General features: G+C 52.2%; 75 protein-coding genes, 1 tRNA gene and 1 rRNA gene (1 of these 77 only partly in view). 28 read left to right on the forward strand and 49 right to left on the reverse strand.

Features of this window, described 5'->3' with window-relative positions; translation table 11 throughout:
• On the reverse strand, positions 1–1,740 hold the 5' portion of the coding sequence (gene uvrB / locus ABD931_RS29275; RefSeq protein WP_370469333.1) for an excinuclease ABC subunit UvrB. 1,935 nt of this gene lie to the left of the window's left edge; the window shows 1,740 of its 3,675 coding nt (coding positions 1–1,740); the start codon lies at positions 1,738–1,740; its stop codon lies off the left edge, out of view.
• A 156-nt stretch (positions 1,741–1,896) separates the two neighbouring features.
• Here uvrB and ABD931_RS19045 point away from each other — a divergent pair, with 156 nt between their 5' ends.
• Positions 1,897–2,163, forward strand: coding sequence for a hypothetical protein (locus ABD931_RS19045; RefSeq protein ID WP_345269481.1), 267 nt, complete (start codon positions 1,897–1,899; stop codon positions 2,161–2,163).
• A gap of 80 nt (positions 2,164–2,243) precedes the next feature.
• Here the strand turns inward: ABD931_RS19045 and ABD931_RS19050 are convergent, their stop codons facing one another.
• The 3 genes from ABD931_RS19050 to ABD931_RS19060 all read right to left on the reverse strand — a co-directional run bounded on the left by ABD931_RS19050 (position 2,244) and on the right by ABD931_RS19060 (position 6,215).
• Positions 2,244–2,855 (reverse strand): cytochrome c oxidase subunit 3, encoded by a 612-nt coding sequence (locus ABD931_RS19050; protein ID WP_345269482.1) that lies wholly within the window; start codon positions 2,853–2,855, stop codon positions 2,244–2,246.
• 6 nt (positions 2,856–2,861) lie between these two features.
• The gene (gene ispE, locus ABD931_RS19055) at positions 2,862–3,668 is read right to left on the reverse strand and encodes a 4-(cytidine 5'-diphospho)-2-C-methyl-D-erythritol kinase (protein WP_345269483.1); all 807 of its coding nucleotides are present in this window, start codon (positions 3,666–3,668) and stop codon (positions 2,862–2,864) included.
• A gap of 72 nt (positions 3,669–3,740) precedes the next feature.
• Positions 3,741–6,215, reverse strand: coding sequence for an OmpA family protein (locus ABD931_RS19060; protein WP_345269484.1), 2,475 nt, complete (start codon positions 6,213–6,215; stop codon positions 3,741–3,743).
• 390 nt (positions 6,216–6,605) lie between these two features.
• Between ABD931_RS19060 and ABD931_RS19065 the strand changes: the two genes are divergently transcribed.
• The 4 genes from ABD931_RS19065 (at position 6,606) to ABD931_RS19080 (ending at position 9,926) form a co-directional block, all read left to right on the forward strand.
• Positions 6,606–7,850, forward strand: a complete 1,245-nt coding sequence (locus ABD931_RS19065) for an SGNH/GDSL hydrolase family protein (RefSeq protein WP_345269485.1) — start codon at positions 6,606–6,608, stop codon at positions 7,848–7,850.
• Positions 7,851–8,085: 235 nt separating this feature from the next.
• On the forward strand, positions 8,086–8,685 hold the full coding sequence (locus ABD931_RS19070; RefSeq protein WP_345269486.1) for an RNA polymerase sigma factor: 600 nt from the start codon (positions 8,086–8,088) through the stop codon (positions 8,683–8,685).
• Positions 8,678–9,121, forward strand: coding sequence for an anti-sigma factor family protein (locus ABD931_RS19075; protein WP_345269487.1), 444 nt, complete (start codon positions 8,678–8,680; stop codon positions 9,119–9,121). Before ABD931_RS19070 ends, ABD931_RS19075 begins: the two co-directional genes overlap by 8 nt.
• A gap of 166 nt (positions 9,122–9,287) precedes the next feature.
• Positions 9,288–9,926 (forward strand): porin family protein, encoded by a 639-nt coding sequence (locus ABD931_RS19080; RefSeq protein WP_345269488.1) that lies wholly within the window; start codon positions 9,288–9,290, stop codon positions 9,924–9,926.
• Between the two features lie 119 nt (positions 9,927–10,045).
• On the opposite strand, the gene ABD931_RS19085 is transcribed toward ABD931_RS19080, so the two are convergent.
• The 32 genes from ABD931_RS19085 to ABD931_RS19240 form a co-directional block, all read right to left on the reverse strand.
• Complete coding sequence (locus ABD931_RS19085) at positions 10,046–10,534, reverse strand: GyrI-like domain-containing protein (RefSeq protein ID WP_345269489.1); 489 nt, start codon at positions 10,532–10,534, stop codon at positions 10,046–10,048.
• A gap of 69 nt (positions 10,535–10,603) precedes the next feature.
• The gene (locus ABD931_RS19090; RefSeq protein ID WP_345269490.1) at positions 10,604–11,557 is read right to left on the reverse strand and encodes a helix-turn-helix transcriptional regulator; all 954 of its coding nucleotides are present in this window, start codon (positions 11,555–11,557) and stop codon (positions 10,604–10,606) included.
• 95 nt (positions 11,558–11,652) lie between these two features.
• The gene (locus ABD931_RS19095; protein ID WP_345269491.1) at positions 11,653–13,467 is read right to left on the reverse strand and encodes an acyl-CoA dehydrogenase FadE; all 1,815 of its coding nucleotides are present in this window, start codon (positions 13,465–13,467) and stop codon (positions 11,653–11,655) included.
• 184 nt (positions 13,468–13,651) lie between these two features.
• On the reverse strand, positions 13,652–14,830 hold the full coding sequence (locus ABD931_RS19100) for an acetyl-CoA C-acyltransferase (protein ID WP_345269492.1): 1,179 nt from the start codon (positions 14,828–14,830) through the stop codon (positions 13,652–13,654).
• Positions 14,831–15,030: 200 nt separating this feature from the next.
• Complete coding sequence (locus ABD931_RS19105) at positions 15,031–15,549, reverse strand: NADH-quinone oxidoreductase subunit J family protein (protein ID WP_345269493.1); 519 nt, start codon at positions 15,547–15,549, stop codon at positions 15,031–15,033.
• A 65-nt stretch (positions 15,550–15,614) separates the two neighbouring features.
• Positions 15,615–16,178 (reverse strand): NuoI/complex I 23 kDa subunit family protein, encoded by a 564-nt coding sequence (locus ABD931_RS19110; protein WP_345269494.1) that lies wholly within the window; start codon positions 16,176–16,178, stop codon positions 15,615–15,617.
• A 13-nt stretch (positions 16,179–16,191) separates the two neighbouring features.
• The gene (gene nuoH, locus ABD931_RS19115) at positions 16,192–17,352 is read right to left on the reverse strand and encodes an NADH-quinone oxidoreductase subunit NuoH (RefSeq protein WP_345269495.1); all 1,161 of its coding nucleotides are present in this window, start codon (positions 17,350–17,352) and stop codon (positions 16,192–16,194) included.
• A 14-nt stretch (positions 17,353–17,366) separates the two neighbouring features.
• Entirely contained in the window at positions 17,367–18,449 is a 1,083-nt protein-coding gene (locus ABD931_RS19120) for an NADH-quinone oxidoreductase subunit G (protein WP_345269496.1), read from the reverse strand.
• Positions 18,450–18,482: 33 nt separating this feature from the next.
• Positions 18,483–19,823, reverse strand: a complete 1,341-nt coding sequence (gene nuoF / locus ABD931_RS19125) for an NADH-quinone oxidoreductase subunit NuoF (protein WP_345269497.1) — start codon at positions 19,821–19,823, stop codon at positions 18,483–18,485.
• A 9-nt stretch (positions 19,824–19,832) separates the two neighbouring features.
• Positions 19,833–20,333, reverse strand: coding sequence for an NADH-quinone oxidoreductase subunit NuoE (nuoE, locus tag ABD931_RS19130; RefSeq protein WP_345269498.1), 501 nt, complete (start codon positions 20,331–20,333; stop codon positions 19,833–19,835).
• Positions 20,334–20,342: 9 nt separating this feature from the next.
• A complete protein-coding gene (locus tag ABD931_RS19135) occupies positions 20,343–20,534 on the reverse strand; it encodes a type II toxin-antitoxin system HicB family antitoxin (protein ID WP_345269499.1) in 192 nt (63 codons plus the stop codon).
• A 17-nt stretch (positions 20,535–20,551) separates the two neighbouring features.
• A complete protein-coding gene (locus tag ABD931_RS19140; RefSeq protein WP_345269500.1) occupies positions 20,552–20,749 on the reverse strand; it encodes a type II toxin-antitoxin system HicA family toxin in 198 nt (65 codons plus the stop codon).
• Positions 20,750–20,753: 4 nt separating this feature from the next.
• The gene (gene nuoD / locus ABD931_RS19145) at positions 20,754–21,989 is read right to left on the reverse strand and encodes an NADH dehydrogenase (quinone) subunit D (RefSeq protein ID WP_345269501.1); all 1,236 of its coding nucleotides are present in this window, start codon (positions 21,987–21,989) and stop codon (positions 20,754–20,756) included.
• Between the two features lie 12 nt (positions 21,990–22,001).
• Positions 22,002–22,502 carry an NADH-quinone oxidoreductase subunit C gene (locus ABD931_RS19150; protein ID WP_345269502.1) on the reverse strand — a complete coding sequence of 167 codons (501 nt, stop codon included), beginning with the start codon at positions 22,500–22,502 and terminating at the stop codon, positions 22,002–22,004.
• Positions 22,503–22,511: 9 nt separating this feature from the next.
• Positions 22,512–24,170 carry a DUF8728 domain-containing protein gene (locus tag ABD931_RS19155; RefSeq protein ID WP_345269503.1) on the reverse strand — a complete coding sequence of 553 codons (1,659 nt, stop codon included), beginning with the start codon at positions 24,168–24,170 and terminating at the stop codon, positions 22,512–22,514.
• A gap of 24 nt (positions 24,171–24,194) precedes the next feature.
• Positions 24,195–24,740, reverse strand: coding sequence for an NADH-quinone oxidoreductase subunit B (locus ABD931_RS19160; protein ID WP_345269504.1), 546 nt, complete (start codon positions 24,738–24,740; stop codon positions 24,195–24,197).
• A 58-nt stretch (positions 24,741–24,798) separates the two neighbouring features.
• Positions 24,799–25,173, reverse strand: a complete 375-nt coding sequence (locus ABD931_RS19165) for an NADH-quinone oxidoreductase subunit A (RefSeq protein WP_345269506.1) — start codon at positions 25,171–25,173, stop codon at positions 24,799–24,801.
• 210 nt (positions 25,174–25,383) lie between these two features.
• Positions 25,384–27,294 carry a sialate O-acetylesterase gene (locus ABD931_RS19170; protein WP_345269557.1) on the reverse strand — a complete coding sequence of 637 codons (1,911 nt, stop codon included), beginning with the start codon at positions 27,292–27,294 and terminating at the stop codon, positions 25,384–25,386.
• A 267-nt stretch (positions 27,295–27,561) separates the two neighbouring features.
• Positions 27,562–30,264 carry a sialate O-acetylesterase gene (locus ABD931_RS19175; RefSeq protein WP_345269507.1) on the reverse strand — a complete coding sequence of 901 codons (2,703 nt, stop codon included), beginning with the start codon at positions 30,262–30,264 and terminating at the stop codon, positions 27,562–27,564.
• Between the two features lie 43 nt (positions 30,265–30,307).
• Positions 30,308–31,324 (reverse strand): GTPase ObgE, encoded by a 1,017-nt coding sequence (gene obgE / locus ABD931_RS19180; RefSeq protein WP_345269508.1) that lies wholly within the window; start codon positions 31,322–31,324, stop codon positions 30,308–30,310.
• Positions 31,325–31,376: 52 nt separating this feature from the next.
• Positions 31,377–31,949, reverse strand: a complete 573-nt coding sequence (locus ABD931_RS19185) for an adenylate kinase (protein ID WP_345269509.1) — start codon at positions 31,947–31,949, stop codon at positions 31,377–31,379.
• Between the two features lie 172 nt (positions 31,950–32,121).
• Positions 32,122–33,852, reverse strand: a complete 1,731-nt coding sequence (locus tag ABD931_RS19190; protein ID WP_345269510.1) for a tetratricopeptide repeat protein — start codon at positions 33,850–33,852, stop codon at positions 32,122–32,124.
• 98 nt (positions 33,853–33,950) lie between these two features.
• Complete coding sequence (locus tag ABD931_RS19195; RefSeq protein WP_345269558.1) at positions 33,951–34,847, reverse strand: PstS family phosphate ABC transporter substrate-binding protein; 897 nt, start codon at positions 34,845–34,847, stop codon at positions 33,951–33,953.
• Between the two features lie 31 nt (positions 34,848–34,878).
• Positions 34,879–35,043, reverse strand: coding sequence for a hypothetical protein (locus ABD931_RS19200; RefSeq protein ID WP_345269511.1), 165 nt, complete (start codon positions 35,041–35,043; stop codon positions 34,879–34,881).
• Between the two features lie 55 nt (positions 35,044–35,098).
• Entirely contained in the window at positions 35,099–35,929 is an 831-nt protein-coding gene (locus ABD931_RS19205) for an energy transducer TonB (RefSeq protein ID WP_345269512.1), read from the reverse strand.
• Between the two features lie 5 nt (positions 35,930–35,934).
• Positions 35,935–36,471, reverse strand: coding sequence for an ExbD/TolR family protein (locus ABD931_RS19210; protein ID WP_345269513.1), 537 nt, complete (start codon positions 36,469–36,471; stop codon positions 35,935–35,937).
• A 60-nt stretch (positions 36,472–36,531) separates the two neighbouring features.
• The gene (locus ABD931_RS19215) at positions 36,532–37,158 is read right to left on the reverse strand and encodes a biopolymer transporter ExbD (protein WP_345269514.1); all 627 of its coding nucleotides are present in this window, start codon (positions 37,156–37,158) and stop codon (positions 36,532–36,534) included.
• Positions 37,159–37,204: 46 nt separating this feature from the next.
• Positions 37,205–38,041, reverse strand: coding sequence for a MotA/TolQ/ExbB proton channel family protein (locus ABD931_RS19220; RefSeq protein WP_345269515.1), 837 nt, complete (start codon positions 38,039–38,041; stop codon positions 37,205–37,207).
• Positions 38,042–38,817: 776 nt separating this feature from the next.
• On the reverse strand, positions 38,818–39,201 hold the full coding sequence (locus ABD931_RS19225) for a DUF3037 domain-containing protein (protein WP_345269516.1): 384 nt from the start codon (positions 39,199–39,201) through the stop codon (positions 38,818–38,820).
• Complete coding sequence (locus ABD931_RS19230) at positions 39,179–39,967, reverse strand: HipA family kinase (RefSeq protein ID WP_345269517.1); 789 nt, start codon at positions 39,965–39,967, stop codon at positions 39,179–39,181. The genes ABD931_RS19225 and ABD931_RS19230 overlap by 23 nt, the downstream gene beginning before the upstream one ends.
• 145 nt (positions 39,968–40,112) lie before the next feature.
• Positions 40,113–40,556, reverse strand: a complete 444-nt coding sequence (locus tag ABD931_RS19235; RefSeq protein WP_345269518.1) for a DoxX family protein — start codon at positions 40,554–40,556, stop codon at positions 40,113–40,115.
• A gap of 211 nt (positions 40,557–40,767) precedes the next feature.
• A tRNA-Gly gene (locus ABD931_RS19240) sits at positions 40,768–40,840 on the reverse strand.
• A gap of 150 nt (positions 40,841–40,990) precedes the next feature.
• Between ABD931_RS19240 and ABD931_RS19245 the strand changes: the two genes are divergently transcribed.
• From ABD931_RS19245 to ABD931_RS19265, 5 genes are read left to right on the forward strand one after another with little or no spacing between them, the layout of a single operon-like run.
• On the forward strand, positions 40,991–42,793 hold the full coding sequence (locus ABD931_RS19245) for a glycoside hydrolase family 9 protein (RefSeq protein ID WP_345269519.1): 1,803 nt from the start codon (positions 40,991–40,993) through the stop codon (positions 42,791–42,793).
• A gap of 47 nt (positions 42,794–42,840) precedes the next feature.
• Complete coding sequence (locus ABD931_RS19250) at positions 42,841–44,895, forward strand: OPT family oligopeptide transporter (protein ID WP_345269520.1); 2,055 nt, start codon at positions 42,841–42,843, stop codon at positions 44,893–44,895.
• 40 nt (positions 44,896–44,935) lie between these two features.
• Positions 44,936–45,160 (forward strand): DUF8507 family protein, encoded by a 225-nt coding sequence (locus ABD931_RS19255; protein WP_345269521.1) that lies wholly within the window; start codon positions 44,936–44,938, stop codon positions 45,158–45,160.
• Positions 45,160–45,399, forward strand: coding sequence for a PIN domain-containing protein (locus ABD931_RS19260; RefSeq protein WP_345269522.1), 240 nt, complete (start codon positions 45,160–45,162; stop codon positions 45,397–45,399). The genes ABD931_RS19255 and ABD931_RS19260 overlap by 1 nt, the downstream gene beginning before the upstream one ends.
• On the forward strand, positions 45,359–45,583 hold the full coding sequence (locus ABD931_RS19265; RefSeq protein ID WP_345269524.1) for a PIN domain-containing protein: 225 nt from the start codon (positions 45,359–45,361) through the stop codon (positions 45,581–45,583). The genes ABD931_RS19260 and ABD931_RS19265 overlap by 41 nt, the downstream gene beginning before the upstream one ends.
• Positions 45,584–45,633: 50 nt before the next feature.
• On the opposite strand, the gene ABD931_RS19270 is transcribed toward ABD931_RS19265, so the two are convergent.
• From ABD931_RS19270 to ABD931_RS19280, 3 genes are all read right to left on the reverse strand, one after another.
• Entirely contained in the window at positions 45,634–47,235 is a 1,602-nt protein-coding gene (locus ABD931_RS19270; RefSeq protein WP_345269525.1) for a serine hydrolase, read from the reverse strand.
• 133 nt (positions 47,236–47,368) lie between these two features.
• Positions 47,369–49,918 (reverse strand): FdhF/YdeP family oxidoreductase, encoded by a 2,550-nt coding sequence (locus tag ABD931_RS19275; RefSeq protein ID WP_345269526.1) that lies wholly within the window; start codon positions 49,916–49,918, stop codon positions 47,369–47,371.
• Between the two features lie 141 nt (positions 49,919–50,059).
• Positions 50,060–51,292, reverse strand: a complete 1,233-nt coding sequence (locus ABD931_RS19280) for a heparan-alpha-glucosaminide N-acetyltransferase domain-containing protein (protein ID WP_345269527.1) — start codon at positions 51,290–51,292, stop codon at positions 50,060–50,062.
• A gap of 162 nt (positions 51,293–51,454) precedes the next feature.
• Here ABD931_RS19280 and ABD931_RS19285 point away from each other — a divergent pair, with 162 nt between their 5' ends.
• Both ABD931_RS19285 and ABD931_RS19290 read left to right on the forward strand, forming a co-directional pair.
• Positions 51,455–53,089 (forward strand): AGE family epimerase/isomerase, encoded by a 1,635-nt coding sequence (locus ABD931_RS19285; protein ID WP_345269528.1) that lies wholly within the window; start codon positions 51,455–51,457, stop codon positions 53,087–53,089.
• 22 nt (positions 53,090–53,111) lie between these two features.
• Positions 53,112–53,714 carry a Fic/DOC family protein gene (locus tag ABD931_RS19290; protein ID WP_345269529.1) on the forward strand — a complete coding sequence of 201 codons (603 nt, stop codon included), beginning with the start codon at positions 53,112–53,114 and terminating at the stop codon, positions 53,712–53,714.
• Here ABD931_RS19290 and ABD931_RS19295 read toward each other — a convergent pair.
• Complete coding sequence (locus ABD931_RS19295; protein ID WP_345269530.1) at positions 53,689–53,850, reverse strand: hypothetical protein; 162 nt, start codon at positions 53,848–53,850, stop codon at positions 53,689–53,691. The genes ABD931_RS19290 and ABD931_RS19295 overlap by 26 nt on opposite strands.
• 14 nt (positions 53,851–53,864) lie before the next feature.
• Between ABD931_RS19295 and ABD931_RS19300 the strand changes: the two genes are divergently transcribed.
• The gene (locus tag ABD931_RS19300) at positions 53,865–55,658 is read left to right on the forward strand and encodes a PQQ-dependent sugar dehydrogenase (protein ID WP_345269531.1); all 1,794 of its coding nucleotides are present in this window, start codon (positions 53,865–53,867) and stop codon (positions 55,656–55,658) included.
• Positions 55,659–55,725: 67 nt separating this feature from the next.
• Here ABD931_RS19300 and ABD931_RS19305 read toward each other — a convergent pair whose 3' ends face one another.
• From ABD931_RS19305 to ABD931_RS19315, 3 genes are read right to left on the reverse strand one after another with little or no spacing between them, the layout of a single operon-like run.
• On the reverse strand, positions 55,726–56,340 hold the full coding sequence (locus ABD931_RS19305) for a hypothetical protein (protein ID WP_345269532.1): 615 nt from the start codon (positions 56,338–56,340) through the stop codon (positions 55,726–55,728).
• A gap of 21 nt (positions 56,341–56,361) precedes the next feature.
• Positions 56,362–57,948 (reverse strand): SusD/RagB family nutrient-binding outer membrane lipoprotein, encoded by a 1,587-nt coding sequence (locus ABD931_RS19310; RefSeq protein ID WP_345269533.1) that lies wholly within the window; start codon positions 57,946–57,948, stop codon positions 56,362–56,364.
• A 36-nt stretch (positions 57,949–57,984) separates the two neighbouring features.
• Positions 57,985–61,179 (reverse strand): SusC/RagA family TonB-linked outer membrane protein, encoded by a 3,195-nt coding sequence (locus ABD931_RS19315; protein WP_345269534.1) that lies wholly within the window; start codon positions 61,177–61,179, stop codon positions 57,985–57,987.
• A gap of 263 nt (positions 61,180–61,442) precedes the next feature.
• On the opposite strand from ABD931_RS19315, the gene ABD931_RS19320 reads away from it, so the two are divergent.
• A complete protein-coding gene (locus ABD931_RS19320; protein WP_345269536.1) occupies positions 61,443–62,846 on the forward strand; it encodes a DUF5723 family protein in 1,404 nt (467 codons plus the stop codon).
• An 82-nt stretch (positions 62,847–62,928) separates the two neighbouring features.
• On the opposite strand, the gene recF is transcribed toward ABD931_RS19320, so the two are convergent.
• Positions 62,929–64,017 (reverse strand): DNA replication/repair protein RecF, encoded by a 1,089-nt coding sequence (gene recF, locus ABD931_RS19325; protein ID WP_345269537.1) that lies wholly within the window; start codon positions 64,015–64,017, stop codon positions 62,929–62,931.
• Positions 64,018–64,170: 153 nt separating this feature from the next.
• On the opposite strand from recF, the gene pdhA reads away from it, so the two are divergent.
• The 8 genes from pdhA (at position 64,171) to serS (ending at position 70,409) form a co-directional block, all read left to right on the forward strand.
• A complete protein-coding gene (gene pdhA, locus ABD931_RS19330; RefSeq protein WP_345269538.1) occupies positions 64,171–65,214 on the forward strand; it encodes a pyruvate dehydrogenase (acetyl-transferring) E1 component subunit alpha in 1,044 nt (347 codons plus the stop codon).
• 118 nt (positions 65,215–65,332) lie between these two features.
• On the forward strand, positions 65,333–65,557 hold the full coding sequence (locus tag ABD931_RS19335) for a DUF4926 domain-containing protein (protein ID WP_345269539.1): 225 nt from the start codon (positions 65,333–65,335) through the stop codon (positions 65,555–65,557).
• Between the two features lie 83 nt (positions 65,558–65,640).
• A complete protein-coding gene (locus ABD931_RS19340; protein ID WP_345269540.1) occupies positions 65,641–66,333 on the forward strand; it encodes a tetratricopeptide repeat protein in 693 nt (230 codons plus the stop codon).
• Between the two features lie 160 nt (positions 66,334–66,493).
• Positions 66,494–66,991 carry a 6,7-dimethyl-8-ribityllumazine synthase gene (gene ribH / locus ABD931_RS19345; RefSeq protein WP_345269541.1) on the forward strand — a complete coding sequence of 166 codons (498 nt, stop codon included), beginning with the start codon at positions 66,494–66,496 and terminating at the stop codon, positions 66,989–66,991.
• A gap of 26 nt (positions 66,992–67,017) precedes the next feature.
• On the forward strand, positions 67,018–68,343 hold the full coding sequence (locus ABD931_RS19350; protein ID WP_345269542.1) for an aspartate kinase: 1,326 nt from the start codon (positions 67,018–67,020) through the stop codon (positions 68,341–68,343).
• Positions 68,344–68,429: 86 nt separating this feature from the next.
• Positions 68,430–68,747 (forward strand): nucleotidyltransferase domain-containing protein, encoded by a 318-nt coding sequence (locus ABD931_RS19355; RefSeq protein WP_345269543.1) that lies wholly within the window; start codon positions 68,430–68,432, stop codon positions 68,745–68,747.
• Positions 68,744–69,052 carry a HEPN domain-containing protein gene (locus ABD931_RS19360; RefSeq protein ID WP_345269544.1) on the forward strand — a complete coding sequence of 103 codons (309 nt, stop codon included), beginning with the start codon at positions 68,744–68,746 and terminating at the stop codon, positions 69,050–69,052. The genes ABD931_RS19355 and ABD931_RS19360 overlap by 4 nt, the downstream gene beginning before the upstream one ends.
• Positions 69,053–69,134: 82 nt before the next feature.
• Complete coding sequence (gene serS / locus ABD931_RS19365) at positions 69,135–70,409, forward strand: serine--tRNA ligase (RefSeq protein WP_345269545.1); 1,275 nt, start codon at positions 69,135–69,137, stop codon at positions 70,407–70,409.
• On the opposite strand, the gene ABD931_RS19370 is transcribed toward serS, so the two are convergent.
• Positions 70,406–70,681 carry a hypothetical protein gene (locus tag ABD931_RS19370; protein WP_345269546.1) on the reverse strand — a complete coding sequence of 92 codons (276 nt, stop codon included), beginning with the start codon at positions 70,679–70,681 and terminating at the stop codon, positions 70,406–70,408. The genes serS and ABD931_RS19370 overlap by 4 nt on opposite strands.
• Before the next feature lie 89 nt (positions 70,682–70,770).
• Entirely contained in the window at positions 70,771–72,048 is a 1,278-nt protein-coding gene (locus ABD931_RS19375; protein WP_345269547.1) for a DUF349 domain-containing protein, read from the reverse strand.
• A gap of 70 nt (positions 72,049–72,118) precedes the next feature.
• Here ABD931_RS19375 and ettA point away from each other — a divergent pair, with 70 nt between their 5' ends.
• Together ettA and ABD931_RS19385 are read left to right on the forward strand one after the other, a co-directional pair.
• Entirely contained in the window at positions 72,119–73,786 is a 1,668-nt protein-coding gene (ettA, locus tag ABD931_RS19380; RefSeq protein ID WP_345269548.1) for an energy-dependent translational throttle protein EttA, read from the forward strand.
• An 89-nt stretch (positions 73,787–73,875) separates the two neighbouring features.
• Positions 73,876–74,700: an aminotransferase class IV gene (locus ABD931_RS19385; RefSeq protein ID WP_345269549.1), complete on the forward strand. Its 825-nt coding sequence runs from the start codon at positions 73,876–73,878 to the stop codon at positions 74,698–74,700.
• 9 nt (positions 74,701–74,709) lie between these two features.
• Here ABD931_RS19385 and ABD931_RS19390 read toward each other — a convergent pair whose 3' ends face one another.
• Positions 74,710–75,234 carry a KdsC family phosphatase gene (locus tag ABD931_RS19390; RefSeq protein ID WP_345269551.1) on the reverse strand — a complete coding sequence of 175 codons (525 nt, stop codon included), beginning with the start codon at positions 75,232–75,234 and terminating at the stop codon, positions 74,710–74,712.
• Positions 75,235–75,363: 129 nt separating this feature from the next.
• On the opposite strand from ABD931_RS19390, the gene ABD931_RS19395 reads away from it, so the two are divergent.
• From ABD931_RS19395 to ABD931_RS19405, 3 genes are all read left to right on the forward strand, one after another.
• Entirely contained in the window at positions 75,364–76,737 is a 1,374-nt protein-coding gene (locus tag ABD931_RS19395; RefSeq protein WP_345269552.1) for a methyltransferase RsmF C-terminal domain-like protein, read from the forward strand.
• On the forward strand, positions 76,734–77,789 hold the full coding sequence (locus ABD931_RS19400) for an alpha/beta hydrolase (RefSeq protein WP_345269553.1): 1,056 nt from the start codon (positions 76,734–76,736) through the stop codon (positions 77,787–77,789). Before ABD931_RS19395 ends, ABD931_RS19400 begins: the two co-directional genes overlap by 4 nt.
• Before the next feature lie 132 nt (positions 77,790–77,921).
• Positions 77,922–78,749, forward strand: a complete 828-nt coding sequence (locus tag ABD931_RS19405) for an enoyl-ACP reductase FabI (RefSeq protein ID WP_345269559.1) — start codon at positions 77,922–77,924, stop codon at positions 78,747–78,749.
• 77 nt (positions 78,750–78,826) lie between these two features.
• Here ABD931_RS19405 and ABD931_RS19410 read toward each other — a convergent pair whose 3' ends face one another.
• Positions 78,827–81,904: an AAA family ATPase gene (locus tag ABD931_RS19410; protein WP_345269554.1), complete on the reverse strand. Its 3,078-nt coding sequence runs from the start codon at positions 81,902–81,904 to the stop codon at positions 78,827–78,829.
• A 6-nt stretch (positions 81,905–81,910) separates the two neighbouring features.
• Positions 81,911–83,128: an exonuclease SbcCD subunit D C-terminal domain-containing protein gene (locus tag ABD931_RS19415; RefSeq protein WP_345269555.1), complete on the reverse strand. Its 1,218-nt coding sequence runs from the start codon at positions 83,126–83,128 to the stop codon at positions 81,911–81,913.
• Positions 83,129–83,828: 700 nt separating this feature from the next.
• Here ABD931_RS19415 and ABD931_RS19420 point away from each other — a divergent pair.
• Positions 83,829–83,896, forward strand: a 16S ribosomal RNA gene (locus ABD931_RS19420); the annotation flags it as partial.

The raw sequence follows: 83,896 nt of genomic DNA on the forward strand, positions 1-83,896 counted from the left end.
AAACGTCTCGGGACCAGGCACCGTAAAATCGTATACGTACGGATGTTCGTAGGTGATGGGCTCGACGCGCTGCACGGGCGACCACCGAAGTTTACTGAGTGCGTGTAGCTTTTGCCAGACCTGCCACCATTGAGCCGAAACGGGTCGATTGGCAGCTTCTGCTTCCAAAGCGGTCAGAATAGCTTTCAGGCTGCTCCGCTGCGGCCGTCGCTGTCCGTACTCCATCAGATGAATGGCCGGGCGCGACAAACCAGCCAGACTGGCCAGTCGTTTCGCGGAAAGCCCAACGCCGGTGCGCAGCAGCGTCAGGTCACCGGGCGCTATGGGTACTACATCGACATTGGAGTTTGCCGGTTTATTGAGAAGCTCCGCCAGCCGCTCCTGCTTATAGTCGATGGAAAAACCTATATGTTGGTTAAACCGCTCCAGATCAGCCTGACCAGAGATACTCACCTGGTAATACCAGTTCCCGGCATGGGTGCTGTTGGTAGCCCGTTTCCAGCGCCGGTTAATGCGTCCCCAAATGCCGAACCGCAACAGGGCATACAGCAGATCGGAGGTCAACTGCCGGCTGGCTGTCATACAGTAGACTGCCCGGCCTTTTTCTACGTAGCCATCCCCGTCGAAATAGGCCCGGAGCAGTTGCCCCAGCCGGTTGTCGGCCAGGTCGGGCCAGAAAGGCGGTAGCTGTTTTGTGTACGATGTTTTACCGCACTGATCGCCCAATAACTCCGCCAGCAGGGCCGACGAAATCTGGTAATCAGACGAGGGGCGAACGGTAAACCACTGCCCCAACTGCCCTAAAATCTGCTCAATATCCTGCCGAATCTGTTCGTTCCGATTGGCAATAATCAGGTACCAGTCCTGACTATTCCCCTCAGCGATATAGTACCCCATCAGCCGCAGAAAATCAGGCGTAAGGGAGAGTTGGGCGGGTAAATTATTGTTCCCAGTCCGGTTGCGCAGCACATTTACCGATAAATCCTTCTGCGCCACCAGATGGTTATCCTGAAAAACGGATAATGATTGGCGCTCAAACGGATCGAGCAACGGTCTAGTAATGCGTTTTTGACCGGCTTCATCCGTTATGGTTCGCTGATGCAGCAGTTTGCGCACCCCTACCTGCCGCACTCCCGTTTCAACGAACAGGGAGCGGGTGGAAATACGACCCAACGTTTCAAGTGTGTTCAGGGTGTCAACGCTGTTTCCAGGGAACAGTTGTTCGGGGATGGGCATGTAATCGGTGGGCCGGGCATCGGCCGTTTTGATCAGGCACAATTCGCCATTCCGTAATACCCATAGGTTATGATCGGCGGTAAAGGTAGCTTCACGACCACAAGCCGTTTGGAGGGCATACATCGTCTGGGTAGGCGCATGACGGGTAAACGACCGTATAGGGTAAAGGGCGACCTGACCGGTTTGGGGGTCAAAGGCCTGGGTGTAATAGGTAGTCATTCCGGAAGCTACATTCAGTACTTCGTGGTCACCCTGACGCTCTGCCCGTCCCTCTTGCATGGCCGCGTCAATCAGCGGACCGATGGGTCGTATGCGGGTGGTAGTGGTGTGCCCGGTTGATTCAACAACGTGAACCAAATCGTTGTAGCCTAGGCTCTTGCCGGACCCGGTTACACCAAGTAACACTTGTGCCGGTTCGCCTTCCTGAATACCTTCGACCAGCTTGTTAATAGCCTGCGGCTGGTCGCCGGTGGGCTGAAATTCTGACGTTAATTTGAAGTTCATTGTATTTGGCGTGCAATCTGGCTAAGATACATAAATCCGGGCAGGATTACAAGTTGGCTTTAAAAACAGGCAGGTTGTCGATACCGGTAAGACGGCGAAAACTCTAATAAATTAGTAGAGTAAGAGGTTACGCCCTTGTAAATCAACCTCTTTATTATGGCAACAACACAGAATACGCCACTATCAGTAGTAAAAATAGGTATGGGAGCCCTGCTGCTGACCGTATGCCTGAGCTGCTCGGGTAACTCCAACGAGAATACAACCGGAACAACACCGCCCGTTATGGGTCGGAAGGGTGATACTACCATGTCTACTGTACCCGGCGATGCTCCGATTCAGGCACCGGCAGACAGTACATCCGCCCAGGGACGTACCCTGCTGAGGGTTGAGGTTACGCCTGATAATGCCAAACAGAGTAACTAGCGATAAAAGCTGGAACTAACCTATCAGGAGAGCCGCCATTGTTCAGGATAATACCTGCTCTTTATGGCTGGAGCGCTGCGCTACTCCAGATTCAGGGGAATGTTGATGCCGTGATGAACCAGCAGAAAGAGAAACAGGCCAATCCAGAGAACGTCGACAAAATGCCAGTAGAGGGTGATAAGCCTCAGCCGCAATTGATTGGGGGGATTAACACTATACACAAAGGAATCGATATAAGGCCGCCGGCGGAGCGCTTCGGCCAGGGCAATTACCAGAAAAACAAGCCCGATCAGAATGTGCAGCAGGTGCAGCCCCGAAAGCAGATAAATAAAACTGCCCGACGGATTGCCTTCCAGTACCACGCCGGAAACAAATAGTTGCCGCCAGCCCCAGGCCTGCAGCAGTATAAACAACGTACCCAGCGCCAGCGTAGTGCTCATATTGGTCCGGTAGTTGGCAAACCGCTCCTGTCGGAATGCCTGATTGGCGTTGTGCAACGTGAGGCTGCTCAGCAGAATAGCGAAGGTGCTGATCAGAAAAACATTGGGCAGCGGCACATCCGACCAGCCCGGACCCGTTCGCCGAACGATATACACCGCCAGCAAAACCGTAAAAATCAGAACGCTGCCGGCAATGCCTAGCCAGACCATAAAGCGGAACGGCTCCCTCCGTTTCGTAAAGATGTTGCTCACCGAATACTACAATTTACCTTGCCAAACGCTGTAATCCGGAAAATGGTTTTGGCCATCCGGCGGAGCCGCAAAAATCCCGTACACCGCAGATCCCGACCCACTCATACTGGCATACTCGGCTCCCAGATCGTATAACTGCTGTTTCAGACCGGCAAGCAGCGGATAAGCCGGAAAGAGATTATCTTCAAAATCATTGTGTACTGAATGCCGCCACTGCGCTACGGGGGCCATCAGCAACTCACGCAGGGGTATGTCCGGCTGCCGGGGTCGCACACCGGCATAGGCTTCCGCCGTAGAAATCGCCAGGTTCGGGTAAACCAGCAGGATGTAATAGCCGGACAGATCAACGCTGACCGGCTCAAAAACATCACCTTTTTCGAGGCAGTACAGGGGTTGGTTCCGGATAAAAAAAGCGCAGTCGCTGCCGAGCTGCCGGGCGTAAGTCTCCATCTGCTCCATTGGGAGGGCCAGGCCAAACCGCTCGTCGAGCAGCCGGATAGTAAAGGCGGCATCGGCGGAGCCGCCCCCCAGGCCTGCCCCAATGGGTATGATTTTGTGCAGGTGCAGGTGTACCGGCGGCAGTGCGTAATCGGCTTTCAACAAGTTATACGCCCTGACGCACAGATTTTGGGCCGGATCACCCGGAATTGGTATGCCACTGCTCGTAAACCGGAGGGTTTCGGCCGGGATTACTTCCAGCACATCCTGCCAGCCAACAGGGTAAAAGCAGGATTGCAGGTTATGAAAACCGTCGGGCCGTTTTTCGGTAATCTGTAAACCAATGTTGATTTTGCAATTCGGGAATGTCAGCATAGGTAGGCAAAGCCGCTCGATCGGGGTATCTGTCGTTGGAGCACACTGGCACCAATCACAAACTTACCGACTTTAGCGGATCGACAATACTTTAAATTCAGTTCGGCGGTTACGCTGGTATTCCGCTTCGGTACAAATTACTCCGTCGCGGCAATTGTTCAGCGGCATACTTTCGCCGTAGCCTTTGGCGGTTATGCGCTTCCGGCTGATGCCTTTAGACATCAGGTAGTCGGCAACGGCCCGCGCCCGCCGGTTCGATAGCTCCAGATTATACTGGGCATCCCCCTGACTGTCGGTATGGGAGCTAACCTCAATAGCCAGACCGGGGTACTTTAGCATAATGGCGACGAGTTTGTCCAGCTCGCCGGCGGCATTGGGTCGTAAACTATAGCTGTCGAGGTCGTAGTAAACATTGCCTACCGTTACCACATCTCCAACTCCCAGCATTCTGATATCGGCCGACAGGAATTTAGGGCCTGAGCGTCGGGGCGTTGTGGCCGCCCGCCGTACCCGATTGGCGTTTGTGCCAAAAGCTTCTTTACTGGCAACGAGAGTATACTCACAATCATCGCTCAGGTCGAAGGCATAGCGGCCGTCGGCCCCGGTAATGATCTCTACTGTACTCCCATCGCATTCGTTCCGTAATTGTACCGTAACGCCGGCCATAGGTTTACCATCCTTTTCACCCATAATAGTGCCGTGAATACGCGATCGCATGACGGGGGCCAGGCCAGCTTCTGTCAAGGTAGAATCGCTACCCTGAGCGGCCAGGGTATCCGACACCACCGAAAGCCGCAGGGGCATTTCCAGCCGCGACGGCTGATCATCGGTTATATATCGCGTAGAATAACCGATGGTGCTGCTGATATAGCCGTCCCGCAGGGCTGTAAAGGTAAAGGTACTGTTCGGCTCCAGGCAAAGCCGGATAAGACCGTCGGCATCGGCTTTTAGCGGCTGTACGGGCGGATCACCTCCTGTTCGCCTTACATATACGGTTACGCTGTCGAACGACTTATCGGTAGCGGCATCATACACCCGAATGGTTAGGGCCCGGCAGCCATTGATAGCCCCTTCCCGTACAAAGCGGTATATATCGTCGTTGCTGTTTCGCCGGTTGCTGCTGAAATACCCCGACCGCCGGTTGCCGTCGGTAATCAGGCCGAAGTCATCCTGCGGGGAGTTGATCGGATCATCCAGTCGTTCAACCGCCTGCACGGTGGAGCCCTGCATCAGGGCGTAAAAAATGTCAAGCCCGCCTAAGCCCCGCCGGCCGTCGGTGGAGAAATATAAGTTGCCGTGTTCGTCTACAAACGGAAACAGCTCGTTCCCTTTGGTATTAATCTCTTTGCCCAGATTTACCGGCTTCGACCACTGTCCGCCCTCCCAGCGACTGACGTATAGGTCGGTTCCGCCGAAGCCGCCAGGCATATCGGACGCAAAATAAAGCAGCTTATCGTCGTAGCTCAGTGTCGGGTGGCCAACCGAATACTCGTCACTATTAAACGGCAATTCCTGTACATTGGTCCAGCCCCCGTTTTGGTAATCGGCCGAGTAAAGCTTGAGTTTGCTTACGCCATCGGCGCTTTTCCTGGCCTTGCCATTGTTGTAGTTATTACGGGTAAAAATAATGCCTGATCCATCGTGGAAAAAAGTAGCCGGGCCCTCATGGTAGCGGGTATTCAATGTCTGGCTGAAACGCTGAACAGGATTAACCGGATTGGCACTGTAGCCAAGTCCGCGGCTGATATTGATCCCCGTTTCAAAATTGGGCACCGTACGGCTATCGTTGGCGGAGGTCCGGGTGTAAGCATCGGTACCTAACCGACGAGCCTCGGAGTTGGGTCTGCGTACCTGCTGGCTGGCTGTAGGTTTAGTTTCTGTTCCGTCCGGATTTACAATTCGGGTTATTTTGATCTGGCTGCGGTCCGGAATGTAAAACAGGTCGAGGTAGCCGGCACCTCCTCCGCTGCCTGTTGTTTCGATGGTAAAGCTGCCTTTTTTTCCCGCTACGTATACCAGGCCTTCTTTATAATAGGCAGGACTAAACTCTTCGTTGGGGGTATTGAACCCCAATGTTTCAAGCCGGTAGCGAGTAGGTTGCCGTTTGCCGGAGGTATTTACCGGAACCGCCTGTATGCTATTTGCATGATCCTTGATCCGAAGGTATCGTTCGTATTGCTGCTGTGCTTCCTGAAATTTGCCGTTGCCGGCCAGGGTTTGGGCATAAGCCAGCAGTTGCGCTGGGCTTTGGGCTTCCGGGGCGGTGCTGCTGAACCATTCCTGGTATAATCGCTCGGCTTTCTGAAAGTCGCCTGCCTGCCGGTAGGCATAAGCCAGATTCGACTGAACGGTAGCCAGTTGACTGGCAGAGAGCCGCTGTCTGTGCTGATTCAGAAGTTCGGAATAGACATCGATAGCCCGCCCGAAAACACGCCGGCTGAGCAAGCGGTCGGCCTGTTGCAGCAACGAATCCGGTTGTGCGTGTGTTACGGTATAGCCAAACAGCAGGAGTAATAAAAGGGGTATTACTTGACCGTATTGCCTCATAAATATTAACGTCAAAATAAATTGGCGCCAGCACAGCAGCATATTCAAACGTTTAGCAGTAGAAAGAGCCGCTTTGTTTTCTGATAAGATGCCATAAGCTCCTTCTAAACTACTCTACAAATAAATAAAAACGCAAAGAAACCGGTATAATTAAACCAACCGGCGATTATTGAAAAACTAACCAGCTCGTTCTCAGTCGCTAATACGGTTAGCTGTTTAATGTAACAAAAGCATTTTCCTTCTGTTTAAACAAAGACCCGGCATCCATTTATCCGCAAAGGTTTTCTGAACTTTCTGCTTTTTAGCGTGACTTTCGTTCGTTTATTTTGTTTTAAACTAGTCAGACGTTATGGCGGCAGGTAGTTCAGGCATCGGCACGATCAGTTCTTTATGCGAGTTAGTTTCTGGATCGGAGTACTCTTTGTTGGGTTGATTGGCTGTAAATCACGGTCAACCGAACCGGATCAGCCGCAACCCGGTGGGCAGCTCACATCGGGTACGGCCAATTTCAGCCGGTATCTGGCCGTGGGGAATTCCCTCACCGCCGGGTTTATGAATGGCGGACTGTACCGCGACAGTCAGCTGGCTTCGTATCCGAATCTGCTGGCACAACGGTTTCGGCTGGCCAACGGGGGTACTTTTGTGCAGCCTCTTTTTCCGGATGGGCAGCAAAATGGCACCGGCTACTATCGGCTCACCAATACTCTGACACCCGATGGGCAGCCAGTGGTTGAATACGTCACGAACAATACGGCGCTGCGCAGTGAGTCTCCGCTGCTGTTGACCAAATATACCGGAACGGCTCCCGATAATATGGGTATCCCGGGAATTCGGCTTGCCGATGTTCAGGATCAGAACTTATCCCAGCAGAACCCGTATTTTGAACGCCTGCTGACCAGCGGGCAGGAGAGAACAACGTATCTGGCCTATGTGAAGAGTCGCTCACATACCTTTTTTACCTGCTGGATGGGTAACAATGATATTCTGGGATTTGTTACCAGCGGTGGCCGGCTGCCGATTACCGGTCAGACTGCGTTTCGCGAAAATCTAAATGCGCTGCTGGATGCGCTCACTGCCAACAATGCCAAAGGCGTACTGGCTAATCTGACCGACTTAGCGGATATGCCTTACCTGACGGCCCGCACCGTTGCTCAGTTGGGTGGTGCCCAGAAGGCTACCATATACATCCGAACCGGTACAGGCCTGGTTCGGGTCGCTACCAATAATGACTACATCCTCTATAATGCCGACTCCATAGGAATAGCTAACCGAACGGGACTAAACAAAGGGTATTTTGCAGCCTACCCGCTCAACAATGAAGATGTACTGGATGCCGACGAGGCTAAACAGGCTCAGAATGCTACAGACGTGTTCAACAAAATTATTGCCGAAACCGCAGCCGCCCGGCAACTACCGGTTATGGATGTACAGGCCCTCATGCACCGGGTAAAAATAGGTTTTACAGAGGATAACGTGCTGTTTAACACTGTACTTCCGGCCGGCGAGACCTTTTCGCTGGATGGTATTCATCCCACCGCCAGAGGCTATGCGCTCCTGGCTAATGAATACCTGAAAACAATTAATGCTCATTACCAGACCCGGTTTCCGCTCTACAATCTGAGTACCCTCAAGTAAGGGTTTCTGAAGTGCGCCGTGCCGATTCGCGCAGGATAGATTCGGTATACTCACTTAATTGGGGCTTTTGCCTTTTAAGCGGGTCTGCCCACCAAAATAATAGGATTTTTCGCCCGGTTTGTGGAAAATCCGTTGCTCCGGCATCAAACAGGAGAAAGGCCTTTCCGGGTAGGGATAACGAATCCGGGTCGTTTTCCGTTAATTCTGTTGCCTGGTTTACTCTTGTTGTGTAGCTATGTTTTTTAAGCGGTTCAGAAGACAGCAGCCCACTACCGATGCGGAGTTTGTCGCAGCCTATAAGGCTACGGGTAATCTCGAATTACTGGGGGCGTTGTATGAGCGGCATATGGAGCTGGTCTACGCCGTGTGCTTCAAGTACCTGCGCGACGAAGAGGAGAGCAAAGATGCCGTTATGCAGTTGTTTGAGCAGTTAATCACCGATCTGCGCCGGCACGAGGTCCAGCATTTCCGAAGCTGGCTGCATAGCGTGGCCCGGAATTATTGCCTGATGCAACTCCGCAGCAGGCGGGTGTATTCAGAAGAAAGCCTGTCGGCTTCCAGCGATGATCCGGACAGTGAGGCAGCCTCTGCTCCCCGGCAATTGGTAGCGGACGACGACAATGAGCTGGATCTGGAGCACGATCTGAATTGTATGAGTGGTTGTCTGAACGCGCTGCCACCGGAACAGAAACGCTGTATTGAATTATTTTATCTTAAACAGAAAAGTTACGCCGACGTTGCCGATGAAACCGGCTTTGATCTGAAGCAGGTAAAGAGTTACCTGCAAAACGGACGGCGTAATTTGAAAATATGCATGGAAAAACACCATGACTAAACACGTGTACACCGATCAGTTAACGCTCAACGACCTTCAGGCGTATCTGGATGACCGGTTGAGCAGCCGGGCCCGGCACCGTGTAGAGCGGATTCTGCTGGAGCAACCGTTCTATGCCGACGCCCTCGACGGGTTAAAGGCCCTGCGGCAGAATGGGGCATCGGTAACCGAACAAACCACCAACCTGAAAGCCGCTCTCCAGGAGCGTATTCATGCATCGGCCAGCGAACGCCGGCTGCTGCCTCTCTGGCTGACGGCTGCTACCGCCTGTATTTTGCTGGTGCTGAGCGTTGCTATTTACCTAATCTTCTTTGTGCAGCCGCCTACTACCCGGCCCGCCCACCCAACCGGAACCAAAGTGGTTGAAGTAGAACTGACGCCGGTGGATAGTTTGAAGGGGGTAAGGGCGGAAAGGAGTAAGGAGAAAAGGCGATAAAGTTTCATATAAAGCCGGAATGGTTTAGTTTCGCCAAAAATTATTAACAAAAGAAACACCATTGGTTAACGGAACACTATCCATTTAGGCCTGATCCGGGTAGCTTCGGTAAACATTTACCGACAGAAGTACGTTAACCGGTCATTAATCACTTACTTAGTTCAACATGCACAAGCAGTCTTCTTTCCGCCTATTCACACTATTACTTGTAACAATTTTATGCGTTAATTCTGTCACTTTTGCGCAGCAGCGCTGGAGCGCCGGTCCCCGACTAGGGGTGAATTTCTCTAAGTTTACAGGAACCGGTAACGATACGCGGTATATTCCGGGAGCGGTAATTGGTGGATTCCTTATGTATAGTGATATCCGGCACTTTGGAGCATCAATGGATGTGCTTTTCTCCCAGAAAGGTGCCAAGCAGCCTGGCACCAATACCTTTACCCAACGCATTAACTACTTAGATATTCCCCTGGCTTTCCGGTACTTTCTGACGACATCCGGAAATTTTCGTCCTAATATCTTTGTCGGGCCTTCTTTTGGCTTTAAGCTTAACGCACAGGCTAAAAATCCGAATATGGCGGTGTCAGACAATAGTCAGGTTTTTGCCAATTCAGACATTGGCCTGCTGGCAGGCTTTCAGTTGAACTGGCGGGCCGGTAACCGGCAACGTTTTCTGATAGATACGCGGTATACATATGGCATGACCGACATATACATCGGACCCAACAGTGCAAACATTGATACCCACAATTCAGTGTTTACCGTTACAGTAGGCTATGGGTTCGGTATCGGCCGGAATTATTAAGCCATACAATTGTAAATAGGAGAGGCTCAGCTATGCCGTAGCGAATAGTTACGGCATAGCTGAGCCTCGTGATTTTGTGCGTCTACTGATTCGGGCAGGTTATAGGCTGGTAAAGCCGATCAGGCGAGGCTTACCTGAATTTCGGTGACGTTATTGGCCGGGGTGTCAAGATCCACAACAGTATAGATCTCACGCACGTGGCTGCCGTCCTGATAACCCAGCCGGTAAAACTCAGCAAAGAACGCATCATACACGGCCATAAGGTCACTCCAAGGACCAACATGGGTGTAGGACACGCACCGAAATGAGTCGAACTCCCGAAATGTAAACGATTCCGGCTCACCGGCGGCTTCACTGACCGGGAGGGCAATCTCTAACTGAAACTCCTTTTCCAGATCACCCGTAGCGCCGGTATACACCCATTGCACCGGTCCGGTTACTTCGAGGTTCAGTCGCTGGGCTTCCTGTCTCATCTGATTGGCGACAACGCCGTAGTATTGCGACAAATCCTTCAGTGTGGTGCGGGTGGTAAAACAAAGGGCGGTGAACGGTGGAACGACCTTTTCTGTCAGTTGGACGGTTGGGGTAGAATCGGTTTGTGTTGTCATGGTATTTGTTGTTTTAAGGGCCATGACAAAGGTAATCCGGGGTAGTGACAACCCTATGTCAGCAGGCTTTCAGGAAATATTCGGTAAATAATGGTCGCGGATTTCGGCTGCCAGCGAGCGCATCAGCGTCTTCAGCGACTCCGGCGATTCAACCGTTACCTCATCACCAAACATAAGTATCCAGCGGCTAAGCCCTTCCAGAAAGCGGGTCTTAAAATGCATTCGAACCCTGTCATCCAAGTTCTCCTCAGATTCGTAGCCATAGACGTACTTCTGCTCCTGCATGAAGCGGACTACGTGCTTGCGGAATACCAGCGTCACATCTGTTTGCGGCATGGCATCCGTCTCCCGCGACAGGTACTGCTGGAGCGACAATAGCCGCCGACTGGTAAACCGCTTGCCAGTATTGGTCAGCTGCCGTATTCGGTCGACGCGGAAGTCGCGGTAATCCTGGCGAAGCTGACAAAAGCCAATCAGGTGCCAGCCACGGCCGTAATGATACAGACCAATGGCTTCTACATCGCGCTGGGTAATCTGCTCATTGTAGTTGGAGAGGTATTCCATTGAAAGAACCTGCTGTTGGGCAATGGCTTCCTGAATTTCGTTTAAAAGCAGGTTGGAATAGGGGGTTGGCCGGGTTACTGCGTGGACGGCAATCTTTGGCTCCAGTTCCTCCAGGTATTCTTTCTCAGAGCCCTTCATCACCGCTTTAATCTTGTAGAGCGCCGATTGGAATGGCTCGGTAAGCGACTTATCCGCCAGTGTCTCCACAAACTTCCCGCCCACCAGCAACGCACTGGCTTCGGCATTGGTAAACATCACCGGCGGCAGGTTGTAGCCCTCCAGAAAGTACCCTATACCGGCTTCGGCCCCGATGGGTACGCCCGCTTCTTCCAGCGCCCGAATATCCCGGTAAACGGTTCGGAGGCTGATGGAAAAGCGGTCGGCCAGTTCCTGTGCTTTTACAACCTTTTTCGTTTGCAGGTGAATGAGTATAGCGGTCAGCCGGTCAATGCGGTTCATGGTAGAGGAAGTATTTGAAACCGCTATATAACAAGAAAGCCGGCCCTAAAACAAGGCCGGCTTATCGGTTTTCAGCTGTTGTGAATTGTATGATCTTAAAAGATGTACCGGTTTTCCGCAATCATCGCATCGGCAATCCGGCGACGAGCGTTTTTCAGGTTCATCGGTTCAATTTTGGTAAAGCGTTTCAGGCCCATCAGCATCACGCGCAGTTCGTCGCCTTCGGCAAATGACGTGATAGCGGCCCGTCCGGCATTGTTTACTTTCTCCACGGCTTCGTGCAGGTAGCAAAGCGCCATATCTTTCTGCAGTGAAACGGCTTCTTCGCCTTTGATGCCGATCAGCTTCTCAACCCGCAGCAGGACCGATTCGGCGGCATAAATTTCGATGCCCATGTCGGCGATGCTCATCAGGATTTCCTGTTCGTCCGATAGTTTCATCATGAACTTCTGCACGGCGGCACCAGATACCATCAGCACGGCTTTCTTCAGGTTCCGCAGGACCTTTTTCTCGGCAACAAAGAAACCCTCTTCCTCGTCGGCACCGAAGTCAGGGATAGACATAATCTCTTTTCCCACTGCCATTGCCGGACCCATCAGGTCGAGTTCGCCCTTCATGGCCCGCTTCAGCAGCATATCCACCATCAGCATCCGGTTGATTTCGTTGGTACCTTCAAAAATCCGGTTGATGCGGGCGTCGCGATAGCTGCGGTCCATCGGTGCATCGGCCGAGTAGCCCATACCACCGTATATCTGGACACCTTCATCCACCACGTAATCGAGCACTTCGGAACCATGTACTTTCATGATGGCGCACTCAATGGCAAATTGCTCCAGGGCCTTCAGCTTGGCATCAGCATCGCTCATGCCTTTACCTTTCAGGTCCTCAATCAGGTCGTCGATGTTCTGACCAGCCCGGTAGCTCGCCGATTCCGAGGCAAACACTTTCAAGGCCATTTCGCCCAGCTTGTGCTTGATAGCCCCGAAGTTGGCGATAGGTGTACCAAACTGTTTTCGCTCATTGGCGTAGCGAACAGCATTGGTAATTACTTCTTTCGAGCCACCAACAGCCGCCACACCAAGCTTGATACGCCCAATGTTCAGGATATTAACGGCAATCTTGAAGCCGTTGCCCCGCTCCGACAGCAGGTTCTCCACCGGAACTTTGACGTCGTTGAAGAACACCTGCCGGGTATCGGAGCCTTTGATACCCATTTTATGTTCCGGCTCATTCATTGTAATGCCCTCGTACGAGCGCTCGACGACAAAGGCCGATAAGTTTTTATCCGGCTGGCCGGACCCATCATCAATCTTGGCAAAGACGATATACACATCGGCGAAACCACCGTTGGTAATCCACATCTTTTGCCCGTTCAGGATGTAATATTGACCATCCTCAGACAGTTTGGCTTTCGTCTTGCCGGAGTTAGCATCCGAACCGGAATCCGGCTCCGTCAGACAGTAAGCGGCTTTCCACTCACCGGTTGCCAGTTTTGGCAGGTACTTGGCTTTCTGCTCGTCGTTACCGTAGTAGACAATCGGCAGCGTCCCAATACCCGTGTGGGCCGACAGGGCCACAGAAAACGAATGGCCGGCACCCGTAACTTCAGCTACCAGCATAGAGGTGTTGAAGTTCATGCCGAACCCGCCGTACTCTTCCGGCACCGATGTGCCCAGCAGACCCAGCTCGCCGGCTTTGTCCATCAGTGAGGATATCAGTTCCGGCGATTTGGCTTTATCAATTTCTTCCAGACGCGGCCAGATTTCCTTCTCCAGGAATTCCCGGCAGGTAGCGGCAATCATCCGCTGCTCTTCAGTGAACTCTTCGGGAATGAACACCTGCGAAGCGTCAGTCTCTTTAATCAAAAACTCACCGCCCTTGATAGAAGCTTTGTTGTCGGTTGCAATCATGGCTATAGATAAATGAGTTTATTTGTTATGCGTGCATACTAATATATCACAAAGGAATAGAAAAAAATAATAGTATGCAAGCATAATATTGTATTATTTTTCTGTTACGCAGCTACATGCCGAAATATGAAAAAGCCCTGTTCAAAGCAGATGAAACAGGGCTTTTTCATTTAACAGCCAACTATCAGTTTAGGACTTCGTAAATACCGGCTACGCCCTGACCACCGCCTACGCAAGCCGATACCATACCGTACTTCTGACTGTTCCGCTGCATTTCATCGATCAGCTGCACCGACAGTCGGGCACCGGTAGAGCCCAGCGCGTGACCCAGAGCAATGGCTCCGCCGTTCGGGTTAATCTTGCTGCGGTCCAGGTCCAACTCCTGAATTACCGCCAGCGATTGAGCCGCAAACGCTTCGTTCAGTTCAATCAGTTCAATATCATCCTGCTTCAGCCCGGCTTTCTGCAACGCCAGCGGAATAGCCGCTACCGGACCGATTCCCATGATACGGGGCTCCACCCCAGCCGTTGCGTACGACATCATCCGCGCCTTCGGCTTTAGACCAAGTTCGTTCACCAGCCGCTCCGACATGACAAGGACGAAAGCCGCCCCGTCGGACGTCTGCGACGAGTTACCGGCCGTTACAGAACCACCGGCGGCAAATACCGGTTTCAGTTTCGCTAGTGCTTCGGCGGTTGTATCGGCACGGGGACCTTCATCTTTAGCGACCGTCCATTCCCGGCTTTTCTTCTTACCGGCTTCATTATCAAAGTAGGTTTCCTTCACCGAAATGGGTACAATCTGGTCGTCAAACTTGCCGTTTTGCTGAGCGGCTAAGGCTTTCTGATGCGATTCATAGGCGAATTCATCCTGCGCGTCGCGGCTGATTTTGAACTGCTCAGCTACCTGCTCGGCTGTCAGACCCATCCCGATATAATAATCCGGGTGCTTCTGCGCGATTTCGTAGTTCAGGGCTGTTTTCCAGCCCATCACCGGCACCAGCGACATTGATTCGGTACCGCCGGCTATGATACAATCGGCCAGACCCGCGTGGATCTTTGCCGAAGCAATGGCAATAGCCTCCAGACCGGAGCCGCAGTAACGGTTAATAGTCATACCCGGCACACTGTTTGGCAATGACAGCAGCGAGATGTAACGGGCAATCTGCATACCCTGTTCAGCCTCGGGTACAGCATTACCCACAATCAGGTCTTCTACACGAGCGGGGTCAAGCTGCGGTACCTGCTGCAATAGATGTTTAATTACTTCAGCCGCCATGTCGTCGGGTCGGGTGAATCGTAACCCGCCCCGTGGGGCTTTGCCAACGGCTGTCCGATATCCGGCTACTACGTATGCATCCATATCTGGTTTAGTTGTTGGTATTGTCTGATTTTCTTACTGCAATAACAAAATTTTTCCGGGAAAAATCACACCGGTTGAGCAGAATATTATGCAAGCATACTATCGGAGTTGGGATTTGGTAGATTAAAAGGATTTACAGGATAAACGAAAAGAGGCTACCGGGTGATAGCCTCTTTAAGAATGTATGCTTAATTGTTTTTTCAGAAATGGCGTTCGCCGGCCTCTCGTTTGCCGAGCATAACGGCCCCGACCATAGCAACCAGGAACAGGACAGACGCTAATTCAAACGGCAGCAGATAATCGGTGTACAGCACTTTGCCAAGACTCTCAACCAGACCGACCTGCGAATTGTACTCCATAGGGTTGAACGTGTCTATCTGAGCCACGCGGAAAATAGCCAGCAAGAGGATCATCAGCACCCCGCCTACGACCACGGCCGCCATCTTGGTCATGTTTGTCTTTGATTCTTCATCATCTTTCCGAAGATTCAGAAACATAATCGTAAACAGGAAGAGTACCATAATGGCACCGGCGTACACAATGATATTAACGGCGGCCAGAAACTGCGCATTGAGCAGGATATAATGCCCGGACAGGCAGAAGAACGTGCCAATGAGTGCCAGTACGCTGTGAATGGGGTTGCGGGCCGTAACAACGGTAATGGCGCTTAGCAGCGTGATACCGGTCAGGACGTAAAATAGAATTTCGGTAGTTTTCATGCCAAAACGTATAAAGAAGAAAGCCTGACCCGCTCAGGGGCAGGTCAGGCAGGTCGGTAGCTCTACTAGGTAGCGGCTCGGGATAAAGTGGGCTCGGTTGGCGTGGCCTTTACGTCCGTATTGGTCCGGATGTATCGGTCGTCCAGTTGCTCTACCAGCTTATCTTTGCCGTAAATCACATCGTCGCGCTCAGTAAAAACCGGTACAAAGCGGTCGTGACGGAGGTAGATTGCCTGCTTGGGACAAGCCTCCTCGCACAAACCGCAAAAGATGCAGCGCAGCATATTAATTTCGTACACGGCTGCGTATTTCTCCTCCCGGTACAACTCTTCTTCCCCCTTCCGGCGTTCGGCGGCTACCATAGAGATGGCTTCGGCCGGGCAGGCTACGGCGCACAGGCCGCAGGCGGTACAGCGCTCCCGGCCTTCTTCATCGCGCTTCAGTACGTGATGGCCTCGAAACACCGGTCCCAGGTACCGCTTTACTTCCGGATACTGGATGGTCGGCTTCTTCTGGAAGAAGTGTTTTATGGTAATCGCCAGTCCTTGAGCAATGGCCGGCAGGTACATCCGCTCGGCCAATGTCATCTCTTTGTTACTGACGTGTTTTGATCTATTGGTTAACTGCATAGCTTTCCTTTTTTTAAGACCGCTGCGGACTTGTACTAACCTGCCGGCGCGGAGCTTTGATGGCGTTCGTAGCCGCCAGTACAACCATAACAATGACAATCAGCCAGGTTGCGTATTTGATGTTATACAGCAGTCCCAGGCCGGTAATCACGATATTCAGGATCGACAGCGGAATCAGGCTTTTCCAGCCCAGGTTCATCAACTGATCATAGCGGAACCGCGGAACCGTCCAGCGAATCCACATGAAAAAGAAGATGAAGAAGAATATCTTGGCAAATAAGGCGATGGTACCAATCAGCGTAGCCAGGTTATGCCCAACCACCGCGCCCAGCGAACCCGTCAGCGTTTCGCGAACCCAGTCCATACCTGGATAATGGAAACCACCAAAATATAGGGTAGCAATCACCGCCGACGATACAAACATATTGATGTACTCGGCAAACAGGTAAAAGCCCAGTTTCATGGAGCTGTACTCGGTGTGGTAACCACCCACCAGTTCAGTCTCACACTCCGGCAGGTCGAACGGGGTCCGGTTACACTCGGCAAAGGCACAGGTCAGGAAAATGATGAAGCCCAGGGGCTGCGTAAAAACATTCCACTCAAAGAAGCTGGCCTGCTCGCTGACAATATGCCGCAGTGACAGTGAACCCGTCATCATCAGAATGGCGATAATCGACATACCCAGGGCAATTTCGTAGCTGATGTTCTGCGAGGCTGCCCGAATGGCGCCCAGCAACGAAAATTTATTGTTGGAAGCCCAGCCACCCACCATGATGCCGTATACCCCCAGTGATACCACGCCAAAGATGTACAAAATACCAATGTTCACTTCGATTCCCTGCACCGGCACCAGGGTATCTTCATACCGGATACTCTCTCCGAAGGGAATTACCGCGCTTGACATCAGGGCGGTCAGCATGGCCAGACAGGGACCCAAAATAAACAGCCATTTGTTGGCCTTCGATGGAATGAAGTCTTCTTTGAAGAACATCTTACCGGCATCGGCCAGAGGCTGCAACAGGCCAAACGGACCCGCCCGGTTTGGACCCAGACGGTCCTGCAAAAAACCGGCAACCTTCCGCTCGGCGTAGGTCGAGTACATGGCAATCAGCAACGTCAGACCAAAGACGACGAGGATGATGATTGCCTTAATGATTAATTCCGTTAGGTTCATGATATAGGGTCGTCTTACGGTTCTGGTTCGTTGGCCGAGGGTAATTTGGCAAAGCGTTCGGCCGGCAACTGCCGAATGGCCAGTTGAGAAGTATCCCGCTTGTCGTCAACCTGCTTATACTGGCTGGCGGCCAGCTTGAGGCCAAAATCCGGCTTTTTCAGGTCACCCCGGTATTTGTTGGCTGAAATTACAGAGCCACGGGCAATTTTGGTTGGTCCTTCAATAACCCAGTCGCTCGTCTGCTTCTTTTCGAATCGGCAGGTGTTGCAGATGAATTCGGTAACCTCGTTCCACTCGTTCTTACGGGCCGTTACGCGGATTACCTCTTCGCCCCGATACCATAGCGTTACCTTACCTGAGCAGGTTGGGCAGTCGCGGTGCGCATCAACCGGTTTGGTAAACCATACCCGATTCTTGAAACGATACGTTTTGTCGGTCAAGGCACCTACCGGGCATACATCGATGACGTTGCCGGAGAAGTCGTTGTCTACGGCTTTCTCGATATAAGTGCTGATTTCGGCGGCATCACCCCGGCCTAATACACCGTGAACGCGCTTGTTGGTGATCTGGTCGGCAGTGTACACGCAACGGTAACACAGGATGCAGCGCGTCATGTGCAGTTGAATGTACGGACCAATATCGTGCTTCTCAAACGTCCGGCGATCCTCCTCATAGCGGGTAGTCGCCAAACCATGATTAAAGGCAAAATTTTGCAGGTCACACTCACCGGCCTGATCGCAGACCGGGCAGTCGAGCGGGTGGTTCAAGAGTAGAAACTCGACAATCCCTTTACGGGTATCCAGCACCTGCTGGTTGGATTTGTTTTCCACCACCATACCATCCTGCACGGGTGTGATGCACGAGGCCACCAGCTTCGGCATCGGGCGCGGATCTTTGGCCGACCCGGCAGCTACCTTCACCAGACAGGCCCGGCACTTACCCCCGCTGCCTTTCAGCGGCTGGTAATAACACATGGCCGGTGGGGCCACATCGCCACCGATTTTCCGGGCCGCCTGCAAAATGGTCGTACCCGGCTCCACCTCGACTTCAATGCCATCAATGGTGACTGTATATAGTTGCGGCTTATTTTCTTCCATTTTATTTTTCTCTGATAAAGCGTTTTTGCGGCTTTACACTAAGGCCATTTCGCCTTTATACACTGCACCGGGCTGAGTTGCTTCCTGCGGATGCGTAACGTGCCACTCAAACTCCTCGCGGAAGTGACGAATCGCGCTCGCTACCGGCCAGGCTGCTGCATCGCCTAGTGGGCAAATCGTATTTCCTTCAATTTTCCGGGCAACATCTACCAGCAGGTCAATGTCATGCATATGGCCGTGACCATGTTCAATCCGGTGGAGTACCTTCTCCATCCAGCCTGTTCCTTCCCGGCAGGGACTGCACTGACCACAAGACTCGTGGTGGTAGAACCGCGAGAAGTTCCAGGTATTCCGGACAATACAGGCTGTTTCGTCAAATACGATAAAGCCACCGGATCCCAGCATCGTTCCCGTCTGGAAACCGCCGTCGGACAGCGATTCGTAGGTCATCAGGCGCGGTTCGCCATTGGCCAGCTTCAGAATTAGGTTAGCCGGCAGAATGGGTACCGACGAGCCACCCGCTACTACCGCTTTCAGGTAGTGACCATCGCGGATACCGCCACACCACTCATCGGAATAGATGAACTCTTCAACTGGTACGCCCAATTCAATTTCGTATACCCCCGGCTTTTTGATATGGCCGGACGCTGAAATCAGCTTGGTACCTGTACTGCGGCCGATACCCACAGCGGCATATGCATCGCCACCGTTGTTGATAATCCAGGGTGTAGTCGCAATAGACTCTACGTTGTTTACCACCGTCGGAGACTGGTACAAACCCTTTACGGCCGGGAACGGCGGCTTATTCCGGGGGTTACCCCGCTTGCCTTCCAGCGATTCCAGCAGGGCTGTTTCTTCTCCGCAGATATAGGCCCCACCACCCGGTTGCACAATCAGTTCCAGATCGTAGCCGCTGCCGAGGATGTTCTTGCCTAAAAAACCTTTTGCTTTTGCTTCTTCAATCGCCCGCTCCAGGATGTGAATGACGTACATCAACTCCCCGCGAACGTAGATGAAGGATTTATTGGCCCCCAGCGCAAAGCTGGAAACAATCATGCCCTCAATAAGCAAATGCGGTATATGCTTCATCAGGTAGTGGTCCTTAAAGGTACCCGGCTCCGATTCGTCGGCGTTGCAGACGAGGTAGCGGGGTACACCTTCAGGCTTGGCCAGGAAGCTCCACTTCATCCCCATCGGGAAGCCGGCACCACCCCGACCACGCACACCTGATTTTTTTACTTCTTCAACCACCTCTTCGGGCGTCATAGTCTTAAGCGCCTTCTCAACGGCGGTGTAGCCCCCCTGCTTCCGGTAGCCATCAAAAGTCTCGATGCCGGGGACGTTGATATGTTCGAGCAGAATCTTTTTTCCCATTGTTACGGCTTATTTCGACAGGTCACTAATGATTTCGTCGACGCGCTCATTTGTCAGATGCGTGTAGTACTTCTCCCGAATCTGGAATACCGGCCCCATGCCACAGGCGGCCAGGCACTCAACCTCTTTCAGGGTGAACAGGCCATCGGCGGTCGTTTCACCGGCGTTGATACCCAGTTTTTGTTTTAAGTAGGCGTATACTTCTTCGCCACCCATCAGGCAGCAAGGCCCGGTGCGGCAGTATTCAATGACGTGTTTGCCCACCGGGTCCAGATGGAACATGGTATAGAAGGTAGCTACCTCATATACCTCAATCGGCTGGATGTCGAGCATCCGGGCAACGTAATCCATTACCTCCGGACTCAGCCAGCCCCATTGCTCCTGCGCCACGTGCAGCAACGGCAGCAGCGCCGATTTTTGCTTCCCTTCCGGGTAGCGGGCAATTATTTCTTTCGCTTTCGCCAGGCGTTCCGGCGTAAACTGTACGGTGTTTTGCGTTTCGGTTGTCATATAGACTAATTATGCAAATACCATCACCTCGGCCTCCGAACTCGGCGTCGGTATTGGTAGTCCTTCTTCCTGTAAGCCTTCAATATGGAATTGAATGGCCTCATATATTAACTGCTCGGCTTGTTCACGGGTAGCACCCGTGGCTACGCAGCCAGGCAGGTCAGGTACGTAAGCGCCATATCCTGAATCTGACTTTTCCAAGATTACCAGAAACTTTGTCATCGTTCAATCTGCGCTTGCTTGTAAATACTATTTAGGGTTCCCGGCGGTACAGTATCCGATAAGCTGTGATAAGTCACGGTTACCAAACCCTTCTTTTCGGGATGTTTATACTGTTTATGGCTTCCTTTCTGTCTTACCAGATGCCAGCCATCCTCCTCAAGAATTTTGATGACCTCCCGAAACTTGACCGCCATTTAATTAAGCGTCCAGTTCGCCGGCAATTACGTTCAGGCTACTCATGATCACAATGGCATCGGACAGTGTCGAACCTTTGCACATCTCCGGAAAAGCCTGGTAGTAAATAAAGCACGGCCGACGGAAGTGCAGGCGATACGGAGCCCGGCCGCCGTCGCTGATCAGGTAAAAGCCTAATTCGCCGTTACCGCCTTCAACTGCGTGGTACACTTCACCCGCCGGCGCATCAATTTCCCCCATCACAATCTTGAAGTGGTAAATCAACGCTTCCATGTTACGGTACACCTCCTGCTTCGGCGGCAGGTAGTATTCCGGTGCATCGGCGTAGTACGGTCCTTCGGGCAGGTTCTCCAGGGCCTGCTCAATAATGCGCAGGCTTTGCCACATCTCTTCGTTACGCACCATGAACCGGTCATAGGTGTCGCCGTTCTCGCCAACGGGAATATCAAACTCGAAGTCTTCGTAGGAGGAGTACGGATTCATCACCCGCACGTCGTAATCGACACCGGCAGCGCGGAGGTTTGGACCGGTAAAGCCGTAGCTCAGCGCCCGCTCAGCCGAAATCGCACCCACATCGATAACGCGGTCCATGAAAATGCGGTTCCGGTTGAAGAGGTTTTCAAACTCCTTGAGCACCTTCGGAAAACGCTTCACAAAGGCCCGGATCTTGCGAAGGGCTTCGGGCGAGAGGTCGCGCTCCATGCCGCCGATGCGGCCCATGTTGGTTGTCAGACGGGCACCGCACATCTCCTCATAGATTTCGTAGATGTTCTCGCGCTCCTCAAACAGATATAGGAAGCCCGTGAAAGCGCCTGTGTCTACCCCTAGAATACCGTTGCAGATGAGGTGGTCGGCAATACGCGCCAGCTCCATCATAATGACGCGGATATACTGCGCCCGCTTCGGCACCTGCACGCCCAGCAGTTTCTCCACCGTCATGTGCCAGCCCATGTTGTTGATCGGCGACGAACAGTAGTTCATTCGGTCGGTCAGGGTGGTAATCTGGTAGAACGGCCGGCGCTCGGCTATTTTTTCAAACGCCCGGTGGATATACCCGATGGTCTGCTCACCCGATATGATCTTCTCCCCATCCATTTGCAGGATGTTCTGGAAAATACCGTGAGTGGCCGGGTGGGTAGGGCCGAGGTTAAGGGTGGTTAGTTCGTTATCGTATTGTATCTGGCCACCGGCCTTGGCAGGTACGTCGGCCCGGTTGGCTACATCAAAGACTGTGTTCATTAGCTTGTTGCGTTAACGTCCGAAGAGCTCATCAATTTTATCCTGGCGGGTCTGATCTTCCAGCGGATACTCCTTCCGCATCGGGAAGTAATCCATTTCGTCGATGTTCAGGATCCGGACCAGATTCGGGTGCCCATCGAAGATGATACCAAAGAAGTCGTACGTTTCACGTTCCATCCAGTTGGCGCAGGCATACAGCACCGTAGCCGTCGGAATGTGCAGATCGGTTTCAGACAGAAACACCTTAAGGCGTATCCGGAAGTTCTGGGTCAGGCTGTGCGCGTGGTAGACCACACAAAACTCCCGGCCCGTATCATCAGGGTAATGAATACCCGTAATATCGGTCAGAAAGTTAATCTGATACGTCTTATGGTCTTTCAGGTATTGAAGCATCGGGATAAGCTGCTCACGCGTGGTCGACAGCGTCAGCAGCCCAAAAGGCTCTTCAAAATCATACACATCTTCCCCAAACTGGCGGATCAGATCTTCAGCTACTTCCTGGTTTGTCAGCATGAGTTACGGTTATAAAGAAGTAGTTAATTCGTTGCTTTTTGGTTGTTGCGACAAGGTAGTGCCCTCTTTTTTTCTTCGGAACACCCGAAATACAGCGTCCCACTCCATGTAAGACTTTCCGGGAACATCCATTGACTCGACTTTATCCCATACGGAGAACTCGCGGACCATCTCATACTCCTGGCTAAGTACCTGGCTTTTTGTAGAGATTACCCCATGCTCATACGGTCTCAGCACAACCCAATCGGGCTTCAACTGCTCAATAAGCGGGGCAAAGACAAAGGGATAGTCCATAGCTCCGATCTGCCGCCGGGCATTTACCACTTCAGACGATGACAGCCCCGGAAAATCATACATCGTCAGACCGGAGTAAAAGCCTATATAACCCAGGCATTCCAGAAAAACGGTTTCTTTAGGGGAGCCTGCCTGGCTCTTCAGCCACAAGCCGACCTGTTGCCGGTTGTTTTCGATCGTTGCCTGTTGCACCCGCATCTGATAGGCCATAGCACCCAGCAGCCCAATTTGAAACAACACAACGATCAGCATCAGACCATAGGTGATCTGGCGGGCAACGGTCAGGCGAAACCGTTCGATCAACTGATCAAAAAGAATAACGAGTGAACCGGAGCAGAGCAGCGTTGCCATGGGTATGTACCATGGGTAATTGGATTTGATCAGGCTCAGGTAGAGGCAGGAAATAAGGGCTCCAAACGAGATAATCCGTCCCCATTTTTTGGCCCCCGGCACAATCCAGTAAAAACAGGCTATCCAACCCAGTAGTTTACTAACCGTTGCCACCCAGGCGGGCCAGCCCCCCATAAATGAATAAGAAGGCGCGTATACCTGATACAGTCGTACGGCCGGATCGGTTAGTGAGACATACGGAAACAGAACTAATGTTTTAAGCAGCGCTTTAATATCCGTAGTGCTGTTGAGGCCTTTCGCCAGAACCGTATTAGGAACAGGCGTACCGTAATACCACCAGGCCCAGAGTATCCAGGGCAGGTAGAATAGCAATCCGAGCAGGGCAGCCTTTACCAACACCTGAAACCAGTCGGCCCGCGTGCGAACGGTACCATTGGCTGGTGCCCAGATCAGCAAGCCTATCGACAGACCTGACACGTGAATGAATCCGTCGGGCCGGGACCACATCAGCCCGGCAAAACCAAGCGCGAGTGGCAGAACCAGCCGCCGGGTACCACCGGTCATTACATACAGGCAGAACGTCAGAAAAAAGATCATCAGGGCCGTTTCCATACCGTTGATGCTGTTGTCGATCAGTTTACTGTCGAACAGAACAAGACCTAACAGCAAAACAAGCGGTAAGGAATGGCGCAGAACCTGTTTGCCAAATCGGTAAAGCAGTACGCCACTAAGCCCCAACAGTATACTATTACAAATCCGGTATAGCCACAGCACCAGATCATCTGAGTAATTTCCGGTTATCCAGGTCAGAAACGCAGGCAGCAACGTTCCTAAAGGCGATGTAAACGTATGCAGCCGCTCGCCTGGTCTGAACACTAACCCATTGCCTATAGCCAGGTTTTTACTGGACCGATACGTGATATACCAATCCTCCCAGGCATGTTGCGTGATGAGTGCGTACAGTATGGGGGTAATAAAAAATAAACAGAAAATTATCAGCTGATCACGACGCTGAGTTGTCATAATAGTAGAGTGAGAATTTACACATTACTGAATGTTGTACGATTCCAGTAAGGCCTGATACTCGGGCTGGTTGCGTCGACGTAATGACTCATTCTTAGCCAGCTCCTGAACCTGCATCAGTCCTTCAATGATCTGTTCCGGACGGGGTGGGCAGCCAGGTACGTATACATCAACCGGTATAACCCGGTCAATGCCCTGCAATACGCTGTATGTATCAAAGATACCCCCGCTGGAGGCACAGGCACCAATGGCAATCACCCACCGCGGTTCGGCCATTTGCAGATATACCTGCTTCAGAACCGGAGCCATTTTCTTGGCAATCGTTCCGGCTACCAGCAAAACATCGGCCTGCCGGGGCGAGAAGCTGGGGCGCTCTGCGCCAAAACGGGCAATATCATAATGGGCTCCCATCGTCGCCATAAATTCAATGCCACAACAGGAGGTTGCAAATGGCAAAGGCCAGAGCGAATTTGCCCGGGCCATCCCAATCAGTTTGTCCATCGACGTGGCAAAGAACCCTTCTCCGGCATGACCTTCGGGCGCTTCAACCATCTTTATGTTACTTGCCATATCTGTTTTCGTTGTGTCTGATATAAGAACGAATAAATATGTCTATCCGTTCGGTAGACTACTCCCATTTCAGGACTCCTTTTCGAATAATATAGTAGAAGCCCGCCAGCAGTAAGCCCATAAACAGAATCATTTCAATAAAGCCCAGCATGCCCAGACTTTTGAAGTTTACGGCCCAGGGATACAGAAAAATGACCTCTACGTCGAAGAGAACAAAGACAATAGCAATCAGGAAGTATTTGATAGAAATAGGTGTTCGGGCGTCTCCCTGCACCGGAATTCCGCTCTCAAACGGCTCATCTTTCTTTTCGCTGTGGCGCGTCGGCCCAATCAGGTGCGTGACAATCATAGTAACAACGATGAACGCCAGTGCCAGCCCTAATTGAATTACAATCGGCAAATAATCCGACGGTAGGTATGTTGTTGCTTCCATGTATTTCGAATTCTCGCTAAAAAGCGCTGCAAGTTAGCTATAAAATGTAAACAAAGGTTTTCTGCACCTTACATTCTGATTCGGCCTGAACCAACATCAAAAGTAACGAATTCTGGTTGCTTTACCAAGAAGGTCCCTATAGTGCCGGCCCTGCCTGAAACGTAAAAGCCCTCCATTGCTGAAGGGCCTGCGCAATAGATGAACAACTTATTACTGAAGAATCAGCACTCGTTTAGATACATTAAACCCGTCGGCTTTGACCCGGACAATATATTGCCCAAATGTCATGCCTGCTACATCAATGACCTTTCGCTCATCCAGGACCGGCACTTTCAGGGAAAAAACTTCCTGGCCGCTCAGTGTGAAAACCTGAATATGGGCATTCTGAAGGTTTTCCAGGGTTTCTACCGCGATTTTACCGTCCCGGGAGGGGTTGGGATAAACACTCAGCCCCAGATTATCTTCGTCTACAACAATATCTACGGGGCTGGAATAAGCCGAGAAACAGGTAATGTTGCTGTTCCCTATGGTGTAAACTGTTTTTGTTCGGGCGCTGTATCGGCCGCTGGAGGTAACCTTAGCTACCATTTTATTTTGGTTTAGCTGGTTGGTTCCCCGTCGCCAGTCAAATTGCTGATCCGGCAAGATTCCCGGGAATTTAGCTTCGATCGAGAAAGGCCCAACCTGCGCGATTGTGGGCACCGGCTGCCTGGGCCGCACCAACAGGTTGATCGGTGCCGAAATAGCCGAGCGGCATCCGTACACATTCATGGCCTGCACCGTGTAATTACCGGGCGTGGCAACGGCTACAGTCCGGTTTGTAATGTTATTGCTCCAGAGCAACTGGTTTGATACCGGAGAAATGCCGACCAGGCTAAGGGCTGAATCGGCACATACCTGCTGCTGCGCGGCCGCCGGTTCGTTGGGCCGGCTGGCCAGGGCAATGGCCGGCTGCGCCGGCTGAATGGGACCGGCAATTTCTACCGTTGGGGTCATGTAGGTATTCCCTACCGCATCTTTCAGCACGGCCCGGTACGTACCGGGTTGGGTAACAGTGATAGACCGGCTGTTCTGACCGGTTTGCCACTTATACGTACTGTAGAACTCCGGCAATGAAATGGTGATACCATTGTTGCTGCTGTTGCAGGTTACCGTTACCGTTGGGGAGGGGAGTGGCAATAGCGGCAGCGAGCTGGAAAAGAATACCGTGTTCATGCTTTCGTACCAGGCTTGTGCCAACTGGCGCAGACCTGGGCCTGAAAAGTGAACGCCGTCGGGCCTGGGTACCTGAATTACATCGGTATAAGGACCCGGATAAACGTTGTTGTTGTATGTATTGATTACGTCGTTCTGGGCCTGAATAATGTTTTGATTTGTCTGGCCTGCGCTAAACGAAGACCGTGCCAGAATCCAGGCGGGGTACCGCTCGGTATCGGCCCGGGTTTTGTTCACCAGGAACTGCATATACTCCCGGTACTGCGTTCGGCCCAGATTCAGCGGAATGTTATCCGTTTCGCCCTGCTGCCATAAAACAGCCCGTAAACCCTGAAGCGAACAGTAATAGCGTAAGGCAATAACCAGATTGCCGTATGGCATACCCGGCGCGTAATAATCATCAACCCAGATGCTTTTAGTGATGCCTGTTTTTGCACTTTCCACCCAGTTCTGGATGGCCGTTCCCGACCAGGCAGTGTTGATAAACAGCACCGGAACATTATACTGCTGCGCGATCAGATCACCCAGCATACCCCAGCACCAGGCACTCTGACCACGCGGACCGATCAGGGCACTGGCGCTTAGCTGCGTAAACGTGGGGGCCGGCGGGTCGGCAAGCGAATTGGTGACCGTGTTGTCATAGGCAATTGCATTGACCCGGTCATCGGCCGCCCCTGCCGCTCCATAATCCTGAAAACCCTGAGCATTAGACTGGCCCGTGATAATAAAGACCTCGCCAACGCCGACTTTCCGCACCACATCCTGCCCGATAACCGTTCCGCGGTACATAGCCCGTACTTCCAGCCGATACCAACCCCCAAACACCCTTAACGGCCCCTGGTAAACTCCGCCCTGGGGCCGGCGTTGTACGGTAATCCATTCCGTATTGATCCCCTGCCCAGGCATCTCGGCCAATACCCGGGCCTGAATGCTGTCTACCGGCTGAAAATAATTTCCGGAAATAAAAACGGTACTTACATTATCGTTACCACGCTGGAAAACAGCGCGACTTTGCGGGTACGTTATCCTTATAACCGTTCCGTCTCCATTTCCATTTTGAGCATGCCCACTCACCATGGAAAGAAACAAGCTCAGAAAAGTTAACCATCCACTATGTAATGAGCTTCTTCTCATAGTACTTTAAACATAGACAAGTTTGCGAACAGATTCAAGTTACCAGCCCAAAATTACCCGTTTGGCTACATTGAAACTGGCAGACCGCACCTGAATAATAAACGTTCCGGTTGGCAATGCCATCAGGTCAACCCGTTTGCGCTCATTGAACGTTTCGATGGGTGCGGAAAAGATTTCCTGACCCAATAACGTGTATACTGTTATTTGCGCGTTTTTCAGGTCCTCAAATGTTTCGATTATGATTTCTTTAGTTGGGCTGGGGTTCGGGTAAATACTTAACCCCTGATTAGTAAGATCCGGGACAAACTGAAACGGAGCCGACCGGGTTGAGTAACACGTCAGATCGCTGCTGTACACAATGTATGAGCGTGCCGAATAACTACCTGCCTGGGTGGCTTTGATCGTGTTTTTCTGAATACCCAGCGAATCGTTATCCCGGTGCCAGAAATACATATCCCCCAGCAGTGTACCCGTGGCTTCCAGTGTGTAAGTACCTACCTGTTTGATAATAGGTTCACTCGGCAATGGTTTTACATCAACCCGGATATTGTTGCTCGGGGGTGAAAAGCAACCGTTATTGTCGATTACCCTGGCCGTGTAGTTGCCGGATTTGGTAACCCTTATTGCCGGTGTTTTTTCCTGTGTATTCCAGATTTTCTCCAGCGGACTTTCGGCCGATAAGGTTACCTGATCACCATCACAAAAGGTAGTCCGGCCATTGGCGGTTACGCTGGGAGCCGGCGGCAGGGGGTTAACCACTACCGAAACAACATTTGAGGGAGCCGACAGACAGTTGTACACATTACGCGTCCGTACTACATAGTTACCGGACCGGTTAACGGTTATGCTGCGCGATGACTGCCCGCTTTCCCAAACGTAGTTTTGCTCCTGCGTAGCCGTTAAGGTAACATTCTGGTCGGCGCAGAACGTAGTCGGTCCGCTGGTAGCGATAACCGGAGTTGGCGGCAGCGGATTGACCACAATATTGATGGTCGACGAAGGCGGGGAGGTACACCCGTTCTGGTCTGTTGCGGTGGCCGAATAGGTGCCTGGTGAGCGCACCTCTATCCGTGGCCCCCGATCGCCATTGCTCCAGTTATAACTGAAACCGGCGTTTGCTGCCAGAAAGGTGCTTTCTCCCTGACAGAAGGTAGTTGGGCCATCTGCGTTTACCGATGGCGGTGCGGGCAGGGGGTTTACGGCTACATTAATCGTACCGGAGGTAAACTCACAACCGCTTACATCCCGGTATTTAAGGAAGAATGACCCCGGACTGTTTACGGTCTGCTGGCTTCCGTTGAAGTTATTACTCCAGGTAATATTATTGGTATAATTGGCCCTTAAAGTGACACTTCCTCCGGCGCAGAACGTTGTCGGACCGGAAGCGGCAATAGACGGGGCATCGGATACTCGTACCGGCGCAGAAAATAACGTATTTCCCAGGCCATCTTTTACCTTTGCCTGGTAGTAGCCTGGCCCCCGCACAATGGTCTGGCTATTTTCTCCTGTATTCCAGTTGATCGACGAAAAATTCCCGTTCACTGTCAGGCGGAGGCTGTTGTTATCGGCACAGGCAACGGAGACGGCCGGAGAGGGCGCGGGCGAAAAAGGCTGGGCATTGGCAAAGAAGGCATCGTTGAGGCTGCTGTTCCAGGCATTGGCGAATTCTATCAGTCCACTTCCGGCAAAATGTACATCGTCGGGGCTTTGTGAACTTCGCGGAATTTGAATAACGTCGGTGTTTGGGCCGGGAAATACATGGTTGCCACCGGCAATAACCTGATTTTGGCCGTTTATTACCCCGCTGTTACTCCCGCGCATATCATCATGCGACGCTCGTGCAATCACCCAGGCAATGTTTTTGCCACTATCCTGCCGACTGCGATTAATGACCGTACTGAGGTCTGAGGCATAATAATCGGTGCTGGTATTGGCAAAGTTATCGGCTTCTCCCTGATGCCAGAGTACAGCTCGTACACCTAACATATGGCAATAAAACTGAAGGGCAATGCGCAGATTTCCGTAAGGTTGCCCTACGGGGTAGGTTGCCGGCACGTAAATACTGTATGCTGTTCCGCCGGCAATGCTTTCCCGCCAGTTGCGAACCGGTGTACCACTCCAGGCAGCATTAAAGAACAGAATAGGTACATTGAGCCGGCGGGCGAGCTGATCGCCCAGCATGCCCCAGGCCCAGGAGCCAATACCCCTGGGAGACACATCAATATCACTGTTCAGATGCTGAAACTGAGGGAAGGGTGGATCATTCTGGGAGTTTGACGGATCGTAGTAGTTTACGGCATTAACCCGGTCATCGGTGGCAGGCGGTGATGTTCGGTTGATGCCCTGCGCATTTGACTGCCCGGCTATTACAAACACCTCACCGACACCAACCCGCTCAATAACCTGATAGCCAACCTGCTGTTCTCCGCTTATTCCCCGTACCTCCAGGTTGTACCAGCCACCCTGCACGGTCAGGTCACCGGCAAATGTGCCTCCCTGCGGATTGGGTTGAATAACCTGCCAGTCGGTGCTGGTGCCCTGACCATCACGAGCGCTGACCTTTGCTTCAATGCGGCTGACTGAAGATGTATAAGTACCCGTTATTCGAATAGTTGCATTGTTGGCGGTATTGCGTTGAAACACCGCACGGGTTACCGGAAAACTGACTTGAATCTGAGCCCATGCTACTACCGGAAACAGCAGTAACATGAGCTTTAAAAAAGCGGTTGTATAGAGCTTCATGGTGTGTACTAAGCCGGTGGTTGGTTAATCTCCACCGAAAGAATTAATCAGAAATAGCTACGTCTGGCGAAGTCAACTGTTGCCAGATCGCATCTTTTAATTCAGATAATCCGTCTTGGTTAATGGCCGAAATAAATACGGCCGCAATGGTTTCGGTTGAGAGTTGCTGCCGGATACGCTCCCGGTCCTCCCGACCGATCAGATCTAGTTTAGACACAGCAAGGAGGCGCCTTTTAGTCAGCAGCTCCGGATTGTACTGCTCCAGTTCGTGCAGCAGGGTGTGATACTCAACTAAAATATCGTCGCTGGTAGCAGGTACGATAAACAGCAGAATGGAGTTGCGTTCAATATGCCGTAAAAAGCGCAGACCTAACCCTTTGCCCTGCGCGGCTCCTTCTATAATACCCGGTATATCAGCCATCACAAATGATTTGTAGTCCCGGTAAGCGACTACTCCTAAGTTGGGGACCAGGGTGGTAAACGGGTAATCGGCAATTTCGGGTTTAGCGGCCGACATCACCGACAGCAGCGTTGACTTGCCGGCATTTGGAAAGCCCACCAGACCTACATCGGCCAGCAGCTTTAGCTCCAGAATGATCCAGGCTTCCTGACCAGCCTCACCCGGTTGGGCATAATACGGCGTTTGCTTGGTCGACGATTTGAAGTGATCGTTACCTAATCCCCCGCGTCCACCGGGCAGGAGAATGAGTTCCTGGTTATCTTCAGTAATTTCGGCTAGCTGCTCATTGGTTTCGGCATGGCGGGCTATGGTGCCTAGTGGTACCTCAATAATAACATCTTTGCCCTGGGCGCCTGTCCGCCGTCCGCCTTCACCGGCTTTTCCAGGTTCGGCTTTTATATGTTTCTGGTACTTCAGGTGCAGCAAGGTCCAGAGCTGAGTATTACCCCGAAGGATAATATGCCCACCCCGGCCTCCGTCTCCGCCGTCGGGGCCACCTTTATCCACAAACTTTTCCCGCCTGAAATGCACTGAACCGGCTCCACCGGCTCCGGACCGGCAGTTTATCTTAACGTAGTCTATAAAATTGGACGAAGCCATAGTGTTGGTTTTCCTCCCCTCAGCCAATTACGGTGTAGGCAGCGTTCCGGATTTATGCAGCGTCAATTTGCCGGCAAATGGTACTGAAAATCTGATCGATCTCACCAATGCCGTCAATGGCCACATATTTACCCTGCTGCTCATAGTAGCTGGCTACCGGAGTCGTTTTTTCATTGTATTCCCGTACTCTCCGACGAATGAGTTCTTCATTCTGGTCATCAGGTCGGCCGGATGTCTGCCCACGCAGCAACAGCCGCTTGGTGAGTTCTTCCTGATCGACTACCAAAGCAACCATTAATCGGATACTGGTATTGTGTTGACTTAGCAATTGGTCCAGGGCTTCGGCCTGACGTACGGTCCGTGGGAATCCGTCGAAAATAAAACCCGCAGCCGTCCGGTTCTCGTTTAGTTTTGCATCGATCATGCCGATCACTACCTCATCAGGCACCAGGATACCCTGATCCATCAGGGCTTTGGCCTGCAGACCCAGCTCCGTACCGGCTGCTATCTGCGAACGAAGCAGGTCGCCGGTTGATAAATGAACTAAACTGTACTTATTAATTAATTTTTCACTTTGTGTGCCTTTGCCGGCACCCGGTGGGCCAAATAGTACAAGATTAAGCATACGGTATATAAAAGTAGTGTTAGTCAAACACTAAGCAGACGCAAAAATAGCATTAACCCCCAAAGTTAGCAGCTTGTTTCATATACGCTATAGGGTTTTTATTAACTGGAAACAAAAAAGCGCAACCGATCCGGCTGCGCTTTTTTATATAAAGAATCTACGTTTGCTCTATTCAGGTAGTTTTCTTGGCCGGAGCTTTCGGCTTGGCCGCCGGCGTTGCCGGTGTTTTTGGGGCTTCCAAAGCAGCTTTCACGTCTTTATCATTCGGGTCAAGCTCCAGTACTTTAGTGAAGTACTCTTTTGCTTTGGCCTCATCCTTTTTCGCCAGATTATAGCTCGCCAGGAATTTATAGGCTGTAATCAGGTTCCGCTGGTATTGCGCTTTCTTCGAAGCATCGGCGGCAATCTCATTATTTGCCAATTCAACGAATTTCTCATAATGAGGAACCGGGGCACCGCTCGCCAGCGCTTCGGCCGGTGAGTTCATAAAGTAGGCAATTTGCCCTTTGTAAAAGTAAGCAGTAGCAAACTCAGGCGTATTTTTGATTACATTATCAAAAGCTCCGTCTGACTTCTGCAGGTAAGTCATCCGCGCCTGACGGGCAGCCGCCGTGTCGCTCTTAAGTTCATTAGACGCCCTGAAAGCTTGAAGGAAGCTGCTCAAGCCGAGATAATAGTAATCATTATTCTTCGGCTCTTTATCATTGGCAATAGTCTTCTCAAAGTAAGTGACCGCCCGGTCGTACCGCTTGTCACCGTACAACTTCTGACCAATTTCCCGATACAGGTTTTCGGTCGTATCCTGCGGAGCGGCTTTCTCCAGGAACACAATACTCAGAGAGTCACCTTCCGGAGTGCCGGTCTGCCCATAAGCGCGACCCAGGTATTTATAATCATCATAGATTACTTTCTCCGGCGCGGTGCTGATAAAGCGGTTCAGGGTCTCAATGGCCTGATCGTTCTTGCCTAAGGCCGAATACGCCCAGCCGTACATCCGGTCAATTACCGGGTTATTTACTTTGCCTTTCAGTTGGTCCAGCTTGCCGATTGCTTTCTGGTAATCCTGTGCCAGGAAGTCGAACTGAGCCGACCGGAGTATCATTTCCGGATTGGTGTTCTGACTTTTTTGCAGGTACAAATCCATGTTGTTCGCTGCCGTTTTGTACGCCCGTGAGCCGAAAAATGCCTCGGCCAGGTCCCGATAGGTGGCTGCAAATTCCGGATCACTGTCAATAGCTTTCCGGTAGAACTCCTGCGCCAGCTTGTAGTTCTTTCCCCGCAAATACACCTTACCGATCTTATAATTGGCTTCTGCGTTGTTCGGTTTAGCCAACAGCACATCTTCATACCGGCTTACCGCATTACCGCCATCATTTTTAATCATGTAGGCATCGCCCATGATCATTTTAATGTCGGTGTTCGTATTTTTCTTATCCAGCTTGGCGGCCGCTTCCAGGAGGCTTAATGCACGGGCCGGATCATTCTTCTCAAACATCGTGTACATTTCTCCGGCACGGAGCAGTACATCCATATCTTTACTTTTAGTAGCTTTTACGGCTTCGTCAATTTTTGCCTGTGCCGTCGCCAAATCGTTCTTAGCCAGTGCCACACCTGCCAAACCGACGTTGTTCAACTGGTTCTTAGGGTCAGCCTGTAAACCCTTTTCAAAGGCAGCTTTAGCCTGATCAGGCTGGTCGGCCTTCAGGTAATAGTAGCCCAGGTAGAACTGGTTGTCAGCCGTTGGCGAGCTGGAGGCTAACTGCTTGAATGTTTGCTCTGCCTTTGCAAAGCGCTCGGACTCAAGGTCTCTTAAAGCGGACTGAACATCCTGGGCAAACAAAGGAGCCGTAGCAACCACACCTAGAACCAGGGCCGTCAACAGCGACTTTTTTTGAATCTTCATCACAAAATCCAGGTTGAGAAAATGAAAAATACTTTTTTGACTGTGCTAGTAAAACAATAGACAAAACTAAAAAATTGCACGCAAACCAAAAAACTTGGTTATCTATTCAGATATACTTCCCGATTATATGGTATAGTAGGCCATAAACCTAATTTTTCAATTACCAGGGCACCGGCGTCTCTGGCAATATAATTGATCAGGCCCCCTCCCAAACCGGGGTGGGCTTCCCGGCTTATGATGTACACGCCCCGACGAAACGGATAGTTTTCAAGTCCAAGGTCCTTCTGGAACGGCTGAAAATACTCTCCTCTGGAAGTTGGATTAGCTTTCTCTGAAACACCCATTACCCGCAGGTCTTTCGACAGCTCGGCCGACAGGGGTTCATCACCGTCGCTGATCCAGTTAACGCCGATGAAACCAATAGCAGAAGGATGAGTCCGGACATATTCTACTACCTCCCGGTTCGATTTTACCGTAAAAATCCGGATGTTACTAACATCGGTTACGTTAAACCGCTTCAGCATGTAGTTCAGGTTGCTGGAGTTGTTGTTATCAAATACCAGCGTGACAGGTCCGCTTTGCCGGCTACCGGCCATTTGCTGCCACTGGGTAATGCGGCCGGTAAATAGCCCCTGAACTTCGGGCAGGGTAATCAGGCTGTCGCCGTTGGCTTTGCTCACAATCAGCGCTACGCCATCGGTGGCAATCCGCTCGGTTTTTCCTTCTATTTTTCGCTGGTCAAGAGCTATCCGCTCTGACTGCGTAAGTTCCCGGGCCGTAAACACCACTCGGGCACTATCACGTAGCATGGTAGCGATAGCCTCCTGTTCGGGTTTATAAATAACATTAAAATGGGCGTCGGGGTAAATACCCATGTACGCCGACGTTAGCTGCTCGACCAGGGGTTTAAAGGATTCATCGGCGGCAATGGTAATGGTACCCCGCGCCGGTGTGTCTAGGTTTTGCTTGCCGGTGCAGCCGACAAACCAAACCATCAGCAGGACTGCTAGCCGGAATTTACAAATGTCACTCACCGTCTCGATAGCGTTGATAAGCCCGAAAGCCCCGGAAAAGTCCGTAGATGATAAGCAATACTGCCAGAATATACCGGAATACACCGGTAGGCAGGAACCCAAAAGACTGAGAGGAGGCTATCAGTCCGATGCCTCCTCCCATATATGCCATTGCCATCAATACTGAAAGATACAGATTCAGGCGGTCTGACATCCCGTTTCTATGTCTCATGCTACTCCAACTGGAAGCTGATCGGCAGGTTAAACTTAACCCGTACGGCCCGGCCCGACTGCTTACCAGGCTTCCACTTCGGCATTGATTTTACAACCCGTACGGCTTCTTCGTCCGTACCAAAGCCAAGCCCTTTCAGCACCTGAACATCCTGGATACTACCGTCGGTGTTCACAACGAAGCTCACGAACACTTTGCCGGAGACGTTGGCCCGCTGCGCAGCGGCCGGGTAACGAATGTTTTTACCCAACCATTGGGCTAAAGCACTCATACCGCCGGGGAAATCCGGGTTCTGCTCTACCACCGTAAAAATTTCCTCTTCCTTAGGAGGGGCTACTTCTACGGCAGCTTCTACCTTGGTCGGACCGGTGGCGGCTTCAGGAGCCACAATCACTTCTTCGGCATTGGGGTCACCTTCCTGGGTTTTTTCGGCGGCTACGGCCTCCTTCAGTTCCTCAACGGTAGGCGGGGGTGATTCTTCCGGTACTTCCTGATCGGGTTTAACCTCCGGAGGAAGGAACTTCACCGTGTTCACCTTAGGCACCTCAATCGGCGGTGGCGGTGGCGGTGGTGGTTCATTCGGGTCAATCGGCGGTGGCGGCAGCTTCATCAAATCTACCTCTACCATGGCCTGGTCGTCTTCATTACTAGACGCCAGCATATTGATAAGGGTAGGAGAGACCATCGCCAGCAGGAAGGCTGTCGACCCAATCAGCAGAGACCGGTAAATGGTCTTCGGATAGGTCTTCCGCAAAGAGTACGCACCATATGCCTGATTTCTGTTGGCAAACACTATATCATCCAGTGTTGCGTTCGAGGGTGTTTCTGCCATGGTGTTTACAGCTCTAGGTTCACTTTATCTTTCAGAAGTTTCTTTTCATCCGGCATCAACTCGTCTACCAACGCGTAGCGCTTGGTTTTTGTGATAGCCATCTCATCGAGCGCATCTACGGTATTGCGGTACGTAGCTTCTTTGGTCGGCTTGATAACTACCACAAACTTATCTCCGGGTACCTTGCGGGCATTATCCTGGATCGCTTTGCGCAGCTCATAACCATACCCTACAGTAACTACTTCCGGATCTTCAGTAGCAGCTTTGCCAAAAATGTAATGGATCTTGTCATTTTTACCCAAAAAAATGGTCATTACATTCGAAGCTTTAATCGGCTCAGTTTCTAATTCTTTTGTTTTATCCGGCACATTAAGCGTCATGGAAGACGGCTTGCTTAAGGTGGTAGCAAGAATAAAGAATGTGATCAGCAGGAAGCCCAGGTCTACCATAGGCGTCATATCGACGCGGGTAGATGCCTTTTTACTTCGTACGTGTCCACCACCTTTCTTACCACCACCACCACCGGTGTCTATTTCTGCCATCGTTTTTTAAACTTTTGGGCGGTGATGAAAATTTTAAATCGGCACGCTTGGGTCAGCCTATCAGTCGTTCGTCCAGCCGGCCGGAGGAGCCTCCGTACCGGTAATCAGGTTAAACTTGTTGATATTCTGCGCCTGTAAGGTTGACAATACATTCTTGAAGTTCGGAAACTTGGAATAGCTGTCCCCTTTTACCGCAATACGCAACTGAGGATTAGCCTTACGCGCATTGAATACCCAGTCCTTCAGCTCGTTTTCGTTGGCCGCCCCGGTAGAATCAACCGGAATACCCGGCTGCTTCACTTTCATACGTTGCTCATTATCGAGCGACAGGAACGACTTAAGCTGAGCAATAGGTACTCCAAAGCTCGCCATCAGCGCAAATGCCTTTTTTTCTTTATCATTGAATGAAAGACCTTTGGCTGCGGCAATGTTGTCCAGCATAGCAATGCGGTTATTCTGGTTATCGATTCCGAAGTAGACCTTACCTTCTTTATCAAGCGCAATGGTCATGATGTCTTTATCCGGAACTTTAATTCCTGATATTGACGTCGGCGGATCGACTGCAGCCGCTTCCTGCGACCGGAACTGAGCCGTCAGGATAAAGAAAGTCAGCAGCAGGAACGCCACATCGCACATGGCTGTCATGTCCATTGCTGGTACTTTCCGTTTCGGTTTTATAATAGGCATGTCTTACTGCTTTTTTAAATTACACAAACACAGAACCGGTTCACTATTAATAGTGAGCAGAGAAGTTCTGCTGAATGCTCAGACCGATTTCGTCGATATTATACGTCAATTCGTCAATACGGCTGGTAAAGAAGCTATACATAATCGTCGCAATAGCGGCAGTACCGATTCCCAGAGCCGTGTTTACAAGGGCCTCAGAGATACCCGTTGACAGAGCGGCCGTATCCGGCTGACCCGTAGCACCCATGGCGCTAAACGCCCGGATCATACCCAATACCGTACCGAGCAGGGCAACCAGGGTAGATACTGACGCCAGCGTAGCGATGATTGTCAGGTTCTTCTCCAGCATCGGCAGTTCCAAAGAGGTAGCTTCTTCCACTTCTTTTTGCAGCGCTACCAATTTCTGCTCTTTGTTCAGTTCAGGGTCATTAGCCAGTTGCTGATACTTCAGCAGTGCCGTTTTTACCACGTTACCAACAGAGCCTTTCTGACGATCACACTCTTTGATAGCCGCTTCAATCTCGTTGCGATCCAGAAAAGCTTTGATCTTGCGAACAAAATCATCAATGGAACCTGAGCCTTTAGCCCGGTTGATAGTGATGAAACGCTCGATCGAGAACACCAAAACGATCAGGAAACACGTAAACAGCAGAGGTACAATGGGTCCTCCTTTGTAAACAATACCAAAGTAGTCGCCAGCTAAGGGTTGTTTCTCATTATCACCATCCTGGAAGTGGCTGCCGTCACCAAACACAAACATGTAGGTCAAAATAGCAATCACAAACAAAACAGGAATAACAAACGCGGGATTCAGGCCACCGGATTTTTTCGGCTTTGCCGGTGCTGACTTAGCTGGTGCTGGAGTTGGAGCTTGTGTTTTCATTGAACTTACTGTAGGGTTAAATTGAAACTAAGGTTTTGACGTTAAAAAAGTGAAAATTTTAGTTTGATTGCGTTTCCTGAAATTAAATTTTGGAAAGTTGCCATCGAATCTACTACAAAAGTATGCTTTTTCTACCTAATATGCCGCAAGTGTCTTTAGCAAATTTTTTGGCCGATTGTCAATTCCTTAATATTTAGTTGTACAAAACCCGCAGTGTGAATCAATTGAACCAATTTTTTAATCTGTTGGCAACCAGACTACTGCCTGGGTGTCGTGGTGTAACATAGTGGTGACACCGCAAAGTTTTGGGCGGAGAACGCGTCATAAAAGACTTTGTTTAAATTTTTATTAAAGGTGTTCCAACTACCAGTCTTATCGGTTAGATGCCGGTCGGCTGCCTTTTCCACAACGGTTCTGAAAAAATTTCCGGTTGGGTACAGGTAGTACCTCTCTCAGGGTGATAGCTATATAATCAGTGTAGTGTAGAAGGACTGTGTAAAATAATCTACACTGTGGAAATGCGGTGTGGAAGTGTTTGCTCAGTTTGTTGATGAGGTGAGCACCCGAAAAATGCCTGGCGGCAACAGCAGTCTTGAAGCAGACGAAAGGGATAGGTGCGTACGGCAGACAGGCTAACTAAACCCCCTAAAAAGAAAAAAAGCCGGACAAGATGCCGACCATTTCTGTACCCACCGTAACTTGTACTTAAACTTAAGTTATATATTCTGGATCAATAAGTGTGCCAACTTGCTGCGACACCCCAATTTTTTGTTGAGTTACCGGACCAGCTGAGCATACAACCGGCCTAATGTCTCAGCAGCATCAGTGCATAAACCAGGATGTACTGGTGAGGTCTGCACGACGGTGCTGCGGATAGCCGTCAGCCACCGGAAGCGCTCCGCCAGCGATAACCGGCCAATAGTACCGCCTTCGGACCAGCCGGCGCATATTCGTTTAAAGGCCTCTAAACGATCCTCCAGTTCCGCCCGGTCCAGGTCAACGGAAAAGGCTCGCAATCGGTCTTCCTTTATTTCATAGATAGTTTTCAGAAACCCCTGTGCCGGACAATAGAGGATAACGCCAACATTAATAAATTCTTCGCGTTCGACACGTGGCACCACGCGGATTACGGCGTATTCAAACAAGTGCTTCTCGGGCATACTGCGCTTCCTGGACAAACATGTCGGATGTAGCAATCCGGTTTTCTAAAAATTGCTGGTAAATCTGTCGCTGCTCCTCAGCGGTTTCAAAATCAAGCAGCCACTCATCAGGAATTAACGATACAATGGAGCGGATGCGCTCGGGGTTGAGTATGGTACGGGCTTCGGCATCAGCGGTGGTTAACTCGGTGGCCTGCGGGAGCAGCACATGGTCTTTTACCGGCCGGAAGGGGCGTCGGCTTTGTTCCTCCCAATTATCCCAGGTGTGGTGAAAATAAAGAGAGGCTCCATGATCGATTAACCAGAGTTGCTTATGCCACATCAGCATATTCGTATTGCGGGGAGTGCGGTCTACATTCATGAGCAGGCAATCCAGCCAGACAATCAGCGAAGCCAGCCTGGAATCAATAGGGGTGACCAGCGGATCGTATGTAATGGCTCCGGAGAGGTAATGCAGGCCAAGGTTAAGCCCGGCACTGGCTTTAAGCAAATCCTGAATTTCCTCATCCGGCTCGGAGCGGCCAAATGCCGGGTCTACCCACGAGAACACAATCTCGGGCACCCGCAGGCCGAGCAGTCGCGCAAGCTCTCCGCCGATCAGCTCGGCAATTAATGCCTTGACGCCCTGCCCCGCTCCACGGAATTTTAGCACGTACAGAAAATTATCGTCGGCCTCTACAATGGCCGGCAGTGAGCCACCCTCCCGCAGGGGAGTGACATACCGTATTATCGTAACGGTTCTGATTTCGGGTGGACGATAGCTCACAGGACAAGCCTTAATAATAACTGCTCCAAATTAAACATACTCTGGGAACGTATAACTATGCAGCCGCTGACTCGTCCTAAAAAGTAGCCTGTTCCGGGGGCGACTTCATGCCGGCTATGGGCGTAATGGGGCCAACCAGAACCGATCACCGCCTGAATGAGCCCGAACGACGCGGCCAGGCCGGGTTGCGCTCCCGGCCGTCGACCGAGTACTTGCCCGGTCCGGTAAAGAAGAGGGTGGCGTATAGCAACAAATAAAGCAAAGGTAGTTCGCGATCACCAAACGGCTTGCCGGCATTGGCCATGAAAGCTGCGACCAGCATAGTAAAGGCAATCGGCAGAATAGCAAACCGGGTCTGAAAGCCGATCAAAATCAGCAACGAACAGCCCACCTCGGCCAGTGTAGCCAGCACCAGCGAAGGCCCACTACCAATGCCCAGCGGATCACCAAAGGCCATGTTCCCGTTTATGATCTTTATAAGTTTTGGCAAGCCGTGAGTAAGCATAAACCCTGTAAGCAGGATACGTAATAGCAGCAACCAGGCATGAATAACAGGCGGATTGGCGGTTGTACCGAGTAATGGTTTCATAATGTATTGCTGGGCTGGTATAGCGTAAATGCACAGTTACTGTAGCGCCTATTGGGTAGCGATTAACAATATAACAGACCAGCTTTTGTAAGTGTTTAGCCAAACTGGAGACTCCGGAAACAATACGGCAGACGAGAGAACTCATACTGTCTGAAAAGAAAAAGGCACTTAACGGTTAAGTCAAGCGCCTATCAATCGGGTGGGTACAGAGAGCGGGAAACGGGTCTCGAACCCGCGGCCTGCAGCTTGGGAAGCTGCCGCTCTACCAACTGAGCTACTCCCGCCTGTCAATTGGTGTGCCCAAAGATTCAAAAAATTTTAACGCTTGTCAACGCTAAGCCCAAAATACTTCCGGCAAATTTTTTCTGTTCGCCGGATCAATTCGGCCGTCAGGGCCTATCCGCAATAGCGACAATCGCGTATATTGGGGCGTTATGCGATACCTGTTTCTGATTCCAGTTTTTACGCTTCTAACCGTTGCTTTCCGGAAATCCGATACCCAAACTGCCTGGGTACGTATCAACTGGCTTGGTTATCAGCCTACTGGCAGTAAGGTGGCCGTGTGGGGCAGTAAAATCGACGAGCCGTTACAGCGCTTCCAGGTTATAGAGGCTAAAACCGGCAGGGTCATGTACGACCATCAGGCTGGTAAGGCTTATGGCACATACGGCCCATTCAGACAGTCATACCGGCTGGATTTCTCCGCCTTCCGTAAACCCGGCACGTATTACCTGAAAACTGGTGTGGTCCGGTCGCCGGAGTTCAGGATTGCCGAAGATGTGTACGAGGGTGCTGCTGATTTTTGCCTCCGCTACATGCGGCAGCAACGCAGCGGCTACAACCCATACCTAAAGGATTCCTGCCATACGCATGACGGCTACACAATGTACGGGCCTATGCCTGACAGTACGCACGTCGATGTGTCGGGGGGGTGGCACGATGCCTCCGATTATTTACAGTATTCGACCACCTCGGCCAATGCCACCTACCACCTGCTGGCGGCTTACCGGGACTTTCCGGATGTATTTGCCGATAAACATCAGGCAAATGGCCTGGAAGGCAGTAATGCCATTGCCGATGTGCTGGACGAAGCCCGCTGGGGCCTCGACTGGCTGCTGAAGATGCACCCTACCGACAACTGGCTCTTCAACCAGCTCGCCGACGACCGAGACCATATGGGTATGCGTATCCCGAAAGAAGATGATTTCTACGGCAAAGGCTTTGAGCGGCCGGTATACTTCTGCACCGGTCAGCCGCAGGGACTTTTCAGGTACAAGAACCGAACAACGGGAGTGGCTTCTACCGCCGGCAAATTTAGCAGTGCCTTTGCGCTGGGTTACCAACTGCTCCGGCCGCAAGACCCGGCTTTTGCCAACCGCCTGCAACACCGCGCCCAAACAGCCTATGCACTCGGTCTCCAGAAACCCGGTGCCTGCCAGACTGCGCCCGGCCGGGCACCTTACTTCTACGAAGAAGATAACTGGACCGATGATATGGAACTGGCCAGTGTGGAACTGTACAATGTAGGTCAGGCAAGGGGCCAGCTTAAACAAGATTATCTCAACAAGGCTATCGCTTACGCAGGTCAGGAGCCGGTAACGCCCTGGATCAAAAACGATACCGCCCGGCATTACCAGTGGTATCCGTTTATCAACATTGGGCATTACGAATTAGCGAAGCAGCTAAAAGCTAAACAACGGCAGGAAATTATCAGCTATTATATAACGGGTATTGACACCATCTGGCAGAAAGCGAAAAACAATGCGTTTTACCGCGCCATACCATTTATCTGGTGCAGCAACAACCTCACTGTCTCGTTCGCTATCCAATGCTACTGGTACCGCAAGCTAACCGGTGATACTCAATATGCTCAACTGGAACAGGCCTGTTTCGACTGGCTGTTTGGCTGTAATCCATGGGGAACCAGTTTCGTATATGGCCTGCCGAGTTGGGGCGACACACCCGTTGACCCCCATTCGGCCTTTACGCACCTGAAGAACTACCCGATCGATGGTGGATTAGTAGATGGTCCAGTATTCGGTAGTATTTACCGGAACCTGATAGGCATCACGCTGAAAGACCCCGACGAGTACGCCGAATTTCAGAGCGACCTGGTGGTGTACCACGACGATTACGGCGACTACAGTACCAATGAACCGACGATGGACGGCACGGCCTCACTGGTTTACCTGCTGGCTGCGAAGCAAGCAGAGAAGAACGCGCCACGTAAGCGATAAATGATTACATTACCCGGCAAATTGGCTGTTTGACTCCTTCACCCCCTATGGAAACAAAAACCGCTACGGAATTTAAACCCTACATTCCTGCCTCCCACTCCCCGGCCGAGTTCACCCTGAAAGCGGTGATTACGGGTGCTTTGTTCGGTGTTCTTTTCGGAGCCGCTACGGTGTATCTGTCACTGAAGGCGGGGCTATCTGTGTCGGCCTCTATACCCATTGCGGTGCTGGCCATATCGCTGGGGCAGCGGTTTCTGAAAACGACTATTCTGGAAAACAACATTATTCAGACCACCGGCTCAGCAGGCGAGTCCATCGCATCAGGGGTGGTCTTTACCCTACCAGGTTTTCTGTTCCTGACCCGAGCCGAAAATGGGCAGAGCGTCGGCGCGGAGTTTTTCAACTACTGGACCATTCTGACGCTGGCCATCCTGGGTGGTTTGCTCGGAACGTTGATGATGATTCCGCTGCGCCGGGCGCTTATTGTGCAGGAACACGGCGTTCTTCCCTATCCGGAAGGGACTGCCTGCGGCTCGGTGCTGATTGCGGGGGATCGGGGCGGCAATTTCGCCAAAACCGCCTACCAGGGATTGGGCTTTGCGCTAGCCTACGCCATGCTGCAAAAGGTGCTGCGTTTTATTGCCGAGGTGCCTACCTGGGCCACCAACCAGGCGAACCGGTATTTTCCGTCGGCGACGGTCAACGGAGAAATTACGCCGGAGTACCTTGGGGTGGGCTATATCATTGGTTTCCGGATTTCAGCTGTATTGGTCGGGGGCGGTATTCTGGCGTGGCTGGCGCTTATTCCGCTATTAGCATCGCTGGTGCCGGGTGACATCATTGCTCAGCAACTCATCAAGTTTGGTTACCTGACGAACCTCGATACCGCCGGTGGCCCCGGTGGCTGGAATCCCGCTACCCGTACGTTCACCGATACCGCATCGGCTATTTACCGTGCTTATATCCGGCAGATTGGCGCGGGGGCTGTAACGGCGGGAGGCTTCATGACCTTGCTGAAAACGATTCCGACCATTGTATCTTCCTTTAAAAGCAGTTTTGGCAAAGTACAGGAGGTAGGGGTTGAAGGTGGGGTCCGGCGGACGGAGCAGGATTTATCGATACGCGTGGTGGTCATCGGTAGCCTGGTGCTGGTGGCCCTGATGGTGATACTGCCGCAGATACCGGGCGATTCGCTGCTGACAAAGCTGCTCATTGGCATCCTGGTTATTGTCTTCGGCTTTTTCTTCGTCACCGTCGCTAGCCGGATTGTGGGCCTCATCGGTTCCAGTTCCTCGCCCGTGTCGGGGATGACCATTGCCACCATTATGGGTACCGCCCTGGTGTTTATCGGCATGGGCCTGACGGGTAAGTTCTACGAACCGGCCGTGCTGGTCGTGGGCGGGATGATCTGTATCGCAGCCGCTACCGCCGGTGCTACCTCACAGGATTTGAAAACCGGCTATCTGGTGGGTGCTACTCCTAAATACCAGCAGATGGCCCTGTTTGTTGGCGTTATAGTCTCGTCGCTGGCCATTGGCGCTACTGTTAAAGTACTCGATACGCCCACCCCAGATTTAGTAGCGCAGGGCATCACCCACGCCATCGGCAGCGACAAGTTCCCGGCTCCGCAGGGTACGTTGATGGCCACGCTCATTAAGGGCCTGCTATCTTTCAACCTCGACTGGCAGTTTGTCTTGGTCGGTGCGTTCCTGGCCTTTGTCATTGAATTGATGGGTATCAGCGCACTGGCTTTTGCGGTTGGCCTTTACCTGCCCCTTTCGACTACCTTGCCTATCTTTGTGGGTGGATGCGTAAAAGCGGCCGTGGACTGGCATGCGAAGCGCAATAACATTGTTGAGGAAGATGCCGACCTGGGCCGGGGTAACCTGTTTGCAACTGGCTTAGTCGCCGGTGGCGCTTTAGCCGGCGTTCTGATTGCCTTACTCTCCGTCAACGATAACATCTACAACGCGCTAGCCAACATCTCACTCGAACCGGCATTAACCGGAGCCCTGGGCGAAGGTGGTTATCAGTTGCTGGGCGCTCTGATGTTTGCAGCCCTGGCGCTGGTGTTGTACCGGGTAGCTACGAAACGAGATTAGTGATTTTTCGGTTAACGTGCTATGAACAAGCACTGATGGTATGGAAAACTCTGCTTCCACAGCACCATGTGGGAAACTTAATCCTATTCAGGTTAGTTTGCTGCGCCTGTTTGATCGGGAGATGACCGACGAACAAGTACTCGAATTAAAACGAGCTTTGGTGAAGCACTACTCAGCATTACTCCATGAAGAACTTACCCAGATAGCAGACGAACGCGGCTATTCTCAAGAAGATTATGACAAAATTCTGAACAGTAAGACTTAATGGTGAGAGCTGTCATTGACACCAACTGCTTACTGGCCTCTATTCCACCCCGCAGCCCATACTATTCGTTGTATCTGGCTTTTGAGGCAGAGCAATTTGAGTGGGTAGTTAGTAATGAAAGACTTACCGAATATGCAGAAAAACTCACGGGTACTTACTCTGCTAAAACTTCAGAGCTAGTACTCACCATTTTAACACTTGCGCCCAATACCTTATTTCAAGAGGCTTATTATAACTAGGCAGCTTATTGATGAAGATCCCGACGATAATAAGTTTGTTGATGTGGCTATCGCTGCGGGTGCTGATTACCTTGTAACGAATGACTCAGATTTCAACACTTTGAAGAAATTAGCATTTCCTCGATTGACTGTAATCTCTTTACAGGAGTTCTTAAATATTTTGAAAAGCGAAGCCGGAAAATAGGCTGCTATTTCTTCTGTTTTCCGGCTTCGCTTTTCATCGGTTTACATTTCTTAAACCGCCCGACGCCCCTGCAGCACGGGTCGTTTGTCCTTCTGCCCCTTACTCATGGCGGTGATGCTGTTCAGGAACTCTACCTGTAGCCCATCCTGCGTAAAACGGCAGGTTACCGTGTCAGAATGCGGAGTCTCGGTAAATTGCCATGTCATAACAAACGTGTTTTCATCCGTCCAGGCACCACTAGCGGCTACGCGGCTGGATGTCCCCGGCTTTTTAGGACTGGGTACCAGATTGGGCGGAGTGCCGGGCATGGTCGTCCTGCCATCTGTCCACCGGCCAATACCAGCCGTGATGGCGTGTGTGCCGCTTTCGTCCTGTACTTTAAAGAGACACGTATTCTTGTCGAAAGTCAGCGATACGGTCTGGACCTTCAGGTCGTTCGGCTCCAGCCTGAATAGCTTACCCGATACGGTCGCCTGTAGGGGTGAGGGAGCCGGCTGAGTAGATAATGGCATCTCCAGCGAAGCCATCTTCTGTTTTAGCTTAGTCTGTGCCGTAGGGTTAGTCGATAGCGCACCCGATTTCATCGCCGGCAGCAGGATGCTCCAGATCTGGTTGAGCGTCGCCTGCATATTAGCGGTTTCGCTCGTGATGGCAACCACCGCATCCTGTTCAGGCATTACCACGCAGTATTGCCCGTAAGCTCCATCACCCCGGTAGCTGTTGTGCCGACAGCGCCAAAACTGATAGCCATAGCCCTGATGCCAATCGCTTTCCGGATTTAACTTAGTAGTACCGGAGCCGGGCGTAGTCGATTGCACCTGAAACGAGGTAGCATTGTTCACCCACGCTTCGGGTACCAGGCGCTTGCCGTTCCACATGCCTTTCTGCAGGTACAACTGGCCGAACTTGGCAATGTCCTCTGTTTTGAGACTTAGTCCCCAGCCGCCGGTGTTGATCTCCTGCGGATTGGAATCCCAGGTAGCACCCGTAATGTCCAGCGGTCCAAACAAGCGGGGTGTCAGGTATTGCAACACCGTTTGGCCGGTTATCTTCTGTAATATGGCGGAGAGCATGAACGTAGCGCCACTGTTATACACAAAATAGGTACCCGGCTGATGCTCGACCGGCAGAGCCAGGAAGTTCCTGATCCAGTTATCACTGGATCTCATGGTTCCCGAGGTATCCTTATCATGCCCCGTCGACATAGTCAGCAAATCTTTGACGCGCATGGCCGCCAGATTAGGACCGACGTTTTCGGGTGTATCGTTCGGGAAGAAGGAAATAACCCGATCGTCCACATTCAGTAGTTTTTCGTTTACCGCCAGCCCAATGGCCGTTGAGGTAAAGCTCTTACTCAGCGAATACAGGGTATGTTTCAGCTCCGGTGCATACGGTGCCCACCAGCCTTCAGCCACTACCTTGCCGTGTCGAACGATCATCAGGCTGTGCAATCCGGCATTGTTCTTTTCCAGCGATTCGACCAGCGCCAGAATGTCGGCGGAGGCTATGCCCTCGGCTTCCGGCGTACTGCGCACGAGCTTAGAACCGGTACGCGCCACCGCCCAGGCCGAACCCGGCAACGTGGAGGCTATACCCAGGCCAGCGACCCCCAAGCCCAGGTGTTTCAGAAACTCACGACGATTAGCTTTCATGAAGTAAGGGTTAGGGTATTTGTTAATCAGAGAGCGAAAACTACGGCTAATCTACTTAACCTGCAATTTCCGCTCCGCTCGTCCGCGTTATAAACGCGGACGAGCACAGGCACAGGACGAGCACAAGGCCGCTTTAAGCTTCTACCGTTACCTGTTGGGCCGTACCGTTCGGGTTGGAGGCTGCCTGGGCCACCGGCTCTACCGTAACAATTACGTATTTCGAGGTGGGTGTATTGCTGATGTAGGCGACACTGGCCACCGGTACCAGTACGTTGGCTTCGGGGTAATAAGCGGCTACGTTACCCCTTGGAATGTCATACGGGATGGCGATGAATTTCTCCAGCTTCCGCTGTTGCCCTTCATAATGGCTGGTAATGTTAACGAGCTGTTGCTTGCCGATCCCCCGCTCCTGCATGTCCTGCTGGTTCATGAAGATGACCCGTCGTTCGCCATGCACACCCCGGTAGCGGTCGTTGTAATCGTATATAGTGGTATTGAACTGATCGTGGCTGCGGATGGTCATCAGGACCAACTGCCCCGGCTCAAGTACGTGCCTGGTCATTTCGGTTACCGTAAAATTCGCCTTTGCGTTTTCGGTTGTGAAGTTGCGTTCGCGGGGGCCGTTGGGCAGGTAAAAGCCGCCGGGCATTCGAATCTTCTCGTTGAACTTATCAAAGCCCGGCACCACACGGGCCACGGCATCCCGAATACGGTCGTAATTGTCGGTAAAGCCCTGCCAGTCTACCATACTTCGGCTCCCTAAGGTCGCCATGGCTATACCGGCGATGATGGCAACTTCGCTTTTCATTTCGCCTTCCAGCGGCTTCAGAACACCCATGTTGATGCTCACTACACCCATGGAGTTTTCGCAGGAAGTAAACTGATGCCCCGACGCCTGCCTGTCAATGTCCAGATGCGTCAGCGTTGGCAGGATCAGCGACAGATCACCGGTGACGAGATGCCCCCGATTGAGTTTGGTGCTGACAAAAACCGTCATCCGCAGCTTACGCATACACTCGGCTACAAATTCCGTATCGGGAGAGGCCGACAGGAAGTTGCCGCCCAGGCTTACAAACACCTTGATCTTGCCTTCATGCATGGCTTTAATAGACTCTACCGTGTCGAGACCGTGCTCGCGGGGCGGCTGGAAGTTAAATGCTTTCTCCAGCGCATCCAGAAAGGCTTTATGCGGCCGTTCCCAGATACCCATGGTGCGGTCGCCCTGCACGTTGGAGTGACCGCGTACCGGACAAACACCTGCGCCGGGTATACCGATGGCCCCTTTCAGCAGGTGCAGGTTGACAATCTCCTGGATGCTCATCACCCCGTTTTTCTGCTGGGTAAGACCCATGGCCCAGCAGGTGATGATTTTCTGCCTGGGCGCTATCAGGTTGGCCGCTTCCAGCAATTGCCCCCGCGACAGGCCACTGATCTCCTCAATATCTTCCCAACTGGTGTTCCGGATATTTTCCAGGAACGCTCCGTAGTTGGCGGTATACTGCCGGATAAATTCATGATCGATCACGGTGCCGGGGCTCCTTTCTTCGGCTGCCAGCAGGTGCTTCAGAATACCCCGCAACACGGCCATATCACCGTTGATCTTCACCTGTAGATATAAATCGCTGATTTTGGTCCCACTGCTCAACAGGGCGCCCACCGCTTTGATGGGGTTCATGAAGTCCTGCGGATTTTTGAAATGATCGAGCCCAGTTTCGTGCAGTGGGTTAACAGCAATAATTTTGGCCCCATTTTTCTTCGCCATTTGCAGCGCGGTGAGCATGCGGGGGTGGTTGGTGCCGGGGTTCTGCCCCATGATTAGTATCACCTCTGCTTCGTGAATGTCATTCAGCGTTACCGATCCTTTACCTAAGCCAATGGTCGGGCTGAGCGCCGAACCGCTGCTCTCATGGCACATGTTGGAGCAGTCGGGCAGGTTATTGGTGCCAAACTGGCGCACAAAAAGCTGGTACAGAAACGCTGGTTCGTTGGGCACTTTGCCCGAGGTATAAAAAACGGCTTCATCCGGCGAATCCAACGCATTCAACTCATCAGCAATCAATTTAAACGCATCTGGCCAGGCAATCTGCCGGTAATGGGTATCGCCTTTGCGGAGAAGCAGCGGGTGCGTCAGGCGGCCGGTATTATTCAGGTCGCGGTCGGTCATGTGCGACAGTTCGACCACGCTATGCCTGGCGAAGAAGTCCGGATCGGCCCGGCGCGTATCGGCATCGGAGGCCGTCGCTTTTGCCCCGTTCTCGCAGAACTCGGCGACCGATCGGTCACCGTCCGGGTCCGCCCAGGCGCAGGACGAGCAGTCGAAGCCGTCTTTCTGGTTGAGCTTCAACAGGGCGTGCGTACCACGACCCACCCCGGCCTCTCCCCACGAAAACGCTATAGACTTATATACAGCAGGTACGCCAGCCGCTGTTTTGGCCGGTTTGGTGAGTCGCAGCCCGGTAAATGCTTCGGGTGGCTGAGCCAGCACCGGGAATTTATGTTTGGCGTTCACGGTATCAGGTGCGGGCGGAAGATGGGTATCGGCATTTGGCTTACCGGCCGGGTTATAATGGTCGTTTGTGCGCTCAGTGCCCTGGCTGGGTCGGTCACCGCTTTGGGGTTGATTAACAGCTCCCTGTTCGGCCGGGTTGCTGGGTTGAGATAGGTTATTAGGGGATTTTTCCATAACTCATAAGCGCCGTATAATGGGAACGGCACCATTTATGTAAACGGATGGACAACAGCTAAGGTTTACCCGCATGTATCGCTGTGTTTAGCGTTGGCAGGCACGTCGTTACACGCTACGCAAAGGCTCAGCATAGGCTGTTTACAACCTCAGCCGAATACCGCGTCTACTTAGAGCACCGGCAAACCATACACACAGCAGCGCGAACACCAGCGACTTCAGCAACCCAACAACTCCGGTGAGCAGGAACGCCGGCAGGCTAAGGTCGGCCAGCACCACAACTGCGTAGGCGAAATAAGGGATCAGGTAGCACAGCAACGTATCGGTGCCGCCCGGTTTGATAAGGCTGAACCACGACGCTTTGCTGCGCAGGTCGGCCAGCCAGTAAACGGCCATGAATGCCAGTATGGTGAAAGCACTGCACACAAACAGCCACGGTGGAGTAGCTCTGATTTTGGAGATGTCCCAAAAGGTACGGGTATAAAAGCCCAGGATGAGCAACGCGGCCACGCTGCCGCCCAACACCAGCATCAGCAAACGATTATCGTGCTGCTTTCGATAGTGTTGAAAAATAAGTGTGGTCAGAATGCCGCCCAGCGTAAACGCCGGTAAGGTTCCACCAATGATGGCGTTGGGCAATACCTTTAGCAGACTTTCTTTTGGAATCAAATGCGCGCTGGAAATTATACTGAGCGCACAGAACACCAGCCATACCAGTACAAGCGGAACAAACTTACCCCGGGTGAAGGTATAGCTTAGCGCCCCGACCAGATACGACCAGCCGATCAGGCCCAGAATACCCCACCAGTACGTAGAAAACCGGTTAACGCCCTCGCCCTCGCCACCCCGGTACAGAAACGCCAGCGTGAGCAGGATGCCTACACCGGCAAACTGCGCAAGCCGGACTGCCCACGCATTGGCTGTTTTCGGGTATACGTTCCAGATCAGAATAAAGGAAAGACAGGACAGCGAATACCATACCACCCGCTGCATTCCGGTGGCTTGGGCATTAATATATTCGCCGTTTACCAGAAACAAGCCCATTACCAGCAATGCCAGCGTCCGGCTGCCAATGTGTACCAATAATTGGTAGCTCTTATCGCCCTTCTGCCGGCGGGCACTTACCGAAAAGGGTATCGACATGCCGACGATAAACAGAAAAGCCGGGAAAATGGTATCGGCAAAACCCAGCCCATCGGCATCGGCAGAGACATGCTCCAGCCAGGTCGGGATATTCGTCAGCGACCATAAATCATTAACGAAAATCATCAGCACCATAGTAATGGCCCGGAGTATGTCGATGGAGGCAATTCGGGCCGGGGGGGGCTGTAGCGCAGAGCCGGCAGTGGGTGTAGTAGCGGTAGGGTTTACCATGCTGTTTGGGAGACGATTGTCTCGGTTTAAGCTATAATTTACGGGAAAAGTACAATCCAAAATTGAAAATGTAAATTGCTTTGCCTTAACTTGAATGCCTTTATACCGAAGGCAGTAACTGAGTACCTCGTTTTGCCTTTCCTCCTTAACAGTCCTTTGCCCATGAAACAGAAAACGCTAACGCTTAGCCTTGTAGTAGCCGGTTTACTCCCCTGGCTATCTTTGTCCTTTACCTCAATGTACCCAGGACCTGATCCGGCGGTCAAAGCCAAACTGGCGGCTGAGATTGAAAAATCGATTAAAACAGAGTTGCTGAATAAATGGTATCCGCAGGCGGTCGATCAGGAATATGGCGGCTTTCTCAGCACCTTTACCTACGACTGGAAACCTTCGGGCGCGCAGGATAAAATGATTGTAACCCAGGCCCGCCACATTTGGTCCAATGCCAAAGCGGCTCAACTATTTCCGGAAGAATCGCACTACCTGACCAGCGCCCGGCATGGCTATCTGTTTCTCCGCGATAAGATGTGGGACAAAACCCATGGCGGGTTCTACACGCTGGTTGATCGGCAAGGTAATGCCAAACGGGGAGCCAACGGCTCATTACAAAAAACTGCCTACGGCAACGCCTTTGCTATTTACGGACTGGCGGCTTATTACCAGTCATCCGGCGACACCAGTGCCCTGAACCTGGCGAAGAAAACCTTTTTGTGGCTGGAGCAGCACAGCCATGACCCCAGATACAAAGGTTATATTCAGGATCTGGCCGAAGATGGTACCCCGCTGAAACGCACCGCTGATACGCCGGTAACCTCAACAGTAGGCTATAAAGACCAGAACAGTTCTATTCACCTGCTGGAGGCTTTTGCCGAACTATACCAGGTTTGGCCCGACCCGCTGGTGCGCGAACGCCTACAGGAAATGCTGGTGCTGATTCGCGATGTTATTGTTACTCCCACAGGCTACCTCACCCTGTTCCTCACCCCCGATCTAAAACCCATTTCCTTCCGTGACCAGCCCGAAGAGGAAATCAGGAAGCACTACTACCATATTGACGAAGTTTCGTTTGGGCACGACATTGAGACGGCCTTCCTGCTGCTGGAGGCCTCGCACGTGCTGGGACTGGAGCATGATGCCAAAACCATGCAGATTGCCAAAAAAATGGCCGATCACACCATCCGGACGGGTTTCGATCCCGGTGTGGGGGGCATCTACGATGGCGGCTACTACTTCAAGGGTAAAGACAACATCACCATCATCCGCGAAGGCAAAAACTGGTGGGCACAGGCCGAAGGACTCAATACCCTGTTGATGATGGCCGACTTGTACCCTAACGACCCGCTTAACTATTTTAGCCGGTTTCAGCAGCAGTGGGACTATATTGACAAATACGTAATTGACCACGAATACGGTGAGTGGTTCCAGGGCGGCATTGATAAAGAGCCGAAGCAAAAGACGGCCTTGAAAGGACAAATCTGGAAGGCCTCGTACCACCAGTTCCGGTCGCTTTTCAGCGTATTGCAGCGCCTGCGCCCGGATACAGCCCCGCCGACCGTACCCAAAAATGTAAAGGTCAGCGCAACGGGAAACGCTATGCTGGTAAGCTGGGATAAATCGACGGATAATCGCAATCTGATCGGCTATAATATTTACCAAAATGGTAAAAAGATCGGCTTCACCCCGCTGACCAGCTTCGCTGTACCCGATGCCAGTAAGCAAAAAGGCAGCAAAGTAACCGTGCGGGCCGTCGATTTTCAGGGGAATCAGTCGGGAGTGAGCATGGTAGCCTCGCTTTAAAAACTACAGACAACAAATACGAATGGAAAACCAGTCTTTACCGGCTCCGCCGGGTATATTGCCAAACCGGCTGGGCTTGGTGTCGGCGGAAGAAATCGGCCTCGCCGAATTTGAAGGCTTTCTGAAAGCAGAAATACTCTTGACCGAGCAGCTAACCGGCCGCACCCGATTTACAGCCCGGTATATCCTGGACATGCATAAACTGGCGCTGGGAGATCTGTATTCCTTTGCCGGCAAATGGCGGGATGTGAATATCTCAAAAGGTGGGTTTGTCTTTGCCGCTGCGCAGTTTCTGCCCCGCATCATGCAGTTGTTTGAAACCGATATGCTGAACAGGGCACCCAATCGCTATATCGACCGGCAGCAGCTTGTCCGTGATATAGCCGTCGTTCATGCCGAACTGTTGTTTATCCATCCGTTTCGGGAGGGAAACGGACGAACGGCCCGGATGCTGGCCAATCTGATGGGCCGGAAGCAGGGGCTGAGTGCGTTGCACTGGGAACGGATTGCTCCCAATGAGGGGGCTACCATTTTGTTTGAGGAATATGTAGGGGCCGTTCAACAGGCTGCCGACCAAAACTATACGCCGATGGAGTGCATTATCGGGGCGATTTTGCCAGCGTAGCCTCTACCCGTTGGCGCACGGCGGTGGCCTGCTCCGGCGTAATGACAATTTTCTCAATGCGGCACGAAGCCACCACCGACCGCAAAATATCGGCGCGAACCGCAGCCTGATCTGTTTTCTGTTTTACCGATTTCATAGTTACGAATTTACATGATTTTCTGCGTACGAACTCCGTTTTACCGGTTATTATCCGCCATCGGCCTCTTGAGTCTCTACACGATTATACTTGGTACGCAAGCCTGTGGACAACCGCCGGCCACCAAAAAACAAGCAACGCGGCCGGTGCAGGTACCAATCGCCTACTCTACCGATCAACAGCTTTTAGCCAAAGGGCAGCAGTTGTTTCAGCAGAACTGCTCAGCCTGCCATAACTTTCTGCAAAAGGGTATTGGTCCGAATCTGGCTCAGGTAACGGCGGAGGTATCGCCCCAGTGGCTGAAAAAATTTATCCATAATGCACCGGCCGTGATTGCCAGTGGTGATGCCCGAGCGACTAAGTTGTATAAGGAGTACCAGCAATACATGCCGGCCTTCGCCAGCCTGCGTGATGCCGACCTGCATGCGCTTATGTCATTCATCCACAGTCGGCAGAAAAGCGCAGCCGGCCCGGCAGACGATAAAAGGCTGGGTGATGCGCTGAAAGATCCAATCCCCACAAAAATACAGAAGTCGGGCCTGCGGCTCAACCTGGAGAAAGTGACTACGGCACCGGCTACCGCCGATCAGGTACCACTGGCCCGCATCACCAAAATGGGCGTATTGCCCGGTGCTAGTGGCCAGAAAGACCGGCAGTTTATTGTCGACCATCGGGGGCAACTGTACGAGATGGAGGATAATCAGTTGCGGCTCTTCATGGACATGAACAAGGAGCGTGCCGGCTTCATCAACAAACCCGGCCTGGCGACGGGTTTCGGCAGTTTTGCCTTCCATCCGGAGTTCTACAGGAATGGACTGCTGTACACCACCCATACCGAAAAAGCCAAGGCGGCTCCGGCCGATTTTGCTTACGCCGACTCCATTAAGGTGACGCTGCAATGGGTATTGACCGAATGGAAGATGAACAACCCTACCAGCCCTGCGTTCAACGGCACCGGCCGGGAACTGTTTCGGGTCAACATGGTATCACCCATTCACGGGATGCAGGAAATCACCTTTAACCCGCTGGCGAAGCCGGGCCGCCCCGACTACGGCCTGCTGTACATTGGCATAGGCGATGGCGGAGCGGCCGAAAACGGTTTCTATTTTATCTGCAACGACAACACCAACATCTGGAGTTCGGTCCTGCGCATCGACCCCCAGGGCAAAAACAGCCGCAACGGCCGCTACGGCATACCGGCAACTAATCCATATGCCAACAGCACGAACCCGGCGGTGAAGAAGGAGGTATTCTGCCGGGGTTTCCGCAACCCCAACCGCATTTGCTGGGCACCCGACGGCAAGATGCTGATTACCGACATTGGCCACGCCAACGCCGAAGAATTGAATATAGGCATAGCCGGGGCCGACTACGGCTGGCCGGAGCGGGAAGGTACGTTTGTCATTAACCACCGGGGCAAAATGGCGAATGTGTATGCGCTACCTCAAAAGGAGCGTACCTACACCTATCCCGTTGCTGAGTACGACCACGACGAAGGCAACGCCATTTCCGGCGGCTTTGTCTACACCGGTACCGCCATTCCCGAACTGGCCGACAAATACATCTTCGGCGACATCGTAAACGGCCGCGTCTTTTACGTCGATAGCCGTCAGTTGAAGCTGGGCGAACAAGCCACCGTGCAGGAACTGGACATCCAGCTAAACGGAGCCGTAACCGATTTCCGCACCCTCAGTGGCAGCAAGAAAACCGACCTCCGCTTTGGCCAGGGCCTTAATCAGGACCTGTATCTGTTCACCAAAGCCGATGGCGCTATTTATAAGGTGGTGGGGAGTAGTATGGTAAAGTAGCTTGATATAGAAACAGCAAGGGCGGCCCGATTAATACCCGGCCGCCCTTGCTGTTTTTCGCTGATACCTATTTAAGCGGTTGATACAAGACTTTCCGGTTATCTACCCGGATGACCAGCCGGCAATCACCTACCTGACCGCGGGTTTCGTCGCATATACCGTCGTGGAATGCCGGGAACCGCCGGCCGTCTTCTGTCTGTACCGCAAATTTCACCAGGAACGTGTCGTTCAGGCGCAATGCCGATAAGGTAGACCCTACAGCGGCAACGGCTTCAGACGCCTTGATGGTAACTGTTGAGGGCAGGGTTGTTACCGTTCGCAGCAGTTTATCCGTATCTGTAATGCGGCTAGGCAGCGGGGCCAGGGCGGCTCCCGGATACTGGCAGTTAACGCCGTTGCCGCAGGCGGTCATGGCCGCCGTAAGCGTCACTCGTGGAGCATTCAGACCAACCCATACCTCAACGGCTTTTACCGGTACGTTCCGACCAAAGTCTTCTCCGCGCAGCTCAAACTCAAACTCAGCATTAGCTAGGTTATTTACGTCGAAATACGCTTTGTCAGCATTTACTTTAGCCACGGCCACCGCGCCGTTGGGAGCCGGCAGAATGGGGTCTTTGGTCTGGCAGGCATCCAGATAGAGCCAGGTGATGAGCGACAGAAAATAAAGTATGTTGCGATTCATATGAGTACAAGTTAGTGGTGATTACAAATCCCAGAATACAGGCTTGGTTAACTGGTTCTGCGCCGGGGCGTTGCTGTTGGTAGTGAGCTCACGCAGCGAATAGGTAAACCGCAGCGGGAATGGGTTCAACGGCGAGATGGGTGCCATCAGTGTCGGCAGACCCGTACGCCGGTAGTCGTTGTACGATTCAATGCCGTTACCGAACATGGCAATGTACTTCTCGGTCATCACCACGTTAAGCTTACCGGCATTATCGGCCGCATCAAACTGCGCCAGCCGGTTATTTACGAACGCCGTAATGATAGCTGCCGACAGTGGGGTCCCAGAATTACCGGCCGACTGCACAAAGCTGTTGATGCTGTTCAGGTTGGCGGTAATGGCGTTTTGCAGGTAAGTGCGGGCGTTCCCCTGCGTACCAAGTGTCAGGGCGGCTTCGGCCAGAATGAAGTTTACCATCGTGTTGGTAATCATCGGGAAAATACCGGCTCCTGATCCATCGGTTGTACCCACTACACGGTGAGCGGCCGGGCTGTTGGTGCCAACATTGGTCAGGAACTGGTTTGTTGTCGGCAAGCCGGTAATAGGATTGTTGTCGTACAGCCCGCCGTAGGGGTAAATACCAAACGTAGCCCGCACGGCATTATCGGCCGGCGCGCCGGTGGGGTCACCTGTATAGCGACCACCATAACCGTTGCTGGTACGGGTGAAGCTCACGCCGGCATTGTTGGTCTGGCGGTATACGTAATAGCGCAGGCGCGGGTCGTCGGTGTTATAGAGCCGCTCCATAAAGCCCTGGTCCATCCAGAAATCTTTGGTAGCCCGGTAATCACTGATATGGATCGGATGCCGGTTCTGGGGCGTCTCGGTCGAGCCAAAGCGGAAGGTAAAATCCTGCGTGTTGGTGCTGATCAGGTTATTGCCGGCAATTAGCGCGTTGATGTCCCGGATAACACGGTCTTTTTCGGCCGGAATCAGCCGGATCTGGTTAAGCAGCTTCAGCTTCAGGCTATTCCCCATCCGAATCCAAAGGGTACGGTCGCCCCGGTAAATGATGTCGCTGTTGCCGGGTGAGAGATACGGCGTTTTGTTCAGATCGGCAATGCCTTCGTCGATCAGAGCAAACACGGCCTTATAAATATCCTCGCCCTTGTCGAACTTGGGGTTGAGGTTACCTTCGCCACCGGATGCTTCGGTAAACGGTACGTCGCCCCACAGATCTACCATGATGCTGTAGATATACGCTTTTTCCAGTTTGGCAATGCCAACATAGCCCCACTGGCTGCGCTCTGTCCCCTGCTTGATTACCAGTTCAATATCGGTCAGCGCTTCGGCGTACAGGTTGTTCCAGGCGGTCTGGAAGGTAGTGCCGCTAAAGTCGAACCGGCTGGACAGGTTCTGAGTCGCGTGCTGCATAACCACCGTTGAAACCCGGTTGAGCGCACTGCCGCCGATCTGAATGCCCATTGATACTTGCGTAGCGGGCAGCAGGAGGTCTAAAACCGGTTGAGCGGGCGTATTCGGGTCGACGTTGATGTCTAGAAATTTATTGCAACTGCTAGTCAGCACCGCCAGAACTACGGCCGTACTGAGGGTAAGAAATTTTTTCATAGTTCGGATTAACAAAGTAGCTACGGCTGTTGACCATTAAAATGTTACGCGCAGGTTAACACCAAGTCGACGGGTGGTCGGGATGGCAACCAGATCAAATCCCTGGGCATTACCCACACCCAGCGAGTTTACTTCCGGATCGAAGTTCATATACCTGGGGAAGTTAGGTGCTTTGTACCACAGGTTGCGGCCGGTAAGCGAAAGCGATAAAGAGCCGAACGGCGTTTTTGCCAGCCAATTGGTCGGTAACTGGTAAGCCAGACCTACTTCACGCAACCGGAATACAGTACCGTCGAAAACCCGGAATTCATCGGCCGTACCCTGGCTACCCGCAAATGCCCCGGTTCCGAAAAAGAACTCGTTCACCGAAATGGGGATGTTGTTCGGCTGCTTTTTGCCATCGGCGGTCAGAATAGGCTTTTTCGTGTTGGGATCACCCAATACACCCGGCGGCACCAGCACCTGATAGCGGTCTTCGTTGTCACGCGTTACGCCCCGGCTCAGCATCTCCGATACCGAAATAGACAGGATATCGCCCCCTTGTTTCCAGTCGAACAGGAAATTGAACGTAAAACCTTTGTAAGTGAAGGTGTTGGTCAGGCCAAGGATAAAGTCCGGATTGGGGTTACCCACGGGTCCCTGCCGGTCGGCCAGAATGGCTTTTCCCGTCAGCGGATTGATGAGCAGGTTACGCTCGTCGTCGCGGAGATAGTAATCACCCCGAATCTGCCCATATGGCTGACCGACTACGTGAATGCTGCTCATCGAAGCGGTTATGCCGCTGTATGTCAGCTCTGTAGGACCGCCCAGATCCAGCACCAGGTTGCGGTTACGGGTAAAGGCCGCGTTGATGTTCCATTTAAAACCGTTGGGAAGCTGCACCGGTGTTGCGTCTATTCCTAATTCAATGCCCTGGTTTTGCACTTTACCCAGGTTTACCACTCGTGAGGTGTAGCCCGACGAGGGGGCTACATCGACGGTAAAAATCTGGGCTGTACTGGTCTTCCGGTAGAACGTAAAGTCTACGCCAACCCGGTTGTTCAGGAAGCGGAGTTCGGTGCCGGTCTCAAACTCACGGATAAATTCGGGCTTAAGCGTACTGCTACCCAGCCGGTTGCTTTGCGTCATGGTATTCACACCGTTGAAGGGAGCGGCATTGTCGATGGGCGAGGGGTTCGTATACGTGGGATTGATGTTAAACAGCGTTTGGGTCTGGTACGGACTGGCTTCGTTACCCACCACCGTATAACCTACGCGTACTTTTCCGAACGAGAGTGCCGGTATTTTGACCAGGTCAGTAAAGACGAGCGAGCCATTGGCTCCGGAATAAAAGTAGCTTCGGTTTCCCTTGGGCAGCGTCGACGAAATGTCATTCCGGGCCACCAGGTTCAGGAACGCGAAGTTGCGGTAGGCCAGGGAGAAATCACCAAAAAACGCAACGAATCGCTGCTTGAGCAGGTTACCACCGTTGGTAAGCTGAGTGCGGGTGTTGTCCAGGTCGTTGATGCCTGGCACAATAATGCCGTCGCCAAAGACGACCTGCCGATCGGTCATCCGCTGGTTGATGTTCTGCCCTACAATGGCCCGCAGGTTCCAGTCATCATTGAAACTCTTGTCGGCCGTAATCAGGAGGTTGCCGTCGAGTTCCTGGCGGTAGATGTTATCGTCAGTTACGTTTCCGTTCGGGAAGAGTTCGCCACCGCGCCCGTTCACGCTGCGCCGGCGGTCGGTATAGGCATTAAAGCCGGCCGTATACTGGACGTTCAGCCACGAAAGCGGATCAAAACCGAGGGTAAATTTGCCGAAATAGCGGTCGACCTTACTGGTGAAGGGGCTGTTATTGACAGACCAGTATGGGTTGTCGATACCGGCCCTGTCGTAGATGCTACCACCTGTCAGCGGATTGGCGTAAGGGTAATTGGTCAGGTCATAGCTGGTGGGTGTCCAGGGCAGAATTTCAATGGCCGACGGCCCACTCCCGTTCGAGGCTGCCAACTGGGGTGACCGCTGATCGGTATTCACGTAGTTCATCGACCCATTGATATAGAATCCGTTGTCGAGCTGCGCGTTACCGCCGATGTTGAAACTGGTGCGGGTGATGGTGTTAAACGGCACAATACCGTTGTTGGACGTGCGCGAAAAACCGGCTGTCATACTGCTTTTTTCGCTGCCGCCCGAGATAGACAGGGCATTTTCGTAGACATGGCCTTTCCCGTAGAAGTTGTCGTAATTCTGCTGGGCAAACGACTGGTATTTCACTTTTTTGCCAACCAACTCCGGGAATACCGACGGAAAGCGAACCCCTAGTGGGTGCAGGGTGGAGTCGAAGGCGGTGTACGGTGCGCCCCACGATCCAAATACACCATATCGCGTATCCCACTCGGTTCCCTGGCCATACGAGGTCTGAAACTCAGGTCGTCCGGCAATGCTCTCCTGGGAGTAAGATGTATTATAGGCTATTTCGAGACCTTTCCGCGTTTTCTTGCGTCCGTTCTTGGTTGTGATAATAATGGCTCCATTGGCAGCCCGCGAACCGTATAACGCTGCGGCTGCGGCTCCTTTCAGCACGGTCATTGTTTCGATGTTGTTGGGGTCGAGGTCAAACGCCCGGTTGGTGAACGTAGCCCCACCCGAATAGCCGCCATCGGTATTAAAGGTCGAGTTATCGAACGGAACACCGTCGACTACAAACAGTGGCTGGTTGTTATTGGAGAGCGAAGAGTTACCGCGAATGGTAATGTTGGTAGCTCCTCCGGCGGCCCCGCCTGAGCTCTGGATGTTTACCCCGGCCACTTTGCCCGTCAGCGCCCGCAGAGGGTCCGGTTCGGATACCTGCGCCAGTTTGGCACTACTTATGGTTGACACCGAATACCCCAGCGCTTTTTTTTCGCGGGCAATCCCCACGGCCGTTACGACTACTTCCGATAACTGCCGGGTATCGGCTTTGAGCGCAAGGTCGATCTGGCTGCGGTTACCGATTGGCACCTCCTGCGCCTGAAAGCCGATGGAGGAGAAAACCAGCGATTTGCCATCGGCCGGTACGTTGATCTGATAACTGCCGTCCGGGCCGGTAATCACGCCGACGGTCGTTCCTTTTACGGTCACCGAAACGCCGGGCTGTGCGGTATTATCTTCGGCGGAGGTGACTTTGCCGGTGATACTTCGGGCTTGTCCGAACAAGAGCGACGGCACAAGCCAAAGCCCCACCAATAGAAAGCATACGTGTTTCATACGCTACGGATAGGTTTTTAATAATAAGTTTTATTGTCTACTATAAGACCGTATAAAATTTTACATTTATTCATCATGATGCAAGTATTCTTTTGATGTATTCATAAAAAGCAAAATTTTTTCTTGTAATAGTTCAGTGTTGCCATAGACGTATATTCATTAGGGATGGCTTTGGTATAAGGAGGGTTACCCTGGTAAACTTAGGCTGAGGCTTGCCTGCACCCGTACATTTGCGCCATATTAGCCGCCGAAACTGGTTTCCTATGACAAAAAATCTTCGGTTTGGATGCTTGTGTCTGCTGTTAGCCACAGCCGCTACGCAGGCACAGCATATGCCCGGCCTGATGGGCAGCAACTACGGTGGTGTTTACCGAATACTGCAAAACCCCTCCGCCGTGGCGGGTTCCCGCTATCGCTATCAGGTCGTTGGAACCATTGGCTCCAGCATCACCAACCGGTACTTCCGCCAAATGGCCACCAATGATTTTCTCCACATCATTCGAATACCATACAGCGATAAGCTGTACCGGGACTTACAATCGATCGGCTCTTTGACCGAAGCTCCCCGCCATACGGTAACGTCCGAGATCATTGGTCCTTCCGTATTATTCAGCCCGGACCGGCGGCAGGCGTTTGCTCTGCACACCCGGATGCAAAGCTTTGTATACGGGCAGGCCCTGCCGTTACCCCTGACCCGCGCCTATGGATACGGTTTGTACGATCGGCGGGTAACACCTGGTTCGGGCGCATTGAATGCCACTATAGCTCAGCAGCAGTACGCTGAAGTGGGCCTTACCTATGGTCTGCGGGTATTTGAAGGCAAATGGCACCGGCTGAGTGTGGGGGCTACCGGTCGGCGGCTGTTTGGTGGCGTGTACCGTCAGTTACAGCTAACGGGTAATTACCGGATTCAACAGGATGTTACCGACGAAAAGTCACTGGTGCTGGACCGCTTTCAATACGTACTGAACAGCACCGCACCCCGGCAGGAGTTCCAGCTTTCGGCACCCGGCTATGGTACCGGCTGGGCGTTTGACGCGGGCGTGACGTACGAAATCGGTAAAGAAATTAGCGGTCGTGCCTACAATGCCGAAACGCCCTTTGCCGACCTTCGACCCGCCTACCTGCTCCGCTTATCGGCTGCTGTTATGAATAGCGGCAGCCTGCGCTTTTCGGGTAGCCAGAGCCGCGAGCTAAGCGGGAATTCGACCCGCACGGTACTCTTTCAAAAAGACCTTGACCGCTTAGGAGATGATATTGTGAGTCAGTTTCCTACGGTAGCTCCCGGCGCGCCCTCCGAACGGCCCGGCGGTGCCATGACCATTGAACTACCCGGCATGCTGCATTTGGAAGCCGATCTGCGGCTGGCCCGTTCCTTTTACCTCAACGGAACGTACCTGAAAAACATGAGTGCTGTTTCGGGCAGCACGGCGTCCATGCCGGACCGGCTTATTGTTACCCCCCGTTTTGAAGATGCCGATGCTGAAGTGGCTTTTCCGGTATCCATTATCGACGGTAATCAGCGGGTAGCGGTAGGTATGTCGGCCCGAGTAGGCCCGCTGGCGCTGGGATTCAGCAACCTCACCAGCATGCTCCATAAAAACGGCGACCACCGCGGCACCTACGCCTGGGTTGGGCTGTCGTTCTGGGGCTGGCATAAGGAGTAGTTTGAGGTTTGAGCGGGGCCGTCCGGCGGTTTGAAGTTGCTTTGCTTATTCAAACATTGGTGGCTCTACCTAACTACATACTTCAGACTTGTTCTACATGAAAGAACTTGACATCCGCCTTCACGGCTTGTAGTAACTCCGTCGTACGTTCGGGGCGGGCATCGGTGATGAGGAGCTGGCCGAATACGCCTTTGTCCATGAGCTGAATGAGCTTGCCGATGCGCCGGTCGTCGAGTTTGTCGAAGATGTCGTCCAGCAGCAGAATGGGTTTGGTGCTTTTCTCGGCTTGTAGCTGGTCGAACTGGGCCAGTTTCAGCGCGATCACAAAGGTCTTTTGCTGCCCCTGCGAGCCGAACTTCTTCAGGGCCACACCACCAATTTCAAACACAAAATCATCTTTGTGAATGCCTTTGGTGGTGCGTTGCAGCATAATATCCCGGTTGCGGTTTCGCCGGAAGTCCTTGGCGAACTCCTCGTTGCCCACCTCCGATTCGTAGATGATGTCTACCGTCTCGCGCTCCTGGCTCAGGTAGGCATAGTGCTTCCGGAACGAGGGCAGAAATTCGGTGACGAAGCGTTTCCGGCGCTCGTAGATGCGTTGGGCTAGTTGCAGCAGCGGCTCGTTGTAGGTTTCCAGCAGTTCCTCATCCAGGTAGTTACGCTCGGCAAAAAGCTTGAGCAGGCTGTTGCGTTGTTTCAGTACCTGCTGGTACATGAGGTAATCGCGCAGGTATTCGGGGTCGAGTTGGGAGAGGACCCCGTCGAAAAAATGTCGGCGGTCTTCGCTGTGTTCGCGCACCAGGTCGGTATCGTTAGGGGCCATAAGCACCACCGGAAACCGGCCGATATGCTCGCTTACACGCTCATATGGCTTTTTATCCGCCAGCAGCATTTTGCGCTGTCCCCGCTGGAGACTGATGGTTATCTGGGTGTTGCGATTTTCCTTGCTAAACACACCGTCGACAATGAAAAAATCGGCCTGATGATTAATGCTGAGAGCATCCTGATTATGAAAGGCACTCTTGCTTAACGATAAAAAGTATACCGCATCCAGTAGATTGGTCTTCCCGCTGCCGTTTGGCCCGACAATTACGTTCACCTGCCGTCCAAAGGTAAATTGGGCATCTTCGTAATTCTTAAAATTAGTCAGGCTTAGTTTTTCCAAATGCATCGGTATGGTTGTTAGCGGGATAATGTGTAATTTCGCGGCCGCCGATATGCCGGACTTTCCGGTGTGAGTAGGCCGCTATTGGCAACAAAGATACAGGTCGTTTGTTCATCTAACCGACAGGTCGTATCTGCTGATTACACTGAATATATACTCATGGCAAGCGTCAAAGAGAAAAAGAAACCAGGCGACGATTCGCCGACTGCTACGAAAACGCAACACCCCAGAGAGCGGTATCTGTACTGGTACGAGTCTATGCAGTTGCAACGGAAATTTGAAGAAAAAGCCGGGCAACTCTACGGTCAGCAGAAAATCCGGGGCTTTTGTCACCTCTATATTGGTCAGGAAGCCTGCTCGTCAGGCTCGTATACGGCGCTGACAAAAGACGATAAGTGGATTACCGCCTACCGCGACCACGGCATCCCGCTGGCGCTCGGCACCGACCCCAAGGCCGTGATGGCCGAGCTGTATGCCAAACAGACCGGCTCCTCAAAGGGCAAAGGTGGTTCCATGCACATCTTCGATAAGGAGGTAAACTTTATGGGTGGTCACGGTATAGTGGGTGCTCAGATTCCGCTGGGAGCGGGTATTGCTCTTGCGGAGAAGTACAACAAGACGCAGAACCTCTGCATCTGTTTCTTCGGTGATGGTGCCGTTCGGCAGGGAGCCCTCCACGAAGCCTTTAATATGGCTATGCTGTGGAAATTGCCGGTCATCTTTGTGGTAGAAAACAACGGCTACGCCATGGGAACATCGGTAGCCCGTACCTCCAACGTAACCGAGCTGTACACCATTGGTGAAGCCTACGATATGCCGTCGGAGCCGGTCGATGCCATGAGCGTCGAAGCGGTTCACGAAGCCGTGAGCCGGGCGGCCGAACGGGCGCGGGCCGGTGAAGGACCGACGTTCCTGGAGTTCCGGACGTATCGTTACCGCGGCCACTCTATGTCTGATCCGCAGAAATACCGGACCAAAGACGAGGTGGAGCAGTACAAGCAGCGCGATCCGGTTGAACAGGTCAGAGCCAAAATTCTGGAACTCGGTCTGGCTACGGAAGAAGAGCTGGGCGCGATTGACAAGAAGATAAAGGCGCAGATAGATGAGTCGGTGAAGTTTGCCGAGGAGTCGCCGTATCCGGAGCCGGAAGAAGCCTTTAAAGACGTCTATGTCCAGAAAGATTATCCGTTTCTGATGGAGTAGGCGCTGAAAGAATTCTTATGAAAAAAGCCTCATTAGCTCGTCTGATGAGGCTTTTTTCATAAACAACCAGACAAAAACGCAGGTTACTCTACTATGTAACCACACTACTGAAAGCGTCATGAATGAGTTTGAGTTGGTGGTCCTGCAGGAGGACCTGAAATCGGGTAAGCTGAAAAAAGGAGATATAGGAACCATAATCACCGTTTTGAATAACCACCGGGCCTACGAAGTGGAGTTTGCCACGCTGGCCGGTGAACCGTTGTCGGTGGAGATATTGCTGCCACACCAGATCAGGCGCGTCCGCGAATCGGAGGTAATGGCGGTGCGGGAGCTAACTGCCTAAGAAAGTTATCGTTGAAGTTTTCGGCTGTACCCTTTTCCATAATTCCAAATATTCGTAATTTTGCAATCCAAATTAAAATCGGTATGAGCAAAAAGAACACGGGGTTGGAGTTTCTGGAAGACCCGGATGCGTTGGCGGGCCAGTTGGAGAAGGCCGAGGACTTCTTTCAGAAGAACCGTAATCTTATTTTAGGGACAGTTGCGGCCGTTGTGCTGCTGGTAGCCGGCTTTGTTGGCTATCGCCTGTACGTAAGCAGCCAGGATGAAGAAGCCCAGGTAGAAATGTTTCCGTCGGTGTACCAGTTTGAGGCCGATTCGCTGAAGAAAGCGTTATCCGGCGATGGTGCTAACCCCGGTCTGGTAGCGATTGCTGATGAATACGGTGCCGCCAAAGCCGGTAACCTGGCTAATTTCTACGCCGGTACCGCCTTACTGAAGCAGGGTAAATATGATGATGCCATTGAGCACCTGAAAGATTTCAGTTCGTCGGACCTGCTGGTACAGGCCCGTGCGTATTCGCTGATTGGCGATGCCTATATGGAGAAGAAAAGCTTCGATGAGGCTATCTCCTACTACAAAAAAGCCGCCGATTATAAAGAGAACAAATTTTTTACGCCTGCGTATCTGATGAAGCTTGCTGTTGCCTACGAGCAGAATAAGCAGAGCGAGGAGGCTATCAGGACATACGACCAGATTCTGGAGAAATACCCGACATCTGCCGAAGCGCCTAACGCGAAGAAATATAAATCGGTGCTGCAAGCCACTGCCGGTGAGTAAGTAGCGTAGGCATACAGAACCTAAGCGAAAGGACAAAGCCGGCCAAAGGCTTTGTCCTTTTTTATTGTACCAGCTACAAATCAGCTGTAGGCTTGTGCCACCTTCATCCTGTTAATCCTTCAAATTCTGTAAAAATCCTGGTTCTAACTCCTGATTCCCTATGTCGTCTGCCCATAAAAACCTAAGTGTATTTTCCACCGAAAACCTGCCGGACATTAGCGAACGACGCTTTGCCCTGATCGTTGCCGAGTGGAATGCCGAAGTAACCGAAGCCCTGTTCGAGGGAGCCTACCAAACCCTGCTGACCTACGGGGCCAAGCCCGAACACATCATTCGCGCCAACGTACCCGGCAGTTACGAGCTAAGTACTGGTGCAGTATGGTTTGCGCAGCGCGACGACATTGATGCCGTTATCTGCCTCGGCTGCGTCATCCAGGGCGAAACCAAACACAACGACTACATCAACCACGCCGTAGCGCAGGGCCTGACCAACGTCAGCCTGAAAACCAACAAGCCAGTCATTTTTGGCGTGCTGACGCCTAACAACCAGGAGCAGGCCCTCGACCGCGCCGGCGGGAAGCACGGCAACAAAGGCGACGAAGCCGCCATGACGGCCATTAAGATGCTTGGCCTCTTTCAGCAGATACAGAATAGTTAAACTCACTCAATCACACATTTACTTCCATGCAAGTCTGGAAATTTGGCGGTACCTCGGTGGGAAAGCCCGAGCGTATGCACTCCATCCGAACGCTGATTACCGCCGATAGCGGTCGGAAAATAGTTGTTCTTTCGGCTTTATCCGGTACAACCAACGCCCTATTAGCTATTGGCGAGTCACTCAAAGCCAATAGCGATGCCGAAGCGCACGAGAAGATTGATGCGCTGAAAGCCCATTACGACTCGTTCATTAAAGAGCTGTACCAAACGCCGGAGGGACTGGCCAAAGGGCAGCAAATTGTCGATAGCGAGTTTGGCTTCATACGGTCGCTGACCAAGATAAAGCCGTATACCCTGAAGCAGGAGAAAGAACTCGTAGCAGAAGGTGAACTGCTGAGTACCCAGATGTTCCAGGCGTACCTCGACGAATGTGGCGAAAGCTCAGTGCTGCTGCCGGCCCTTGAGTTTATGCGCATTGATGCCGATAACGAACCGGAACTTGATTATACCGAGCAGAAACTGGCCGAGATGCTGCCGCAGCACCAGGCTAAACAGCTTATCATTACCCAGGGCTTCATATGCCGCAACCCACGCGGGGAAATTGACAACCTGAAGCGAGGAGGCTCCGACTATACGGCCTCTCTGATTGGCGGTGCCATCCGGGCGGAAGAAATCCAGATCTGGACCGATATTTCGGGGATGCACAACAACGACCCACGCATTGTCAAAAAGACTGTGCCCATTCGCGAGCTGACCTTCGATGAAGCGGCTGAATTAGCCTATTTCGGAGCCAAGATTCTGCACCCGTCCACAATTACACCCGCCCGGAAATACGGTGTACCCGTCCGACTGAAGAATACAATGGAGCCCGAAGCTTTCGGTACGCTTATCGCCACCGACACCAGCGACCAGGTATTCAAGGCCGTAGCTGCCAAGGACAACATTACGGCGCTGTACATCCACTCCACCCGGATGTTGAACGCCTACGGCTTCCTGCGCCGAATTTTCGAGATTTTCGAGAAGTACAAAACGCCGGTCGATATGATTGCCACGTCGGAGGTGTCGGTATCGGTTACTGTCGATAATCCGGAGAATGTGCCGCAGATAATGGAAGAACTCCGCACTTTCTGCGACCTCGAAGAGCCCGATTATGATCAGTGTATCGTTTGCATTGTCGGCAACTTCAGCGCCGACCGCGAAGGCATTGCCCTGAAGGTACTGGAAGCCATGCGCAACATCCCAATTCGCATGATTTCGTACGGTGGTTCGGAAAAGAACATATCGCTCCTTATCCACGGCAACTACAAGGCCCAGGCGCTGAACGCGTTGAATGAGGGGCTGTTTGGGTTGTAAGGGACTATCAAACTTAGCCATCGGATAGTTGTAAAATCATTCGGTGGCTAAGTTTACTACCTTTGCTGTTGAACATCCTGCCTGCTATGAAGCGCCTAAGCAAAGCTGATTTCCTGCAACAAGTCAAAGCCCAGGTACTGGCGATTGACCCACAAGCTGAGGTATATCTGTTTGGCTCGCGGGCCAGAAATAACCAGCGCCGTAATTCAGACTGGGATTTTTTGGTGCTCACCGAGAAAGAACTCACGCTACAGCTTAAGTATGATATTTGGGATATGTTCACTGAACTGGAATTAGCTACAGGGGAAATCATAAATCCGGTAGTGCATTCAAAGCAGGAGTGGACCAAGCAGCAGTTTTCACCCTTTTACTGGAATGTTCTGGAGGAGGGCCGACCCGTATGAGCGACTTCAAAGAGCAGGAAATAGCCTATCGAATCGCTCGTGCTCAGGAAACGTTGTCAGACGCCAAATCCCTGATTGCGCTGAAAGGCTGGAATAGTGCGGCCAACCGTCTGTACTATGCCGCTTATTATATGGTCGTTGCGCTAATGGTACAGGAGGGGATAAAGATTACCTCACACGATGGAGCTAAGCAGATGCTTGGACTGCATTTTATCAAAACAGGTAAGCTGGACGTCCGATATAGCAAAATATACGGCCATTTATTCAATACCCGTCAGAGTGGAGATTATGGGAACTTCGTTTAATATACCGAAGATGAGATAATTCCCCTGTTAGACCAAACCGAACAATTCATAACTGCCCTCAGGCAATTATTACCTGCTTAAGATGCTTCAACTTTCCTTCATCCGCGAGAATAGAGAAATCACTATAGCCGGTCTGCAAAAGAGACGGTTTGCCAATGCCGAACAGGTTGTTGGGCAGATTATCAGTCTGGATCAGCAGCGCCGGGATACCCAGAAAGAATTAGATGATGTGCTGGCCCGCTCCAACGCTAAAGCGAAAGAGATTGGTGCCCTGATGAAAGCCGGTAACAAAGCGGAAGCCGATGCCGCCAAAGCCGAAACCGCCGAACTGAAAAGCCGCTCCAAAGAACTCGAAGACGCGCTGAAAAGTATAGAGCAGCAGGTGCAGGATGTGCTGGTGACCATACCTAACCTGCCCCACAGCAGCGTTCCCGAAGGCCGCTCCGCCGAAGACAATGAGGTGGTGTACCAGCACGGCGAAATACCCTCGTTACCTGAATCTGCTCAGTCTCATTGGGACCTCATCAAGAAGTACGATATCATTGACTTCGAGCTGGGCAACAAAATTACCGGTGCCGGTTTTCCGGTGTACAAAGGGAAAGGTGCCCGTATTCAGCGGGCGCTCATCAACTTTTTCCTGGACGAAGCGCTGAACGCCGGTTTTCTGGAAATTCAGCCGCCCATCGTCATCAACAAAGACTCCGGCTTCGGTACCGGTCAGCTGCCCGACAAGGAAGGGCAGATGTACTACATCACCGAAGATGATTTGTACCTGATACCGACCGCCGAGGTGCCCATTACCAACCTCTACCGGGATATAATTTTGCCCGATAGCGAGCTGCCCGTTAAAAACGTCGGCTATACGCCCTGCTTCCGCCGAGAGGCTGGTTCCTGGGGGGCTCACGTGCGGGGACTTAACCGCCTGCATCAGTTCGATAAAGTAGAGATCGTGCAGATTCGCAAGCCGGAAGAGTCGTACCAGGCGCTGGAGGAGATGAGCCAGTATGTGCAGTCGCTGCTGCAAAAGCTGGAACTGCCCTACCGCGTACTGCGGCTCTGCGGGGGCGATATGGGCTTCACCTCGGCGTTGACTTACGATATGGAAGTTTTCTCGGCCGCACAGCAGCGCTGGCTCGAGGTTAGCTCCGTCTCCAATTTCGAGAGCTACCAGGCCAACCGCCTGAAGCTACGCTACAAAGCCGAAGGCGGGAAAACGCAACTGCTGCACACCCTCAACGGCTCCGCACTGGCGCTGCCCCGCATATTGGCCGCTATTCTGGAAAACAACCAAACGCCCGACGGTATTCGCATCCCATCGGTGCTGGTGCCATACTGCGGCTTCGAGCTTATCAGTTAAAGACTACAGGCGAAGTTCTCGTAACCCGGATAGTCCGGCGAAAGCTTACCGTCTATGCTGACAATCTTGTCCAGACGAATAGTCGCACCGGAGGCCAGTTCGATGTATTCCGCATCGTCTTCGGTGTATATTCGTTTGAGCAGTGCATCGGCGCGGATGTATTCATGCAGGTCGGTCAGGTATTCCATCCGGACGAGTTTCCGCTGGGCAACCGCCGACTTTATTTCTTCGTAAAACCCAGGGTCAATGGGCTTGTAGGTTGTCGTGTTCATACCGTATTAACACAGGCACAGACCATTCGGTTTACAAACAGAAAAGCCACGGAGCGCTCCGTGGCTTTTCTGTTAATTCATAAATCAAGTTAATATCCGGCAGCGGTCAGTTGGGACTGAAACTCTTTTAGTATCGATTCCTTCATCGCCACTTTCCGTTTCTGGGTGTTAATCTTGTTCAGAATCATTTTATCCTGCTCGTTCTCCGGATTCAGCATACCGGCATCCTGCTGGGCAATCTGCAAGTCGCTTTTTTCCCGCCGAATCAGGTATTCCATCTCCCGAATCTTGGTGCGCAACTGCTCCGACTGGCTCTTCAAATCAAAAGCCGGATATTTGCGGGCCAGCACCCGGTGCAGATAGCTCAACTCGAATATCTTGTCGCAGGCGGCCCGGAAACGCTCGTTCAACTGCTTGTCCTGGAGCTTAAACGGCACTTTCACTTCCTTCCAGCTATTGAGCAACTGCTTGGCGCGTTCGGCCGCCTGGAAAATGTCTTTCTGCTTAGCCAGGCGCTCGGCCTCGTCGGCCATTTTCATCTGGGCTTCAATGCGCGGGTCGACCCGTTTCTTGATGACAATACCTTTGGCGGCATTGTACTTATCAAAAACCATGGTGGTGAAGCGCTTGAACTGCTTGTACAGCTTACCACTCTTTTTAATGGGTACTTCGCCGACTTGTTTCCAAAGATTATTTAACCGGCGCACCTCCTGATAAGCCGCGTCGAGGTCCTGGTTCCGCGAAGCCCGGATGGCCAGCCGGATGAGGTCATCGTACTGGTTCAGGCGTTCCTGAATAACTTTGTTCTGCTCATTGAAGAACTCCCGACGGCGTTGGAAAAAGCCGTCGAGCAACTCCTGAAAACGGCCTTCAATCTCCGTTTCCATCGCTTTATCGACGGGGCCTGTTTTAATCCACTTCGCTTTAATTTCCTGGAGCGCATCGGCCGTCGCCTTCCAGTCATTACTACTCGCTACCTCTTCCGTTTCCGCCAGCAATGCCCGTTTAATTTCCAGGTTTTTAAGCTGATTGTTCTTTATCAGGTCCGTCAAAACGACTTCCAGGTCATCGAGCCGTTCGAGCAGGGGGATGAAATCGCCGATGGCATCGAATCCCAGCAGCTTTTTTCGCAGTTGAACCAGCTTGGTCAGGTAAGAACCTTTGTTCTGAGCTTCTTCGACTTCCTGCTCCAACTGGCTCACTTTGTTCTGAGCGATGACAAAGCGATTTTTGAAATAGTCTAGTGCTTCCTGCTCGGTTCTTTTTACCTCACCGATTTGGCGGTCCGGGTAGTTGTGGTAGCCTTTTAAAAATACCTTTCCGTCTTTGACGTAACCGTATTCATCTACCAGAGAAGCGGTTTCCATTATTTTCCTGAATTGAGCTGAGCTATGGGTTTATTTCTCGATATTTGCCCACCACAAATTTAACTACATAATGAGCCAGGAAGCTATTATATTTTCTATGGCGGGCGTCAGTAAAATTATTCCGCCCAACCGACAAATCCTAAAGAATATATATCTTTCCTTCTTTTACGGTGCTAAAATTGGTGTTCTGGGTCTCAACGGCTCCGGTAAATCCACACTCTTGCGCATCATTGCGGGCATTGATAAGAACTACCAGGGCAATGTCGTTTTCTCACCCGGTTATTCGGTAGGAATGCTGGAGCAGGAGCCGAAGCTCGACCCGGCTAAGACGGTGAAAGAGGTTGTGGAAGAGGGCGTTCAGGAAGTGGTGGACCTACTGAAGGAATTCGACCAGATAAACGAAGGCTTCAACGACCCCGATGCCGACTTTGATAAACTGATTGCCCGGCAGGCCGAAGTGCAGGAAAAGCTGGACGCACACAATGCCTGGGAACTGGATACCAAGCTGGAGCGGGCCATGGATGCCCTGCGCCTGCCGCCCTCCGAAGCCATTGTTGGTAACCTTTCCGGTGGTGAAAAACGCCGGGTAGCCCTGTGCCGGTTGCTGCTTCAGGAGCCGGATGTACTGCTCCTCGACGAGCCGACCAACCACCTCGATGCCGAATCGGTACTGTGGCTGGAAGAACACCTGCGCCAGTATAAAGGCACTGTGATTGCCGTTACGCACGATCGTTATTTTCTCGATAATGTGGCCGGCTGGATTCTGGAACTGGACCGGGGTGAAGGTATCCCCTGGAAAGGCAACTATTCATCGTGGCTGGAACAGAAGCAGAACCGCCTGGCAAACGAAGAAAAGACCGAATCCAAGCGCCAGAAAACGCTTCAGCGCGAATTGGAGTGGGTGCGTATGGCCCCGAAAGCCCGTCAGGCCAAGTCGAAAGCGCGTTTAGGCGCGTACGAAAAACTGCTGGGCGAAGAGGGTCGCCAGAAAGAAGAAAAGCTGGAAATCTTTATTCCACCCGGACCGCGTCTGGGCGCTAAAGTCATTGAAGCGCACAATGTAGCCAAAGCCTATGGCGACAAACTCCTGTTTGAAAACCTGGAGTTTAATCTCCCCCAGGGCGGTATCGTCGGTATCATCGGGCCTAATGGTGCGGGTAAAACGACGCTGTTCAAACTCATTACCGGCAAAGAAAAACCAGACGCGGGTGAGTTTACCGTGGGCGAGACCGTAAAGCTGGCGTACGTCGACCAGGAGCACGATAACCTCGACCCGAATAAGAGTGTTTTTGAAACCATTTCAGGCGGTAACGAGTGGGTGATGCTGGGCGGTAAGCAGTCAAATGCCCGCGCTTACGTCAGCCGTTTCAATTTTACCGGTTCCGACCAGGAAAAGAAAGTGGGTAACCTGTCGGGTGGGGAGCGGAACCGCGTTCACCTGGCCATGCTGCTCAAAGAAGGAGCCAACCTGCTGCTGCTCGATGAGCCCACCAACGACCTTGACGTAAACACGCTGCGGGCGCTGGAAGAAGGTCTCGAAAACTTCGCCGGTTGCGCCGTCGTCATCTCCCACGACCGCTGGTTCCTCGACCGCATTGCCACCCACATTCTTGCTTTTGAAGGCAATTCGCAGGTATACTGGTTCGAAGGCAACTTCACCGAATACGAAGAGAACCGCCGGAAGCGCCTGGGCACCGACGCCACCCCGCATCGTATCAAATACAAAAAACTCGTTTGAAGTTTAAGGTTTCAGGTTTGAAGTTGCTTCGCCAGATAGTTGACCAGGGGCGAAGCAACCTCAAACCCTAAACTCAAACGTCTTCGGACATGCACCATTACGGTTATTACAACGGCACCATTCAGCCTGTCGACCAGATTGGCGTAGGCGTATTTGACCTCGGACTGCTACGCGGCTACGGCCTGTTTGATTATTTCCGTACCTACAACGGCCGGCCATTCCAGTGGGACTGGTATTGGACCCGCTTTCAGAATTCGGCCCTGCGTATGCACCTGCGCCTGCCGCTGACTAAAGACCAGACCTATAAAATAGTCATGGATCTGCTTGGGCGCAGTAATCTGGAGGATGCGGCCATACGTTTTGTCCTCACCGGCGGGGACTCACCGGATAGCATATCCATTGTCAAACCCAGCCTGCTGATTATAACGGAGGACATTCACCCGGTAACTCCCGCGCAGTACGAGCAGGGCATTCGGGTGATTCTGGATGATTATGTGCGCGAAATGGCCGAGGTGAAAAGCACCGATTACAAACGGGTCATTCTGCTGGCCGAGGCCATTCGGGGAGCCAGGGCACAGGATGTACTGTACCATAAAAACGGCGAGATAAGCGAACTGAGCCGCAGCAACTTTTTTATCATTAAAGGCCAGCGCCTGATCACGCCTAACCGGCATATTCTCCACGGCATTACCCGCCGGACCGTTATGCAACTGGCGCAGGAAGATTTTGAGGTAGAAGAACGCCCGGTGCTGCTGTCTGATCTTTACGATGCCGACGAAGCCTTTACCACCAGCACTACCAAGAAAGTCCTGCCTATTGTAGAGATTGGCGACCTCACCATTGGCGAAGGCAAACCCGGCCCCAAAAGCAAATACCTGCTCGAACGCTTTGACGAGTTGGTCGAGAGTTGGTAGGCCACACTCTTAACTACCGCCGTGCTTTAGCCACGTCCCCCATTTTCCCTGCGCTTTCATCACCTGTTCGATAACGTCGCGAACGGCACCCCTTCCACCGGGTTTGGGAGAAATATAATCGCAGACGCCCTGGATTTCGTCGGCTGCATCGGCCGGGCAGGTGCTTAGTAAGGCTTTACGGCTCAGAATTTCGTAGTCGGGCAGGTCGTCGCCCATATAGAGGACTTCTTCTTCCCGGATACCGTCGCGGGTCAGGTAGCCGATGTAGGCATTTACTTTCTGGTCGGTGGGACCACCCATAAAGATGTCCTTTATCTTCAGAAACTCCAGTCGTCTGCGCACGCCCACCTGATTCCCCGCCGAAATAATGGCAATTCTGTAACCGGCCTTAATGGCTTGTTCAATACCGTAGCCATCCCGTATGTAAAACGTTCTATACTGCTCTCCTGACTCCAGGGCGTTGACGGTACCATCGGTCAATACGCCATCTACGTCGAAAATAAAGGTGGTAATTTGCTTAAAGCGGTCGCGCATACTGCTGTACCCCGGAATTACATTCCGGCTGTTATTGTGAGTCTATATATTTAAACAGGAATTACATTCCGTTGTACAGGTTGTACTGCAAGTTTAGGAAAAATCCGCCGGAGTAGGGACCTTTGCCGCATGAATACCATTCCGCAGGCTTTCCGCGAACGTATGCAGGCGCAACTCGGCAGCGAGTATCCTGCGTTTGAGGCTGCCTTGACCCAGGAGGCACCCGTCAGCATTCGGGTCAATCCCCGAAAAAGTGTGCTGCCGACAGATTCGGTGGACCGGGTACCCTGGTGCTTCACGGGTTATTACCTGCCGGAACGCCCTGTATTTACGCTCGACCCGCTCTTTCAGGCCGGAGCGTATTATGTGCAGGAGGCCTCCTCCATGCTGCTGGCCGAAGCAATCCGGCAAACGGCTAAAATGGGCCGGCCGTTGCGGGTACTGGATTTATGTGCCGCACCGGGTGGCAAAAGTACGCTGCTGGCTTCTATGCTGCATCCGGAAAGCCTGCTGGTTTGCAATGAAGTTATACGTACCCGTGTGCCGGTGCTGCGGGAGAATATCGACAAATGGGGGTATCCGAATGTGGTGGTTAGTAACCACGATCCGGACGATTTTGCGGGCCTGACCGGCTTTTTTGACGTAGTGGTGGTGGATGCACCCTGCTCCGGCGAGGGGCTTTTCCGGAAAGATCCGGATGCGGTAGAAGAATGGTCGGAAGGGAACGTAGACCTGTGTTCGGCGCGGCAGAAACGCATTCTGTCGGCGGCCGCGCCATTGGTTGATAAGGGAGGGCTGCTTATCTACAGCACTTGTACCTACAACGATAAGGAAAACACCGAAAATGCGCACAGGCTGACCGGACAGCAATTCACTAGTCGACGCCTGACACTACCCGCCGAATGGGGCGTCGTGGAAAAAATATACGAGGGGGCGTATGGATACCAGTGCTATCCGCACCGGGTCAGGGGCGAAGGCTTTTTTATCAGCATCTTTCAGAAACAGACCGAGGTTTACAACTCTCAGAAAAACATGCCCAGAGGCTTTAAAAGCATGAAACCCGTTCATGCCAGACAGGCTAAGGTTCTGGCTGAATGGCTGGCGAACCCCAACGATTTCTCCTACTGGCAAAAACCCAATCAGGAGATAATTGCCGTTCCGGTAGTACTTGAAAAAGAATTAATTACCGTAGATTTGGCTTTGCGTAACAAAGGCTTTGGCGTCGATATGGGCGTGTTTAAAGGCAACGACTTTATCCCGTCTCACGCCCTGGCGCTCAGCACAGCTGTCAACCCGGAATTGCCTGGTATTGAGTTGAGCCGGGAAGAGGCCCTCCGGTATTTCAAAAAGGAAAGCCTGGTGCTGAATGAGCAAACGCGTGGCTGGCTCTTGGCCCGCTATCAGGGCCTGAACCTGGGCTGGCTCAAAGGCGTGGGCAACCGCGTTAACAATTACCTGCCCAAAGACTGGCGTATCAGAATGGATATAAAGGAGTACGCATGAAAACGTTTCTGAAATGGTTTGGTCTGTTGTTGGCCGTGTTGGTTATCGCTTATCTGGTAGGTCCGACTGTACAGCCGGGGCCTGTTGCCGAAAATATTCCTGTGGTATCGACGGATCTATCTGTCCTGGAAACACAAATCAGCGAGTCAGAAAGCAAAGCCGGCCTCAAACCCGACAACCAGGCTCGCATCGTCTGGGCAGACAGTCTGCACAAGCAGAAGACACCCTACAGCTTGGTTTATCTGCCCGGCTTCGGGGCCAGTTGGGCCGAGGGGGACCCCGTGCATAAACAGTTGGCGAAACATTTCGGCTGCAACCTTTACCTGGGGCGGGAGTTTGAGCATGGCGTCAAATCGTCGGATGCGTTAAAGAACCTGACTCCGGCTACCTACACCGCTTCGGCAGAGTCGGCGCTGGCCATCGGTAAAGCGCTGGGTGAAAAAGTAATCGTGATCGGCACCTCGGCCGGCGGTATGCTGACGCTCTACCTGGCGGCTCATCATCCCGAAATTCACGGCATTGTACTCTACTCCCCCTGCATTGCGGTCGCTAACCCAGCGCTCAAACTGGTGACCCGCCCCTGGGGCAAGCAGATTATGGACGGCATTATGGGCTCGGAACACGTAAAAGTTACCCATTACCAACCAGACCGTGCCAACTACTGGCTGACCCAATACCATACCAATGGCCTGATTACTCTTCAGACCATGCTCGATAAGTTCATGACGCCCGAGACCTTTGCTAAGGTAAAGCAACCGGTATTTATGGGCTATTACTACAAAGACGAGGAGCATCAGGACAAAGTAGTGTCGGTGCCGGCCATGCTGGAGATGTTCGACCAACTCGGTACCCCAGCCGACAAGAAGCAAAAAATGGCTTTTCCGGAGTCCGGCGACCATGTCATCGCGTCGCACTTCACGTCCAAAGACCTGAACGGTGTCTATCAGGCTACAGCCACATTTATGGCGGAAGTATTGGGGGTAAAACCTGCTCCCGCGCCCCGGCCGAACTACACCCCAACACCTACATTGGCATTACACCCAAAAAAGTAATTAACTTTGCCCGAATTTTAAATGAATAATGAACAATGAATAATGAATGGTGAACAGTGAACGATGAAGGCCTCAAAGCCAGACATTCATCATTCATCATTCATCATTCATCATTCATTATACATGCTAACGATGGCTTACGGATTACTACAAGGAAAACGCGGCATCATTTCCGGCGCACTCGACGAGAAGTCGATTGCCTGGAAAGTAGCCCTGAAAGCAAAAGAAGAAGGCGCTACCTTCACCCTGACCAATGCCCCCATTGCCATGCGCATGGGCGCCATCAAACAACTGGCGGAGCAATGCGAAGCCGAAATTATCCCGGCCGATGCTACCTCTACCGAGGACCTGGAAAAGCTGTTTAACCAGTCGACCGAGATTCTGGGCGGTAAAGTTGACTTTGTGCTGCACTCCATTGGCATGAGCCCCAACATCCGGAAAGGACGCGCCTACACCGATTTAAATTACGACTGGTTCAAGCAGAGCGTCGACGTATCGGCCCTGTCGTTTCACAAAATGATGCAGACGGCATACAAGCTCGATGCCATCAATGAGTGGGGCTCGGTCGTAGCGCTGACCTATATGGCGGCTCAGCGGACGTTCCCTTTCTATACTGATATGGCCGAAGCCAAAGCCATTCTGGAATCCATTGCCCGCAGCTTTGGCTACCATTACGGCAAATACCGGAAAGTACGCGTCAATACTGTTTCACAGTCGCCGACGGTGACCACGGCCGGCTCCGGCATCGGCGGTTTCGACCGATTCTATGAATTTGCCGATAAAACGGCTCCGCTGGGCAATGCCTCGGCCGAAGACTGCGCCAACTACGTTATCACCCTCTTCTCCGACCTAAGCCGAATGGTGACCATGCAGAACCTGTTCCACGACGGGGGTTTCTCCATGACCGGCGCATCAGAAGAGGTTATGAGCCTGTTGCAGCCGCAGCAACAACAGCAGTAAAAAGGTTCTTGCTATAGTATATATAGAAAAGCCGGTAAGCATCGTCATGGCGCTTACCGGCTTTTTCGTTGATAGGGTTAAACCAGTTCGGTAACCTTAAACTTGCTGTTGCCGTCGATACCCTTCTCCACCTGAATCTGTATGCTGATTCGTTCTTTTACCTCCTGCCGGTGCGAGATAATGCCAATGGTCTTCTGGCTATCCTGCTGCAATTTCTCCAGCATCACAATGGCGGTATCCAGCGTCTCGGGGTCGAGCGTACCGAAGCCCTCATCAATAAACAGACTGTCTATCTGCACATTTTGCGAAGCTAAGTCAGACAGTCCCAGCGCCAGGGCCAGGCTCAGCGTAAAGGTTTCTCCACCCGATAGGCTGGCCACAGAACGCTCGGCACTGCCCTGGTACAGGTCCAGTACAAATAAATCGTCCTGCCCGTCGCGAGGCTTCAGAATCAGGTAGCGATCGGATAAATCCTTTAAGCGCCGGTTTGCCAGGCCGATAAGTTGCGACAGCGTCAGACTCTGGGCAAATTTGCTGTACTCATCGCCTTTGGCACTACCTATCATCTGGTTCAGTTTTCGCCAGGATTCGGCTTCAGCCTCCAACTGCTTCAGTTCTTTTCGTAAGGCTTTGCTTCGCTTCCGTTCGTTCTGGTCGGTTTCTAACTGCTTCTTTAAATAGCCGACCTGTTCAATTTTTTGCCGCTCTTCTTTCTTTGCTTCACTCAGCTTTTCCTCAACCTTGTCAAAAGACAGGGCTGTTTGCCGGGCGGTAATAGCCGCATCCCGCTTCTGCGTTTCTTCAATGCGTTTGCGCGTAATCTCGTCGGCTTCTTTTTCCAGGCCCTTTTTCTGCTCCTGCAGCCGCCGGAGTGTAACCCCATCCAGCAGGCTCAGCCGGGCGGAGGCTGGATCTGTAAAGCCGCGTTCCTGCAATATTGGTTGAAGGTGCTGACTCAAGGCAATGATCTGGTTATTAGCCTGAGTATAGGTATCCGTTGCTTTGCTGAGTAACTCCTTCTGGGTATCGCGCTGACGGCTCAGACTATTGAATCGGCTGATTAACCGCTCACACCTTTCCTTTATATCGTCTCCGGCGTAAAGGGCATCTTTTTCTGCTTTTAGCGCCTGCACCCGCTTCCGGCTCTGTTGCACAATTTGCAGGTCCTCGCCCAACTGAATCAATATGTTCTGCTGGTCCCAGAGTAATTGCAGCGAGGTAAGATTCTTCCGCTGATGCTGTAGATAGGCCTGTTCATCTTTCAGCACTTCGGGAGTGGCAGACTCATCGAGGGCCAGAGCCGCCAGCTTTTGATTAATTTCAATTCGTTTCTGGGTATAGATGTCTCGCATCTCATCCCGGCGGGCCGTGTGGGCCTCTTCTTCCGCCTTCGCTTTCAGGACGGTCTGCTGTACCCCTTCGTATGCTTTCGCTTTTTGCTTCCAGTCTGCAATGGCCAACTGCAGTTCCACCTCCGCCGTACCGACCTGCACAATATAATGATGCGCGTAGGGGTGGTCCAGTGAGCCGCATAACGGGCATGGTTCTCCATCCTGCAGGGCCTGGCGCAAATCCTCTAAGTTCGCTTCCTGCTTCAGCCGAAGCCGCTGTTCCTCCAACTCAATCTTCCGCTTCTCCAATTGGTCAACTTCCGCCCGCAGCCGTTCCAGCGCATCCGCCTGCGCGGCTATAAACTGCTTCTTTTCCTGAATCAGCTCATTCAGCTCATGTCCGTTCAATAGCCGCTCCTGCTGCTGGACTTGCAACCTGATGAGTTCTCCAATTTCACCTTCCCGGTAGATAAGGCGGTCAATTTCCTGCTGTAAGGTATTTGGCAGTACAGTCGGGTGAGACGCTGTCAGCTGAGTAAGCTCTGCCGAAACCTCCTGCCGACGGGTTTCAATCTGAAGAACCGCCAATTCGCTCTCCTGCGGGTCCAGTTGTTTATACCAGTTGTCAGATGTCCTTTGTATAGTGCGCAGTACCGACTGGAGCGGCTGGGTGGCTTTGGCGTCTTCCTCCTTAATTTGTTGAGATAAGTCCAGGACCTGCTCCCGAAAGCGAATAATTTGCGGCTCAACGGTTTCCTCCTGGAGAGGTTGCCGGATGAGCGTCTGCCCCTGACTAAGCACTTCGTCTACCTGCTGCTGTAGGGTATCCATACTGCTTTGGGCCTTTTGCTGGTCGATGGCTGCTGCTTTCCGGCTGCTTTCTGCATTCGCTAGGTCGGCCAGGGCGGTTGCTAAATCGGCTACCTGCTCATGACGTTGCAGGCGCTGGGCTTCGCCGGCAAAGTCTTCCTGTTGGGTAAGGAGAACCTGCTCGCGATGGTCAAGCGTATTGAGTTGGCGGGTAGTCTCGGCAATAGTTTGGAGGAGGGTATATTCTGTAGAGAAGTACGTGATTTCGTCCGCGAGAAGCTTCAGCCGGTCATCCACCGTTTGCTGCTCCTGCTTCAACGCGTCGACGGCTTCTTCGCTTAATACCTGAATGAGCTCGACCTCCGTTTGCTTGTTCGTTATCTTCTCCGTGTATTCCTTGTTAATAGAAAAAACGCGCTGGCTGAGTTGCCGGTAAATCTCTGTGCCGGTAATTTTCTCCAGCATTTTGCTCCGGTCAGCCGCTTTGGATTTAAGGAACTGGTCAAAAGCCCCCTGCGCCAGCACAATAGACCGAACAAACTGTTCATACGTTAACCCAATCAGTTCCTCATTCTTTTTCGGGAAATCACGCAGGTCTTTGATGGGAAATAGCTGTCCGTTTCCGTCTTTGTCGAGGGCCGAGACCTCCATCTCGTAGTTGTTCCAGTTGCCGTTCCGGTTCTTCTTAATCGACCACCTTGACCGGTACATCTTCTCATCAACTATATATTCAACTTCCGCGTAAGCCGCCGTACCCGTCTCCCGCGATGCCTGCTGGTTCACAATCAGCCCTTCCTCGGTAATGTTCGGCAACGAAATAGCGCCCGAAAGCCGGGGCACCCGATTAAAGAGAGCCAGCGTAATGACATCCAGCAGTGTAGACTTTCCGGCCCCCGTCGGACCGGCAATGATAAACAGCCCGGTACTGTTTAGCACACCATCGGTAAACTGAATCGGCGGGTGCTCGCCATAATAGGAATTGATATTACGAAAGCGTATTTGTCGAATCTTCATGCGGTATCAAGCCGGCTGTTCGGTAACCAGCCGGTACAACTGTTTATAGGTTTCCATCAGCACCGTCCGTTCTTCACCCTCCACCTGCAAGGCATCGAGCTTGCGGTTAAATACATCGACGTACGACAAATCTGCTAAATGCGTATCGGCAACGTATAAGGAGTCTAGTCGCTTCAGCTTATTCCGGAACACAAGCCGGGATTTGGCAATGACGAAAGGTGCCTGCGCGTAATCACGCGCTAACTGCTCAAAGTGTGTGCGAACCGCCAGGCTCTCGTCGTCTTCCTCCACCAGAACCTCCACCAGTGTAGGCAGCAACGCACCCGCTTCAATGGATTCGAGTTTTTCCCGTACCTCCTCCAGCGTGCCATTTACGTGCAGCAACGAACGGAAACGGGGAACCGGAATGGATTCAACATCCCTAAGTCTCCCATTGTCGAGCGTAAGTTCCAGCACCTGATGCCGGTTATCCCGCTCCCCAAAACTCAACGGCACCGGCGAACCACTATAGCGTACCGTTTCACCGGGACCAATCTGCTGCGGCACGTGAATATGGCCTAAGGCGACATAATTAAAACCGTCCGGAAAGTGTTCAGACGCAAAAGCCGCCTGCCCGCCTACCGTATGAATCTCGCGCTCACTTTCCGAAACCGTAGCGCCATTTACATACAGGTGACCCATCGCCAGCACCGGCACATCCCGGTAGTCCGAATGGCAGAAATCTACAATTCGCTCGTAATGGTTGCGTATACCCATCCGCACTGCTTGAACCCGCTCTTCATACGTCTGGCCGGATATAGATTGCCGCAAGTCACTATCCCGCAGATACGGCACAGCCGCCACCACCGCATCCGAGGAGCCGTTGACCAGCCGAATCACCTCATCGGCGCAATTTCCCGTTGTACAACCCACCACGTGAATATTCAGAAAGCGAAGCAGTTCGCGGGGCGCATTCAGCTTACTGGCCGAATCATGGTTGCCGCCCGTAATGATTATCTTTTTTTGTAACGGTAGCATTCGGGTCAGAAACTGATAATAGAGCTGCATCGACCCATCATTGGGGTTAGTTGTATCAAAGATGTCCCCGGAAATAAGCAGGACATCAATCTGCCGGTTATCGACCGTTTCGGCCAGCCAATCCAAAAAGCGGACATGATCATCACGCAGGTCATACTTATATAACCGTTTACCCAGATGCCAGTCGGCCGTATGCAGTATCTTCATAATTCTTCAATGCCAATGAGTTACGGCCTACATGCCACAAAACTCCATTCTGCAAGTTAAGCCAAGTCAGTCAAAAGCGCATCGTTTCTCCTATGAAGGAGTCAGTGTGAACTTAGAAAAGTGCAAAGTAACAGCTTCGGAGCCTGCTTCCCCAAAACTACTGATTTTTCCATACTTTCAGGGAAGAAAACGCCCATGTCTATCGTTATACTTCTATCGGAGCAAGACAAACCGGGCAGCCCCACAGGCTGCCTTCCCTATGTCAAAAAAAGCTTTCAAGCGAATACCGCTGATTGATTGAGGTTTATAGCTCCACATCATAAAAACACTCACTATTTTGGTATAGGTGCTTGACAAAAGCCGCAAAACGGCCTACCTTTGCAGTCCCAAATGAGGGAAGCACCTGAGAAAGCAAGCCACACCCGCTCTTTTGAGGCAGCACTCAGGCGGGCCGGTCTTCTGAAGAAAATACAAAAAATAATTTCGGCAAAAGACTTGACACGGGATCAGGAAAGCACTACCTTTGCAGTCCCAATTCAAATAAATGACACGACAAGAGACATTCTTGAGACTGTCAGCCAAGTTTCACCAACGGGTGAAACGATTGTTCTTTGACCAATTGTCAGCATACAGCACAAGTCTTTAGGCAATAAGACAGTCCCTTATGGGGCAAGCAGTCGTGAGACTGTGATATATATTTACGATGGAGAGTTTGATCCTGGCTCAGGATGAACGCTAGCGGCAGGCCTAATACATGCAAGTCGAACG

Source organism: Nibrella viscosa (assembly GCF_039541875.1).
In the GTDB taxonomy this organism is placed as follows: Bacteria; Bacteroidota; Bacteroidia; order Cytophagales; family Spirosomataceae; genus Nibrella; species Nibrella viscosa.

Coding starts and splice junctions, on each gene's coding strand:
- ribH (WP_345269541.1), top strand. CDS start 66,494: ATGTCGTCTGCCCATAAAAACCTAAGTGTATTTTCCACCGAAAACCTG.
- ABD931_RS19355 (WP_345269543.1), top strand. CDS start 68,430: ATGAAGCGCCTAAGCAAAGCTGATTTCCTGCAACAAGTCAAAGCCCAG.
- ABD931_RS19290 (WP_345269529.1), top strand. CDS start 53,112: ATGGAAAACCAGTCTTTACCGGCTCCGCCGGGTATATTGCCAAACCGG.
- ABD931_RS19280 (WP_345269527.1), bottom strand. CDS start 51,292: ATGGTAAACCCTACCGCTACTACACCCACTGCCGGCTCTGCGCTACAG.
- ABD931_RS19150 (WP_345269502.1), bottom strand. CDS start 22,502: ATGCTGACAAACCAGGAAGTAGCTGAAGATCTGATCCGCCAGTTTGGG.
- ABD931_RS19270 (WP_345269525.1), bottom strand. CDS start 47,235: ATGAAAGCTAATCGTCGTGAGTTTCTGAAACACCTGGGCTTGGGGGTC.
- ABD931_RS19195 (WP_345269558.1), bottom strand. CDS start 34,847: ATGGTTTGGTTTGTCGGCTGCACCGGCAAGCAAAACCTAGACACACCG.
- ABD931_RS19255 (WP_345269521.1), top strand. CDS start 44,936: ATGGAAAACTCTGCTTCCACAGCACCATGTGGGAAACTTAATCCTATT.
- ABD931_RS19160 (WP_345269504.1), bottom strand. CDS start 24,740: ATGGCAAGTAACATAAAGATGGTTGAAGCGCCCGAAGGTCATGCCGGA.
- ABD931_RS19375 (WP_345269547.1), bottom strand. CDS start 72,048: ATGGAAACCGCTTCTCTGGTAGATGAATACGGTTACGTCAAAGACGGA.
- ABD931_RS19080 (WP_345269488.1), top strand. CDS start 9,288: ATGCACAAGCAGTCTTCTTTCCGCCTATTCACACTATTACTTGTAACA.
- ABD931_RS19210 (WP_345269513.1), bottom strand. CDS start 36,471: ATGGCAGAAATAGACACCGGTGGTGGTGGTGGTAAGAAAGGTGGTGGA.
- ABD931_RS19385 (WP_345269549.1), top strand. CDS start 73,876: ATGCACCATTACGGTTATTACAACGGCACCATTCAGCCTGTCGACCAG.
- ABD931_RS19335 (WP_345269539.1), top strand. CDS start 65,333: ATGAATGAGTTTGAGTTGGTGGTCCTGCAGGAGGACCTGAAATCGGGT.
- ABD931_RS19075 (WP_345269487.1), top strand. CDS start 8,678: ATGACTAAACACGTGTACACCGATCAGTTAACGCTCAACGACCTTCAG.
- ABD931_RS19190 (WP_345269510.1), bottom strand. CDS start 33,852: ATGAAGATTCAAAAAAAGTCGCTGTTGACGGCCCTGGTTCTAGGTGTG.
- obgE (WP_345269508.1), bottom strand. CDS start 31,324: ATGGCTTCGTCCAATTTTATAGACTACGTTAAGATAAACTGCCGGTCC.
- ABD931_RS19165 (WP_345269506.1), bottom strand. CDS start 25,173: ATGGAAGCAACAACATACCTACCGTCGGATTATTTGCCGATTGTAATT.
- ABD931_RS19305 (WP_345269532.1), bottom strand. CDS start 56,340: ATGAATCGCAACATACTTTATTTTCTGTCGCTCATCACCTGGCTCTAT.
- ABD931_RS19060 (WP_345269484.1), bottom strand. CDS start 6,215: ATGAGGCAATACGGTCAAGTAATACCCCTTTTATTACTCCTGCTGTTT.
- ABD931_RS19065 (WP_345269485.1), top strand. CDS start 6,606: ATGCGAGTTAGTTTCTGGATCGGAGTACTCTTTGTTGGGTTGATTGGC.
- ABD931_RS19350 (WP_345269542.1), top strand. CDS start 67,018: ATGCAAGTCTGGAAATTTGGCGGTACCTCGGTGGGAAAGCCCGAGCGT.
- ABD931_RS19170 (WP_345269557.1), bottom strand. CDS start 27,294: ATGCCTGGGCAGGGGATCAATACGGAATGGATTACCGTACAACGCCGG.
- ABD931_RS19105 (WP_345269493.1), bottom strand. CDS start 15,549: ATGAAAACTACCGAAATTCTATTTTACGTCCTGACCGGTATCACGCTG.
- ABD931_RS19405 (WP_345269559.1), top strand. CDS start 77,922: ATGGCTTACGGATTACTACAAGGAAAACGCGGCATCATTTCCGGCGCA.
- nuoE (WP_345269498.1), bottom strand. CDS start 20,333: ATGACAACCGAAACGCAAAACACCGTACAGTTTACGCCGGAACGCCTG.
- ABD931_RS19085 (WP_345269489.1), bottom strand. CDS start 10,534: ATGACAACACAAACCGATTCTACCCCAACCGTCCAACTGACAGAAAAG.
- ABD931_RS19235 (WP_345269518.1), bottom strand. CDS start 40,556: ATGAAACCATTACTCGGTACAACCGCCAATCCGCCTGTTATTCATGCC.
- ABD931_RS19315 (WP_345269534.1), bottom strand. CDS start 61,179: ATGAAACACGTATGCTTTCTATTGGTGGGGCTTTGGCTTGTGCCGTCG.
- ABD931_RS19300 (WP_345269531.1), top strand. CDS start 53,865: ATGATTTTCTGCGTACGAACTCCGTTTTACCGGTTATTATCCGCCATC.
- ABD931_RS19200 (WP_345269511.1), bottom strand. CDS start 35,043: ATGGCAATGGCATATATGGGAGGAGGCATCGGACTGATAGCCTCCTCT.
- ABD931_RS19370 (WP_345269546.1), bottom strand. CDS start 70,681: ATGAACACGACAACCTACAAGCCCATTGACCCTGGGTTTTACGAAGAA.
- ABD931_RS19175 (WP_345269507.1), bottom strand. CDS start 30,264: ATGAAGCTCTATACAACCGCTTTTTTAAAGCTCATGTTACTGCTGTTT.
- ABD931_RS19185 (WP_345269509.1), bottom strand. CDS start 31,949: ATGCTTAATCTTGTACTATTTGGCCCACCGGGTGCCGGCAAAGGCACA.
- ABD931_RS19360 (WP_345269544.1), top strand. CDS start 68,744: ATGAGCGACTTCAAAGAGCAGGAAATAGCCTATCGAATCGCTCGTGCT.
- ispE (WP_345269483.1), bottom strand. CDS start 3,668: ATGCTGACATTCCCGAATTGCAAAATCAACATTGGTTTACAGATTACC.
- ABD931_RS19250 (WP_345269520.1), top strand. CDS start 42,841: ATGGAAACAAAAACCGCTACGGAATTTAAACCCTACATTCCTGCCTCC.
- ABD931_RS19395 (WP_345269552.1), top strand. CDS start 75,364: ATGAATACCATTCCGCAGGCTTTCCGCGAACGTATGCAGGCGCAACTC.
- nuoF (WP_345269497.1), bottom strand. CDS start 19,823: ATGGGAAAAAAGATTCTGCTCGAACATATCAACGTCCCCGGCATCGAG.
- ABD931_RS19045 (WP_345269481.1), top strand. CDS start 1,897: ATGGCAACAACACAGAATACGCCACTATCAGTAGTAAAAATAGGTATG.
- nuoH (WP_345269495.1), bottom strand. CDS start 17,352: ATGAACCTAACGGAATTAATCATTAAGGCAATCATCATCCTCGTCGTC.
- ettA (WP_345269548.1), top strand. CDS start 72,119: ATGAGCCAGGAAGCTATTATATTTTCTATGGCGGGCGTCAGTAAAATT.
- ABD931_RS19320 (WP_345269536.1), top strand. CDS start 61,443: ATGACAAAAAATCTTCGGTTTGGATGCTTGTGTCTGCTGTTAGCCACA.
- ABD931_RS19260 (WP_345269522.1), top strand. CDS start 45,160: ATGGTGAGAGCTGTCATTGACACCAACTGCTTACTGGCCTCTATTCCA.
- ABD931_RS19205 (WP_345269512.1), bottom strand. CDS start 35,929: ATGGCAGAAACACCCTCGAACGCAACACTGGATGATATAGTGTTTGCC.
- ABD931_RS19155 (WP_345269503.1), bottom strand. CDS start 24,170: ATGACAACTCAGCGTCGTGATCAGCTGATAATTTTCTGTTTATTTTTT.
- ABD931_RS19215 (WP_345269514.1), bottom strand. CDS start 37,158: ATGCCTATTATAAAACCGAAACGGAAAGTACCAGCAATGGACATGACA.
- ABD931_RS19220 (WP_345269515.1), bottom strand. CDS start 38,041: ATGAAAACACAAGCTCCAACTCCAGCACCAGCTAAGTCAGCACCGGCA.
- ABD931_RS19225 (WP_345269516.1), bottom strand. CDS start 39,201: ATGCCCGAGAAGCACTTGTTTGAATACGCCGTAATCCGCGTGGTGCCA.
- nuoD (WP_345269501.1), bottom strand. CDS start 21,989: ATGAACACAGTCTTTGATGTAGCCAACCGGGCCGACGTACCTGCCAAG.
- ABD931_RS19410 (WP_345269554.1), bottom strand. CDS start 81,904: ATGAAGATTCGACAAATACGCTTTCGTAATATCAATTCCTATTATGGC.
- serS (WP_345269545.1), top strand. CDS start 69,135: ATGCTTCAACTTTCCTTCATCCGCGAGAATAGAGAAATCACTATAGCC.
- ABD931_RS19140 (WP_345269500.1), bottom strand. CDS start 20,749: ATGGCGGTCAAGTTTCGGGAGGTCATCAAAATTCTTGAGGAGGATGGC.
- ABD931_RS19390 (WP_345269551.1), bottom strand. CDS start 75,234: ATGCGCGACCGCTTTAAGCAAATTACCACCTTTATTTTCGACGTAGAT.
- ABD931_RS19400 (WP_345269553.1), top strand. CDS start 76,734: ATGAAAACGTTTCTGAAATGGTTTGGTCTGTTGTTGGCCGTGTTGGTT.
- ABD931_RS19120 (WP_345269496.1), bottom strand. CDS start 18,449: ATGGAAGAAAATAAGCCGCAACTATATACAGTCACCATTGATGGCATT.
- ABD931_RS19340 (WP_345269540.1), top strand. CDS start 65,641: ATGAGCAAAAAGAACACGGGGTTGGAGTTTCTGGAAGACCCGGATGCG.
- pdhA (WP_345269538.1), top strand. CDS start 64,171: ATGGCAAGCGTCAAAGAGAAAAAGAAACCAGGCGACGATTCGCCGACT.
- recF (WP_345269537.1), bottom strand. CDS start 64,017: ATGCATTTGGAAAAACTAAGCCTGACTAATTTTAAGAATTACGAAGAT.
- ABD931_RS19310 (WP_345269533.1), bottom strand. CDS start 57,948: ATGAAAAAATTTCTTACCCTCAGTACGGCCGTAGTTCTGGCGGTGCTG.
- ABD931_RS19295 (WP_345269530.1), bottom strand. CDS start 53,850: ATGAAATCGGTAAAACAGAAAACAGATCAGGCTGCGGTTCGCGCCGAT.
- ABD931_RS19110 (WP_345269494.1), bottom strand. CDS start 16,178: ATGCAGTTAACCAATAGATCAAAACACGTCAGTAACAAAGAGATGACA.
- ABD931_RS19245 (WP_345269519.1), top strand. CDS start 40,991: ATGCGATACCTGTTTCTGATTCCAGTTTTTACGCTTCTAACCGTTGCT.
- ABD931_RS19090 (WP_345269490.1), bottom strand. CDS start 11,557: ATGAACCGCATTGACCGGCTGACCGCTATACTCATTCACCTGCAAACG.
- ABD931_RS19070 (WP_345269486.1), top strand. CDS start 8,086: ATGTTTTTTAAGCGGTTCAGAAGACAGCAGCCCACTACCGATGCGGAG.
- ABD931_RS19275 (WP_345269526.1), bottom strand. CDS start 49,918: ATGGAAAAATCCCCTAATAACCTATCTCAACCCAGCAACCCGGCCGAA.
- ABD931_RS19100 (WP_345269492.1), bottom strand. CDS start 14,830: ATGGATGCATACGTAGTAGCCGGATATCGGACAGCCGTTGGCAAAGCC.
- ABD931_RS19285 (WP_345269528.1), top strand. CDS start 51,455: ATGAAACAGAAAACGCTAACGCTTAGCCTTGTAGTAGCCGGTTTACTC.
- ABD931_RS19095 (WP_345269491.1), bottom strand. CDS start 13,467: ATGATTGCAACCGACAACAAAGCTTCTATCAAGGGCGGTGAGTTTTTG.
- ABD931_RS19415 (WP_345269555.1), bottom strand. CDS start 83,128: ATGAAGATACTGCATACGGCCGACTGGCATCTGGGTAAACGGTTATAT.